Consider the following 113,076-nt stretch of genomic DNA (forward strand, 5'->3'; position numbering starts at 1 on the left):
GCCCCAGCGGTTACGTCACCGCCTCCCGGCCGCGCGCGGGGAGGCGGTCGCACCATCCATCCCTGTTCTTCCGAGGAGCACGCAGTGAGCAACGGCAACGGCACCAGCGATGTACGCCTCTGGGGCGCCCGCTTCGCCGACGGTCCGGCCGAGGCGCTGGCCAGGCTGTCCGCCTCCGTCCACTTCGACTGGCGGCTCGCGCCGTACGACATCGCCGGTTCCCGCGCCCACGCGCGCGTCCTGAACACGGCGGGCCTGCTCACCGAGGACGAGCTGACCCGCATGCTCGACGGCCTCGACCGGCTCGAAGCCGATGTCGCCGACGGCTCCTTCACCGGCACCGTCGCCGACGAGGACGTCCACACCGCCCTGGAGCGCGGGCTGCTGGAGCGCCTCGGCCCCGACCTCGGCGGCAAGCTGCGGGCCGGGCGCTCGCGCAACGACCAGATCGCCACACTCTTCCGGATGTACCTGCGCGACCACGCCCGGATCATCGGCGGCCTGCTCGCCGATCTCCAGGTCGCCCTGGTCGGCCTCGCGCAGGCGCACCCGGACGTCGCGATGCCCGGCCGTACGCACCTCCAGCACGCCCAGCCGGTGCTCTTCGCCCACCATGTCCTGGCCCACGTCCAGGCGCTGTCCCGGGACGCCGAGCGGCTGCGCCAGTGGGACGTGCGGACCGCGGTCTCCCCGTACGGTTCGGGAGCCCTGGCCGGTTCGTCCCTCGGTCTGGACCCAGAGGCGGTCGCCGCCGACCTGGGCTTCGAGCGCGGCTCCGTCGGCAACTCCATCGACGGAACGGCCTCCCGCGACTTCGTCGCCGAGTTCGCCTTCATCACCGCGATGGCGGGGGTGAACCTCTCCCGGATCGCCGAGGAGGTCATCATCTGGAACACGAAGGAGTTCTCCTTCGTCACCCTGGACGACGCCTACTCCACCGGCTCCTCGATCATGCCGCAGAAGAAGAACCCGGACATCGCCGAACTGGCCCGCGGCAAGTCCGGCCGCCTGATCGGCAACCTGACCGGCCTGATGGCCACGCTGAAGGCCCTCCCGCTCGCGTACAACCGCGACCTCCAGGAGGACAAGGAGCCGGTCTTCGACTCCTGCGACCAGCTGGAGGTCCTGCTGCCCGCCTTCACCGGAATGATGGCCACCCTCACCGTCAACAGCGCCCGCATGGCGGAGCTGGCCCCGGCCGGTTTCTCGCTCGCCACCGACATCGCCGAATGGCTGGTCAAGCAGGGCGTGCCGTTCCGCGTCGCCCATGAGGTGGCCGGTGAGTGCGTCAAGGAGTGCGAGCGGCACGGCATCGAGCTCGACGAGCTGACCGACGAGCAGTTCGCCAAGATCTCCGAGCACCTCACCCCCGAGGTCCGCACGGTGCTCAACGTTCCCGGCGCGCTCGCCTCGCGCAGCGGCCGCGGCGGTACGGCCCCGTCGGCCGTGGCCGCCCAGCTCGCCGAGGTCCGGGCCGACCTCGCGATCCAGCAGGCCTGGGCCGTCGAGAAGCACTAGGGCCTCTCGTTTGGATCATGCCGGGCTCGCGGGGGCCGGCACGCACATCTGCCGCGTTGTCGTCAGTCACCGACGCTCCGCGTCGGCTCCTTCCTCCGCCTTGCAGCTGCACGCACCAGCCCCCGCTCCCTGATCCAGCCTGATCCAAACGAAAGACCCTAGGGGCCCCGCCCGGGGCGGCACCGGAAGGCGGGGAGCGGGCGTACGCTCCCCGCCTTCCGGTTCGCGTCGGCTGGGTTACGTTGACGGGGGAGCGCACCCGACCGACGAGGAGCCCTGACGATGCCTTTCGCCCGGCTGGCCACAGCGACGACCCCGACTGCCCACATCGGGCTCGGCCTGGCGGCGGTCGGCAGGCCCGGCTACATCAACCTCCACCGTGACCGGGACCTGCCCGCCGACCGGAGCGTCGCGGCGCTGCGCGCCCGCACCCACGAACTGCTCGACGCCGCCTACGCGCAGGGCGTCCGCTACATCGACGCCGCCCGTTCCTACGGCCGCTCGGAGGAGTTCCTGGCCGACTGGCTGCGCGCCCACCCCGAGGCCGACGACCTCGTCATCGGCAGCAAGTGGGGCTACACGTACACGGCGGGCTGGAGCGTCGAGGCCGAGGACCACGAGGTGAAGGACCACGGCCTCACGGCCTTCCTGCGCCAGCGGGCCGAGACCGGCACGCTGCTCGGCGACCGCCTCGACCTCTACCAGATCCACTCGGTCACCGTCGGCAGTCCTGCCCTCACCGACAAGGAGCTGCACGCCCGGCTGGCCGAGCTCGCCGCCGAGGGAGTCAGTGTCGGCCTGTCGACCAGCGGCCCCGGCCAGGCCGAGGCGATCCGGGCCGCCCTCACCGTCACCGTCGACGGCGAACCCCTCTTCCGTACCGTCCAGGCCACCTACAACGCCCTGGAGACCTCCGCCGGGGCCGCGCTCGCCGACGCGCACGCCGCCGGGCTCACCGTGATCGTCAAGGAGGCCATGGCCAACGGGCGGCTCGCCGGTACCCAGGCTCCCGCCGTGGTCCGGGAGATCGCCGCCGACGCGGGCCTGGGCAGCGACGCGGTGGCCCTGGCCTTCGTGCTGCACCAGCCCTGGGCCGGGGTGGTGCTCTCCGGCGCGGCCACCGTCGACCAGCTCGCCGGAAACCTGCACGCGCCCCTCGTCGACCTCGGCCCGGAGCGGCGCGCCCGGCTCGACGCGCTGGTGGAGGACCCCGAGGCGTACTGGCGCCACCGCGCCGGACTGCGCTGGAACTGACACCGGGGAGAGACTCGCGACGCCCGTATGAGACGTCAATGTCTCATGCGGGGTATAGTTGTCTCATGAGTCTCAACCGTGAGCAGGTGCTGCGCAGCGCCGCCGCTCTGCTGACCCGCAAATCGACCGCCACCATGGACGAGGTCGCCAGAGCCGCAGGTATCGGCCGTGCCACCCTGCACCGGCACTTCGCCGGACGGGAAGCCCTGGTCAGGGCGTTGGAGGAGCTGGGCATCCGCGAGTTCGAATCGGCCCTGGACGCCGCAGCGCTCGACGAGGGCCCCGCGCGGGACGCGCTGCGCCGCCTCGTCGCGGCCATCGAGCCCAGCGCCGGATTGCTCTCCTTCCTGGTCACCGAGAACCAGCTCTTCGAGGGCGACGCGGTGAACGAGGGCTGGAACCGCCTGGACGCCCGGGTCGCCGCCTTCTTCCGGAGCGGACAGGAGCGCGGCGAGTTCCGGATCGACCTCACCCCCGCCTGGCTGACCGAGGCGTTCTACGGACTCGTCTCGTCCGGCGCCTGGGCCGTCCAGGCGGGCACCGTCGCGGGCCAGGACTTCCAGTACATGATCACCGAGCTGATGCTCGGCGGAGCACGCCGGAGCGTGGAGAAATGAGCCTGACCGAACAGCGTGCCGAGATCCTGGAGGAGCGGCGCCCCGGTCGGTGGATCGCACTGGCCGTGCTGGTCCTGGCCGTGCTGCTCGTGGCGATCGACGCCACCGTCCTCGGACTGGCCACGCCCTTCCTCACCGAGGACCTCGAACCGACCGGCACCCAGCTGCTGTGGATCGGCGACGTCTACTCCTTCGTCATCGCCGGACTCCTGGTCTCGATGGGCAGCCTCGGCGACCGCATCGGCCGCAAGAAGCTGCTGCTGAGCGGCGCGGTCGCGTTCGGCGCGGTCTCCGTGCTCAACGCCTACGCGCACACCCCCGAGATGATGATCCTGGCGCGGGCCCTGCTCGGTGTCGCGGGCGCGACCCTGATGCCCTCCACGCTGGCCCTGATCCGCAACCTCTTCCACGACCCGCGCGAACGCAGCCTGGCCATCGGGATCTGGGGTGCGATGGCCTCGGCGGGCGCGGCCGTGGGGCCCGTGGTCGGCGGACTCCTGCTGGAGCACTTCTGGTGGGGCTCGGTCTTCCTGATCAACCTGCCGGTCATGGCGGTGCTCGTGGTCGTCGGCGCGAAGATGATCCCCGAGTCGAAGAACCCGGTCCCGGGCCCCTGGGACCTGACCAGCGTCGCGCTCTCCGTCATCGGGATGATCGGCGTCGTCTACGCCGTCAAGGAACTGGCGGCGCACGGCCCGAGCGCGGCGACGGTCCTCGCCGGAGCCGTGGGCGTGGCCGCGCTCTGCTGGTTCGTACGCAGGCAGCTCACGCTTCCCGCGCCGCTGCTGGACATGCGGCTCTTCCGCCACCGGGGCTTCTCGGGCGCGGTGGTGGCCGATCTGCTGACCATCCTGGGCCTGTCCGGACTCGTCTTCTTCCTGTCCCAGTTCTTCCAGCTGGTGCAGGGGCGTGGTCCGCTGGAGGCCGGGCTCGCCGAACTGCCCGCGGCTGTCGGGGCGGTCGTCGCCGGTCTGATCGCGGGCCGGGCGGCGCGCCGCTTCTCGGTCCGCTCGGTGGTCAGCGGCGGTCTCGCGGCGATCGGTCTGGCGCTCGCCGCCGTCACGGTGATCGACCAGCAGACCGCCTATCCGCTGATGGGCGCGGTGCTGCTCATCGTCGGTGTGGGGGCGGGCTTCGCCTTCACCGTCACCTCTGACGTGATCCTCTCCAGCGTTCCGAAGGAACAGGCGGGCGCCGCCGGAGCCGTGTCGGAGACGGCGTACGAACTCGGCGCGGCCCTCGGCATCGCCCTGCTCGGCTCGATCGTCACCGGCGTCTACCAGACGTTCGACACCCCGCGCGGCATCCCGGCGGGCCCCGCCGCCGCGGCCCACGAATCGCTCGGCGGCGCGGTCGAGGTTTCGCACGCACTGCCCGCCGGGCAAGCGGCGGACCTGGTCGCCGCGGCACGGGACTCGTTCATCTCCGGCCTGCAACTGGCCGCGGGCGTCGGCGCGACGGTCCTCCTCGCGACCGCCGTGGCCGCCTGGTTCTTGCTGCGCGGCCAGAAGCTCGACGACGGCGCCGCGCACCACTGACGCGCTACGGCGAAGGGCCCGTACCACCGCGGCGAACCGCCGGTGGTACGGGCCCCATCCCGTGTCGTGCGTGCCGGCTCAGGCGGCCTTCGCCTTCGTGGCGTACATGTCGACGTACTCCTGACCGGACAGTCGCATCACCTCGGCCATCACGGAGTCGGTCACCGCCCGCAGCACATAGCGGTCGCGGTCCATGCCCTCGTACCGGGAGAACTCCATCGGCTCGCCGAAACGGACCGTCACCTTGCCGGGACGCGGCAGCCCCGCTCCGCCGGGCTGGAGCTTGTCCGTGCCGATCATCGCGAACGGCACCACCGGCGCCCCTGTCATCAGGGTCAGCCGGGCGATGCCCGTACGGCCCCGGTACAGACGGCCGTCGGGGGAGCGGGTGCCCTCGGGGTAGATGGCGAACGCCTTGCCCTCCTCCAGCACCCGACGGCCCGTCATCAGCGCCGCGACCCCGCCGCGACCGCCGTCCCGGTCCACCGGGATCATGCCGCAGCCGGTGAAGAACCAGGCCATCGCCCGGCCCTTGAGGCCCTTGCCCGTCACGTACTCGTCCTTGCCGATGTAGAACACCGGCCGGTCGCAGCAGACCGGCATGATCATCGAGTCGATGAACGTCAGATGGTTGCCCGCCAGGATCACCGGACCGTCCCCGGGGATGTTCTCCACGCCTTCCACCTGGGGGCGGAACATCAGGCGCAAGATCGGTCCGAGCACTGCCTTGATGAGTGCGTGTCGGGACAACGGTTCCTCCGGTGTAGCGGCCGGGCCGGCCGGGGCGCGGGATCGTGACGGTCCATGCAGGTGAGGACGATACTCGCGGGAGGTCACTCTCCGCACACCGGGCTCACGGAGCGGATACCCGGTGTTGACACGAGTTTGCGCCATGTTCGCCCAGGTGCTGCCCCCGCGACGGGAGCGCTGCCTACGCTCGGGCCCCGCCCGACAGGTGCCACACATCACACGCGAGGAGCATTCATGACTGAGCGCGCGCAGACCGGTCCCGGCCGCAGAACCATGCTGGGGGCGGGAGCCGCCGTGCTGGGCACGGCCGCCCTCGGGCTGGCGGCGGGTCCGGCCGCCGCCGACGCCGCGGCGAAGCCCGCAGGGCGCCCCGGCGGTCATGGCTTCCGCCTCGACCTGCCGGTCCCCACCGTCATCGGGCACCGCGGCACCAGTGGCTACCGTCCCGAGCACACCCTGGGCTCCTACCAGCTGGCCCTCGACATGGGCGCGCACGTCGTCGAGCAGGACCTGGTGCCGACCAAGGACGGCCACCTCGTCTGCCGCCACGAGAACGACATCACCGCCACCACCGATGTCGCCGACCACCCCGGGTTCGCGAGCCGCAGGACCACGAAGAAGATCGACGGCGTCTCCCTCACCGGCTGGTTCACCGAGGACTTCACCCTCGCCGAGCTCAAGACGCTGCGGGCCAAGGAGCGCATCCCCGGCACCCGCCAGAAGAACACGCTCTACGACGGCCGCTGGGAGGTCCCCACCTTCGAGGAGGTGCTGCGCTGGGCCGACCGCGAGGGCCGCAAGCGCGGCAGGCCCGTCTGGCTGTACGTCGAGACCAAGCACCCCACCTACTTCCGCGGCCTCGGCCTCGGCCTCGAAGAGCCGCTCGCCAAGCTGCTGCGCCGCTACGGCCGGCACCACGAGCAGTCGCCGCTCATCCTCCAGTCCTTCGAGCCCGGCAGCATCCAGCGGCTCGCCCGGCTCGTCCGGACCCCGCGCGTGGTCCTGCTCTCCGGCGCGGGCGAGCGCCCCTGGGACTTCGTCACCTCCGGCGACCCGCGCACCGTCGCGGACCTGGTGAAGCCCGAGGGGCTGAAGTGGATGGCCTCCTTCGCGCAGGGCATCGGCCCCACCCTGGACCTGGTCATCCCCAGGGACGCCGCCGGACGGCTCACCGCGCCCACCTCCCTGGTACGCGACGCGCATGCCCAGGGCCTGGTCCTGCACCCCTACACACTGCGCAACGAGAACACCTTCCTGCCCGCCGACTTCCGGCGTGGCACCGACCCCAACGCCTACGGCGACGCGTTCGGCGCGTTGCGCACGTACTTCGCCACGGGCATCGACGGCATCTTCTCCGACAACCCGGACACGGCCCTGCTCGCCGCCGCGGACTTCACCGCGACGTGACACCGGCGTCAGCACCCGGCCGGGGAATGCCCCGGTCGGGTGGTGCCCGCCCGCCACGGCAACCGGCTGGCCGTCCGGGCGCGTCGGCCCGGACATGACCCTCGCCGATGCTGTACCCGCGGACTCCCCGCCCGCCCCCGCGTCCGTCGTCCGCGCTCTGCTGCCTCTGGTGAGCGCCGAGGCCAGGGCCGAGGCGGCGGCCTCGGCGACAGGCGCGGCGATCGAATCCGCCGACCTCGAACAAGCCGTCTGGCTGCGGCTGCTGGAGCGGCTCGCCGGAGAGGGGCCGCCGCTGGACCCGGCAGGCTGGGTGCGGAGCACCGTACGGGGCGAGGCCCGCCGGGCCCGCCGTACCGTCCGGCACGAAGGGCCCTACCGGGACGACTCCGCCCCGGATCCCGGCAACTGCCCCGAACGGATCGCCCTCGGCGCCGCCGAACGCAGGGCGCTGCGCGCCGCGGTGGACCGGCTGCCCGGCCGCTGCGCCCGGCTCCTGGCGGCGCTCCTGGCGCCCGACGACCCCACCTATCGGGAAATCGCAGGGAAGTTGGGTATGTCACAGGGGAGTTTGGGTCCGATCCGTTCCCGTTGCCTTGGATGTCTGCGCAGAATGCTCGCGGCGGAGGTTGCGGCTCCTGAACTGCGGGGAAAGGAGCGTTAGACAACCGATGGATCAGGTGGGCGGAGGCATGCGCGGATGGGCATGAGCGTGATCATCTCGACGGCGGCGGCACAGGACGCCGAAGAGATCCTGAAACTCCAGTACCTCTGCTTCCAGAGCGAGGCGGAGCTGTACGGGAACTACCGGATCGACCCGCTCGTCGAGAGTCTCGACTCGCTGCGTGCCGAGATCGCCACCGGCCTGGTGTTCGTGGCGCGTCTGGGCGACGAGGTCGTCGGAACGGTCCGCGGGGCCGTCGGCGAGGACGGCGCGGGTGAGATCGGCCGGCTCGGCGTCCACCCCCGGCTCCAGGGGCACGGCCTCGGCGCCCGGCTGCTGCGGGCGGCGGAGAAGGGGCTCGCCGACGGGCGGGCGGCCACCCTCTTCCGGCTGCACACCGGCCACCGCAGCGAGGGCAACCTGCGGCTCTACCGCCGGGCGGGCTACGCCCCGGTGGGCAACGAGACCGGCAACGACGGCGTCCTGATGATCCTGCTGGAGAAGGACGCCACCCAGCCCGTGTACGTGGCCAGCGCCTGAGCCGTCACGCCTGGCGGGCGCGGCGCAGCCAGATCATCCCGGTGACCGGCAGGATCACCGGGATGAACAGGTACCCCATGCCGAACTCGGACCAGACGGTCGCGTCCGCGAACGCCGAGGGCTCCGCCATCGTCCAGGCCCCGACGACCAGCACGCCCAGCAGCTCCGCCGCGCAGCACACCAGCGCCGTCCGGCGGGCCTTCTCACCACCGCGCACCAGCGAGTACGTGATGAACCCGTACACGACCGCGGCGGCGGCCGACAGCACATAGGCCAGTGGTGCCCTGCCGAAGTCCAGGATCATCTGGACGACCGAGCGGGAGGCGGCGGCGACGGTGAACACCCCGTAGAACCAGACCAGTACCCGGCCGGGGCCGGTGCCGAGGTCGAAGGGCTGCTTCCCGGTGCTGGCGGTGGCCGCGGCGGCGGAGCGATCGGTGTCGGTCACGGTCAGTTTCCCCAGATGTCGTAGAGCCGTACTTCGAGGACGGCCAGGACGACCGCGCCCGCCGCCACCGTCACCGAACCCCAGCGGGTCCGCTCGGTCAGTGACAGGAAACCGGCCGCGGGCACCGCGAGGAAGGACCCGATCAGGTACGCGATGAAGATCGTCATGCCCTGTTCCGGCCGCTCGCCCCGGGCCAGCCGCACGATGCCCACCACCAGTTGGGCCAGCGCCAGCAGCGAGACCACGGCCATTCCGATGAAGTGCCAGTCCTTGGTGGGCTGGTCCCGGTAGGCGGCGAATCCGCACCAGGCGGCGAGGGCGAGCGCGGATACGGCGACCGCGACCGTCAGGGCGACAAGCATGGGGCTGAGGGTATTACGGACCGGTCAACCCCTTGCGTGCACCCCCGCCCGCCGGGCCCGCCACGAGAGCGCACACCGTGGCCTTGACCACAGACCGGACCTGTCCGGGGCCAGCCGAAGCACCGCTCATCGAGACCCTGTGCTCTTCATCATCGCAGGTCACAGCCTTGCGGAAGAAGAATCCCGAGATCGGTGCGGCCCGTTCGCCCCGGCGTCCAGCCCTGTCCGCTATTCGGACAGCTCGATCCGGTGGAGCGATACGTCTGTTTTACTGGGGCCCATGACCACGACGAGCGAACGCATCCTTGCGACCGAGGCGAACACGACGCCCGGTGCTCGTTGTATGTGTCGAATGCGCACCTTCTGAGGGCCCACGCCTGAGCCTCGCGCCCCGAAGCGAGACCGAGCCCGAGCCGTCCGCACCCAGCGGAACGAGCCTGCCCCGGCACCGCCGCCCGGCCCTCCCGCCGCGCCCGGCCGTGCCGGAGACCGTGCCCCACGTCCCAGCAGTCTCATCGGACGAATGCCCCGTGCCCGGCGGACACCGCGCCGCGCACTCGACAGTGACGGAAACCCCTGTGATCACCACTTCGGGCCTCACGAAGGTCTACCAGTCGCGCGGCCGGGAGGTCACCGCCCTGGACGGCGTCGATCTGCACGTCCGCGAGGGCGAGGTGTACGGCGTCATCGGCCAGAGCGGCGCCGGCAAGTCCTCCCTGATCCGCTGCGTCAACCTCCTGGAACGCCCCACCTCCGGCACCGTGACCGTGGACGGCCGGGACCTCACCGCGCTCGCCGGACGAGGCCGCCGCGCCGGACGGGAACTGCGCGAGGCGCGCAGCCGCATCGGCATGGTCTTCCAGCACTTCAACCTGCTGGCCTCCCGCACCGTCCAGGGCAACGTCGAACTCCCGCTGGAGATCCTCGGCGTCCCCGGCCGCGACCGCTCCCGCAAGGCCCTCGAACTCCTCGGGCTGGTCGGCCTCGCCGACAAGGCCAAGGCATACCCCGGTCAGCTCTCCGGCGGCCAGAAGCAGCGCGTCGGCATCGCCCGCGCCCTCGCTGGCGACCCCAAGGTGCTGCTCTCCGACGAGGCGACCTCGGCCCTCGACCCCGAGACCACCCGCTCCATCCTCCAGCTGCTGCGCGACCTGGGGCAGCAGCTCGGCCTGACCGTCCTGCTCATCACGCACGAGATGGACGTCGTCAAGACCGTCTGCGACTCCGCCGCACTGATGCGGAAGGGGCGCGTCGTCGAGTCCGGCACCGTTCGCGAGCTGCTCGCGACCCCCGGCTCCGCGCTGGCCCAGGAACTGTTCCCCGTCGGCGGTGCGGCATCCGGCCCCGAGCACACCGTCGTCGACGTCACCTTCCACGGCGACGCGGCCGGACGGCCGGTGATCTCCCAGCTCTCCCGCACGTACAACATCGACATCTCGATCCTGGGCGCCACGATGGACACCGTCGGTGGACGTCAGGTCGGCCGGATGCGCATCGAGCTGCCCGGCCGCTTCGAGGACAACGTCGTTCCGATCGGCTTCCTGCGTGAGCAGGGCCTCCAGGCGGACGTCGTCGAGAACGCCGGCCCCGCCGTCCCCGTGCAGACTCCCGCGCCGCTCACCAAGGAGGTGGCGAAGTGACCTGGACCGACATGCAGCCGCTGCTCACCCAGGGAACCATCGACACCCTCTACATGGTGCTCTGGGCCACCGTCGTCACTGTGCTCGTGGGGCTCCCCCTCGGTGTCCTGCTGGTCCTCACCGACAAGGGCGGGCTCCTCCAGAACACCGCGGTGAACAAGATCGTCGGCGTGATCGTGAACATCGGCCGCTCGCTGCCGTTCATCATCCTGCTGATCGCTCTGATCCCCTTCACCACCTGGATCGTCGGCACCTTCATCGGCCCCTCGGCGATGATCGTCCCGCTCTCCGTCGGCGCCATCCCGTTCTTCGCCCGGCTCGTCGAGACCGCCGTCCGCGAGGTCGACCACGGGCTCGTCGAGGCCGTCCAGTCGATGGGCGGGTCCATCCCGACGATCGTCCGCAAGGTTCTGCTGCCGCAGGCGCTGCCCTCGCTCGTCTCCGCCGTCACCACCACCGTCATCGTCCTCATCGGCTACTCCGCGATGGCCGGGGCGGTCGGCGGCGAGGGGCTCGGCTCCAAGGCCGTCACCTACGGATTCCAGCGCTTCGACAACCGCTTCATGCTCGTCACCGTCGCGCTGCTCATCGTCATCGTGACCGTGATCCAGCTGATCGGTGACGGTGCCGTACGCCTGCTCGCCCGCCGGGGCCGCAGCACCTCCTGAGCCTTTCCTCCGCTCACAAGCCCGCACTCCTTGTCCGGGCGCACCACCCTCACCACCAGAAAGAGGCACTTTTCGTGCGTAAGAACATCAAGATCGCCGCGGCTGCCGCCGCCACCGCCGCCATCGCCTTCGGTCTGACGGCCTGCGGCACGTCCTCGGACCCGGGCGCCAAGAGCGGCACCGGCGCCAAGGCCGACCCCTCCAAGGCGCTCGTCGTCGCCGCGTCCCCGGCGCCGCACGCCGACATCCTGGGCTTCGTCCAGAAGAACCTGGCGGAGAAGGCCGGGCTCAAGCTGGAGGTCAAGGAGTTCACGGACTACGTCCTGCCGAACACCGCCACCGAGACCGGCCAGGTCGACGCCAACTTCTTCCAGCACCAGCCCTACCTCGACGACTTCAACGCGAAGAAGAACACCCACCTCGTCTCCGTCGGCACCGTCCACCTGGAGCCCCTCGGCCTCTACTCCCACAAGGTCAAGGACCTCAAGGACATCAAGGCCGGGCAGACCATCGCCGTTCCCAACGACACCACCAACGAGGGCCGTGCCCTCCAGCTCCTCGCCGAGAACGGCCTCATCACCCTCAAGGACGGCGTCGGCACCAGCGCCAAGCTGAGCGACATCACCGACAAGAAGGGCCTGGAGTTCAAGGAGCTGGAGGCCGCCACCGTGCCCCGCGCCCTGAACGACGTGGACGCCGCCGTCATCAACGGCAACTACGCCATCGAGGCCGACCTCAAGCCCTCCAAGGACGCCCTGGTGCTGGAGAAGGCCGACGGCAACCCGTACGCCAACATCGTCGTGGTGAAGAAGGGCGACGAGAAGGACGCCCGCGTCCAGAAGCTCGTGGAACTCCTGCACTCCGACGAGGTCAAGAAGTTCATCGAGGACACCTACCAGGGCTCGGTCATCCCGGCCTTCGGTGCCGCCGCCAAGTCCTGACCCCCGCACCGCACTTGCCCGACGAGCCCCGCGCACCCCACCAGGGGGACGCGGGGCTCCGGCGTGCCGACCCGACCATGCGCGACAGCGGGCCGATGCTGCATGCTGTGCCTTTAACGGTCTTCAGCATGGAGCTGCGCATGACTTCCACCTTTCCGGACATCTCCATCAGCACGGACCGGTTGGTGCTGCGCCCCTTCGACATGGTGGACCTCCCCGCGTACATCGAGATGATGAACGACGAGATGGTCACCGCCTGGACCGGCGCCCCCCACCCCTACACCCGGGTCGACGCCGAACGCTGGGTCCGCAGGATCGCCCCCGCCCGGCGCACCGCGGGCGACGGCATCGTCCTCGCCGTCACCGAATTCCTCACCCAGCGGCTCGTCGGCTCGGTCCGGCTCCACCGCACCGACTGGCGCACCCTGGCGACCGAGGCTTCCTACATCACCGCGCCCTGGGCCCGTGGGGAGGGGTACGCCACCGAATCCATGCTGGCGGTGGCCCAGTGGCTCTTCCGCGACCAGGGCTTCGAACGCCTCGAACTGCGCACCGCCGCCGACAACACCGCCGCCCAGCAGGTCGCCCAGAAGCTCGGGTGCATCAGCGAGGGCGTCCTGCGCAACGCCCGCATAGCGCGGAGCCGGACCGACAACGGCACCGACGGCGGCTGGACCGACATCAGGACCGACCTCATCGTCTGGGGGCTGCTCCCCGAAGACCTCGAAGGCGTCGCCGAACAGCTCGCCGACGCGGGCGGCTACGGCAGCTACAACGACTGGAACTGACCCCCGAAGGGGGTGAGGCCCTCTGCTGCCCCGGACCGGGTACTCTCACCCTGCCCGCCCCTCACCACCACCCCCACCTGCGACGACTCCAGGAGACTGACGACACATGGCCGATCGGGTCACCGTGATCGGCTGGGACGGCTCGCCCCTGACGGAAGCGGCAGCGGCCGCCCTCTCGGCCGCCACGCTCGTCGCCGGAGCCGCCCACCACCTCGCACTCCCCGAAGTCCCGGCGAACGCGGAACGCATCCGCCTGGGCTCCATCGACCTCGCCGCCCGCCGGATCGCGGGCCACCGGGGCAGCGCCGTGGTGCTCGCCGACGGAGATCCCGGCTACTTCGGAGTCGTCCGCACCCTCCGCGCCCCCGAGCACGGACTGGAGGTCGAGGTCGTCCCGGCCGTCTCCTCGGTCGCCGCCGCGTTCGCCCGCGCGGGCATGCCGTGGGAGGACGCCCGCACGGTCGTCGCCCACCCCCGCACCCTGCGCCGCGCCGTCAACGTCTGCCGCGCCCACCACAAGGTCGCCGTCCTCACCTCGCCGGGCGCCGGTCCCGCGGAACTCGCCCTGCTCCTCGAAGGAGTCCACCGCACCTTCGTCATCTGCGAGGAGCTCGGCACGGCCCGCGAACAGGTCACCGTCGTCACGTCCGACAAGGCCGCCGACCACGCCTGGCGCGACCCCAACGTGGTCATCGTCATCGGCGCAGGCCCCGAACCCCGGGCCGCAGGGGCCTGGATCACCGGCCCTCAGCCCGACCACCCGCACGGCGTACGCGGCTGGGCGCTGCCCGCCGAGGCGTACCCGGACGGTGCGGACAGCGGCGAGGGCGGGGCCCCCGGGCTGCGCGCCGCCCAGCTGGCCCGCCTCGGCCCCCGCACCGGCGACCTCCTCTGGGACATCGGCTCCGGCGGCGGGGCCCTGGCCGTGGAGGCGGCGCGCTTCGGCGCGGCGGTCCTGGCGGTCGACAGCGACCCGGCGGCCTGCGCCCGGACCGCGGCGGCGGCGCGGGCGTACGGAGTACAGCTCCAGGTCGTCCAGGGCCGGGCGCCCCACGTACTGGAACGCCTGCCGGAACCCGACATCGTACGGATCGGGGGCGGCGGGGTGCCCGTCGTCACCGCCGTCACCGACCGGCGGCCGGAACGGATCGTGACCCACGCCTCGACGCGCGACGAGGCCGAGGCGCTCGGCGCCGCCCTCACCGAGAACGGCTACACCGTCCGCTGCTCGCTGCTCCAGTCCGTCGAACTCGACACGGCCGCCTGGTCGGAGCGCGAACGCTCGGTCGTCTTCCTCCTCTCGGGCCTGCGCTCCGGCCTCGCCCCATGAGCTGGGCGGTGTGTCGCGCGAGGTAGGCTGGCCGATTGTTGTACCGCACCCGGACGTTCGTCGCTTCGTTCGTCAATGTCCGGAAAAGGGGACTGTTTTGGTCTCGGCTGTGGTACGGCGGAACCGGGGACTGCGCGAAGTGGCGCAGTCCACAGCGGGCCGTGGCCAAATGGGCTGCCGCGGCGGCGAACGGCCGCGAGAATGCAGTATGTCCGCGACCGATTCGTGCCGCGCGGCGAGCCCGCTCGTTCTTGTTGACGAGCACCGGCCCGCCGTGTTCGGGCGTCCCGGGCGAAGGGCCGAAGAAGACTGACGATGGGCGAGGGGTACGCATGAGTGACACCGGCCAGATCCCGGGTGAGGGACTGCCGGAGAACGCGGGCACGGCGGAGCAGCCGGGCGTCGCCGCCCCGGAGGCCTACGCCTACCTTGCTCCCTCCGAGCATGCCGTCGAGGACGACGACGTTCTTCTGATGCCCAGCCCCCAGGGCGGCTGGAGCGACCCGCAGCCCGTTCCGGCCCCGGTGTACCCCGAGGGCGCCGCCGCCCAGACGCCGCTTCCCGCGCAGGGCACCCACCACGCCCCGCCCGCGGCGCAGCCCCACGCCCAGCCGGCCGGTGAGCCGCTCGCCCAGCCGCAGGGCCCCGTCCAGGTCCAGGTGGCCGAGCCCGTCCCGGCGCGGCCAGAGGAGGCGTACGCCGCCCAGCAGGCGGTGGCCGAGCCGCTGCCCGCGACCGGCCAGGGCACCCACGAGTCCGGTGGCCGGGACTCCGGTGCGGTCGACCTGGGGGGCGTACGTGTCCCGTCGCCGGCCCCCGCCTCCGCCCCGGCGGCCCAGGTCCCCCCGCAGGCGCCGGTGCGCCGACCGCTGCACCGTGGCCCGGTCGCGGCCGACGGCTCGCCGACGTACGGCGGTACGCCGACCGGCGGCGTGGTGCGTTCGCTCGCCGACCGGGGGCCCGCGGGTGCCCCGCAGGCACGCACCCGAACCCGCGCCCAGGCGCCGGTGACCCCCCCGGTAGCGCAGGCCCCCGGCCCCGAGTACGTCGAGGCGCCGGGCGAGGACGCCTCAGCGCTGCCCGGCCCGCAGCTGGGCGAGGTCCTGCCGCAGGGCGGCAGCCCGTGGGGGGCCCAGGCCCCGGTGGCGCAGCCGGAGGCGCAGGCCGTTCCGGCGGAAGCGGAAACGATCGTTCCCGAACCGGCGCCGGAACCGGCTGCCGAAGCGGTGCCGGCCGCTGCGCAGCCCGCCGCCGAGGCCGTGGCCGCGCCCGCCGCCGAGCCCGTCGTGGAGCAGGCCCCGGCTCCGCAGCCGGTGCAGCCCGCTCCGGCCGTGCCGCCGGACGCCGAAGCTCCGGACGCCGAGGCTCCGGGCGCCGAGGCCGCGGCGGCCGAGGAAGGGCCCGCCGAAGTCACGCCCGTCGAGGTCACGCCCGCCGAGGTCACGCCCGCCGAGGTCACGCCCGCCGAGACCGTCGCGGCCGAGGCCGCTTCCGCCGTGGAGCCGCAGCCGGAGCAGACGGCGGCCGGGGCGGCGGTGGAGGTGCCTGCCGAGGCTCCCGCGGAGGCCGTGGCGCCGCAGGAGACCGCCGAATCCGTCCCCACGGGCCAGTTCGTGCCGGTGGAAGGCCCGGTGCCCGCTGCTCCGCAGCCCGCCCCGACGCCCGCCGCGGAGCCGACCGCCGGGGCGGAGCCCGAGGCCGCGCCCGAGGCCGAACCCGAGCCCGAGCGTGTGCCGTTCGCCATGGAGCCCGTACGGGCCGACCGGCCGGAGGCCGCGGAAGCCGTCGAGCCCGTCGCGGTCACCGAGCCCGTGGCGGAGGCCGCGCCCGCCGAAGCCCCGGAACCGGCCCCCGCGCCCGCTGCCGAGGTACCGGTGGCCGCCGGGGCGGAGCCCGAGCAGGGCCCCGAGACCATCGAGACCCCGGACGCCACGGCCCCCGCGGCCGACACGTACGACACGGAAGCGGCCGGGGCCGCCGAAACCGCAGAGGCAGTGGAAGCCGCGGAGGCAGCGCAAGCCGTGGAATCCGCGGAAGCCGCAGCGCCCCCGGAGGCGGCTCCCGCCACCGAGCCCGCGCCCGAGTCCGCACAGTCCGAAGCCCGGCCCCAGGACCCCGAGCCCGAGGTCCCCGCGGCTCCGCCCGCTCCCGGCTACGACGACGCGGAGCGCGAAGCGGTGCTCCGCGTCATGCGCGAGCGCCGCGACATCCGCAACGGCTTCCGCAGCGACCCCATCCCGCACGAGGTCCTGCTCCGCGTCCTCGAAGCCGCGCACACCGCGCCCAGCGTCGGCCACTCCCAGCCCTGGGACTTCGTGGTCATCCGCTCGGCGGAGACCCGCCGTTCCATGCACGAACTGGCCGAGCGTCAGCGTGACGCCTACGCCAAGTCGCTGCCCAAGGGCCGGGCCAAGCAGTTCAAGGAACTGAAGATCGAGGCCATCCTCGACACCCCGGTCAACATCGTCGTCACCGCCGACCCCACCCGCGGCGGCCGCCACACCCTCGGCCGGCACACCCAGCCGCAGATGGCCCCGTACTCCTCCGCGCTCGCCGTCGAGAACCTCTGGCTCGCCGCGCGCGCCGAAGGACTCGGCGTCGGCTGGGTCAGCTTCTTCGACGAGCGCGAGATGGTCCGCGCCCTGGGCCTGCCCGAGCACCTCGAAGTCGTCGCGTACCTGTGCGTCGGTTACGTCGACGAGTTCCCCGAGGAGCCCGAGCTGATGCAGGCGGGCTGGTCCAAGCGGCGCCCGCTGTCCTGGGTCGTCCACGAGGAGACGTACGGACGGCGCGCCCTGCCCGGCGAGGAGCCGCACGACCTGCTCCAGGAGACCATCGCCAACATCCGCCCGCTGGACGCCAAGGCGCTCGGCGAGGCGTGGGAGCGCCAGAAGCGGATGACCAAGCCAGCCGGGGCGCTCGGCATGCTGGAGATCATCTCCGCGCAGCTGTCCGGGCTCTCCCGGGTCTGCCCGCCGCCGATCCCCGAGCCCGCCGCCGTCGCGGTCTTCGCGGGCGACCACGGGGTGCACGCCCAGGGCGTCACGGCCTGGCCGCAGGAGGTCACCGGCCAGATGGTCGCCAACTTCCTCGGCGGCGGCGCGGTCTGCAACGCCTTCGCCTCCCAGGTCGGCGCCGAGGTGTGCGTGGTCGACGTCGGCGTGGCGATGGAGCTGCCCGCGACGCCCGGCCTGCTGCCCCGCAAGGTCCGGGCGGGAACGGCCGACTTCACCACCGGCCCGGCCCTCACCCGTGAAGAGGTGCTCGCGGCGATCGAGGTCGGCATCGAGACCGCCCGCGACCTGGTCGCGGCGGGCAACAAGGGCCTGCTCACAGGTGAGATGGGCATCGCCAACACCACCGCGTCGGCCGCGCTCATCAGCGTGTACACCGGCGTGGACCCGGCCGAGGTGACCGGCCGCGGCACGGGCATCAACGACGAGATGCACGCCCGCAAGGTGGACGTGGTGCGCCGCGCCCTCGAACTCCACCAGCCCGACCCGGCCGACCCGGTCGGCGTGCTGGCGGCGGTCGGCGGTCTGGAGCACGCGGCGATGGCCGGGTTCCTGCTGGGCGGCGCCTCGCTCCGTACGCCCGTCATTCTCGACGGCGTCAGCGCGGGCGCCGCGGCTCTGGTCGCGCGGGCGATCGCCCCCGAGGCCCTGGCCGCCTGCATCGCGGGCCACCGCAGCGCCGAGCCCGGCCACGTCGCCGCGCTCAACAAGCTGGGCCTGCGCCCGCTGGTCGACCTCGACCTCCGCCTCGGCGAGGGCACCGGCGCGCTGCTGGCCCTGCCGATCGTGCAGAGCGCCGCACGGGCGATGCACGAAGTGGCGACGTTCGACTCGGCGGGCGTCACCGAGAAGTAGCGAGGCGGCACCGGGAGGTGACGCGGGGCCGTACCCGGCCCGGACCGGTGCCCCCACGGGGGCCGGTCCGGGCCGGAGGACCGCCACGGGGCGGGGCGAGCCCGCCCCGCCCCCGTGCTCCACCGGCCGGTCCCGCCCCCGGCCCACCCCGTATCGTGGCCTCACGCTCCACAAAACCGCACGTCACCGCCGCTCCACCGTCGCAGCGGCCCGCACCCCGCATCGCACGAGGAGTCCGCACCGCCATGGCCGAGCACGCCGATCACCCCGCGTACCCCGTCGGACTCCGCCTGACCGGGCGCCGTGTCGTCGTCATCGGCGGCGGCCAGGTAGCACAGCGCCGCCTCCCGGCACTCATCGCGGCGGGCGCCGACATCACCCTCGTATCGCCGTCCGCGACCCCGTCCGTCGAGGCGATGGCCGACGCCGGGGAGATCCGCTGGGAGCGCCGCCGCTACCAGGACGGGGACCTCGCCGACACCTGGTACGCGCTCGTCGCCTCCGACGACGACACGGCCAACAACGCCGCGTCGGCCGAGGCCGAACGTACCCGCACCTGGTGCGTACGCAGTGACAACGCTGACGTGGCCACCGCCTGGACCCCGGCCACCGGCCGCAGCGAGGGTGTGACCGTCGCGGTCCTCTCCACCGACGCCCAGGGCCGCGACCCGCGTCACTCCGCGGCCGTCCGCGACGCCATCGTCGAGGGACTGCGCGACGGCACGCTCGCCGCTCCCCACCACCGCACCCGTCCCGTGCCCGGCGTCTCCCTGGTCGGCGGCGGCCCCGGCGACCCGGACCTGATCACCGTGCGCGGCCGCCGCCTGCTCGCCGAGGCCGATGTCGTCATCGCAGACCGGCTCGGCCCGCGCGACCTCCTCGACGAACTGCCGCCGCACGTCGAGGTGATCGACGCGGCGAAGATCCCGTACGGCCGCTTCATGGCGCAGGAGGCGATCAACCAGGCGCTCATCGAGCACGCCAAGGCGGGCAAGGCCGTCGTACGGCTCAAGGGCGGTGACCCCTTCGTCTTCGGGCGGGGCATGGAAGAGGCCCAGGCGCTCGCCGCCGAGGGCATCGCCTGCACCGTCGTCCCCGGCATCTCCAGCTCGATCTCCGTGCCCGGCGCCGCCGGAATCCCCGTCACCCACCGCGGGGTCGCCCACGAGTTCACCGTCGTCAGCGGACACGTCGCCCCCGACGACGCGCGTTCCCTGGTCGACTGGGCGGCGATCGCCCGGCTCCGCGGCACCCTGGTGCTGCTGATGGCCGTCGACAAGATCGGCGCCATCGCGAAGGCCCTGATCGAGCACGGCAAGTCCCCGGACACCCCGGTCGCCCTGGTCCAGGAAGGCACCACCGCCGCCCAGCGCCGCGTCGACGCGACCCTCGCGACCGTGGCCGAACGGGCCGCCGCCGAGGACGTCCGCCCCCCGGCCGTCATCGTCATCGGCGATGTCGTCGCGGTCGGCACCGGCGCCGCCCCGCTCCCCACCGCATAGCGCCCCCGCGCACCACCCGCACCCCCTCCGAGTAACCAGCGGTAACAGAACTTCTCCCCAGCCGTTGGCACCGCACACCGGACAAGGCAGTATCGAACCCGTGGCTGATCTCATCACCGTCGACGACCCCGACGACCCCCGCCTGAGCGACTACACCGGACTCACCGACGTCGAGCTCCGCCGCAGGCGGGAACCCGCGGAGGGCCTCTTCATCGCCGAGGGCGAGAAGGTGATCAGACGGGCCGGACACGCCGGGTACGAGATGCGCTCGATGCTGCTCTCGGCGAAGTGGATCGACCTGATGCGGGACGTCATCGACGAGGTCCCGGCCCCGGTGTACGCGGTCAGCCCCGAGCTCGCCGAGCGGGTCACCGGCTACCACGTCCACCGCGGAGCCCTCGCCTCGATGCAGCGCAAGCCCCTGCCGACCGCCGGCGCACTGCTGACGGCGGCCGACGGCGGCGACCGCACGGTCCGGCGTGTCGCCGTCTTCGAGGACATCGTCGACCACGCCAACCTGGGCGCCGCCTTCCGTAACGCCGCCGCTCTCGGTATCGACGCGGTCCTCCTCACCCCGCGCTGCGCCGACCCCCTCTACCGGCGGTCCGTCAAGGTCTCGATGGGCGGCGTCTTCCAGGTGCCGTGGACCCGCCTGGACTCCTGGCCCAAGGACGTGGAGGTGCTGCGCTCCGCGGGCTTCACGCTCGCCGCCCTCTGCCTGAGCGAACGGGCGATCACCCTCGACCAGCTCGCGGCGCGCAACGACGAACGGCTCGCGCTGGTCTTCGGCACCGAGGGAGCGGGCCTGGCCCCCGGCACCCTCGCCGCGGTCGACGAGCACGTCCGCATCCCGATGGACGCGGGTGTCGACTCCCTCAACGTGGCCGCGGCCTCGGCCGTCGCCTTCTACGCCACCCGGCCCTCCGCCTCCTGACCCCCGGGGCCGTACACCTCCCGCTCCGGGGTCAGCCGATCGGCCGACACCGGAGTCAGCCGTCCCGCCCGCCACGAGGAGCCGGTCCGCCGACGGGCCGGGGACACCCATGGCCGCACGCTTGATCCGAACGGGACGGCAGCAGCCGGCGGGTTCGGACGCCGCAATCCCAGGGCGGACGGAGCCGCGCCCCGTACCCAGCACGGGAGCGACCCCAGTGAAGCACGCCAGGAAGACCTCGAAGCGGATGCGCCTCGTCATCGGCGGCACGGCGGCCGGGGCCGTCGCCCTCGCGACGTTCGCCGTGGTCAACGCCAACGCAGGGTCCTCCACGGCCGCCGCGCCCCTGGCGGAGGCGGCGGGCACGCAGGTGACCGGCTCCGCCCACCTGACCCTGGCCGCCGCGACCAGGGCCGCCCAGGCGGCGCTCGACGCGGCGGAGAAGGAGAACCAGCGGGTCTCGGTCGCCGTCGTCGACCGCGACGGCAACACGATCCTGACCCTGCGCGGTGACGGCGCGGGCCCGCAGGCCTACGAGTCGGCCGTGAAGAAGGCGTACACCGCCGTCTCCTGGAACGCCCCGACCTCCGAGCTCGCCAAGCGCCTGGCGAACGCCCCCACGCTGAAGGACATCCCGGGCACCCTGTTCCTCGCGGGCGGCGCCCCCGTCACCGCGAAGGGCGCCCCGATCGCGGGCATCGGCGTGGCCGGTGCCCCGTCCGGCGACCTCGACGAGAAGTTCGCCCAGGCCGGAGCCGGCCTGCTGGGCCGGTAGGAACACCCGCCGGGACGGTTGCCGCTGACGCCAGGGCAACGGCCCCGGGAGGTCTACCCGAGGACGCTGTGCGTCGTCCCGCCGCCGGAATGACCGGAACCCAGCCCGCGGGCAGGCCCCTGGCAGCCCTGGGCCACCGCGATACCGAGCGCCACCAGCAGTGTCACCACGACGAAGACGAAGAGCCGCTGCCGCAGCAGCCGCGGATTGGCCGGACGCAGCCCCGCCGACGTGGGACGGTTTCCCGGCCGCGTACCGGGGCGGCCGTTCGCCGCGTTCGTGCCCTGCGGGCGCCTGCCCGACCGGGTGGTCTCGCGCGATGGCTGCTGCCGCGGGGGACGCGAACCGCCGGTCCGGGAGGCGGCGGACCGCGACGACGGGGCAGGCCGGCCGCCCTGCGGCTGCGCGTGCTTCTGCTTCAGCGGACGGGACGAGGGCGGCGCCGCCCGCCGTGTCTGCTGTTCGGTGTACGGACCGTCGAGCCGGCCGGTCGGCCGCTCCAGCTCCCGCGCCGAACGCTGCGCAGGAGGCCGGCTCTCGTGCAGCCCATGGGCCTCGCGCGCCGCGATCTCCTTGAGCCGCATGGACAGTTGCAGCGTGCTCGGCCGTTCCTCGGGATCCTTCGCCAGACAGGCGCTCACCAGCGGTGCGAGCGCGTCGTGCACATCGCGCAGCTGAGGCTCCTCATGCACCACGCGGTACAGCATCACCTCGGAACTGCCGTGCCCGAACGGCGAGTCCGCGGTGGCCGCGTACGCCAGCGTGGCCCCCAGCGCGAACACGTCGGTCGCCGGTGTCACGGCCGCGCCCCGCACCTGCTCGGGCGCGAGGAACCCCGGCGAACCCACCGCCGTACCGACATGGGTGAGGGTGGAGGCCCCGGTCGCCCAGGCGATCCCGAAGTCGATGATCCGCGGGCCCTTGGGGGAGAGGAGGATGTTCGACGGCTTCAGGTCGCGGTGGACCACCCCCGCCTCGTGCACCGCCACCAGGCCCTCCGAGAGCGCGGCCCCGATCGAGGCCACCTCGGCCGCCGACAGCGGACCCTCCTCGGCCACCTTGTCGTGCAGCGAGGGCCCCGGCACGTACTGCGTGGCGAACCACGGTCGGTCCGCCTCCAGATCCGCGGCCACCAGACGGGCCGTACAGCCGCCCCGGATCCGGCGGGCGGCGGACACCTCGCGCGCGAAACGGGAACGGAACTCCTGGTCCTCCGCCAGGTCCGGGCGGATCACCTTCAGCGCCACCCGCTGGCCCCGCCGGTCCGAACCGAGGTAGACGACGCCCATGCCGCCCGCCCCGAGCCGCCGGTGCAGCCTGAACGAGCCGACGACACGCGGGTCCTCGCGCCGGAGCCGCATCATCGCCATGTCTGCCCATCCCCGCTGCCTGGTCCGCCTGACGAGGCACAGCTTACGTACCCGGCGCCCGGGGCGCTCAGAGGCCGCGCCCTCACCGGCCGATCGATTGTCGGTACGCGGCCCGGCCGCTGACGGAGCGCACGAGCACCGCCGCGCCGGGCCCCCGGCGGGCCGCGTCCCCAAGAAGGCTGCGGCGCAGGGCGGTTGGCGCCGTCCCGTCACCGCGCCACACGAGGCCCCGGCCTCCGCCGCCACGGTCCCGCGCGGCCCCCGCCGCGGCCAGGGGACCGGCCCCCGGCGCCCCGGGAGGGCGAAGGGTGAGTGACATCACGGCCACCGGGCCCGCACCGCCGGTCAACGGCTCCGGCACCCCGGGAAGTTCGCCGCGCCCCCTCGGGGATCTCCCGGGGCCGGGGCGGACCGGTCTCCACCCAGGGGAGTACGCCGACGGACGGGGGCTCATCCTCCGGGAGGCCCGGCAATCGGTACGCGGGCATGACGCCCGCACCGCCGCACGTCCCTACTGTTGAGATCGAGCGGTGGGCGCAGCACTCGTCCCCCGAGGTCACACGTCCGCCGCTCCACGACGAGTCAGGAGAGGAACCATGGCGGACACGGCGACGCGGACCACGATCCGTGCGGGACGCAGGGCGCACGCCCCGTTCGGCAGCCGCACTCCGGCCGGTACGCGCCACCCCCTGGTGGCGACGGCGATGGTTCTTCCCCTGGCGGCCCTGCTCGTGGTCGTCTTCGGCGGCTGGGATGCGGTGGTCACACAGGCGTCGTCCGTGGGCGTGATGCTGGGGCGCTGAGCGGCGCCCCGGGTCCGGAAGAGCGGTCCGGACCGGGACATCCGGCCAACAACCCCGTGGGGACGGGGGTACGTCGGGCGGCAGCGTGTGTCCGGTCAGCTGGGGAGCTGACCGGACATCGCGCTTTCCGGGCCCGTACGGGCAGCGGCGCGGCGCGCGTACGCTCGTCGGCGGGCGCCGGTACGGACCGGGCCCCGCCCGCACCGTCCGCCACCGGGGGAGACCGTGACCACCGCAGTCATACGCGCGCTCGGCGCTCTCGCCCACCGGGCCGCCCACGCGCGCCCCGGGGAGCCCTGCGCCTGCCCGCCCCCGCACGTCCTCGCCGACCGCGCGGACGGCACCGTGGTCCGCAGCGGCCCCGTCGTCGCCAAGGCCCACGCCCCCGGCACGGACGCCCCCGGGCTGCGCGGCCGGATGGCCCTCGCGAACGACCCGAGCCTCGCCGGGGTCCTCCTCGCCCCCCTGACCCCCCGGCCCACCGCACCGCCCGCCCCGCTCCACGACCGCCCCGTCACCCTGTGGCCGCACGGCGAACCCGTCGACCCGGACGACCCCGACGCCGCTCCCTGGGAGGAGGCGGCCGCGCTGCTGGCCGCACTGCACCGCACCCCCGCCCCGCCCGCCCTCGTCCTCCCGCCGATGCGCGGCCCCGCCAAGGCGGCGCTCGCCGTGGCCCGGATGCGCGCCGCCCGGCCCGGCGACCCGGCCACCGCCCCGGTGCTCGACGCCTGGCACCGGCTGCCGGACTGGGCCCGTGACGGGGCCGCCCCGCCCCCGCACCGCTCCCGGTTCCTGTGCCACGGGGACCTCCATCTCGGCCAGCTCGTCCGTCACCCCGCCCCGTACGGCCCCTGGCGGCTCATCGACATCGACGACGCCGGACTCGGAGACCCCGCCTGGGACCTCGCCCGCCCCGCGGCCTGGTACGCCGCCGGAATCCTGCCGCCCGGCATCTGGCTCCGCTTCCTGGACACCTACCGGGCGGCGGGCGGGCCCGCGGTGCGCCCCGAGGGCGACCCCTGGCCGGAGCTGGACGTACCGGCCCGTGCGCTGACCGTGCAGACCGCGGCCCTGGCCCTCGCCAAGTCCGCCGCGGAAGACCGGGCTCCGGACGAGGTGGAGCAGGCGATGATCGACACCTGCGCCCGAATAGCTTCCCTCCCGCCCGAGTTGGGCACCCCGCACTCGTCGTAGGCTGAACCGACCGCCGACGGGCATGCCGCCCGCCGACGGAGACCCGACGGCGAGGAGTGAGCCCCACCATGCAGTGTCCCAAGTGCCACGCGCAGATGCACACGTACAACCGCAATGGCATACAGATCGAGCAGTGCAGCGGCTGCCGGGGGATCTTCCTCGACTACGGCGAGCTGGAGGCCCTCACCCGCATCGAGGCGCAGTGGACGCAGCAGGCCCCGCCCGCACCGCCCGCCCCGCAGGCCTACCCGGCGCAGCAGCCCGCCTGGGGCGCCCCGCAGTACGGCGGCCACCACGGCGGTCACCACCGCCACAAGAGTTTCGGCCGGATGCTCTTCTCGTCCTGAACGGACCGGTCCGCGGTGACCACCTCACCGCGGACCCGGACGTGCTCCGTCCCGGTCCCGGTACACCGGTAGGTCTGCGCCAAGCACGGGAAAACCCCCGGTCGTCGGAACGACCGGGGGTTTCGCTGGTGCGCGATACTGGGATTGAACCAGTGACCTCTTCCGTGTCAGGGAAGCGCTCTCCCGCTGAGCTAATCGCGCAGGGTGAACCTGCGTGTACTGCGTGCGCGATACTGGGATTGAACCAGTGACCTCTTCCGTGTCAGGGAAGCGCTCTCCCGCTGAGCTAATCGCGCGGGGATCCTTGCGGACCAGTGGACGATACTGGGATTGAACCAGTGACCTCTTCCGTGTCAGGGAAGCGCTCTCCCGCTGAGCTAATCGTCCTTGGAGGTGGAGACGGGATTTGAACCCGTGTAGACGGCTTTGCAGGCCGTTGCCTCGCCTCTCGGCCACTCCACCAGGAGTGGGGGGTCGGGAGGATCCCCCACTTTCTGCGAGCGGACGACCAGGTTCGAACTGGCGACCTCAACCTTGGCAAGGTTGCGCTCTACCAACTGAGCTACGTCCGCTTGTCTTTCCCGGTCCGCTTGCGCGTCCCGGCGACGTGTTGAACTCTAGCGGATTCCTGGGCCAGTACAAAAACGCGTTTGCGCAGCGTGCTGAGGTGCGCTCGCGCCGACGCGGGTCACCGGGGGCCGTCCTAGACTCGACGACGTGCACGACCTCGCTCCAATGGCCCGCTTCGGCGGCCTCCTCGCGTCCGGTCTCCGGGACGTGACCAGTGATCCCGCCGCCCTCGATTCGACCGGTTTCTGGGCCGTGTCGGCCGATTTCGAAGGCCGCCTCCTCTGCGCCCGCTTCGACTCCGTACGCGAGCAGCCGGTGCCGGCTCCAGTGCCCGGGGCCTGGCGCGGCCCGGCGGCCGGTGACTGGAGCTCGTCCCTGGACCGCGCCGGGTACGTCGAGGGCGTACGCCGGATCCGCGCGTACATCGCGGCGGGCGAGGTCTACCAGGCCAACCTCTGCCGGGTGCTGAGCGCGCCGCTGCCCGATCCGGCCGCGACCGACGTGGACGCGCTGACCGCGCTGCTCGCCCGCGGCAACCCCGCCCCGTACGCAGGAACGATTCGGCTCCCCGGGCACGGCGTGGAGATCGCCACCGCCTCTCCCGAACTCTTCCTGCGCCGCGACGGCCGGACCGTCGAGTCGGGGCCGATCAAGGGGACCGGCCGCACCGAGGCCGACCTGCTGGAGAAGGACCACGCGGAGAACGTGATGATCGTCGACCTGGTCCGCAACGACCTGGGCCGGGTCTGCGCCACCGGATCGGTCACGGTCCCGGACCTCTGCGTGGTCGAGAAGCACCCCGGCCTGGTCCATCTCGTCTCCACCGTGCGCGGCGAGCTGGCCGAAGGAGCCGGCTGGTCCGGGCTGCTCGCCGCCGCGTTCCCGCCCGGCTCGGTCACCGGGGCGCCCAAGTCCAGCGCCCTGCGGATCATCGAGGAGCTGGAGACCGCCCCGCGCGGCCCCTACTGCGGCGGCATCGGCTGGGTCGACGCCGACCGCGGAACCGCGTCGCTCGCGGTGGGCATACGGACCTTCTGGGTGGACCGGACCGGTTCTGCGCCGGTCCTCCGCTTCGGCACCGGGGCCGGTATCACCTGGGGTTCCGACCCGGAACGAGAATGGGACGAGACCGAACTCAAGGCGTCCCGGCTTCTCGCGGTAGCGTCGGGCGCCGGGGAACCGAGCGGAAGGACCACGTGATGAGGATGTGGGTCAACGGCGCACTGTGTGACGCCGAGGAGGCCAGGGTGTCGGTGCTCGACCACGGGCTGACCGTGGGCGACGGGATCTTCGAAACGGTCAAGACCGTCGACGGCAGGCCCTTCGCCCTCACCCGTCACCTCGACCGGCTGGTCCGCTCGGCCCGCGGCCTCGGCCTGCCCGAGCCCGACCTCGACACGGTCCGCCGCGCCTGCGCCGAGGTCGTCGAGGCCAACCCGATGCCGCTCGGCAGGCTGCGCATCACCTACACCGGCGGGCCCGCCCCGCTCGGCTCCGACCGCGGCGCCCCGGGCCCCAGCCTCGTCGTCGCGCTCGGCGAGACGGCCCGCCGCCCCGACACCACCTCCGTGATCACCGTCCCCTGGGTACGCAACGAACGGGGCGCGCTCACCGGTCTCAAGACCACCTCGTACGCCGAGAACGTCGTCGCCCTCGCGCGGGCCCGCGAGCACGGGGCCTCGGAGGCGCTCTTCGCCAACACGGTCGGCCAGCTCTGCGAGGGCACGGGCTCCAACGTCTTCGTCGTCCTCGACGGGCAGCTGCACACCCCGCCGGTCGCCTCGGGCTGCCTCGCCGGGATCACCCGCGCGCTGGTCGTCGAGTGGACGGGGGCCCGGGAGACCGAACTGCCCCTCGACGTCCTGGAGCGGGCCGAGGAGGTCTTCCTCACCTCCACCCTGCGCGATGTGCAGGCCGTCCACCGGATCGACGGCCGTGAGCTGCCCGGCGAGCCCGGCCCGGTGACCGCCAAGGCCATGCGGGTCTTCGCCGAGCTGGCCGCGGACCACCTCGACCCGTGAGCCGGGAACCCACGCGTAAAAGAGGGTGACGGGCCGGGGGGCAGTGGATAGAACATCTGTGATGACCACGACCCTCCGGCCGACCGGGCCGATCCAGCAAGGCACCGACGGTGCGAAGAACCGCGGCTACGACGTGTGCGACAACGGGCGGCCCGTCGGCTCCGTCGAGATCAGCACCGACGCGGCGTTCGGCGAGTCCACCGGAGTACTGCACTCCCTGGCCATCGATGAGGCGAGCCGACGCCGGGGCCGCGGCACTATCGCGGCCCTCGCCGCAGAGGAGGTACTGCGCGGATGGGGCTGCGGCCGGGTCCGGCTGTCGGTCCCGGAGGGCGACGAGGGTGCCGCGCGCCTGGCGGCCTCCCTCGGCTACACGGAACGCAGCCGCAACATGACCAAGGACCTCGGCCCGGCCGCGCCCGCGCTGCCCGACGGGGTCGCGGCCAGGCCGATGACGGCCGCGGAGTTCGAGATCTGGCGGCGTACCAGCGTGGACGTGTACGCGCAGTCCTGGATCGACCGGGGCGTCCCGGCCGAAGAGGCGATGCGCAAGTCCCTGGCCGACCACGCCCGCAACCTGCCGGACGGCCTGGACACCGAGGGCACCCGCATCCACGTCCTGACTGACGGCGGCACGGCCACCGGCCACGTGTGGGTGGCACTCGACCAGGAGGAAGACGGCGAGACGGCGGGCTATGTGTTCGACGTCGAGGTGGCGCGGGAGCACCGGGGCCGCGGCCACGGGCGCGCCCTGATGCTCCAGGCGGAGCGCATCACCCTGGCCGCGGGCGCCCGGCGCCTCGGCCTGCACGTGTTCGCCGACAACACGCCCGCACTGCGGCTGTACGAGTCGCTCGGATACCGGACGACCCAGTACAACCTGGTCAAGGACCTCTGAGGGGCGGGGGCTCAGCCCCGTTCGGCGAGCAGCCGGCCGACGATCTCCTCGATCCGTTCGCGCAGCCCTTCCTGGCTCTTGCCGCCGTCCAGCCGCTCACCGCCGATCACATAGGTCGGGGTGCCGGTGACGCCGATCGCCTTGCCCTCGGCCTGGTCGGCGTCGACGATCAGCATGTGGCGCCCGTCGATCAGGGCGGTGTCCATCTCCTCGGCGTCCAGGCCGAGTTCCCCCGCCACCTCGGTCAGCAGCGGTTCCCCGGTGCGGCCGAGGTCGGCGGTGCGGGCGAGGAGGGCGTCGACGTACGCCCAGTCCTGGCCCTGGGCGGCGGCCTCCTCGGCGGCCTGGGCCGCGGCGTGGGCGTGCTTGTGCTTCTCCAGTGGGAAGTGCCGGAGCCGTACGTCCAGCCGGTCGCCGTACCGGGCCCGCAGGGCGTGCACATCGGTGAGGGCACGGTGACAGTCAGGGCACTGGAGGTCGCACCAGACGTCGAGGACGACCGGGGACGCGGGGGTGGAATCGCTCATACGGCCAGTCTCCCAGGGCCCGCGCGAGCCGTCCCACCGGCACCCGTCCCGCCGCTCCCGCTCCTGCGGACGTGGTGCCGTCATCGGCACCTGGGGAGGATCCCGGCCCTGAGATGTCCCTGATGCGTCTGTCGATCGTGGCCACCGTGCCGGTCGCCGGTGCAGGATGGAAGGGACGTTTCCCCTGCGCCTGGAGGCACTGATGCTTGCCGAGACCATCTGCTCCGCGGTGTCCGCGGCGGGCCTGGGCATCGCCGCCGTCACCGCCTGGCGGAAGCGGTTCCTCACCGCGACCAGGATCGCCGCCTACTCCCTCGTCCCGATCGCGCTGGTGCTGACCGGGATCGTGGACTGGGTCGCGGGGATCGCCTTCAAGCCGAGCGTCTGGCTCGGGTTCGGGCTGCTGGGGGTGGCCTGGCTGCTGTTCATGACGACCCGGGCGATCGAGCGGCGCGGCGGCACCCGCAAGGAGCGCCGGGCGGCCGCGCGAGCGGAGCGGGGCGGGGCCGTCGCTCCCGGGGCCTCGGCGCCGTCCCTGGGCGCGGGTGCCCCGCGGCCCCTGCCGGAGGCGGCCCGGAAGCGGTCCGCCGACCCGGGCGAGGACTTCAGCGACATCGAGGCCATCCTCAAGAAGCACGGCATCTGACCACCGCTCTCCACGGGGCTCCCGGGGCCCGCCGCCACAACGCCGTCCGTACGATGAGGGCACGCCGCGGACCGGGGGCGGCCAGGGCGGCAGTGGGGCAGGCGAGTGGCGCGCGTGGCAGGGATCAAGGATGTGGCCCGGCGGGCCGGGGTCTCCGTGGGCACCGTCTCCAATGTGATCAACCGCCCCGAGGCGGTGCTGCCGCGGACCCGCGCCCGGGTGCTCGCCGCGATCGAGGAACTGGGTTACGTGCGCAGCGAGTCGGCGCGGCAGCTCCGAGCGGGCCGTAGCCGGATCATGGCGCTGCTCGTCCTCGACATGGGCAACCCGTTCTTCGTGGACGTGGCCCGGGGGGCCGAGCGCGCGGCCCGGCGGGCCGGTCTCGGCGTCATGGTCTGCAACAGCGACCAGAGTCCGGCGGAGGAGGCCGAATATCTCGGGCTCTTCGCGGAGCAGCGGGTGCGCGGAGTCCTGATCACCCCGGCCGACGCGAGTGGCCGGAACCTGGAGGCCTTCGGCCGCCACCGGATTCCCTTCGTGCTCGTGGACCGGGTGGCGGGTGGCCCGGGGACCTGCGCCGTCTCCGTCGACGATGTCCGCGGCGGCGCGCTGGCCGTGGGCCATCTGCTCGCGGCCGGTCACCGCTCGGTGGCGTACGTCAGCGGGCCGGACGGTCTCCACCAGATCAGGGACCGGCGCAGGGGGGCCCTGGCGGCGCTCGCCGACGCGGGACTGCCGCCCGGGGCGCTGACGGAGATCCCGTCCGACCGCCTGGACGTGGCGGCGGGCCGGGACGCCGGGGCCCGGCTGCTGGGCCTGGTGCCCCGGCCGACCGCGGTGTTCTGCGCCAACGACCTGCTCGCCCTGGGTGTGCTCCAGACCCTGTACGCGGCGGGCGTCCGGGTGCCGGGGGACATCGCCCTCGTGGGCTACGACGACATCGAGTTCGCCGCGGCCGCTGCCGTACCGCTCACCTCCGTCCGCAGGCCCGCGGCCGTGATGGGCCGGATGGCCGCGGAACTGCTTCTGGAGGAGGCGTACGGCGGGGGCGGCGGTCATGAGCACCGCAGCGTGGTGCTCCGGCCGGAGCTGGTGGTGCGGTCCTCCAGCTCGGTGCCGCGCTGATCCCGTGTCGTCCGGGGCGGCGAACGCCGCCCGCATGGGGCGCTGTTGAGCGGTCGCTTCCCCGTGGTCCGTACTACTCGCCTGCCGTGCCAAGGAGTTGAGTACGGAGGCAAGCGGAATGCCGGGTCGAACGCATGGCGAACGTACGGCGGGCGATCGGACGCCGGAGCGAATCCGGACCGGCCGGTAAGAGTGAACTCCCCTGGAGGGGAGGCTTATTGGCGAGCGGCGCGTGTGGAGTACGTGATGATCGTTCCGAGATGGTCGACACCACCCGGGGCGATGTCCCCGCAAGCCCTGCCGAAGAGCCTCGCGGTTGCCTCTTCGCGCTGTCCCAGCCCCCTTTGATGATCTTCCTCGCGGTCGTCGGCAGCCTGCTGCTGATGGCCGCGGTGCATGATCTGTTCATGCTGTGAGGGGGGGGTCAGCCAGCCGCCTCCTTGCGGCGTGCCCGGTACGCGGCCACATGCAGACGGTTGCCGCAGGTCCGGCTGGAGCAGTAGCGGCGCGAGCGGTTCCGGGACAGATCGACGAAGGCGTACCGGCAGTCCGGTGCCTCGCACCGCCGCAGCCGCTCCAGCTCACCCGTCACCACGATGAAGGCGAGCGCCATGCCGCAGTCGGCGGCGAAGTGGTCGGCGATCGAGGCGTCGGGCGCGAAGTAGTGCACATGCCAGTCGTAACCGTCGTGATTGCTGAGCTGCGGCGTCGTCCCGGCGGCGGCGACGAGCGCGTTGACGAGCGCGGCGGCGGTCTTCGTGTCGTCGGTCGCGAAGATCTCCGCGAAGCGCGTCCGGACCTCCCGCACGGCCCGCAGGTCCTTCTCGTCCAGCTCGCCCACGCCGCTGATGCGGTGGCGCCCGGCGAAGTCGTACAGCGCCGCGAGATCGGCCAGGCCGTCGCTCTGTAGAGCCGCCGGCTGCCCGCTCGCCGGCGGCTCGCTCTCCGGCGCGGTGTTCAGCAGCTCGACCACCGTGTCGAGGGCGATCCGGGTGTCGTGGGGGATCAGCACGCTTACGCTCCCTGCCTCCGGCGGGCGGGTGTCCGCCGATGCGGGCAGACTCTACTGGCTCCGCCGTGGCGTACCGCGGCCCGAAAGGTCCGGTGCGCGGTGCGGGGGCGGATACCGGCCACGGACGAGCACCGGCGCCGTCGCCACGGTGGATTCCGTGATGACGGCGCCGGTGTCAGGCGTATGCGGTTTTCCGGGCGGCGCCGTCTCCCCGAGTCGGACGGCGCCGCGCGGTTCTCGGCCTGGTCAGCTCTCGGCCAGGATGTGTGAGAGCTCCGTGTCGAGATCGAAGTGGCGATGCTCGGTGCCCGGCGGTACCGCGGCGTCGGTCCTCTTCAGGAACGACTCCAGGGCCCTCGCCGGGGCTTCGAGCAGTGCTTCGCCCTCCGGGGAGCTCAGCGCGATGCAGACGACGCCTTGGCCGTGACTACGGGATGGCCAGACGCGGACGTCACCGGTGCCGGTGGGCCGGTGCAGCCCCTCGGCAAGGAGGTCACGGGCGAATACCCACTCGACCGTTTCCTCCGCTCCGGTATGGAAGGTGGCGTGCACGGCATACGGATCGGCCGTGTCATACCGCAGGCCCGCGGGTACAGGCAGTGATGACTCGCTCGACACAACGAGGCGCAGGTGCAGCTCGCAGCTGACCGTGGTGTTCATAAGCGCCAGGGCCTTTCGCTCAGTGTGCGCTCGGGGATTCGCACGTCGGCGAAATCGACATGCCACCTACGGTGGCGTTGTAAACCCCTCTGCCCTTTTTGTGTCTCTGCAGGTAGCTCGTACAGCGGTGTGTAACTTTTGGTTATGCGGCCATTCCGGTGAAGAAGGCCGTTCCGGTAGATTGGGCCCATGAATGCGGAGCGTGACGTGCGGGACGGCGGTGTCGATTCCACGGCGCCCGTTCCCGCCGCGGGGGACGGTACGGCCGGTGCGACCGGAGAGGTCGAGGAAACGGAAGGTGTGACCAAGGAGCGGGAGCTCGGCTCCCGGGCGCCCGGGTTCATCCGGGCTTCCAGGGCGCTGCACGTGAGCTGGCAGGTCGGCGTCTTCGTGGTCGGGCTCGCCGTGGTCGTGGCGGGCATCATCATGTTGCCGCTGCCAGGGCCCGGCTGGCTGGTGATCTTCGGCGGCATGGCGATCTGGGCGACCGAGTTCGTCTGGGCGCAGCTCGTGCTCCGCTGGACCAGGCGCAAGGTCACCGAGGCCGCCCAGCGGGCGCTCGATCCCAAGGTCAGGCGGCGCAACATCATCCTGACCACCCTCGGTCTGGTGATCGTCGCGGTGCTGGTGGGGATCTACGTCTGGAAGTTCGGCATCACGATGCCGTGGAAGATCCACGAGTGAGCCCGAGGGTGGTCATGGGGTGCCGCTGACATGGGGTAATGTTTGACCCGCACCCGGGCGATTAGCTCAGTGGGAGAGCGCTTCGTTCACACCGAAGAGGTCACTGGTTCGAACCCAGTATCGCCCACCCGGACAGAGGGCCCGTGAGACCACAGAGTCTCGCGGGCCCTCTGCGTTTCCCTGGTTCGCGCGGTCCTTCGGATTTCGTGCGGCGCCGTCACAAAGATCACGCGGTCGTGCGGTCCTGCGGGCCTTTCCGGGAAGCGGGAATTCCCGGAAGGGCCCGTTCCGGAGCCCCGCGGGCAATGGTCGCGGGCCATTCGGGAATTCCGCGGCGGTCGGGGCGTACACGAACTGCTGTATTTCCCGGGCGAGTTCACCGTGACGGCTTCCTCACTCGCCCGGGACGACACACCGTCAGCGCATTCGGCCCACGCTCTCCTTAAGCCGCCGCGCGTCGCGCAGCCGCTGCTCGTAGGTCGCTCCGACCGCCAGCAGCAGCACCCCGGCCAGGGCCAGCGGCAGCCAGCGGGGGAGTGCGCCGACGGCCTGGGCCACATACGGCGCCAGCTCGTGCACGGCGTCCAGGGCCAGTACCGCGCCGCCGAGCAGCAGCAGGGCCTGGAGCCGCAGCCGGGCGCCCGCCAGGGTGATCACCAGCGCCGCCGCGCCGAGCAGCAGCGGGCGCGGCCAGTCCGGGTCGAACCAGGCCGCCGCGAGGCTCGGGACCAGCGTCGCGGCGAGACCCGCCCCGTACGCCGTCCACGACGAGGCCGACGGGTCGCGGCGCCGCCGCAGTACACCGACTACCAGGGCGGGCACCGTCACCGGCAGGGTGTACGCCTCCGGGGCGGAGACCCCCGAGGCCGTCAGCCGCACCCAGGCCGCCAGGACGAACAGCGCCGTCGCCAGGTATCCGGCCGCCGGGCGCCGTTCGGCCCGCACCGCGGTCCCCGCCGCCAGCACCCCGCACAGCGCCAGCACCAGCGCCAGGAACGGCCGGTCCGGCACGGCCATGAGCACGGCCAGTACGGCCGGAACGGCACCGGCCAGCTCGACCGCCGGGGCCACCGGGCGGTTCCGCAGCCGGGCCCCGAGCAGCACCGTCACCGCGGTCACGGCCAGCAGCAGGGGCGCCGCTTGGTGACCGGCCAGCCCCAGCGACGCCCCGGCCGCCCGGACCAGCACCGTCGCGCACACCACCGCCCCGCACGCCGACACCGCCTGGGCGGCCCGCAGCGCGTGTACCGCCCGGTCCGCAGGGGCGTCGAGCAGCACCGCGACCGCCCCGAGCACCACCAGCAGCATGGCGAACACCGGGTACGTCGCGGACTCCTGCGCGAGCGACAGGAAGCCCACGCTGACCGCGCCGGCCAGCCCGCACACCAGCACCGTCCACCCCGCCGACCCCGCACCCCGGCGCAGGTATCCCACCGCCGCCGCGAACGCTACGGCGGCCAGCACCGACTGCGCCGCCACGGCCGCCGGGTACGAGAACCCCAGCACCGCGGGCAGCGAGACGAGCCCCGCCCAGCACAGGGCCGAGGCGACGGCCCCCGCCGTGCCCCGCAGGGCCGGGCCCGGCCGGAACACCGGCCCGGCCACCCGCACCAGCCGGTCCCACCAGCGGTACCCGGCCCCCAGCAGCGCGGCCCCCAGCAGCAGTGTCACCGGGGCCGCGGCCGCCGCCGTCCACGCCGAAGCGGCCACACCCAGCGCGCCCCGGACCCCGCCCTCGGGAGCCCCGGACCACACCTGGGCCAGCCGCGACACCGGGCCCAGCAGCGACAGCCCGGCCAGCGGAGCCGCGGCCAGCACCGCCGCCGCGCCCACCCCCGCGGCGGCCCAGCCCAGCCCCCGCCCGACCGGCTGCGGCAGCGGCGCGCGCAGCGCGGCCAGTAGCGCCGCGCCGCACAGCAGATAGACCGGCACCGACCAGCCCCGGTCGATTCCCGCGCAGAGCACTCCGCCCACCGCGGCCACCGCGCACAGTCCGGCCAGCGCACCGCCCGCCACGGCGAGGCCCCTGGGCGCGCGCCACGCCCCGAAGAGGGCGATCGCCGCCCCGGCGAGCAGCAGCGCGGCCGGATTCATCGCTTCCGGCACCGAACGGGCCGCCACCGACTGCGTCAGTGCCACCAGCAGCCCCAGCAGCCCCGTGGTCCAGGCGCCCGCACAGGCCGTCATCCGGACCACGACGCCCCGGCCCCGCACCGCGAGCGCGCAGTCCAGAGCCGCCGTCCCCAGCAGCGCCCAGCCGAAGCCCGAAGCGTCCGCACCCGCCGACCACGCCCACAGCACCAGCGGCAACTGGGCGGTCACCACCGCCAGGGGCAGCGGCAGCCGCAGCCGCCCGAGCCACAGTCCGTACCCGCCCCACAGCGCCGCGAGCACCGCCGAGGAGGCCGCGGCGAAACCCGCGGCACCGGCCTGCGGCACCGCCACCTGGTGCAGCGCGTAGGCGTCGAGCACCATCAGCAGGCACGCCAGGGCGCCGAGCGACTCCGCGGTCGCCGACAGCCCGCGGCGCAGCAGCACGGCGGGAGCGGCGAGCGCCGCGAGCGTCACCGCACAGAGCACCGCCGAGCGTCCGGCGATCCCCATGTGCCCCCAGCTCACCAGGGTGAACGCGATGGCCGCGACGGCCAGCAGCAGACCGCCGAGGGTGAGCAGCACGTTCTGCGCGCCGCCGCCCGGTGCGGTGCCCGCGGCGGGGGCCGTGAACGGCGCCTGCGGGGGCGGCCCGAACGGGGCGGCGTACCGCGCGGCCAGCGGCGGCATGGGAGGCGTGGCGGGCGGCATCAGCACGCTCAGCAGCCAGTCGCGGCGGATCAGCAGCTGTGACCGGCGGGCGTCGAGCCGGGCCAGTTCACGGTCGAGGAGCGCCAATTCCTCGGCGGGCGGCGGCACATGTTCCATGAACGTGAGTGTGGCGGCGTCCACGGACTCGTACATGCGCTCGGATACTCAGTTACCCGGCTGAGTACGCGCAGACTGGGGTCATGGACTGGAACCACTACCGCTTCGTGAGTACCTGGGACCTGCCCGCACCGCCCGACACCGTCTACCGGATTCTCGAACGGGCCGACGAGTACCCGCGCTGGTGGCCGCAGTTCCGCGAGGTCGCCTCGGCCGACGGGGTCACCGGATCCACCCGTATCCGCGCCTTCCTCCCGTACGAACTCGTCATCACCGTCCGCGAAAGCCGCCGCGATCCCCGGGCCCGCGTGGTGGAGGCCGTGCTCGGCGGCGATCTGGTCGGCTGGGCCCGGTGGACGGTCACCCCGCACGGGGACGGCAGCCGGGCCGTCTACGAGCAGGAGGTCGAGGTACGCAGGCGGCTGATGCGGCTCCTGGCGGTGCCCGGACGGCCGGTGTTCCGGGCCAACCACGCCCTGATGATGCGTGCGGGACGCCGGGGGCTGGTGGCCGGACTGGGCGGAGTTTGAACCGGACCCGCCGGGCCCTGTATGGTTCAACCCGTTCCCGGGCGATTAGCTCAGTGGGAGAGCGCTTCGTTCACACCGAAGAGGTCACTGGTTCGAACCCAGTATCGCCCACCCCGGGAGAAGCCGGTCCGTCAGCAGCATCGACGGACCGGCTTCCGCGTGTCCGGCACCGATCAGCCGGACACCCGCCCCGGACCCTCGCTCACGCCGCCGCCGGGAGAGCCGGGCGCAGCGGCCACGCCGGGTCCACCGTCTCAGCCGTCCCGTTCTTCGCGAACCATGCCTGCAGCCCGCGCGCCTGCGCCGCGTACCAGACGGCCTGGAGGGTGTGCAGCTCCGCCGGTGTCAGCCGGTCCAGCCTGGACGAGAACCGCCGCCCCACCGCCCGCACCAGGTCCAGCGCGGCCGTCGCGTCGGCCTCGGCGTCGTGGGCGCCGTCGAGGGAAACCTGGTACAGCGCGCAGAGGTCGGTGAGGGTGCGCCTGCCCTTGCGGTAGCGGTCCAGGTGCTTGTCCAGCACATGCGGATCGAGTACGCACAGCGGGGAGTTCTGCAGATAGGCCCCGAGCGAGGACGCGCGGTGGCGTTTCAGCTCGCGGTCCAGCAGCGTCAGGTCGAACGGGGCGTTCATCACGACCAGGGGGCGCCCGGCCGCGCAGTGCTCGGCCAGGGCACGGGCGATCTCCTCCATCACCGGCGCCGGCCAGCGCCCGTTGTGCTGGAGGTGCTCGTCGGTCAGGCCGTGGATCCCGGTCGCCGCCGGGGGCACCGGCACCCCCGGATTGACCAGCCAGCGGGAGACGCGCATCCGGCTCCCCGCCGCGTCCTGGACGACGAGGGCGGCCGACACGATCCGGTCCCCCTCGACGTCGACCCCCGTCGTCTCGGTGTCAAAAGCGGCCAGTGGTCCTTCGTACCAATGCGTCATCCCCGAACTCCTCGCGCCCGAACGGCAGATGGTGCTGTTCCTCTGCCCGGTTCGGTGATACCCGCGCCCTTTGCCTGATACGCCGTTTGCGGTCCGTCCGGTGCGGTGACAACACAGGTGTGGGGTACGGGAGTTGCCCGTCACCCAGGTCCCGAGAAACCGATCGCCACAGCCCGGAAGGCACCCGCAGCCATGGCGCTCGCGAAGCCCGAACCGAGCGGGCTGCTGCCTCAGCGGAGCGAACCGCTGCGCGGCACACTCGCCACCACCGCCTGCATGGAGACGCTCCAGGTGGGCTATCTGCACGCGGTCGCGGCAGCGGCGGGATGCTCCCTGTCGCAGCCCTTCCCCGACAACGGCATCGACTGGCACGTCAGCCACGGCGCCCCCGGCCACGCCGTGGACGACGAAGTGACCATCAAGGTGCAGCTCAAGTGCACCTACCAGATCCCGCCGCGACCGCCGGGACCGACGTTCGCGTTCACACTCGACAACGCCCATCTCGTGAAGCTCGCCCGGACCCCCGTGTCGGTGCACAAGATCCTCGTCGTGATGATCGTGCCGCGCAGCCAGGACGACTGGCTGCGGGCCGGGCACGACCGGCTCGACCTGCGGCACTGCTGCTACTGGACCAATCTGGCCGGTCACCCGGTGACCGGGCGGCAGCGGACCACCGTGCGCATCCCGACCGCGCGGATCTTCGACGACCGGGCACTCTGCGAGATCATGACCCGCGTAGGGGCGGGAGGGAGGCCCTGATGCACCGGCCGATGGACGAGAACCGTGCCGCGCCCCCGTCGGCCGGCCGACGGCGCTCCGGCGGCCCCGGGGGACCGCGGCCCGCCACCCCCCGGCCGCCCGGGGACATCCCCGACCCGGCCGGGGCCGATCCCGCGGTCCTGGGCACCCTGCTCGACCGGCACGGCTGGCTGCGCCGAGGCGGCGTCCCCGGACGCTACAGCCGCTGGACGGCGCCGGGGCCCGCGGGGGGCGCGGCGAGCCTCCTGGTCCCCGACACCACAGCCTTTCCCGACAGCGAGGACCTCCTCGCCGAGGCGCTCACCGCGCTGGCCCGCAGCGCACTGCCCTCCGCCCGCGAGATCCTGCTCTCCCTCGCCGTGCCCAGCGACGAGATCCGCTGGTGGCGCGAGGCCCCCGGACCGGTCACGGGCGCGACGGCCTGGACCGGCGCGGAACGGACGCACACCGCCGCCCGCCAGATCCTGCTCGCCGGAGCCCTCGCCGTACGCTCCACCGCCGGCTACCACGGCGCCCGCCACCGCCGCCGGGCGCGTGCGGCGCTCGACGGCGTCCTGGTCGAACCCGCGCCGGGCGGCCGTGAGCTCGCCGCCTTCGTCCCGGTCGCCTCCGGGCGGGCCGTCGCCGTACGGCTCCACCGGGCCCTGCACGCCACCCGTGAGGCCGTCGACTACCAGCGCGCCACCGGCGGCTTCGAAGCCTTCGACACGGCCGTCGCGGCCGGGGTCAGCCGGGAACTGACCCAGGCCCTCGTCGCGCTCGTCCGGGGCTCGGAGGGGGCGGGCATCGCCCTGGACTGGGCGCCCGCCGCCGGACCCCCCGAGGGCTGCCCGGCCCGCCCCGAGCCGGTCGAGTTCTCCCCGGGCGACCTGCCCGCGCTGCGCCGGGCGGGCGCCCGCTACCTCAGGGACGAGCCGCCCGAGACCGTACGCGTCACCGGCGCCGTCGTCCGGCTGCGCCGGGCGGCTCCGGGCGGCCCCGGGACCGTGCGGCTACGGGTACTGGCGGGCGCCGAGGTGCCCCACGTACGGCTGGAGCTGGACGAGGAGGCGTACCGGATCGCGGGCCACGCCCACCTGGTGGGGCTGCCGATCCGGGTGGAGGGCAGGCTGGAGAGCCACGACGGCTTCCGGCGGCTGACCCGCACCGCGAAGGTCGTGCCCGTCCGCGTCGACGACGCCGAACGCGACCGGCTGATGAAGTCCCTCCACGAGAACCTCGACTGCTTCGAGGAGGCGTGCACCGGCGAATGAGGACCGGGGCCCGGCAGTCCCGGCCCATTTCGCACGGGAGGCCGTCGGCTCGGTACGATTCCTCTGGCACGCGCTAGAGGAATGCGGGTGCGCCCCCTGAGTCAGGAGAGACCGGTGTCAGACGTCCGTGTGACCATCCAACGCGATTCCGAGCGGGAAGAGCGCGTGGTGACGACGGGCACTACGGCAGCCGAGCTCTTCACCGGCGAGCGCACCGTCGTCGCCGCCCGGGTCGCCGGCGAGCTGAAGGACCTCGCGTACGCCGTCGCCGACGGCGAGGTCATCGAGCCCGTCGAGATCTCCTCCGAGGACGGCCTGAACATCCTGCGGCACTCCACCGCCCATGTGATGGCACAGGCCGTGCAGCAGCTCTTCCCCGAGGCCAAGCTGGGCATCGGCCCGCCGGTCAAGGACGGCTTCTACTACGACTTCGACGTCGAGAAGCCGTTCACGCCCGAGGACCTCAAGGCCATCGAGAAGAAGATGCAGGAGGTCCAGAAGCGCGGCCAGCGCTTCTCCCGCCGGGTCGTGACCGACGAGGACGCCCGCGAGGAGCTGGCCGCCGAGCCGTACAAGCTGGAGCTCATCGGGATCAAGGGCTCCGCGTCCTCGGACGACGGCGCGGACGTCGAGGTGGGCGGCGGCGAGCTGACCATCTACGACAACCTCGACCCGAAGACCGGCGACCTGTGCTGGAAGGACCTCTGCCGGGGCCCGCACCTGCCGACCACCCGGTTCATCCCGGCGTTCAAGCTGATGCGCAACGCCGCGGCGTACTGGCGGGGCAGCGAGAAGAACCCGATGCTCCAGCGCATCTACGGCACCGCCTGGCCCACCAAGGAAGAGCTGAAGGCGCACCTGGAGTTCCTGGAGGAGGCCGCCAAGCGCGACCACCGCAAGCTCGGCAACGAACTGGACCTCTTCTCCTTCCCCGACGAGATCGGCCCCGGCCTCGCGGTCTTCCACCCCAAGGGCGGCATCATCCGCCGCGCCATGGAGGACTACTCGCGCCGCCGTCACGAGGAGGAGGGCTACGAGTTCGTCTACTCCCCGCACGCCACCAAGGGCAAGCTCTTCGAGAAGTCCGGCCACCTGGACTGGTACGCCGACGGCATGTACCCCCCCATGCAGCTCGACGACGGGGTGGACTACTACCTCAAGCCGATGAACTGCCCGATGCACAACCTGATCTTCGACGCGCGCGGCCGTTCCTACCGCGAACTCCCGCTGCGCCTCTTCGAGTTCGGCACGGTCTACCGGTACGAGAAGTCCGGCGTGGTGCACGGCCTGACCCGCTCGCGCGGCTTCACGCAGGACGACGCGCACATCTACTGCACCAAGGAGCAGATGGCCGAGGAGCTCGACCGGACGCTCACCTTCGTCCTGAACCTGCTCCGCGACTACGGTCTGACCGACTTCTACCTGGAGCTCTCCACCAAGGACCCGGAGAAGTTCGTCGGCTCCGACGAGATCTGGGAGGAGGCCACCGAGACGCTGCGCCAGGTCGCCGAGAAGCAGGGTCTGCCGCTGGTCCCGGACCCGGGTGGCGCCGCGTTCTACGGCCCGAAGATCTCGGTGCAGTGCAAGGACGCCATCGGCCGTACCTGGCAGATGTCGACCGTGCAGCTCGACTTCAACCTCCCCGAGCGCTTCGACCTGGAGTACACCGGCCCGGACGGCACCAAGCAGCGCCCGGTCATGATCCACCGCGCCCTGTTCGGTTCCATCGAGCGCTTCTTCGCGGTGCTCCTGGAGCACTACGCGGGCGCCTTCCCGGTCTGGCTGGCTCCGGTCCAGGCGGTCGGCATCCCGATCGGTGACGCGCACGTCCCGTACCTCCAGGAGTTCGCGGCCAAGGCCCGCAAGCTGGGGCTGCGGGTCGAGGTGGACGCCTCCTCCGACCGGATGCAGAAGAAGATCCGCAACCAGCAGAAGGCCAAGGTGCCCTTCATGATCATCGCGGGCGACGAGGACCTGGCCAACGGCGCCGTCTCCTTCCGCTACCGCGACGGATCGCAGGAGAACGGCGTCCCGGTCGAGGACGCCATCGCCAAGATCCGCAAGGCCGTGGAGGACCGCGTCCAGGTCTGACCGATACGTGGCATGAGGCCCCCGGAGCGCTACCCGCCCTCCGGGGGCCTCGTCTCGTCCTCCCGCCGGAAGACCTGCATCAGCCACGACGAGAACGAACCCGTCACCGCGCCCAGCAGCGCCAGACCGCAGACCATCAGCCCCGACGCCACGACCCGGCCGCCCGCCGTGACCGGCACCGCGTCCCCGTACCCCACGGTCGTCAGCGTCTCGCACGCCCACCACACGGCGTCGCCGAAGGTGTGGATCGAGCTCTCCGGTGCCTGGTGCTCCAGCTGGTAGACGGTCAGCGCCGCAGTGAACCCGAGCAGCAGGGCCGCCGCCCCCGCGTAGCTGATCACCCGGGCGTACAGGCTCAGGCGCGGCTGCTCCCGGCCCTGCTGGACCACGGTGTAGATGTGGATCAGGCGCAGCGGCCGCAGCAGCGGAAGCAGCAGTACCACGGTGTCCAGCCAGTGCACCCGGACGAAACGGTGGCGAAGCCCGCTGAGCCGGAGCCGTACGGCGTAGTCCGCGGCGAAGACCAGCCAGCCCGCGCCGACCAGGCCGAGGCCGAGATCCCGTACGAGCCGCAGGTCCTCGGGGGCCAGGACGTGGATCGCGTAGCCGAGCAGGAAGAGCAGCGAGATGCCGAAGAGCGGCACCTCGGTGCGCTGCTCCCAGCGCCGGAGGCGGGGCGGGGCGGAGTCGGCGGACGGGGCGCTCATCGGCTCAGCATCGCCGTACGCCGACGGGTGTGCCCCCGACGACACGCACCCCGGGAGCGAAGCAATATGCTGATCCGCATGACGAGTGAGCCGGAACAGCAGATCGGAGTGGGGACGCCCGACGCGTTCCAGCGCCTGTGGACGCCCCACCGGATGGCGTACATCCAGGGGGAGAACAAGCCGACCGGCCCGGAAGCGGGCGACGGCTGTCCGTTCTGCGGCATCCCGTCGAATTCGGACGAGGACGGGCTCGTCGTGGCCCGCGGTACGTACGTCTACGCCGTGCTGAACCTGTACCCGTACAACGGCGGTCACCTGATGGTGGTGCCGTACCGGCACGTGGCCGACTACACGGAGCTGGACGGCCCGGAGACCCTGGAGCTGGCCGACTTCACCAAGCGCGCCATGGTGGCGCTGCGCGCGGCCTCCGGGGCGCACGGATTCAACATCGGCATGAACCAGGGCGCGGTGGCGGGCGCGGGCATCGCGGCCCATCTGCACCAGCACCTGGTGCCGCGCTGGGGCGGGGACACCAACTTCATGCCCGTCGTCGGGCACACGAAGGTGCTGCCGCAGCTGCTCGCCGACACCCGCAAGATGCTGGCCGACGCCTGGCCGGCCAGCTGACCGGACCCGCCCGGGACCGGAAGCCCCGAAGGCCGCCCCCGCGCATGGGCGTGGGGGCGGCCTTCGGGGCTTGTGCTGTGTACGGACGGGGCCGGCGGCTACGCGTCGTACAGATCGGCCTTGCGCGGGCTCGGGTCCTGCACCGCCCCGCTCAGCACCATCGAGCGGTTGTTGAAGCGCTCGGTGTCGACGCCGTTCTCCGCGAGGACGCGCAGGGCCGCGTTGTGCACGGCGCGCAGCACGGGCGTCGCGGCGCGCATCGCGTCGTCCGCCATGAAGCGGTGGCGCCACGGCTGGTCCGCCCAGGCGTGGCGCAGACCGAAGGGCTCGGGCAGGGCGATCTTCCCGCCCAGGTAGTCCAGCAGCGGCGGGTACCAGGTGAACGGGGCACGCAGAGCGAGGCGGACGACCTCGCTGGACTCCACCAGCGGGAGCTTGATGTCCCGGGTCTCCCAGAACCGCACGGTCTTGTTGACCGTCTTGGTCGGGGCCGAGGGCTTGCTGGTGAAGAGCGAGTGGACCGGGCCGAGCGCGTGTCCGGCCACCTCGATGCGCAGCGTCTCGTGGAGCACCGTGACCGTGATCATCATGGTGATGATCAACTGGCCGTCCCAGAGGACGAACTGGACGCCCAGATAGTGCCGGTCACCGCCGCCGAACTGCTGGTGGTTGCAGATCCGCTGTATCTCGTGCGGCTTGACCTGGAAGGTGGCGACGTCCTCGCCCGCCGGGCGGGAGACCGAGTCCGCGTTCTCGCCGACGGGGGACACGATCCAGTGGGTGACCGACGGGGTGGGGAACCCCCCGGTGTTCAGCGGGCCGCGCTCCAGCATCTTGAGCTGGTCGTGGATCGCCCGGACCACGTCCCAGCTGCGGAACTGGTGGAACTCCTTGCCGGGCTCCTTGGAGACGAGCTCCTCGGCCAGCTGCCAGCTGCCCCAGCGGGTTCCCATGCCGAGGATGCCCTTGGGGCCCGCGTAGAAGACCGAGTTGGACTGCTGCTCGGCGGAGAGCTTCTGCAGGCCCTGGCGGAGCGCCTCGCGGGAGGTCTCGCTGGGGTTCTTCGGCACCGCCTCGGGGATCTTGGCGGTGACGCCGCCGCCCGAGAGCAGCCCCTCCCAGCGGGCCCGCATGTCCTTGGCGGAGGCCTCGGCGATCTGCTTGGCGAGGAACCAGCCGACGACCGGGGACACGATCGCCAGCAGGACGTAGATCGCCAGGAATCCGGTGAGCTCGACGTTGACCGCAGCGATCAGCGCCACGATCCCGATGACCGGGAACAACGCGTTGCCCAGCGCGGACAGGGCCTTGTCCTTGGTCTTGGCGAGGTGGTCGCGCAGCCGGAACGCGATGACCCACAGCAGCATGCCGGGCAGGAAGAGAAAGCCGAACACGGCGGTGATGACGGTCAGTTTGGTGTCGCGGCGCTTGCGGAGACGGGACGCCGACAGACAGTGCTCGACGACGGTCTGCGGATCGGTGCCGAAGGACTGGATGAGGGCCTTGCGGGCGCCGCCCAGCATCCGCTCCTGGACGGCACGGGAGAACGCCTCACCGAGATTCGGCTTGAAGTAGTCGGACTTGAGGAACTTGGAACGGCCCACCTTGACTTCGGACTTGTGCCACTCGTTGTTGGCGTCCAGGATTTTTTCCACCGGACTGTCCCGGTACGCCGCCGAGGCGAGGGCATTCGTCACCACTGCCTGCCCGCCCGACCCCTGGAGCGGGATCTGCGCTCCGGGAGAGAAATCGAATCCGTCGCTGGCCACTGTCGCCCCCACTCGCCGCCGAGGAACTGCTCCTGCGGCTGTTTCCCAACTGCCGTGCTCGGCACACTTTCTGAGCTGGGACCACAGCGTATCGTCCGGAACGCTACGCCGCCCGCCCTGCGGGCAAAGGCGGGCGGCACAGCTGATCAGGGCTCGCCCGGGTCGTTCTCCCGGCGCTCCTGGACGCGTTCGGCGAGATGCGCGGGCATGGGTTCGTGCCGGGCGTACACCCGGTCGAAGCGGCCGGCGCCATGGGTGAGGGCCCGCAGATCGACCGCGTACCGGTCGATCTCCAGCTCAGGCACCTCGGCCCGTACCAGCGTGCGGTCCGGGCCGGACTGCTCGGTGCCGACCACCCGGCCGCGCCGCCCGGAGAGGTCGCTCAGCACCGGCCCCACGTAGTCGTCCGGGACCAGGACCGTGACCTCGGCGACCGGTTCGAGCAGCTGGACACGGGCCTGGGCGGCCGCCTCGCGCAGTGCCAGCGCCCCCGCGGTCTGGAAGGCGGCGTCGGAGGAGTCCACCGAGTGGGCCTTGCCGTCCCGCAGCGTGATCCGTACGTCGACGAGCGGGTGGCCGGTCGCCACCCCGCGGGCGGCCTGGGCGCGCACCCCCTTCTCGACGGACAGGACGAACGGACGGGGCACCGCGCCGCCGACCACCCGGTTCACGAACTCGATGCCCGAGCCCGCGGGCAGCGGCTCCACGTCGATCTCGCAGATGGCGAACTGGCCATGGCCGCCGGACTGCTTCACATGGCGACCGCGTCCGGTCGACGGCGAGGCGAAGGTCTCCCGGAGCGCGACCTGGTGAGGTACCGCGTCCACCTGGACGCCGAAGCGGCTGCGCAGCCGGTCCAGCGCCACGTCCTGGTGGGCCTCGCCGAGACACCACAGGACCACCTGGCGGGTGTCCCGGTTCTGTTCGAGGCGCATGGTCGGGTCCTCGGCGACCAGCCGGGCGAGCCCCTGGGACAGCTTGTCCTCATCCGCCTTGCCGTGCGCCTCGACGGCGAGCGGCAGCAACGGGTCCGGCATGGCCCAGGGGTCCATCAGCAGTGGCAGGCCCTGGTCGGACAGGGTGTCCCCGGTCTCCGCGCCGCCGAGCCTGGCGACCCCGGTCAGATCGCCCGCGACGCACGCGGCCCGGGGACGCTGCTGCTTGCCGAAGGGTGCGGAGAGGGCGCCGACACGTACCTCCGTCTCGTGGAAGGGGCGCGGCGTGTGCCCGGGGTCGGTGAGACCGCGGCCGAAGACATGGACGGTCTCGTCGGCGCGAAGGGTGCCGGAGAAGACGCGGACGAGCGACATCCGGCCGACGTACGGGTCGGTGGCCGTCTTGACGACCTCGGCGACCAGCGGCCCGTCCGGATCGCAGGTCAGGACCGGCCGGGACGCCCCGTGCAGCGGGGTGACCTGGGGGAGCGGGCGCTCCAGCGGGGTCGGGAGGCCGCCGGTGATCAGTTCCAGCAGCTCGACGGTGCCGACGCCCTGGCGCGCCCCGTCGGCGGCCGGGGCCGCGGCGAGGACGGGGTGGAAGCCGCCCCGGGCCACGGCGCGCTCCAGGTCATCGAGGAGCGTGGCGACGTCCACCCCGGACCCGCCGAGGTAGCGGTCCATCAGGGTCTCGTCCTCGCTCTCGGCGATGATCCCCTCGATGAGCCGGCCGCGGGCCTCCCGCAGCGCGTCGCGCCGGGCCGGGTCGGGCGGCCGCTCACGGCGCTCGCCCGAGGAGTAGTCCAGGAGCCGTTCGGTGAGGAGCCCGGTCAGCCCGGTCAGCGGGGCATGCCCGTCGGCGCCCTCGGGCCCGTGGACGGGCAGGTAGAGCGGGAGCACCGCGTCGGGGTCGCCGCCGCCGAAGATCTCCGCGCACACCCGGGTCATCGCGTCGAACGGGGTGCGCGCCGTGTCGAGGTGGGTGACGACGATGGCGCGCGGCATCCCGACGGCGGCGCACTCCTCCCACACGGCACGGGCGGGGCCCGCCACCGCCTCCGCCTCCTGGGCCGCCGAGACGACGAAGAGGGCCGCGTCCGCCGCCCGCAGACCGGCCCGCAGCTCCCCGACGAAATCGGCGTACCCGGGGGTGTCCAGCAGATTGATCTGGTAGCCGCCCCACTCGACGGGGACCAGCGAGAGCTGTACGGAGCGCTGCTTGCGGTGTTCGATCTCGTCGTAGTCGGAGACGGTGGCGCCGTCCTCGACCCGGCCCGCCCGGTTGACCGCGCCCGCCGCCTGCGCGAGGGCCTCGACGAGCGTGGTCTTGCCCGAGCCGCTGGGGCCGACCAGCACCACGTTCCGTACGGACGAGGGCCGGTCGGCCGTCGTCGCCCTGCCGGCGGCCCCGGTGTGTGTGCGTGCTTTGTCGCCCATGATGCGTACCTCCCGGCTGATGGCGCGGAGCGGAGGAAATACCGACGCGATGTGGCGGAGGGAAAGGTCCGGGCGTGGGGAGCCGCCGCGGCGGCCTCGACGACGCCCGCGGTAATTCGAGCTTTCCACTCGGAGCCGTACGCGTCCATCCAAGGCACGCTCCCCGGCGCGCGGCCGGGTGCCCGGAAGGTGGAGCGCGGCGGGCGTGACTACGATGGGCCAGCCGGTGGCCGTAGGGGCCGCTCGGCCCACCGACCCTCGGGAAGGCCATGCTGAACAAGTACGCGCGTGCATTTTTTACGCGTGTCCTCACACCGTTCGCCGCACTGCTGCTCCGCCTCGGCGTGAGCCCCGACGCGGTCACTCTGATCGGTACGGCCGGGGTGGTGGCAGGTGCGCTGGTCTTCTTCCCGATGGGGGAGTTCTTCTGGGGCACGATCGTCATCACGATCTTCGTCTTCTCCGACCTGGTCGACGGCAACATGGCCCGGCAGGCCGGTATCTCCAGCCGCTGGGGCGCGTTCCTGGACTCGACGCTCGACCGGGTCGCCGACGGCGCGATCTTCGGCGGATTCGCGCTCTGGTACGCGGGCAACGGCGACGACAACATCCTCTGCGCCGTCGCGATCTTCTGCCTGGCCAGCGGTCAGGTGGTCTCGTACACCAAGGCGCGCGGAGAGTCGATCGGGCTGCCGGTCGCGGTCAACGGTCTCGTGGAGCGTGCCGAGCGGCTGGTGATCTCGCTGGTCGCGGCCGGATTCGCGGGCCTGCACACGTTCGGTGTCCCGGGCATCCAGGTGCTGCTGCCGATCGCGCTGTGGATCGTCGCGGTGGGCAGCCTGATCACGCTCGTGCAGCGGGTGGTCACCGTGCGCCGCGAGTCCGCCGAGGCCGACGCGGCCGAGGCCGCCGCCACGGGGCCGGACAACGGGACCGCCCGGTGAGCGACGAGCCGGGCCACCCGCGCACCGGTCTGCGCGACCGGCTGACCGACGGGCTGTACGGGCTCGGCTGGACGGCCGTCAAGAAGCTCCCCGAACCGGCCGCCCGCGCCCTGTTCCGCACCCTCGCCGACCAGGTGTGGAAGCGGCGCGGGAAGGGCGTGCTGCGGCTGGAGTCCAATCTCGCCCGGGTCGTGCCCGAAGCCTCCCCGGCCCGGCTGGCCGAGCTCTCCCGCGCCGGGATGCGCTCGTACATGCGCTACTGGATGGAGTCCTTCCGGCTGCCCACCTGGAGTCCGGCACGGATCAAGGCGTCCATCGACGTGACCGGCGCGCACCGGCTCACCGACGGCCTCGACGCCGGACGCGGCGTCATCCTCGCCCTGCCCCACCTGGGCAACTGGGACCTGGCGGGCGCCTGGGTCACCACCGACCTCAAGGTGCCCTTCACCACCGTCGCCGAACGCCTCAAGCCCGAGACGCTGTACGACCGCTTCGTCGCCTACCGCGAGGGACTCGGCATGGAGGTCCTGCCGCACAGCGGCGGCGCGGCCTTCGGCACCCTGGCCCGGCGGCTGCGCGCGGGCGGGCTGGTCTGCCTGGTCGCCGACCGTGACCTGTCCGCCTCCGGCGTGGAGGTGACGTTCTTCGGCGGCACCGCGCGGATGCCCGCCGGACCGGCGCTGCTGGCCCAGCAGACCGGGGCGCTGCTGCTGCCCGTGACCCTCGGCTACGACGCCACACCGGTCATGAAGGCCCGCATCCACCCGCCCGTCGAGGTGCCCGGCTCAGGCAGCCGCACGGAGAAGACGTCCTCGATGACCCAGGCGCTGGCCGATGCCTTCGCCGTCGGAATCGCCGACCATCCGGAGGACTGGCACATGCTGCAACGGCTCTGGCTCGCCGATCTGGAGACCCGGGAGGAGCCGAGGTGAAGATCGGCATCGTCTGCCCGTACTCCTGGGACGTACCGGGCGGTGTGCAGTTCCACATCCGTGACCTCGCCGAGCACCTGATCCGGCTGGGGCACCAGGTGTCGGTGCTCGCACCCGCCGACGACGAGACCCCGCTGCCGCCGTACGTGGTGTCGGCGGGCCGCGCCGTGCCCGTGCCGTACAACGGCTCGGTGGCCCGGCTGAACTTCGGCTTCCTCTCGGCCGCCCGGGTGCGCCGCTGGCTGCACGACGGCACCTTCGACGTGATCCACATCCACGAGCCGACCTCGCCCTCGCTCGGGCTGCTCACCTGCTGGGCCGCGCAGGGGCCGATCGTCGCCACGTTCCACACCTCCAACCCGCGCTCCCGGGCCATGATCGCCGCGTACCCGATCCTCCAGCCCGCCCTGGAGAAGATCAGCGCGCGCATCGCGGTGAGCGAGTACGCCCGCCGCACCCTGGTCGAGCACCTGGGCGGCGACGCGGTGGTCATCCCGAACGGGGTCGACGTCGGCTTCTTCGCCGCCGCCGAGCCCAGGGCCGAGTGGCAGGGCGGCACGATCGGGTTCATCGGCCGGATCGACGAACCCCGCAAGGGCCTGCCGGTCCTGATGCGGGCGCTGCCCGCGATCCTCGCCGCCCGCCCGGACACCCGGCTGCTGGTCGCGGGCCGCGGCGACGAGGAGGAGGCGGTCGCCTCACTGCCCGCGGCGATGCGTGAGCGGGTCGAGTTCCTCGGCATGGTGAGCGACGAGGACAAGGCACGGCTGCTGCGCAGCGTGGACGTGTACGTCGCGCCCAACACCGGCGGCGAGAGTTTCGGGATCATCCTGGTCGAGGCGATGTCGGCCGGTGCCCCGGTGCTCGCCAGTGATCTGGACGCCTTCGCGCAGGTGCTGGACCAGGGCGCGGCCGGTGAGCTGTTCGCCAACGAGGACGCGGACGCGCTGGCCGCCGCGGCGATCGGGCTGCTCGGCGACCCGGAGCGGCGCGCCGGGCTGAGCGAGCGGGGCGCCGCGCATGTGCGGCGGTTCGACTGGTCGACGGTCGGCGCGGACATCCTCGCCGTGTACGAGACGGTGACGGACGGGGCGGCCTCGGTGGCGGCCGACGAACGCACCGGGCTGCGCGCCCGCTTCGGCCTGGCCCGCGAGTAGCACCCCGCCGCGGTACGGGCGCGGGGCGAGGTGCCCCGGCACGCCGCCCGCGTCCCGGCGGTAGCCTTGCCGCCCGTGATCGAAACCCTCTTCTGGATCGTGGTCGCGGTCGTCGCGATCGGCATGTACCTCAGCTGGACGGCCGGCCGGCTGGACCGCCTGCACACCCGGATCGACGCGGCGCGGGCCGCCCTCGACGCACAGCTCCTGCGCCGCGCCTCGGTGACCCAGGAGCTCGCCACGTCCGGCGTCCTGGACCCGGCCGCCTCCATCGTCCTGTACGAGGCCGCGCACGCCGCCCGCCAGGCGGAGGAGGAGCAGCGCGAGGTCGCCGAGAGCGAGCTGAGCGCGGCGCTGCGGGCGGTCTTCGGCGAGCCCGGGCAGGTGGACGCCGTCAAGGAGATCCCCGGCGGCGAGGAGGCGGCGCTCGAACTGGCCGCCGCCGTACGCCGTGTCCCGATGGCCCGGCGGTTCCACAACGACGCGGTGCGCGCGGCTCGCGCGCTGCGCCGCCACCGCAAGGTGCGCTGGTTCAGGCTGGCCGGACACGCCCCCTTCCCCCTGGCCTTCGAGATGGACGACGAACCCCCGGTGGCCCTGGCGGACCGCCCCGGCAGCTGACCCAAGGGCCACCTTGAGCGTGACCGGGGCCACATCTCGGCTTGTACCCGTCCAAAACGATCCACCGGCCTGCCATTGGCCCTTGCAGTGGACTGCTCCCGGAGAGTTTGCTCAGCACTGAACCAACCAGTGCTTTTCGGCAACTTTTCTCCGAGTGAGGTCGACCCATGTCCACGCTTCCCTCCACCCCGCAGTCCACCGACTCCCCGGCCGTCGGCACCGCCCGCGTCAAGCGCGGCATGGCCGAGCAGCTCAAGGGCGGCGTGATCATGGACGTCGTCAACGCCGAGCAGGCGAAGATCGCCGAGGACGCGGGCGCGGTGGCCGTCATGGCCCTGGAGCGGGTTCCGGCCGACATCCGCAAGGACGGCGGCGTGGCCCGGATGTCGGACCCGAACATGATCGAGGAGATCATCGAGGCCGTCTCCATCCCGGTCATGGCGAAGTCCCGCATCGGCCACTTCGTCGAGGCCCAGGTGCTCCAGTCCCTCGGCGTCGACTACATCGACGAGTCCGAGGTCCTCACCCCGGCCGACGAGATCAACCACAGCGACAAGTTCGCCTTCACCACCCCGTTCGTCTGTGGCGCCACCAACCTGGGTGAGGCCCTGCGCCGGATCGCCGAGGGCGCGGCCATGATCCGCTCGAAGGGCGAGGCCGGTACCGGCAACGTCGTCGAGGCCGTCCGCCACCTGCGCCAGATCAAGAACGAGATCGCCCGGCTGCGCGGCTACGACCACAACGAGCTGTACGCCGCCGCCAAGGAGCTGCGCGCCCCGTACGAGCTGGTCAAGGAGGTCGCCGAGCTCGGCAAGCTGCCCGTCGTGCTGTTCTCCGCGGGCGGTGTCGCCACCCCGGCCGACGCCGCGCTGATGCGCCAGCTCGGCGCTGAGGGCGTCTTCGTCGGCTCCGGCATCTTCAAGTCCGGCGACCCGGCCAAGCGCGCCGCCGCGATCGTGAAGGCCACCACCTTCTACGACGACCCGAAGATCATCGCGGACGCCTCCCGGAACCTTGGCGAGGCCATGGTCGGCATCAACTGCGACACTCTGCCCGAGGCCGAGCGCTACGCGAACCGTGGCTGGTAAGCACCGATGAGCGACACCCCTGTGATCGGCGTCCTGGCGCTCCAGGGCGACGTACGGGAACACCTGATCGCCCTGGCCTCGGCGGACGCCCTGGCCAGGCCGGTCCGGCGTCCCGAGGAGCTTGCCGAGGTGGACGGCCTGGTCATCCCCGGTGGTGAATCCACCACGATGTCCAAACTGGCCTCTCTGTTCGGCATGCTGGAACCGCTGCGCGAACGGGTCCGGGACGCCATGCCCGTCTACGGCACCTGCGCCGGGATGATCCTGCTCGCGGACAAGATCCTCGACCCGCGCGCGGGCCAGGAGACGGTCGGCGGGATCGACATGATCGTGCGCCGCAACGCCTTCGGGCGGCAGAACGAGTCATTCGAGGCGGCCGTCGAGGTCGCCGGGATCGAGGGCGGCCCCGTGGAGGGCGTCTTCATCCGCGCCCCCTGGGTCGAGTCGGTCGGCGCGCGGGCCAAGGTGGTGGCCGAGCACAACGGCCATATCGTCGCGGTACGTCAGGGAAACGCCCTGGCGACGTCTTTCCACCCGGAATTGACCGGCGACCACCGCGTTCACGCGTTGTTCGTGGACATGGTGCGCGCAGTCGGCTGACTCGATCCCGGTAGGATCTCTCGGGTTCGAATCGTTTTTGGTGACGCGAAGGAGAAGGCAGATGTCCGGCCACTCTAAATGGGCTACGACGAAGCACAAGAAGGCCGTGATTGACGCCAAGCGCGGCAAGCTCTTCGCGAAGCTGATCAAGAACATCGAGGTCGCGGCCCGTACCGGCGGCGCGGACCCCGATGGCAACCCGACCCTTGTGGACGCGGTCCAGAAGGCGAAGAAGAGCTCCGTCCCGAACAAGAACATCGACTCCGCGGTCAAGCGCGGTGCCGGTCTCGAAGCGGGCGGCGTCGACTACCAGACGATCATGTACGAGGGTTACGGGCCGAACGGTGTCGCGGTGCTCATCGAGTGCCTCACCGACAACCGCAACCGCGCCGCTTCCGACGTACGTGTCGCGATGACCCGCAACGGCGGTTCGATGGCCGACCCCGGTTCGGTCTCGTACCTCTTCAACCGCAAGGGCGTCGTGATCGTCCCCAAGGGCGAGCTGAGCGAGGACGACGTCCTGGGCGCCGTGCTCGACGCGGGCGCCGAGGAGGTCAACGACCTCGGTGACACGTACGAGGTCGTCAGCGAGGCCACCGACATGGTCGCGGTCCGTACCGCGCTCCAGGAGGCGGGCATCGACTACGACTCCGCCGAGGCCAACTTCCTGCCCACCATGCAGGTCGAGCTGGACGAGGACGGCGCGCGCAAGATCTTCAAGCTGATCGACGCGCTGGAGGACAGCGACGACGTGCAGAACGTCTTCGCCAACTTCGACGTCTCGGACGAAGTCATGGAGAAGGTCGACGCATAGGCCGCGCTCGGCGCACTCCTCACGAACGGGCCGACGGGGACACACCCCGTCGGCCCGTCGCATTGTCAGTGCCAGCCGATAGCCTGCGGGAACAGTTGACCGAGCGGTACGGAGGGGGTGCCCCATGCGGGTGCTGGGCGTGGACCCGGGGTTGACCCGGTGCGGTGTCGGCGTCGTCGAGGGCATCGCCGGCCGCCCCCTGACGATGCGCGGCGTGGGCGTCGTCCGTACCCCGCCCGACGCGGAGCTCGGCCACCGACTGGTCGCCATCGAGCGCGGCATAGAGGAATGGCTCGACGAGCACCGGCCCGAATGCGTCGCCGTGGAGCGGGTGTTCAGCCAGCACAACGTCCGCACCGTCATGGGCACCGCCCAGGCCAGCGCGGTCGCCATGCTCTGCGCCTCGCGCCGTGGCATCCCCGTGGCCCTGCACACCCCCAGCGAGGTGAAGGCCGCTGTCACCGGCACCGGCCGCGCCGACAAGGCCCAGGTCGGCGCCATGGTCACCCGGCTGCTCCGGCTCGACGCCCCGCCGAAACCGGCCGACGCGGCCGACGCCCTCGCGCTCGCCATCTGCCACATCTGGCGCGCCCCCGCCGTCAACCGCCTCCAGCAGGCACACGCGGCCGCCGCCGCGGCCCGCGCCCCCCGCACCCCAGCGGTCCGTACCCCCGCAGTTCCCGTCCGGAAGGTTCCCCGATGATCGCCTTCGTCAGCGGCCCCGTGGCCGCGCTCGCCCCGACCACGGCCGTGATCGAGGTCGGCGGCATCGGCATGGCCGTCCAGTGCACACCGAACACCCTCGCCGCGCTCCGCACCGGCCAGGACGCCCGGCTCGCCACCTCGCTCGTCGTACGGGAGGACTCGCTCACCCTCTACGGCTTCGCCGACGACGACGAGCGGCAGGTCTTCGAGCTGCTCCAGACCGCCAGCGGGGTCGGGCCGCGGCTCGCCCAGGCGATGCTCGCCACCCACAGTCCGGACGCGCTGCGCACCGCGGTCGCCACCGGCGACGAGAAGGCGCTCACCGCCGTCTCCGGCATCGGCAAGAAGGGCGCCCAGAAGCTCCTCCTGGAACTGAAGGACAGACTCGGCGAGCCGGTCGGCGCCCACATCGGCCGCCAGGGCATCGGCACCGCCGTCACCTCCTCCTGGCGTGACCAGCTCCAGGCCGCCCTGATCGGCCTCGGCTACGCCACCCGCGAGGCGGACGAGGCGGTCACCGCCGTCACCCCGCAGGCCGAGGCGGCGATCACCGAGGGCGGCCAGGCCCCCGTGCCGCAGCTGCTCCGCGCCGCGCTCCAGACCCTCAACCGCGCGCGCTGACCGCAGCGCGCCACCCCGACGCCGGGCCGGGCACCGCACGGCACCGAGACATCCGAGGCGGGACAGACCAAATGAACTGGGACGAGACCGGACCCGACACCGACGAGCGGCTCGACGAGCGCCTCGTCCAGGCCGACGCGGACGGGGAGGACACCGCGGTCGAAGCCGCCCTGCGTCCCAAGGATCTGGACGAGTTCGTCGGCCAGGAGAAGGTGCGCGAACAGCTCGACCTGGTCCTCAAGGCGGCCAAGGCGCGCGGCGCCACGGCCGACCACGTCCTGCTCTCCGGCGCTCCCGGCCTGGGCAAGACCACCCTCTCCATGATCATCGCGGCGGAGATGGCCGCCCCCATCCGGATCACCTCCGGTCCCGCCATCCAGCACGCGGGTGACCTCGCCGCGATCCTCTCCTCCCTCCAGGAGGGTGAAGTCCTCTTCCTCGACGAGATCCACCGGATGTCGCGCCCGGCCGAGGAGATGCTCTACATGGCGATGGAGGACTTCCGGGTCGACGTCATCGTCGGCAAGGGGCCCGGCGCCACCGCCATCCCGCTGGAACTTCCCCCGTTCACCCTGGTCGGCGCGACCACCAGGGCCGGACTGCTGCCGCCCCCGCTGCGTGACCGCTTCGGTTTCACCGGTCACATGGAGTTCTACGCGCCCACCGAGCTGGAACGCGTGATCCACCGCTCCGCCCGCCTCCTCGACGTGGAGATAGACGCGGACGGCGCCGCCGAGATCGCCGGACGGTCCCGCGGCACCCCCCGTATCGCCAACCGTCTGCTGCGCCGCGTCCGGGACTACGCCCAGGTCAAGGCCGACGGACGGATCGACCGCCCGGTCGCCGCCGCGGCCCTCGGCGTCTATGAGGTTGACGCCCGTGGCCTCGACCGCCTCGACCGCGCGGTGCTCGAAGCCCTGCTGAAGCTCTTCGGCGGCGGGCCTGTCGGGCTGTCCACGCTGGCGGTCGCCGTGGGGGAGGAGCGCGAGACCGTGGAGGAGGTGGCCGAGCCCTTCCTGGTCAGGGAAGGACTGCTGGCCAGGACGCCGCGCGGGCGGGTCGCGACCCCCGCTGCCTGGGCCCATCTCGGGCTCGTACCCCCGCAGCACGGCGGAAAGGGACAACAGGGTCTGTTCGGGGCGTGATCCGTCACAGCTTCGCCGGAGCCGGAACCATGGACCGGTGCTGGGCGTTGTTCCATCGATGCGGACTCGCTTAGACTCCGCCGATGCCGCCCTTATCAGGTCGGTGTACCCACCCCCGTAGATACAGGCCGCCTTCCAACGCGGTCGTGCGAAGGAAACTCGTCCCGTGAATCCCGTGACTCTCCTCCCCTTCATCGTGCTTATCGGGGCCATGTTCCTGATGACGCGGTCCGCCAAGAAGAAGCAGGCGGCCGCCGCCCAGATGCGCGACGAGATGCAGCCCGGCACCGGCGTCCGGACGATCGGGGGTATGTACGCCACCGTCAAGGAGCTGCGCGACGACACGGTCCTCCTTGAGATCGCGCCCGGCATCCACGCGATCTACGCCAAGAACGCCATCGGTGCCGTCCTCGACGACGCGGAGTACAACCGCATCGTCCACGGCGACGACGAGAGCGGCCACGACCTCGACGGCACGGTCGTCCCGGACGACGCCTCCTCGCTGACCGAGAGTGACGACGACACCCGGATCGACCTCGCCAAGAAGGCTGACGAGGACGAGCCGAAGGACGCCGACTCCGGCAAGAAGTCCGAGGGCAAGGACGACGGCGAGGCCGACGCGAAGTGACCCACGCCCGGGGATGCCGTGAGCCCGTCGGGGTCCGGCAGTCCCCGGTCCGTGCGATCTTCTGCGGGGGCGGGTCCCCACTACACTTCGTGGCCGCTCGGGCGCGTACCCGGCCCGCGGCGGTTGGACAGGGAGAAACGAGAAGGTGGCAGCACCGAAGAAGAGCCGGGGACCGGCCGGCGGTCAGGGCAGGCCGGGGCGTTCCCTGGCTCTGATCCTGATCGCCATGGTCGCGCTCACCGGCGGGATGTTCCTGGCAGATCAGCCCACCCCACGGCTGGGCATCGACCTGGCGGGCGGCACCTCGATCACGCTTGAGGCGAAGAGCGAGCCGGGCCAGGAATCGGCGGTCAACAAGACCAACATGGACACGGCCGTCCAGATCATGGAGCGCCGTGTCAATGGTCTGGGTGTCTCCGAGGCCGAGGTCCAGACCCAGGGCGATCGCAACATCATCGTCAACATCCCCAAGGGCACGAACTCCGCCCAGGCCCGTGAGCAGGTCGGTACGACCGCCAAGCTCTACTTCCGGCCGGTGCTGACCGTCGCCCAGGGCGCGCCCACCCCGAAGCCGAACGCTTCGACGTCGGGCAAGCCCACCTCGTCCGGCAGCCCCAGCGCCCCCGAGGCGGAGAACGGGAAGGACTCGGCGGCCCCGAATCCGAGCGCCACCACGCAGGGCCGCGCGGTCACCGGTGCCCTGAAGGCCGACTCCACCCCCGCCCCGAAGACCAGCGCCACGCCCAAGGGCGACACCACGCCGCCGGCCTCCGCCGCCGACCAGGCCGCCGCGGCCGAACTGCAGAAGAAGTTCGAGGCGCTCGACTGCTCCAGCGCGGCGTCCCGCGCCAAGGCCACGCAGGGTGCCAAGCCGACCGATCCGGTCGTCGCGTGCGGCTCCGAGGCCGAGGGCCGGGCCAAGTACATCCTCGGCCCGGCCGAGGTGTCCGGTACGGACGTGGACAGCGCCACGGCGGCTCTGGACCAGAACGGTCAGTGGATCGTTCAGATGGAGTTCACCAAGTCCGGCGCCAAGAAGTTCCAGAAGATCACGGGCCGCCTCGCCGAGCAGCAGTCGCCGCAGAACCAGTTCGCCATCGCGCTCGACGGTGAAGTCGTCTCGGCTCCCTACGTGCGCGCGGCACTCAGCGCCAACGCCGAGATCTCCGGCAGCTTCACCCAGCAGTCCGCCGAGGACCTGGCCAACGTGCTCTCCTACGGTGCGCTGCCGCTCTCGTTCAAGGAGCAGAGCGTCACGACCGTCACCGCCGCGCTCGGTGGCGAGCAGCTGCGGGCGGGCCTGATCGCCGGTGCCATCGGCCTGGCCCTGGTCATCGTCTACCTGGTGGCGTACTACCGCGGGCTGGCGTTCATCGCGCTCCTGAGCCTCCTGGTGTCCGGCATCCTGACCTACACGCTGATGTCACTGCTCGGCCCGGCCATCGGCTTCGCGCTGAACCTCCCGGCCGTCTGCGGTGCCATCGTGGCCATCGGCATCACCGCGGACTCCTTCATCGTGTACTTCGAGAGGATCCGCGACGAGATCCGCGAGGGCCGCACGCTCCGCCCCGCGGTCGAGCGGGCCTGGCCGCGTGCCCGGCGCACCATCCTGGTCTCCGACTTCGTGTCGTTCCTGGCCGCCGCGGTGCTCTTCGTCGTCACCGTCGGCAAGGTGCAGGGCTTCGCGTTCACGCTGGGTCTCACCACGCTGCTCGACGTGGTCGTGGTGTTCTTCTTCACCAAGCCGGTCATGACGATCATGGCCCGCAAGAAGTTCTTCGCCAGCGGCCACCCGTGGTCCGGCCTGGATCCGAAGCGACTCGGCGCCAAGCCGCCGCTGCGCCGTTCCCGCCGTGCCACCGCCCCCACTGACCCGAAGGAGGCGTGAGATGTCGCGACTCGGCACGCTCGGCGCCCGTCTCTACCGAGGCGAGGTCGGTTACGACTTCATCGGCAAGCGCAAGATCTGGTACGGGATCTCGATCCTGATCACCATCACGGCCATCGTCGGCCTGGCGGTCAGCGGCCTGAACATGGGCATCGAGTTCAAGGGCGGCGCGGTCTTCACCACCCCGAAGACCAGCGCCACCGTCGCCGAGGCGGAGGACCTGGCCACCAAGGCCTCCGGCCACCAGGCGATCGTCCAGAAGCTCGGCAACGGCGGTCTGCGCATCCAGATCACCGAGGTCGACACCGCGAAGTCCGACGAGATCAAGAGCACGCTCTCCAAGGACCTCAACGTCCCGGCCGAGAAGATCGCGGCCGACCTGGTCGGCCCCAGCTGGGGCGAGCAGATCGCCAGCAAGGCGTGGACCGGCCTCGGCGTCTTCATGGTCCTGGTCGTGATCTACCTGGCCATCGCCTTCGAATGGCGCATGGCCATCGCGGCCCTGGTCGCGCTGATCCACGACATCACCATCACGGTCGGTGTCTACGCCCTGGTCGGCTTCGAGGTCACCCCGGGCACCGTGATCGGTCTGCTGACCATCCTCGGCTACTCCCTCTATGACACCGTCGTGGTCTTCGACAGTCTCAAGGAGAGCACGGTCGACATCACCAAGCAGACCCGGTGGACCTACAGCGAGATCGCCAACCGGTCCATCAACGGCACGCTGGTGCGCTCCATCAACACCACCGTCGTGGCGCTCCTGCCGGTCGCCGGCCTCCTGTTCATCGGCGGCGGCGTCCTCGGTGCGGGCATGCTGAACGACATCTCGCTGTCGCTCTTCGTCGGCCTCGCCGCCGGTGCCTACTCCTCGATCTTCATCGCCACTCCGCTCGTTGCCGACCTCAAGGAACGGCAGCCGCAGATGAAGGCCCTGAAGAAGCGGATCCTCGCCAAGCGCGCGGCTGCCGCCGCCAAGGGTGAGTCCGCCGAGGACGAGTCGCAGGACGACGGCTTCCCGCAGCAGGACGCCGCCCCCGCCGCCGCGGTCGTCGGCCAGCGCCAGCAGCCCCGCGGGGGCCACGGCCGGACCCAGGGGAAGCGCCGATGACCAGCACCACCGAGACCACGCGCGATCTTCTGCTCAGCAGGATCCGTGACGTGCCCGACTACCCGCAGCCGGGTGTGATGTTCAAGGACATCACCCCGCTGCTCGCGGATCCGGTGGCGTTCGCCGCCCTCACCGACACCCTCGCGGAGCTCTGCGTACGGCACGGTGCCACGAAGGTCGTCGGCCTGGAGGCGCGCGGCTTCATCCTGGCTGCTCCGGTCGCGGTCCGGGCCGGGCTCGGCTTCGTGCCGGTCCGCAAGGCGGGCAAGCTCCCCGGGGCCACGCTCAGCCAGGCGTACGAGCTGGAGTACGGCACCGCCGAGATCGAGATCCACGCGGAGGACCTGTCCGCCGACGACCGGATCATGGTCATCGACGACATCCTCGCCACGGGCGGCACCGCCGAGGCCTCGCTGGAGCTGATCCGCCGCGCCGGAGCCGAGGTCGCGGGCGTCGCGGTCCTCATGGAGCTCGGCTTCCTGAACGGGCGCACCCGTCTGGAGCAGGGACTGGCGGGTGCTCCGCTGGAGGCACTGATCCAGGTCTGAGTACCGCGTGTACCCATCGGGTGTCCAGGTCTTTCCTGGGCACCCGATGCGTATGTACGCGGCGGTTCCACTCCTGGAATCACGAATGTCTCCAAACGGACTCAGGGCTGCGTAGCCGCCTGATGGGATCTTCCTGACGCCGCCCACCGGCGTCCGAAAGGGAGGAACCACATGAGGACGTCGCACAGGATCGCCACGGGAGCGGTCTCCCTTCTCTCCCTCGCGGCGCTTGCCGCGGGCACGGCTCCCGCGCGAGCGAGCCAGACCGCCGTGCCCGCGTCGGCCGCCCCGGGCGCGAAGGGCATCTGTATGGGCTGGAAGAACGCGGGGCCGGCGCCGGGGAAGCGGAGCACGCTCGACGACGGCTGCGCCCACTTCGGCGCCAGGGGCATGAAGATGGTCTACGGCTGGAAGGTCTTCAAGGGCGGCAGCGTCTGCGCGCAGGTCAAGGGTTTCAACGCCAGGCGAAGACGACCTGGTACAAGGCGGGCTGCGGGAAGAGCGGCGAGATCACGGTGCCGTGGGGCAACGTGGCCGCGAACAAGGAGATGAAGGTCAGGGGGGGGCGGCCCTCCTGCGGTGGAACTGAGACCTCGCCGACCACGAGGGCCGTCGTCGCACCTGACAGCGCGGAACGGGCACCCGGGAACAACCGGGTGCCCGTTCCGCGTTGTCAGGAGTCTCACGGTCCCCGGGAGAGGAGCGGCCGCAGGCTCGATACGATGGCCTTTCCGGGTATCCGGATCCGCACGAGGAGTGCTCTTGCCAGACGAGGCCCAGCCAGTCGCCGCCCCGCAGCCCGACAAGCCCGCGGCGGTCTCAGCCACGCCCGGGAAGCGGCAGCCCGCGGAGAAGCCGAAGCCCATGTCCGGCAAGGGCGCGGACCAGCCGGGCGCCATCGGCCCCGCCACGCCCGCACAGCCGGAGGCTTCGGCGCCCCCGGCCGCGTCGGCCCCTAAGCCTCCGGCCAAGCCCGCGGCCAGGCCGGTGCAGCCGACCGCGCCCACCACCCGCTCCGGCGGCTCGTCCAACCGGGTGAGGGCCCGGCTGGCCCGGCTCGGCGTGCAGCGCTCCAGCCCGTACAACCCCGTGCTCGAACCTCTGCTGCGGATCGTCCGCAGCAACGACCCCAAGATCGAGACGGCCACGCTCCGCCAGATCGAGCGCGCCTACCAGGTCGCCGAGCGCTGGCACCGCGGCCAGAAGCGCAAGAGCGGTGATCCGTACATCACCCATCCGCTCGCCGTCACGACGATCCTCGCCGAGCTCGGCATGGACCCCGCCACCCTGATGGCCGGACTGCTCCACGACACGGTCGAGGACACCGAGTACGGCCTCGACACCCTGCGCCGTGACTTCGGTGACCAGGTCGCCCTGCTCGTCGACGGTGTCACCAAGCTCGACAAGGTCAAGTTCGGCGAGGCCGCGCAGGCCGAGACCGTACGCAAGATGGTCGTCGCCATGGCCAAGGACCCCCGGGTCCTGGTCATCAAGCTCGCCGACCGGCTGCACAACATGCGCACCATGCGTTACCTCAAGCGGGAGAAGCAGGAGAAGAAGGCCCGCGAGACGCTGGAGATCTATGCCCCGCTGGCGCACCGCCTGGGCATGAACACCATCAAGTGGGAGCTGGAGGATCTCGCCTTCGCGATCCTCTACCCCAAGATGTACGACGAGATCGTGCGCCTGGTCGCCGAGCGGGCACCCAAGCGCGACGAATACCTCGCCATAGTGACCGACGAGGTCCAGGCCGATCTGCGCGCCGCCCGGATCAAGGCCACCGTCACCGGCCGACCGAAGCACTACTACAGCGTCTACCAGAAGATGATCGTGCGGGGCCGGGACTTCGCCGAGATCTACGACCTGGTGGGCATCCGCGTTCTCGTCGACACCGTCCGCGACTGCTACGCGGCGCTCGGCACCGTCCACGCGCGATGGAATCCGGTCCCCGGCCGGTTCAAGGACTACATCGCGATGCCCAAGTTCAACATGTACCAGTCGCTGCACACCACGGTAATCGGCCCCAGCGGCAAGCCCGTCGAACTCCAGATCCGTACCTTCGACATGCACCGCCGTGCCGAGTACGGCATCGCCGCGCACTGGAAGTACAAGCAGGAGGCCGTCGCGGGTGCCTCCAAGGTCCGCACTGACGTACCCAAGAGCCCCGGCAAGGGCGCGCGCCAGGACACCGTCAACGACATGGCCTGGCTGCGCCAGCTCCTGGACTGGCAGAAGGAGACCGAGGACCCCGGCGAGTTCCTGGAGTCACTGCGCTTCGATCTCTCGCGCAACGAGGTCTTCGTCTTCACGCCCAAGGGCGACGTGATAGCGCTGCCCGCCGGAGCGACGCCGGTCGACTTCGCGTACGCGGTGCACACGGAGGTCGGCCACCGGACCATAGGAGCACGGGTCAACGGCCGGCTCGTCCCGCTCGAATCGACGCTCGACAACGGCGACCTGGTGGAGGTCTTCACCTCCAAGGCGGCCGGAGCGGGACCGTCCCGGGACTGGCTGGGCTTCGTCAAGTCGCCCCGCGCCCGCAACAAGATCCGCGCCTGGTTCTCCAAGGAGCGCCGCGACGAGGCGATCGAGCAGGGCAAGGACGCCATCGCCCGTGCCATGCGCAAGCAGAACCTGCCGATCCAGCGCATCCTGACCGGCGACTCCCTGGTCACCCTCGCCCACGAGATGCGCTACCCCGACATCTCCTCGCTGTACGCGGCGATTGGCGAGGGACACGTCGCGGCCGCCGGCGTCGTACAGAAGCTGGTCCAGGCACTCGGCGGTGAGGACGAGGCCAACGAGGACATCGCCGAGAGCTCGCCACCCTCGCGCAGCCGCGGCAAGCGGCGTTCCAACGCCGATCCGGGCGTGGTCGTCAAGGGCGTCGAGGACGTCTGGGTCAAGCTGGCCCGCTGCTGCACCCCTGTGCCCGGCGACCCGATCATCGGCTTCGTCACGCGCGGCAGCGGCGTCTCCGTGCACCGCGCCGACTGCGTCAACGTCGACTCGCTGTCGCAGCAGCCGGAACGCATCCTGGACGTCGAGTGGGCGCCGACCCAGTCCTCGGTCTTCCTGGTGGCCATCCAGGTCGAAGCGCTCGACCGCTCCCGGCTGCTCTCGGACGTCACCCGTGTCCTGTCCGACCAGCACGTCAACATCCTGTCGGCGGCCGTCCAGACCTCCCGGGACCGGGTGGCCACCTCCCGTTTCACCTTCGAGATGGGCGACCCCAAGCATCTCGGCCACGTACTGAAGGCGGTCCGGGGGGTGGAGGGCGTCTACGACGTCTACCGGGTCACCTCGGCCCGCAGGCCGTAGCGGCTGGACCGGGCACCCTACGCGTCGATCTCGTACTGGCCGTACTCCAGGAAGTACCGCATCTCCTCGGGCGTACCGTCGATGGCCTCGATGACCGCCGCGCGCATCGCGTCGCTGATGTCCGGGCGGGCGAGGATGCGGAAGAGTGCGACGCGGTCGTCCTCGGCCTGGGCGAGGCGGTAGCCGGTCTCCAGCCACTGGCGGATTTCCGGCGCGGTGCCGGTGTCGAGGAGGGTGTTGATCTCCTTGATGACCCGCTTCCCGGAGTCCGGGTCGGCGAGGATGCGCAGGAGCGCGACGCGGTCGTCCTCGGCCTGGGCCAGCGGGTAGCCGGTCTTCAGGAAGGCTCGCATGGCTTCCGTCGTGCCGTTGTCCAGGGCCTCGTTGGCCTCCCGCACGACCCGCTTGCCGCTGTCCTGGTCCGCCAGGATGCGCAGGATCGCGATCCTGAGGTCGTCGTCGGACATCTCGTCCACCGGGATGTCCGAGCCGTCGCCCGTCGTCGCGGCGACGGCGGGCGACGGGGAAGCCGGTCCGGCGGCGAAGGCCGGACCGGACAGGAGAAGGGCCGGGGCGAGGACGGCTGCTGCCGCGGTCAGGACGACACGGGTCGGTCTCATCGGTGAACCTGCCTCAGGTGTGGGTGAATTCGTCGGATCCGGCGATCGCGTGAAGCGTGCCGGTGCGAAGATCATTGCTCCTCGGCCCGTCCACGTCACTGCCGGGTTCCGGCAGTTGTCATGGCCTCCTCGCTGCCGTCGCGCGCCCAGACACGGAAGGGGCCTTCCCGCGCGAACGCGGGAAGGCCCCCAGGACGTGCGTCGGGGCGTCAGCCGCCGAACTCCTCCAGGCCCTTGAGCGCCTGGTCCAGCAGTGCCTGCCGGCCCTCGAGCTCCCTGGCCAGTTTGTCGGCACGGGCGTTGTTGCCCGAGGCGCGGGCCGTGTCGATCTGCGTACGCAGCTTGTCGACGGCCGCCTGGAGCTGACCGGTCAGACCTGCGGCGCGGGCCCGCGCCTCAGGGTTCGTCCGGCGCCACTCCGACTCCTCGGCCTCCTGGAGCGCCCGCTCCACCGCGTGCATCCGCCCCTCGACCTTCGGACGGGCGTCGCGCGGCACATGGCCGATGGCCTCCCAGCGCTCGTTGATGGCCCGGAACGCGGCCCTGGCCGCCTTCAGGTCCTTCACCGGCACCAGCCGCTCGGCCTCGACCGCGAGCTCCTCCTTCAGCTTGAGGTTCTCGCCCTGCTCCGCGTCCCGCTCGGCGAAGACCTCGCTGCGGGCGGCGAAGAAGACGTCCTGCGCACCGCGGAAGCGGTTCCACAGCTCGTCCTCGGCCTCGCGCTGGGCGCGGCCCGCCGCCTTCCACGCCGTCATCAGGTCGCGGTAGCGGGCGGCGGTGGGCCCCCAGTCGGTGGAGCCGGAGAGCGACTCCGCCTCGGCGACCAGCTTCTCCTTCGCCTTGCGGGCGTCCTCGCGCTGGGCGTCCAGCGACGCGAAGTGGGCCTTGCGGCGCTTGGAGAACGCCGAGCGGGCATGCGAGAAGCGGTGCCACAGCTCGTCGTCGGACTTGCGGTCCAGCCGCGGCAGGCCCTTCCACGTGTCGACGAGCGCGCGGAGCCGTTCCCCGGCCGAGCGCCACTGCTCGCTCTGCGCCAGCTCCTCGGCCTCGGCGACCAGGGCCTCCTTGGCGTGCTTCGCCTCGTCGGTCTGCTTCGCCTTCTGGGCCTTGCGCTCCTCACGCCGCGAGTCGACCGCCGCGACGAGCGCGTCGAGCCGCTTGCGCAGCGCCTCGAGGTCACCGACGGCGTGGTGCTCGTCCACCTGAAGACGCAGATGCTCGATGGCGGTCGTGGCGTCCTTCGCCGACAGGTCGGTGGTCTTCACCCGCCGTTCGAGGAGGCCGATCTCGACCACAATGCCCTCGTACTTGCGCTCGAAGTAGGCCAGAGCCTCCTCGGGGGAACCCGCCTGCCACGATCCGACGACCTGCTCGCCGTCGGCTGTCCGCACGTACACGGTGCCGGTCTCATCGACACGGCCCCACGGGTCGCTGCTCACAGCGCCTCCTCCACCTGATGCCCGCGAGAGGGTTCGCCCCCCTGGCATCGTCCACAGTTTCCTGGGGCGGGCAGCGCCCGCCCTGCACAACGTCAATCTAGGCGACCGGCCACCCGGCTGTCCGCACTCAGCGCGGCCGAAAAAAATCAGTCCCGCGCCGGGCACCGCCGGACGGCCCGGTCCGGCCGCCCCGGGCCGGTCACGACTTGTCGACCGTGGCCTTGGTGATCTTCACTTCCTTCTTCGGCGCAGCGTCGGGCGCACCGCCCGCCGCGCCCGCCGCCCCGATCTCCTTCAGGGTCTTCAGCGAGGCGTCGTCCATCGTGCCGAACGGGGTGTAGTTGGGCGGGAGCTTGCTGTCCTTGTAGACCAGGAAGAACTGGCTGCCGCCGGTCTGCGGACCGGCGTTCGCCATCGCGACCGTGCCCGCCGGGTACGTCACCGTGCCGTCCTTGCCCGGCTTGCCCAGGCCGTCCAGGTTCTCGTCGGGGATGGTGTACCCGGGGCCGCCCGTACCGTCGCCCTTGGGGTCGCCGCACTGCAGGACGAAGATGCCCTGCGTGGTGAGCCGGTGGCACTTGGTGCCGTCGAAGAAGCCCTTGTCGGCCAGCGACTTGAAGGAGTTCGTGGTGTGCGGCGCCTTCGCCGCCTTCATGCTGAACGAGATGTCGCCCTGGCTCGTTCCCAGCGCCATCGTGTACGTGGCCTTCTTGTCGATCTTCATTGCGGGCTCGGGCGCCTTGCTCTCCTCGCTCGGCGACGGGCTCGCGCTCGCGGCGGCGTCCGCGGTGTCCTTCTTGGTGTCGTCACCGCTGAGGGCGAGGTAGGAGCCTCCGCCGATGACCGCCACCGCGGCCACCGAGGACGCGATGATGACCGTCAGCCGCTTCCTGCGGCCGCGGGCCTCCTCCCGGCGCTGCTGCTGCCGCTGGAATTTGTCCCTGGCGAGCTGCCGCCGCCGCTGATCGCTGCTGACCACCGGGTGATCTCCTTGCTGGGTCGTGGGTTCGGGCCTTGGCTGCCCCGTACCGTATATGGGTTAGCTGTGGAATGAGGAGCGCCGGTAGGCTCTGAACTGCCGCGACCCTCTCCGTCGCGCCTCGCCGTCAAACGACCCTTAAGGACGATCGTGCTCATTGCCGGGTTCCCCGCAGGGGCCTGGGGGACCAACTGCTATCTGGTCGCCCCGGCCGCGGGCGAGGAGTGCGTGATCATCGACCCGGGCCACCAGGCCGCCCAGGGCGTCGAGGAAACGCTGAAGAAGCATCGGCTGAAGCCCGTCGCCGTCGTACTCACCCACGGCCACATCGACCACGTCGCCTCGGTGGTCCCGGTGTGCGGCGCGCACGACGTCCCCGCCTGGATCCACCCCGAGGACCGGTTCATGATGAGCGACCCGGAGAAGGCCCTCGGCCGCTCCATCGGGATGCCGCTCATGGGCGAGCTGACCATCGGGGAGCCGGACGACGTCAAGGAGCTGAGCGACGGCGCCCGCCTGGAGCTGGCCGGTCTGGAGCTCTCCGTCGGGCACGCGCCCGGCCATACCAAGGGGTCGGTGACGTTCAGGATGCCCGAGGCCGCGGATGTTCCGCAGATCCTCTTCTCGGGCGACCTGCTCTTCGCCGGCTCCGTCGGACGCACCGACCTGCCCGGTGGCGACCACGCCGAGCTGCTCGAGTCGCTGGCCCGTGTGTGCCTGCCGCTCGACGACTCGACCGTGGTGCTGTCCGGCCACGGCCCCCAGACGACCATCGGCCGCGAGCGCGTCTCCAATCCGTTCCTGAACGGACTGGACGCGCCCCGACGAGGAATGTGACGAGAGAAAATTCCGTGAGCACCTTCAAGGCCCCCAAGGGCACGTACGACCTGACCCCGCCGGACTCCGCCAAGTACCTCGCGGTGCGCGAGGCGATCGCCGCACCCCTGAAGAACTCCGGCTACGGCTACATCGAGACGCCCGGCTTCGAGGACGTCGCGCTCTTCTCGCGCGGTGTCGGTGAGTCCACCGACATCGTGTCCAAGGAGATGTACACCCTCACCACCAAGGGCGGCTCGCAGCTCGCTCTGCGCCCCGAGGGCACCGCCTCGGTGCTCCGCGCCGCCCTGGAGGCCAACCTCCACAAGCTCGGCAACCTGCCGGTGAAGCTCTGGTACTCCGGCTCGTACTACCGCTACGAGCGTCCGCAGAAGGGCCGCTACCGGCACTTCTCGCAGGTCGGTGCCGAGGCGATCGGCGCCGAGGACCCGGCGCTGGACGCCGAGCTGATCATCCTGGCCGACCAGGCGTACCGCGCGCTGGGCCTGCGGAACTTCCGCATCCTGCTCAACTCGCTGGGTGACAAGGAGTGCCGCCCGGTCTACCGGGACGCCCTCCAGGCCTTCCTGCGCGAGCTCGACCTGGACGAGGAGACCCGTCGCCGTATCGAGATCAACCCGCTCCGGGTCCTCGACGACAAGCGGCCCGAGGTGCAGAAGCAGCTGACCGGCGCCCCGGTGCTGCGCGACTACCTGTGCGACGCCTGCAAGGCCTACCACGAGGAGGTGCGCGACCTGCTCTCGGCGGCTGGTGTGGTCTACGAGGACGACGAGAAGCTCGTCCGCGGCCTCGACTACTACACCCGCACCACCTTCGAGTTCGTCCACGACGGGCTCGGCTCGCAGTCCGCGGTGGGCGGCGGCGGACGCTACGACGGCCTCTCCGAGATGATCGGCGGTCCGGCGCTCCCGTCGGTGGGCTGGGCGCTCGGCGTGGACCGCACGGTGCTCGCGCTGGAGGCCGAGGGCATCGAGCTCGCGCTGCCGGCGGCCACCAGCGTCTTCGCGGTGCCGCTCGGCGAGGAGGCCCGCCGGGTGCTCTTCGGCGTGGTCACGCAGCTGCGCCGCGAGGGCGTCGCGGCGGACTTCGCGTACGGGAACCGGGGCCTCAAGGGCGCGATGAAGAGCGCGAACCGGTCGGGAGCCCGCTTCACGGTCGTCGCGGGCGAGAGGGACCTGGCCGAGGGCGTCGTCCAGCTCAAGGACATGGAGTCCGGCGAGCAGGCGCCGGTGGCCCTGGCCGAGGTCGCCGACGAGATCCGCGGGCGCCTGGCCTGAGAAGCCTTCGGGGAGGGGCCGGGACGGAATTCCGTCCCGGCCCCTCCCCTTTGCTCTGTCCCTCATGCGCCATCACCTCACCAGGCGTCAACTCGGTGGTGGTGGATTCATGCTGGCGAGTGGTATCGATCCGGGATCGCCAACGGCCGCCCGGCCGGGCCGGGTTGATCCCGGGAGCGCCGCCCTCTCGCGTTACCGCGTGTCCGCCGCCAGTGCCGGACACCTCGAAGCCCCGGATTCCGTACCGGCCCCGCGACGGCCTTGGGCACACCTTTATGTCCATCGAACGGAAGAGCGGTACCGGGGTGCGGCACAATGACCGTGCCCAGCAGGCCTCTCACTGATGGAACGGCGATATGACGACTGCAACGGTTGACCATCCCTCCTCCGAAGAGGACGAGGACGGCGGCAAGCGGACCATCGGCGGCAGTCGCGCGTTCGCACTGCTGCTGGTGATCACCGGTGCCGCCGGACTCCTCGCCGCCTGGATCATCACGATCGACAAGTTCAAGCTGCTGGAGGACCCCAACTTCACACCGGGGTGCAGCCTCAACCCCGTGGTCGCCTGCGGCAACATCATGAAGAGCGACCAGGCGGCGGCCTTCGGCTTCCCGAACCCGATGCTCGGCCTGGCCACCTACCCCGTGATCATCGGCATCGGCCTGGCGCTGCTCGCCGGGGCGCGCTTCCGCAGCTGGTACTGGCTCGGGATGAACGCGGGCACCCTGTTCGGCGTCGGTTTCTGCACCTGGCTCCAGTACCAGTCGCTCTACAACATCAACTCGCTCTGCCTGTGGTGCTGCCTGGCCTGGGTCGCCACGATCTTCATGTTCTGCTACGTCACCACGCACAACATCAAGCACCGGATCATCCCCGCGCCGAACTGGCTGCGCAACGGTCTGACGGAGTTCCACTGGGTGCCGCCGGTCCTGTGGATCGGTGTCATCGGCATGCTCGTCCTGACCCGCTGGTGGGACTTCTGGACCAGCTGACCGGGCCCGGCCTGTTCCTCCTCCCCGGCGCCCGGCCCGGCGGGGATGTCAGTGCCGTGGCTTAGGCTTCGAAGCGTGGAGCCCGACCTCTTTACCGCCGCAGCCGAAGACCGCCAGGAGAAGGACCCGGCCGCCAGCCCCCTGGCCGTCCGGATGCGTCCTCGCACCCTTGAGGAGGTCGTAGGCCAGCAGCATCTGCTCAAGCCGGGCTCCCCGCTGCGCCGTCTGGTCGGCGAAGGGAGCGGCGGCCCGGCGGGACCGTCGTCGGTGATCCTCTGGGGCCCGCCCGGCATCGGGAAGACGACTCTGGCGTACGTGGTCAGCAAGGCCACCAACAAACGCTTCGTCGAGCTCTCGGCGATCACCGCGGGCGTCAAGGAGGTCCGGGCCGTCATCGAGGGCGCCCGCCGCGCCACCGGAGGCTACGGCAAGGAGACCGTCCTCTTCCTCGATGAGATCCACCGCTTCTCCAAGGCACAGCAGGACTCCCTGCTCCCCGCCGTGGAGAACCGCTGGGTCACCCTGATCGCGGCGACCACCGAGAATCCGTACTTCTCGGTCATCTCGCCGCTGTTGTCCCGGTCACTGCTGCTCACCCTGGAGCCGCTCACCGACGACGACCTGCGCGGACTGCTCGGCCGGGCGCTGACCGACGAGCGCGGGCTGGGCGGCGCGGTGACGCTGCCGCAGGAGACCGAATCGCATCTGCTGCGCATCGCGGGCGGCGACGCGCGCCGGGCGCTGACGGCGCTGGAGGCCGCGGCCGGAGCGGCGCTGTCCAAGCAGGAGAAGGAGATCAGCCTCCAGACGCTGGAGGAGACCGTCGACCGCGCGGCCGTCTCCTATGACCGCGACGGTGACCAGCACTACGACGTGGCGAGTGCGCTCATCAAGTCGATCCGCGGGTCCGACGTGGACGCCGCGCTCCACTACCTGGCCCGGATGATCGAGGCGGGGGAGGACCCCCGGTTCATCGCCCGCCGGCTGATGATCTCGGCCAGCGAGGACATCGGTCTGGCCGACCCCACGGCACTGCCCATCGCCGTGGCCGCCGCCCAGGCGGTCGCCATGATCGGCTTCCCGGAGGCGGCGCTCACCCTGAGCCACGCCACCATCGCGCTGGCCCTGGCACCCAAGTCCAACGCGGCGACGCTCGCGATATTCGCCGCCCAGGAGGACGTGCGCAAGGGACTGACCGGGCCCGTACCGGCCCATCTGCGCGATGGCCACTACAAGGGCGCCGCCAAGCTCGGACACGCCCAGGGCTATGTCTATCCGCACGACGTCCCCGGCGGCATCGCCGCCCAGCAGTACGCACCGGAGACGGTTCGCGACCAGCGCTACTACCGCCCCACGCGCTACGGCGCGGAGGCGCGTTACGCGGACGTGGCCGACCGGGTGCGCGAGCGGCTCGGCCGCACGGCCCCCGGCGGGGAGACCGGCCGGGCCGAGGGCTGAGGCGGCCCGGCCGCGTGCCCGGTCAGCGCACCGCCGCCTCGAAGAGGGTGCGCACGGCGTGGCCCAGCTCGACGATGTCCCGCACGGGGGAGGGGAACTCGAAGCGCGCGTCGTAGCACGGCCCCGCCTCCTCGCACAGCCGCACCCGCAGCCCGTACCGGTCCAGCGCCAGCGGTACGACCGAGGGCAGGTGGTGCGGGCAGCGGCCAGCCGTCCGCCCGCCCAGCAGCCCGCACAGACTCCGCAGCTCCTCCCGGTGGGCCGTGTGCAGATGCTGGAGCAGCTCCGCCTCGTGTCCCAGGAGCGGATCGGGGGCCGCGTCCCGCAGCTCGTCGGGCCGGACCTCCCGCGCGCCCCACAGGTCATCGACGTACGCCTCCTCGGTCTCCAGCCGGAGCGTGGTGCGGCCGGGGCCCGCGAGGCCGGGCACGACGGTCAGCCGACCGGAGATCCAGGCCCGGCCGCGGACGCGGTTCGGGACGGAGACGGGGGCGACGTCCGTGATCTCCAGCACGGCGGCCGGATCCTCGCCCCCGGCGTGCGCCACGGCCCGCGCGACCGGGGAATCGGCCGCAAGGCCGAGGAACACGTCGCCCTCCGGACCCACGGTCCTGGCCAGGGGCATCAGACGGTCCGAAGGCAGATGGCGCAGCCCGGGAACGAGCAGCACCGCGGAGCAGGTACTCTGTACGAGAGTTCGTGTGCGCTCGGCTGCTGACGGCATCCGAGTGGTTTCAAGTCCGCTGGGACGCGGCTGACCACGATCTGATCGGTCCTCCGTCGTATCGGCATCCCGAGGGGTGTCGACGCTGTCAGTGCTGTCCGTGATGTGACTGGTGTTCCCCGGGCGAGACATGCGATCTCCTCAACTAAGGTGAGCCTAACCTAACCTACGATGGAGGTCTGGAGAACGTGCCTAACCAGTCGCGTCCCAAGGTCAAGAAGAGCCGTGCGCTCGGTATCGCGCTGACGCCGAAGGCCGTCAAGTACTTCGAGGCCCGCCCCTACCCGCCGGGCGAGCACGGCCGCGGCCGCAAGCAGAACTCGGACTACAAGGTCCGTCTGCTGGAGAAGCAGCGTCTTCGCGCCCAGTACGACATCAGCGAGCGCCAGATGGCGCGCGCCTACGACCGCGCCAAGAAGGCCGAGGGCAAGACGGGCGAGGCGCTCGTCGTCGAGCTGGAGCGTCGTCTCGACGCCCTGGTTCTGCGTTCGGGCATCGCCAAGACCATCTACCAGGCCCGCCAGATGGTCGTCCACGGCCACGTCGAGGTCAACGGTGGCAAGGTCGACAAGCCGTCCTTCCGCGTGCGCCCCGACGACGTCGTGCAGATCCGCGAGCGCAGCCGTGCCAAGGTTCCCTTCCAGGTGGCCCGCGAGGGTGGCAACGCCCCCGACGGCGAGACCCCGCGCTACCTGCAGGTGAACCTGAAGGCCCTGGCCTTCCGCCTTGACCGGGACCCGAACCGCAAGGAAATCCCCGTGATCTGCGACGAGCAGCTCGTCGTCGAGTACTACGCCCGCTGATCCTGGCGTAGTCGCTTTCAACGGTGCTCCGGCCCGCCCTCTCCCGACGTACGGGAAGGGGCGGGCCGGAGTGGTTTTCCGGGGGGCGGCAGCGCTCCGGGCCGCGGTGCCGGGGCTCCCCGCCGGGCCGAGGGGCCGCTTCCCAGCGCCCTGGCCACCGCCGCGTCCGGATCCAGCCGCCCGCCCTCGCGCAGTCCCGACTCGTAGCGGGCGTCCCCCAGCTTCCGGCGGGCCAGCCGCTCGCAGCGGACCCGGCTCAGCCCGAAGTGCGCCGAGCCGAACAGCGGAAGCCCCACCGAGGGCCAGATCCGGTCGGCGGCCCCCTGGAGCACCGCCGCCTCCGCCGCGTCGCCCTCCACCACCGTGACCAGCGCCAGCAGTTCCAGGGCGAGGACCGAACCGAGCAGGTCATGGAAGGTACGGCTGATCGTCAGCGACTGCCCGAGCAGTTCCCGGGCCCGCTCCGGCAGGCCGCGCCGGGCGGCCGTGAAGGCCAGTACGTACAGCGCGTACGACCGGACCCACCGCTCCCCGTGGTCCTCGCACGTGGCCCTGACCTCCTCGCAGAGCGCGGCCGCGCCGTCCGGATCCCCGTCGAACCCGACCACCGCCGCCAGCTCGACCCGGGCCATCAGCACATTGCCGTTGAGCTCGCCGAGATCCCGGTAGCGGTCCGAGGCGTCCTCCAGGTGCTCCCGCGCCCTGCCCAGGTCACCGGTGACGAGCGCCAGACTCCCCAGCCGGTGCGTCGTGTACGCGAGCGCCGCGCAGTCCTCGGTCCGTTCCGCCGCCTCCCGGCACTCCTGCAAGGCGGAGACCGCGCCGACCGGATCGCCCTGGAGCACCGCCACGTACCCGAGCACCCAGAGCGCCTTCAGCCGCGAGGAGTCGTACGGGGTGTCCTCCTCCAGCACGTGATCCAGCCAGTGCCGCCCTTCGGAGAGCCGCCCGCAGCACACCCACAGGAACCACAGCGTGCCGGCCAGATGCTGCGCGAGGTGGGCCTCGCCCGGACTCTCCAGCGAACATTCCAGCGCCCGCCGCAGATTCGGCAGCTCGCTCTCGGCCCGCGCGGCCACCTCGGCCTGCCGGGGGCTGAACCAGTCCAGCTCGCACCAGGTCGCGAGCCCCAGGTACCAGTCCCGGTGGCGGCGGCGCAGCCGGTCCATGTCGCCGGTGGCCGCCAGCCACTCGGCGCCGTACTCCCGCACCGTGTCCAGCATCCGGTAGCGGGTGCCGTGCGCCGAGTCCTCGCGCAGCACGACGGACTGCGCCAGCAGCCCGGACAGCACGTCGAGCATCGACTCGACCGGCAGACCGGCCCCGCCGCAGATGTACTCCACGGCCTCCAGGTCGAACTGCCCCGCGAACACCGAGAGCCGCGCCCACAGCAGCCGCTGCTCCGGCGCGCACAGCTCATGGCTCCAGCCGATGGCCGTGCGGAGGGTCTGGTGGCGGGCGGGCGCGCTGCGGCGGGAACCGGTCAGCAGCCGGAAGCGGTCGTCCAGGCGCTGCAGCAGCTGGGCGATGGACAGAGCGCGCAGCCGCCCGGCGGCCAGCTCCAGGGCGAGCGGGATCCCGTCCAGGCGGCGGCAGAGCTCCCGGGCGGCCGCACGGTCGTCGCCGGTCAGCGGGACGTCCGGCCGGACCGCGGCGGCCCGCTCCGAGAACAGCAGCATCGCGTCCGCGTCCGACATCGGCGCCAGCGGGAAGACCACCTCCCCGGCGAGCTCCAGCGGGAGCCGTCCCACGGTCAGCACCCGCAGCCCCGGGGCCCCGCGCAGCAGATCCCGTACCACCGCGGCGCAGGCGTCCACGAGCTGTTCGAATCCGTCGATCACCAGCAGCAGGCGGCGCGCGGCAAGGTGCTCGACGAGGGCGGCGCGGGGCGGCCGGCCGGTGTGACCGGAGAGCCCGAGGGCGTCGGCGAGGGCGTGCTCCAGCAGCTCGGGGTCATGGAGTGCGGAGAGCTCGGCCATCCGGACGCCATCGCAGTACCGTTTCTCCAGAAGGCCGGCGACGCGGAGGGCGCAGCGGGTCTTTCCCACCCCGCCGACGCCGACCATCGTGACCAGCCTGGATTCCTCCAGGAGCTGGGCGAGACGGACGAGTTCGTTCTCCCGTCCCACGAATCTGTTCAGCTCCGTCGGGAGGCTGCCGGGAGCGGTCGGGGCGCTCGGAACGCGGGGGGACGAAACGGGGCGCTGGGGGCGTCGCATGAAACACGCAGAGTACTGGCACGGGTGCGCTCCGTACAAACCTCGCCGGGTGGCCCTCGACGTTTGCGTGGGAAATGCGGTACGGGGTGCGACCGTCGGCGCGATAGGCTCGGGGGACGACGACCGGCCGTGGCAACGGCCGTCGCCGGACCGAGCAGAGACAGACAGAGACAGTACAAAAGACAGCGACAAGCTAGAGAGCGGTGCACTGTGTCCGGTGGAGAGGTGGCCGGGATCCTGGTGGCCGTCTTCTGGGCGATCCTGGTTTCGTTCCTCGCCGTCGTACTGGTGAGACTGGCCCAGACGCTCCGGGCGACGACCAAGCTCGTGGCGGACGTGACCGAGCAGGCCGTCCCGCTGCTCGCAGACGCCTCCGCCACCGTACGGTCCGCGCAGACACAGCTCGACAAGGTCGACGCGATCGCGACGGACGTCCAGGAGGTCACGTCCAACGCCTCCGCGCTGTCCACCACCGTCGCCTCGACCTTCGGTGGCCCGCTCGTCAAGGTCGCCGCGTTCGGCTACGGGGTGCGCCAGGCCATCGGCCGCAGGACCGGTTCCGAACCGGAGGACGCCCGGCGGCAGGTGATCGTGGGCCGCACCGTGCCGTCCGCGCGCGCCAGGAAGCGCAACGGCAGAAGCTCCCGCGGACCGAAGGACTGACGCAGCCATGTTCCGCCGTACGTTCTGGTTCACCGCAGGTGCCGCCGCCGGTGTCTGGGCCACCGCCAAGGTGAACCGGAAGCTCAAGCAGCTCACCCCCGAGAGCCTGGCGGCGCAGGCCGCGGACCGGGCGATCGAGACGGGTCACAAGCTCAAGGACTTCGCTCTGGACGTCCGTGAGTCCATGGTCCGGCGCGAGGCCGAACTGGGCGAAGCGCTGGGCCTGGAGGCACCGGTCGACCAGGACCTCCCGGTCCGGCCGCATCTCGTCGTGACCACCGAACACCGCAAGCTCCCCTACACGTCGTACAACCGGAATGAGGATCACTGATGGAGTCGGCTGAAATTCGTCGCCGCTGGCTGAGCTTCTTCGAGGAGCGCGGTCACACCGTCGTCCCTTCGGCGTCGCTCATCGCGGACGACCCGACTCTGCTGCTGGTCCCCGCGGGCATGGTCCCCTTCAAGCCGTACTTCCTCGGTGAGGTCAAGCCCCCGGCCCCGCGCGTCACCAGCGTGCAGAAGTGCGTCCGTACGCCGGACATCGAAGAGGTCGGCAAGACCACCCGGCACGGCACGTTCTTCCAGATGTGCGGCAACTTCTCCTTCGGTGACTACTTCAAGGAGGGCGCCATCACGCTCTCCTGGGAGCTGCTCACCAACTCCGTGGCGGACGGCGGCTTCGGCCTCGACCCCGAGCGGCTGTGGATCACGGTCTACCTCGACGACGACGAGGCCGAGCGGATCTGGCGCGAGAAGATCGGCGTCCCGGCCGAACGTATCCAGCGCCTGGGCAAGAAGGACAACTTCTGGTCCATGGGCGTCCCCGGCCCCTGCGGTCCCTGTTCCGAGATCAACTACGACCGCGGCCCCGAGTTCGGCGCCGAGGGCGGCCCGGCGGTCAACGACGAGCGCTACGTGGAGATCTGGAACCTGGTCTTCATGCAGTACGAGCGCGGCGCGGGCGACGGCAAGGAGGACTTCCCGATCCTCGGCGACCTGCCGTCGAAGAACATCGACACGGGCCTCGGCCTGGAACGCCTCGCCATGATCCTGCAGGACGTACAGAACATGTACGAGACCGACACCCTGCGTGTCGTCATGGACAAGGCCACCGAGCTGACCGGCGTCCGCTACGGCGCCGACCACGGCTCGGACGTCTCGCTCCGGGTGGTCGCCGACCACATCCGCACCTCCGTGATGCTCATCGGTGACGGTGTCACCCCGGGCAACGAGGGCCGCGGCTACGTGCTGCGCCGCATCATGCGCCGGGCCGTGCGCAACATGCGCCTGCTGGGCGCCACCGGACCGGTCGTCAAGGACCTGGTCGATGTCGTGATCGACACGATGGGGCAGCAGTACTCCGAGCTGATCACCGACCGCAGGCGCATCGAGACCGTCGCCCTCGCCGAGGAAGCCGCCTTCCTCAAGGCGCTCAAGGGCGGCACCAACATCCTGGACACCGCCGTCACCGAGACCAAGGCCACGGGCGGCACCGTCCTCGCCGGGGACAAGGCGTTCCTGCTCCACGACACCTGGGGCTTCCCGATCGACCTCACCCTGGAGATGGCCGCCGAACAGGGCCTCTCGGTGGACGAGGAGGGCTTCCGCCGCCTGATGAAGGAGCAGCGGGACCGCGCCAAGGCGGACGCCCGCGCCAAGAAGACCGGCCACGCCGACCTGTCCGCCTACCGCGAGGTCGCCGACAGCTCCGGGTCCACCGACTTCACCGGCTACACCGTCACCGAGGGGGAGTCGACCATCGTCGGGCTGCTCGTCGACGGCGTGTCCTCTCCGGCCGCGTCCGAGGGCGACGAGGTCGAGGTCGTCCTCGACCGCACCCCGTTCTACGCCGAGGGCGGCGGTCAGATCGCCGACCAGGGCCGGATCCGGCTCGACACCGGGGCCGTCATCGAGGTCCGCGACGTCCAGAAGCCGGTGCCCGGCGTGCATGTCCACAAGGGCGTCGTCCAGGTCGGCGAGGTCACCGTCGGAGCTCCCGCCTACGCCTCGATCGACGTGAAGCGCCGCCGGGCCATCGCCCGCGCCCACTCCGCCACGCACCTCACGCACCAGGCGCTGCGCGACGCGCTCGGCCCGACGGCCGCCCAGGCCGGTTCCGAGAACCAGCCCGGCCGCTTCCGCTTCGACTTCGGCTCCCCGAACGCCGTCCCCGGCGCGGTCATGACCGACGTCGAGCAGAAGATCAACGACGTGCTCTCGCGCGAACTCGACGTCCAGGCCGAGGTCATGTCGATCGACGAGGCCAAGAAGCAGGGCGCCATCGCCGAGTTCGGCGAGAAGTACGGCGAGCGGGTCCGGGTCGTCACGATCGGCGACTTCTCCAAGGAGCTGTGCGGCGGAACGCACGTCCACAACACCGCCCAGCTGGGTCTGGTGAAGCTGCTCGGCGAGTCGTCCATCGGCTCCGGCGTGCGGCGCATCGAGGCCCTGGTCGGCGTCGACGCCTACAACTTCCTCGCCAGGGAGCACACCGTCGTCGCTCAGCTCCAGGAGCTGGTCAAGGGGCGCCCGGAGGAGCTGCCGGAGAAGATCGCCGGGATGCTCGGCAAGCTGAAGGACGCGGAGAAGGAGATCGAGAAGTTCCGCGCGGAGAAGGTCCTCCAGGCCGCCGCCGGGCTGGCCGAGTCCGCCAAGGACGTACGAGGCGTCGCCCTGGTCACCGGCCAGGTCCCCGACGGCACCTCGGCCGACGACCTGCGCAAGCTCGTCCTCGACGTCCGCGGCCGCATCCAGGGCGGCCGACCGGCCGTCGTGGCCCTGTTCACCACGGCCAACGGGCGTCCGCTGACCGTCATTGCCACCAACGAGGCGGCCCGCGAGCGCGGTCTCAAGGCCGGTGACCTGGTCCGTGCCGCGGCCAAGACCCTCGGCGGCGGTGGCGGTGGCAAGCCGGACGTAGCCCAGGGCGGCGGCCAGGACCCGGAGGCCATCGGCGCCGCCGTGTCCGCGGTCGAGCGCCTCGTCACCGAAACGGCGTGACCGCGGGAATGACGCAGATGCGCCGAGGCCGTCGCCTCGCGATCGATGTCGGGGACGCCCGGATCGGGGTCGCTTCCTGCGACCCCGACGGGATCCTCGCCACGCCGGTGGAGACCGTGCCGGGACGCGATGTCCCGGCGGCCCACCGGCGGCTGGGGCAGATCGTCGAGGAGTACGAGCCGATCGAGATCATCATCGGCCTGCCGAGGTCCCTCGGCGGCGGCGAGGGACCTGCCGCCGCCAAGATCAGGGTTTTCGCCCAGGAGGTCGCCCGCTCGGCCGCACCCGTTCCGGTGCGATTGGTGGACGAGAGGATGACCACAGTGACGGCCAGTCAAGGGCTACGCGCTTCGGGCGTGAAGTCCAAGAAAGGGCGATCCGTCATCGACCAGGCTGCCGCTGTGGTGATCCTTCAGAACGCTCTGGAGTCCGAACGGGCCTCGGGCCGCCCGCCCGGGGAAGCCGTCGAGGTGGTTGTCTGATCGCGATACGGTAACGTTCCGCGCGATGCGGCGGTGTATCGAACAAATACCGCACAGCAAGAGACGGAACGTCGTCTCGCGGCTCTAGGGGATCGATGACTGAGTATGGCCGGGGCCCCGGCTCCGAACCGTGGCATCCCGAGGACCCCTTGTACGGGGACCAGGGATGGGGAGGACAGCAGCCCGCCCCCGGCCAGAGCCAGTACGGCGGCCAGCAGCAGCCTTACGGCCACGATCCTTACGCCCAGCAGCAGCCGCAGGACCCGTACGCGCAGCAGCAGCCGCACGATCCGTACGCGTCGCAGCAGCCGCAGGACCCGTACGCCCAGCAGCAGCCGCACGATCCCTACGCCCAGCAGCAGCCGCAGGACCCGTACGCGTCGCAGCAGCCACATGATCCGTACGCCCAGCAGCAGTACCCCCAGCAGCCCGGCTACGGCGACCAGCAGGACCCGTACGCCCAGCAGGCGCACCAGTCCCAGCAGCCGGCTTATGGCGACGGCGGCTGGCAGACCGGGCAGCAGCCGGCCGCGGCGCCCTACGCCCCCCAGCCGGCCGACCCGTACGGCGGGGGGCAGGGCGGCTACCCGGAGGCGCACGACTCCTACGGCACCCCGGAGGCCTACCCTCCGCCGCAGCCTCCGGGCCACCGCGAGGCCGGTGCCCAGCAGGCCCCCGGCCACCGTGAGGCCGCTCCTCAGCAGCCCCCGGCGCCCGGCGCGGACTGGGATCCCGAGGTCCAGCCGGAGGAGACCCACCCCTTCTTCACCGGCGCCGACGAGCGCGAGGACGACCGGGAGGGCCGGGGTGGCCGCAAGCGCGCCCGGGACGAGGACACCTACGACGAGGACGGCGAGGGTGACGACTCGCGCGCGTCCCGTCGTGGCGGACGCGGCGGCGGCAGCGAGCGCCGGGGCAAGGGCAAGAAGAAGAGCCGCAACGGCGTCGCCTGCCTGGTCGTCTCGCTGGTTCTGGTCGGAGGGCTGGGTGGCGTCGCCTACCTCGGTTACGGCTTCTTCAAGGACCGGTTCGGCGAGGCGCCCGACTACACCGGTGCGGGCACCGGCCAGGTCGAGGTCGAGATCGAGAAGGGCGCCTTCGGCTCCGACATCGGCAACATCCTGAAGGAGAAGGGCGTCGTCAAGAGCGTCGACGCGTTCGTCTCCGCGCAGAACGAGAACCCCAAGGGCAAGTCGATCCAGGCGGGCGTCTATCTGCTCCGCAAGGAGATGTCCGCGGCCGAGGCCGTGAAGATGCTGGTCGACCCCAAGAGCCAGAACCTCCTGGTGATCCCCGAGGGACGCCGCAACGTCCAGATCTACGAGCTGATCGACAAGAAGCTGGACCTCAAGGCAGGCACGACCAAGGGGATCGCCAAGGCCAACGCCTCCGACCTCGGTCTGCCCGGCTGGGTGAGCAAGAACAAGGACGTCAAGGACCCGTTGGAAGGTTTCCTCTTCCCGGCCGCCTACTCGGTCACCAAGGAGACCAAGCCGGAGGCCATCCTCAAGCAGATGGTCTCCCGCTCCAACGAGGTGTACGAAAAGCTCGACCTCGAAGGCACGGCGAAGAAGCACAAGCTGGACGGCCCCTGGCAGGTCCTCACCGTCGCCAGCCTGGTCCAGGCGGAGGGGCTCACGCACGACGACTTCCGCAAGATGGCCGAAGTCGTCTACAACCGCCTGAAGCCCGACAACACCGTTTCGAACGGCAAGCTCGAATTCGACTCCGCGTTCAACTACCTCAAGAACCAGAGCAAGATCAAGATCGGGACAAACGAGATCCGGACCAACCCGGACCCGTACAACACCTACTACCACGCTGGTCTGCCGCCCGGCCCCATCAGCAACCCCGGCGACGAGGCCCTGCGCGCGACGCTCAGCCCGACCGGCGACGGATGGATGTTCTTCATCTCGCTCGACGGCAAGAAGACCCAGTTCACCAAGACGGCCGCCGAGCACGACAAGCTCAATGAGAAGTTCAAGGAGTTGCATGGCCTCGGCTGACCGGCGCCGCCGCGCCGCCGTCCTCGGGTCGCCCATCGCGCACTCGCTCTCCCCGGTGCTGCACCGCGCCGCGTACGCCGGACTCGGCCTCACCGGCTGGACGTACGAGCGGTTCGAGATCGACGAGGACGCGCTGCCCGGGTTCGTCCGGGGGCTCGACGCCGAATGGGCCGGGCTCTCGCTGACGATGCCGCTGAAGCGGGCGGTCATCCCGCTGCTGGACGTCGTCAGCGAGACCGCCGCGTCGGTGGAGGCCGTCAATACGGTGGTCCGCACCGACGACGGCCGTCTGTCCGGCGACAACACCGACATCCCCGGCATGATCGCCGCGCTCCGTGAACGCGGGGTGGAGAAGACCGGGTCCGCCGCCGTCCTCGGTGCCGGGGCGACCGCCTCCTCGGCGCTCGCCGCGCTGTCCGTCCTCTGTACGGGACCGGTCACCGCGTACGTCCGCAGCGAGGAACGGGCCCGGGAGATGCGCGGCTGGGGCGAACGCCTCGGCGTGGACGTCAGGACCGCCGACTGGGCGGAGGCCGGGCAGGCCCTGAGCGCCCCACTGGTCATCGCCACCACCCCCGCCGGAACCACCGACGCCCTGGCCGCCGCCGTACCGGAGAGGCCCGGCACCCTCTTCGACGTGCTCTACGAGCCCTGGCCCACCCGGCTCGCCGCCGCCTGGGCGGAACGGGGCGGCGCAGTGGTCGGAGGTCTCGACCTGCTGGTGCACCAGGCCGTCCTCCAGGTCGAGCAGATGACCGGCCGTACGCCCGCGCCGCTCGCGGCCATGCGGCAGGCCGGTGAAGCCGCTCTCGCGGAACGCTGAGCCCGCGGTCCGTGGTGCCGCGGGCCGTCCGTCTGCTGGACCGGCGGCCGGTCCGGGCCCCGGTTCGTGGGAGGATCGGGGCGGCGGGCCAGGGCCGCGCACCCGGTCGCGCCGTCGCAGTTCCAGGCGCGAGCATGAGGAGCACCGTTGAGCAGGTTGCGCTGGCTGACCGCGGGGGAGTCGCACGGCCCCGCACTCGTGGCGACGCTGGAGGGTCTTCCCGCCGGTGTCCCGATCACCACGGAGATGGTGGCGGACGCGCTCGCCCGGCGCCGGCTCGGTTACGGCCGCGGTGCGCGGATGAAGTTCGAGAAGGACGAGGTCACCTTCCTCGGCGGGGTGCGCCACGGCCTGACGATGGGATCCCCGGTCGCCGTGATGGTGGGCAACACCGAGTGGCCCAAGTGGGAGCAGGTCATGGCGGCCGACCCGGTCGACCCCGCCGTACTGGCCGAACTGGCGCGCAACGCCCCGCTGACCCGCCCGAGGCCCGGCCATGCCGACCTCGCGGGCATGCAGAAGTACGGCTTCGACGAGGCCCGGCCCATCCTGGAGCGCGCCAGCGCCCGGGAGACGGCGGCCCGTGTCGCGCTCGGCGCCGTGGCGCGCTCGTACCTCAAGGAGACCGCGGGCATCGAGATCGTCAGCCATGTCGTCGAGCTGGCCGCGGCCAAGGCGCCCTACGGCGTCTACCCGACGCCCGCCGACGTCGAACGGCTCGACGCCGATCCGGTGCGCTGCCTGGACGCCGACGCGAGCAAGGCGATGGTCGCGGAGATCGACCAGGCCCACAAGGACGGGGACACCCTCGGCGGCGTCGTCGAGGTCCTGGCGTACGGCGTGCCCGTCGGCCTCGGCTCGCACGTGCACTGGGACCGCCGCCTCGACGCCCGGCTCGCCGCCGCCCTGATGGGCATCCAGGCCATCAAGGGCGTCGAGGTCGGTGACGGCTTCGACCTGGCCCGGGTGCCCGGCTCCAAGGCGCACGACGAGATCGTGGTCACCGAGGACGGCATCAAGCGCGCCTCCGGCCGCTCCGGCGGGACCGAGGGCGGCCTGACCACCGGCGAGCTGCTGCGGGTCCGTGCCGCGATGAAGCCCATCGCGACCGTCCCCCGGGCGCTCGCCACCGTCGACGTCGTCACGGGCGAACCGGCCAAGGCGCATCACCAGCGCTCCGATGTCTGTGCCGTTCCGGCGGCGGGCATCGTCGCCGAGGCGATGGTCGCGCTGGTCCTGGCCGACGCGGTCGCGGAGAAGTTCGGCGGCGACAGCGTCGGCGAGACCCACCGCAACGTGCGGTCGTACCTCGACCACCTCCACATCCGATGAGCGGCCCGCTGATCGTCCTCGTCGGCCCGATGGGCGTCGGCAAGTCCACGGTGGGGGAACTGCTCGCCGGCCTGCTCTCCACCGGCTACCGGGACACCGACGCGGACGTGGTGGCCGCCGCCGGGAAGCCGATCCCGGAGATCTTCTTCGACGAGGGCGAGGACCGCTTCCGGGAGCTGGAGCGGCAGGCGGTGCACACCGCCCTCGCCGAGCACACCGGCGTCCTCTCCCTCGGCGGCGGCGCGGTGCTCGACGGGACGACCCGCGCCCTGCTCGTCGGACGCCCCGTCGTCTATCTCTCGATGGACGTCGAGGAGGCCGTCAGACGGGTCGGGCTGAACACCGCCCGCCCGCTGCTCGCCGTCAACCCGCGCAGGCAGTGGCGCGAGCTGATGGAGGCCCGCCGCCACCTGTACACCGAGGTGGCCCGGGCGACCGTCGCCACCGACCAACGCACCCCCGAAGAGGTCGCCCGCGCGGTCCTCGACGCACTGGAACTGCCGGAACGCGGCGACGGCCCCGTCGCCCCCGGCCAGGAGAAGACACGTATGACCGAGCAGGCATCCACCCGCATCCCGATCGCGGGCAGCGCGGGCACCGACCCCTACGAGGTGCTGGTCGGCCGACAGCTGCTGGGCGAGCTGCCCGCGCTCATCGGCGACCGCGCCAAGCGGGTCGCGGTGCTCCACCCCGAGGCGCTCGCCGAGACCGGTGAGGCGGTCCGCCAGGATCTCGCCGGGCAGGGCTACGAGGCCATCGCGATCCAGCTGCCCAACGCGGAGGAGGCCAAGACCGTCGAGGTCGCGGCCTACTGCTGGAAGGCGCTGGGCCAGACGGGCTTCACCCGCACCGATGTGATCGTCGGCGTCGGCGGCGGCGCTACCACCGACGTGGCCGGGTTCGTCGCGGCGAGCTGGCTGCGCGGGGTGCGCTGGATCGCCGTACCGACGACCGTGCTCGGCATGGTCGACGCGGCCGTCGGCGGCAAGACCGGCATCAACACCGCCGAGGGCAAGAACCTCGTGGGTGCGTTCCACCCGCCGGCCGGGGTCCTGTGCGACCTCGCCGCCCTGGACTCGCTGCCGGTCCACGACTACGTCAGCGGCATGGCCGAGGTCATCAAGGCCGGATTCATCGCCGACCCCGTCATCCTCGACCTGGTCGAGGCGGACCCGGAAGGCGCCCGTACGCCCGCCGGGCCGCACACCGCCGAGCTGATCGAACGGGCCATCAGGGTCAAGGCGGAGGTCGTCTCCGGGGACCTCAAGGAGTCCGGGCCGCGCGAGGTCCTCAACTACGGCCACACCCTGGCCCACGCCATCGAGAAGAACGAGCGCTACAAGTGGCGCCACGGCGCGGCCGTCTCGGTCGGCATGGTCTTCGCCGCCGAGCTGGGCCGGCTGGCCGGACGTCTCGACGACGCCACCGCCGACCGGCACCGCACCGTCCTGGAGTCCGTCGGGCTGCCGCTCACCTACCGGGGCGACCAGTGGCCCCGGCTGCTGGAGACCATGAAGGTCGACAAGAAGTCCCGCGGCGACCTGCTGCGCTTCATCGTCCTCGACGGCCTCGGCAAGCCCACCGTCCTGGAGGGCCCCGACCCGGCCGTGCTGCTCGCCGCGTACGGGGAGGTGTCGGCGTGACCCGCCGGGTCCTGGTCCTCAACGGGCCGAACCTCGGCCGCCTCGGCTCCCGCGAGCCCGACGTCTACGGCGCCACCTCCTACGCCGGGCTCGTCGACGCCTGCCAGACGCTCGGCAAGGAACTCGGTTTCGACGTCGAGGTCCGCGAGACCAACGACGAGGGCGAGCTGATCCGCTGGCTCCACGAAGCGGCCGACGGTTCAATTCCGGTCGTTCTCAACCCGGGGGCCTTCACGCACTACTCGTACGGGATGCGGGACGCGGCGGCCCAGCGCACCGCGCCGCTGATCGAGGTGCACATCTCCAACCCGTACGCGCGAGAGGAGTTCCGCCACCATTCCGTGGTCGCGCCGGTGGCCACGGGAACCGTCGCCGGGTTCGGCATCGGCTCCTACCGGCTCGCGCTGCGCGCCCTGGCGGACGGACCGGCCGGCTGACGGACCGGAGGAATCCCGGCCGTTCGGGCACTGCGGCGGCTTCCCGGCCGTTGTCCCTGTGGCGGCCGGGAACGGTACGGTTGCCCTCCCACCAGCGCCAGTTGACTGTACGAGACGGAGTGGCACCGGATGCAGCACGCAGTGGGGGCCCCGCTGCCGCCGCCCCAAGGCCCCGCAGGCGGACCTGTCGGCTGGTCGTACCAGGCCCAGCACCCCGGCCCCGCGGGACCGGCGGGACCGCCGCCCGCGGCCCCGCCCGCGCCTGCCGGATGGAGCGGCCCGGCCCCGTGCCACGCCCCCGGGCCCCCCGTCAGGGAGACCACCGGGCACGTCCAGCTGCCGCCCGGCGGCCCCGTCCCGCTGCCCGTGCCGCCCGCCGGACCCGGCACCGGCAGCGCGACCCTCGCGGTCCTGCTGATCGGCCCGGCGGGCGCGGGCAAGACCACCGTGGCCAAGCTCTGGGCCAGCCGCCGCCGGGTGCCCACCGCCCACGTGAGCCTCGACGACGTCCGCGAATGGGTCTGTTCCGGCTTCGCCGACCCGCAGGCCGGGTGGAACGACCACTCCGAGGCGCAGTACCGCCTGGCCCGGCGCACCTGCGGCTTCGCCGCCCGCAACTTCCTCGCCAACGGCATCTCCTGCATCCTCGACGACGCCGTCTTCCCTGACCGGCCGGTCGTCGGACTCGGCGGCTGGAAACGCCATGTCGGCCCCGGTCTCCTGCCGGTCGTCCTGCTGCCCGGCCTGGAGATCGTGCTGGAGCGCAACGCCGCCCGCAGCGGGAACCGCCGCCTCTCGGACGAGGAGGTCGCCAGGATCCACGGCAGGATGGCGGGCTGGTACGGCTCGGGTCTGCCCATCATCGACAACTCGGCCTATGACGTGGAGACCACCGCCCGTGTCCTGGACGACATCCTCGCCCGGTCCATAGCCAGCCCGCCGAGCTGGTGAATCCTCGCCCCCCGGTCGGATGCGCTGACCGCGCAGGTCCGCGCCACCGCTCGTAGGCTCGTGGCATGTCAGAGGTGTACGCCGTCCGCCGCGGAGCGCTCCGCGACCAGTGCGCCGCCGCGGGTGCCGCGGCCGCCCTGGTCTCCCGCCCCGCCAACGTCCGCTATCTCGCGGGCGGTGCGCCGCCCGGGGCCGTGCTGCTGCTGGGCCCCGGCGAGGACATGCTGTTCTCGCCCCGCGCCCTGGGCGGTGATCACGCCGAGGGGCGGACCGACGACCGGCTGCGGGTGTCGGTGCTGCCCGTCGCCGACGGCGATCCGGCGGTGGCGGCCGCCGATGTGGCCGGTTCCGCGGGGGCGGAGTCCCTCGCCGTCGAGGAGCACCATCTGACGGTCGCCCGCCACCGGGCCATGGGGTCGGTCGCCCCGCGGCTCCGGCTGGCCGATCTCGGGACCGCCGTCGAGCAGCTGCGGGTGGTGAAGGACGAGGAGGAGATCGCCTGTCTGCGGATCGCCGCCGAGATCACCGATCAGGCCCTGGGCGAACTCCTGGAGTCCATCCTGGTCGGCCGCACCGAGCGGCATCTCGCCCTGGAGCTGGAGCGCCGTCTGGTGGACCACGGTGCCGACGGCCCCGCGTTCGCCACCTCCGTGGCCACGGGGCCGAATTCCGGCCGGGGCCGCCACCGCCCCTCGGACCGACGGGTCGAGGAAGGGGATTTCCTCTCCGTCTGCCTGGGCGCGAGCTACCGCGGCTACCGCTGCGAGATCGGCCGCACCTTCGTCATCGGGACGGCGCCCGCCGATTGGCAGATCGAGCTCTACGAGCTCGTTTTCGCCGCTCAGCGGGCCGGTCGCGAGGCGCTGGTGCCGGGCGCCGCGTACCGCGACGTGGACCACGCGGCGCGTAATCTCCTCGATTCCGCGGGGCACGGCGGCGGCCTGGCGCCCTGGACCGGGCACGGCGTGGGACTCGAAATCGACGAGGACCCGCAGTTGGCACCTGCGGCCATGGGTAAACTGGACGCTTGTGTGCCGGTCACCGTCGAACCGGGGGTCCACCTCCCGGGCCGGGGCGGAGTCCGGATCGATGACACGCTCGTCGTGCGCCCCGAGGCGGACGGCGGACCCGAGCTACTCACCATCACGACCAAGGAGCTGCTCGCGCTCTAGCGCGGATCCTCGGTCGTCCACCAGCTTCAGCCCAGGAGATTCCGCAACCGTGGCTTCCACGAACGACCTCAAGAACGGCATGGTGCTCAAGCTCGACGGAGGCCAGCTCTGGTCCGTCGTCGAGTTCCAGCACGTCAAGCCCGGCAAGGGCCCGGCCTTCGTGCGCACCAAGCTCAAGAACGTGCTCTCCGGCAAGGTCGTCGACAAGACGTTCAACGCCGGCGTGAAGGTCGAAACGGCCACCATTGACCGTCGCGACATGCAGTTCTCCTACATGGACGGCGACTACTTCGTCTTCATGGACATGGAGACCTACGACCAGCTCCACGTGGACCGCAAGTCCGTCGGCGACACCGCCAACTTCCTGATCGAGGGCTTCACCGCCTCGGTGGCGCAGCACGAGGGCTCGGTGCTCTACGTCGAGCTCCCGGCCGCCGTCGAGCTCGTCATCAAGGAGACCGAGCCGGGTGTCCAGGGCGACCGTTCCACTGGTGGAACCAAGCCCGCCATCCTGGAGACCGGTTACCAGATCCAGGTCCCGCTCTTCATCACCACCGGTGAGAAGGTCAAGGTCGACACCCGCACGAGCGACTACCTCGGCCGGGTGAACAGCTAACCGTGGCTGCCCGGAACAAGGCCCGCAAGCGCGCCTTCCAGATCCTCTTCGAGGCCGACCAGCGCGGTGAGTCCGTGCTCACGGTCCTCGCGGACTGGGTGCGGCACTCGCGGTCCGACACCCGTCAGCCGCCGGTCGCCGAGTACACGATGGAGCTCGTCGAGGGGTACGCGCAGTACGCGGACCGGATCGACGACCTCATCGTGACGTACGCCGTGGACTGGGAGATCGACCGCATGCCGGTCGTCGACCGGAACATCCTGCGCCTCGGTGCCTACGAGCTGATCTGGGAGGACGGCACGCCGGACGCGGTGGTGATCGACGAGGCGGTCCAGATCGCCAAGGAGTTCTCCACCGACGACTCCCCGTCCTTCGTCAACGGGCTGCTGGCCCGCTTCAAGGACCTCAAGCCGAACCTCCGCCGGGAGCAGTAGCCCCGGCGGCCGTTCAGCCGTCGAAGGGCCCGCGGTCCCCGTGACCGCGGGCCCTTCGGCATGGCGCGGCGGTGCGGCGGGCACGAGGCAGCCGTGCCCGGGGGTGCGGAGGGCACGAAAAAACCGTGCCGGCGCGAGCACCCGATGGGGTGACCCGCGCCGGCACGGCGGTACGTCTCTCGTGTGGGCCTCAGCCCTCTTCGTGGGCCACGGCGCGGCGCGCGTCCGCGTCCAGCACGCCCCAGCTGATCAGCTGCTCCGTGAGTACGGAGGGCGACTGGTCGTAGATCACGGCCAGCGTGCGCAGGTCGTCCTGGCGGATCGACAGCACCTTGCCGTTGTAGTCGCCGCGCTGGCTCTGGATCGTCGCGGCGTAGCGCTGGAGCGGACCGGCCTTCTCCGGCGGCACGTGGGCCAGACGCTCCAGGTCCAGGACCAGCTTCGGCGGCGGCTCGGCGGCGCCACCGGGCGTCGTGCCAGGCAGGAGCTCCTGCACCGGGACACCGTAGAAGTCCGCGAGCTCAGCGAGGCGCTGCACGGTCACGGCACGGTCGCCGCGCTCGTACGAACCGACCACGACGGCCTTCCAGCGGCCCTGGGACTTCTCCTCCACGCCATGGAGGGAGAGACCCTGCTGGGTGCGGATGGCACGGAGTTTGGCCCCGAGCTGTTTTGCGTATTCGCTGGACATAAAGCTCCCCGGACGCTGGGACATTGCGCGGCTCCGCCGCGTTGCTGGTAACTCACTGTGAGGTTACGCAGCGTTACTTGGTTGCGTCAAGCTGAAAGGGTCGGACCTGCCTCTCTCGGGGGTGCGAACAGAGGCCGACGCAAGCCCTGGTAACGTGGATGACGCAAATTCGACGTCCTTTAAGGTCCGTCCCGTGAGGCGGAGAAGGAGGTCCGTTTCTTATGGACGCACAGCACGAAGCCACCGGCAACGCGGCACGCCCCGTTCTGGAGGCCCCGGACATCGCCCGGGTTCTGACCCGTATCGCCCACGAGATCGTCGAACGCGCCAAGGGCGCCGACGACGTGGTGCTCCTCGGCATCCCGACGCGGGGCGTCTTCCTCGCCCGTCGGCTCGCCGAAAAGCTCGAAGAGATCACCGGCGGAAAGATGCCGGTCGGCTCCCTCGACATCACGATGTACCGCGACGACCTGCGGCTGCGCCCGGCGCGCGCCCTGGCCCGCACCGAGATCCCCGGTGAGGGCATCGAAGGCCGCCTGGTCGTCCTGGTCGACGACGTCCTCTTCTCGGGACGCACGATCCGCGCCGCGCTCGACGCCCTGGGCGACATCGGCCGTCCGCGCGCGGTGCAGCTCGCCGTCCTGGTCGACCGGGGCCACCGCGAACTGCCGATCCGGGCCGACTACGTCGGCAAGAACCTCCCGACGTCGCTGCGGGAGACGGTCAAGGTCCAGCTCGCCGAGGAGGACGGCCGGGATGCCGTGCTGCTCGGCGTCGAGCGGACCGCCCCGACGGGCGAGCAGTAGCCCACCCCCCCGTACGGCCCGTTGCACGCCCGTACGGCTGCTCACGCACGCCCGCATGCCTGAACCCTCCATCCACCGGAGAACACCCCAGATGAAGCGTCACCTCATCTCGGCCGCCGACCTCACCCGCGACGACGCCGTCCTGATCCTCGACACCGCCGAGGAAATGGCCCGGGTCGCGGACCGGCCGATCAAGAAGCTCCCCACCCTGCGCGGCCGTACCGTCGTCAACCTCTTCTTCGAGGACTCGACACGTACCCGCATCTCCTTCGAGGCCGCGGCCAAGCGCCTGTCGGCCGACGTCATCAACTTCTCCGCCAAGGGCTCGTCCGTCTCCAAGGGCGAATCACTCAAGGACACCGCGCTGACCCTGGAGGCGATGGGCGCCGACGCCGTCGTCATCCGGCACGGCGCCTCCGGGGCCCCGTACCGCCTCGCCACGTCCGGCTGGATCGACGGCGCCGTCGTCAACGCCGGTGACGGCACCCACGAGCACCCCACCCAGGCGCTCCTGGACGCCTTCACGATGCGCCGCAGGCTGGTCGGGGCCGACAGCGGTCTCGGCCGTGACCTCGAAGGCCGCCGGATCACCATCGTCGGCGACATCCTGCACAGCCGGGTCGCCCGTTCCAACGTCCACCTGCTGAACACCCTCGGCGCCCACGTCACCCTGGTGGCCCCGCCGACCCTGGTGCCGGTCGGCGTCGAGCAGTGGCCCTGCGAGGTCAGCTACGGCCTCGACGAGGTGCTGTCGACGTCCGACGCGGTGATGATGCTGCGTGTGCAGCGTGAACGGATGAACGCCGCGTACTTCCCGACCGAGCGCGAGTACTCCCGCCGCTACGGCCTGGACGCCGACCGCATGGCGAAGATGCCCGGCAACGCCGTCGTCATGCACCCCGGCCCGATGGTGCGCGGCATGGAGATCACCGCCGAGGTCGCCGACTCCGACCGCTGCACGGCCGTCGAGCAGGTCGCCAACGGCGTCTCGATCCGCATGGCCGTCCTGTACCTGCTGCTCGGCGGGTACGAATCCGCCGCCCCCGCCCCCGCCGCTCCGTCCCGTACCGAGGAGAACAAGTAACCATGAGCAAGACCCTGATCCGCGGTGCGAAGATCCTCGGCGGCGAGCCCCAGGACGTCCTCATCGACGGCGAGACCATCGCGGCCGTCGGCACCGGTCTCGACGCCACCGGCGCGACCGTCGTCGAGGCCGAGGGGCAGATCCTGCTGCCCGGCCTGGTCGACCTCCACACCCATCTGCGCGAGCCGGGCCGCGAGGACTCCGAGACCGTCCTGACCGGGACGAAGGCGGCGGCCGTCGGCGGCTTCACCGCCGTGCACGCCATGGCCAACACCTTCCCCGTCGCCGACACCGCCGGTGTGGTGGAGCAGGTGTGGCGGCTCGGCAAGGAGTCCGGCTACTGCGACGTACAGCCGATCGGCGCCGTCACCGTCGGCCTGGAGGGCAAGAAGCTCGCCGAGCTCGGAGCCATGCACGACTCGGCCGCCGGGGTGAAGGTCTTCTCCGACGACGGCAAGTGCGTCGACGACGCGGTGATCATGCGCCGCGCGCTGGAGTACGTGAAGGCCTTCGACGGTGTCGTCGCCCAGCACGCCCAGGAGCCCCGCCTCACCGAAGGCGCCCAGATGAACGAGGGCGTCGTCTCCGCCGAGCTCGGTCTGGGCGGCTGGCCCGCCGTGGCCGAGGAGTCGATCATCGCCCGTGATGTGCTGCTCGCCGCCCACGTCGGCTCCCGGGTGCACATCTGCCACCTGTCGACCGCCGGTTCCGTGGACATCGTCCGCTGGGCCAAGTCGAAGGGCTGGAGCGTCACCGCCGAGGTCACTCCCCATCACCTGCTCCTCACCGACGAGCTCGTACGGTCCTACAACCCGGTCTACAAGGTGAACCCGCCGCTGCGCACCGAGGCCGACGTCATGGCGCTGCGCGAGGCGCTCGCCGACGGCACCATCGACTGCGTCGCCACCGACCACGCCCCGCACCCGCACGAGGACAAGGACTGCGAGTGGGCCGCCGCGGCCATGGGCATGGTGGGCCTGGAGACCGCGCTCTCCGTCGTCCAGCAGACGATGGTCGACACCGGGCTGATCGACTGGGCGGGGGTCGCCGACCGGATGTCGTTCCGTCCGGCCGCCATCGGACGGCTCGACGGACACGGCCGCCCCGTCTCGGCGGGCGAACCCGCCAACCTCACCCTGGTCGATCCCGCTTACCGTGGTGTCGTGGACCCCGCGGGCTTCGCCTCCCGCAGCCGCAACACTCCGTACGAGGGGCGCGAGCTGCCGGGCCGAGTGACCCACACCTTCCTGCGGGGCCGTGCAACGGTCGTCGACGGGAAGCTCGCGTGACATCACTCACCCCTCTCTACCAGCTCGCTGCCGAACAGAAGTCGGCCGAGGTCACCGACTGGTCCGCCCGGATCAGCTGGGTCATCGGCCTGATCGTCCTGATCGCCTTCGTCTACTGGCTGATGCGCCAGGGATGGAAGTGGCGGGGCAGCCTCCAGTCCGACCTGCCGGAGCTGCCCACCACACCGGAGGCGTTCGCGGACGGTGAGCCACTGCTCACCCTGACCGGCCGGTACCACGCCTCCACCACCGCGGGGCAGTGGCTCGACCGGATCGTCGCCCACGGCCTGGGCACCCGCAGCCGGGTCGAGCTCACCCTGACCCCGCAGGGCCTGGACGTGGTCCGCCCCGGTGCCGCCGACTTCTTCGTACCGGCCGAAGCCCTGCGCGAGGCCCGTCTCGACAAGGGGATCGCGGGCAAGGTCCTCCCCGAGGGCGGCCTGCTGATCATCACCTGGGCACACGGCGGCAAGCTGATCGACTCCGGCTTCCGCTCCGACCGCTCGGCCGAGCACCCGGCCTGGGCCGAGGCCATCAACCAACTCACCACCACCACCGCTACGGAAGGCGCCGCACGATGACGATCTCCACCCGGGGAGCCGCCAAAGCTCCCGCCGTACTCGTCCTGGAGGACGGCCGCACGTTCCGCGGCCGTGCCTACGGGGCCGTGGGGGAGACCTTCGGCGAGGCGGTTTTCTCCACCGGCATGACCGGCTACCAGGAGACGCTGACCGACCCCTCCTACCACCGCCAGGTCGTCGTGATGACCGCCCCGCACGTCGGGAACACCGGGGTCAACGACGAGGACCCCGAGTCCGGCCGTATCTGGGTCTCCGGCTACGTTGTCCGCGACCCCGCCCGGGTGCCCTCCAACTGGCGCGCGCGCCGCTCCCTCGACGAGGAGCTGGAGACCCAGGGCGTCGTCGGCATCAGCGGCATCGACACCCGCGCCCTCACCCGCCACCTGCGCGAGCGCGGCGCCATGCGCGTCGGCATCTTCTCCGGCGACGCCGTCGCCGATGAGGCCACGCTGCTGGCCCGGGTCCAGGAGGCCCCCGAGATGGTGGGCGCCGACCTCTCCGCCGAGGTCGCCACCAAGGAGGCGTACGTCGTCCCCGCGATCGGCACCAAGAAGTTCACCGTCGCCGCGATCGACCTCGGCATCAAGGGCATGACCCCGCACCGGATGGCCGAGCGCGGCATCGAGGTGCACGTGCTGCCCGCCACCGCGACCCTGGAGGACGTCTACGCGGTCGGGCCCGACGGCGTGTTCTTCTCCAACGGCCCCGGCGACCCCGCCACCGCCGACCACCCGGTCTCCGTCATGCGCGGCGTCCTGGAGCGCAGGACCCCGCTCTTCGGCATCTGCTTCGGCAACCAGATCCTGGGCCGCGCCCTCGGCTTCGGCACCTACAAGCTGAAGTACGGCCACCGTGGCATCAACCAGCCGGTGCAGGACCGCACGACCGGCAAGGTCGAGGTCACCGCGCACAACCACGGCTTCGCCGTCGACGCCCCGCTCGACCGAGTGTCCGACACCGCCTTCGGCCGCGCCGAGGTCTCCCACGTCTGCCTGAACGACCAGGTCGTCGAGGGCCTCCAGCTGCTCGACCAGCCGGCCTTCAGCGTCCAGTACCACCCCGAGGCGGCCGCGGGGCCGCACGACGCCGCGTACCTCTTCGACCGTTTCGTATCCCTGATGGAGGGCCCGCGTGCCTAAGCGCTCCGATATCCAGTCCGTCCTGGTCATCGGCTCCGGCCCGATCGTCATCGGCCAGGCCGCGGAGTTCGACTACTCCGGCACCCAGGCCTGCCGCGTCCTCAAGGCCGAGGGCCTGCGCGTCATCCTGGTCAACTCCAACCCCGCGACGATCATGACCGACCCGGAGATCGCCGACGCCACGTACGTCGAGCCGATCACCCCCGAGTTCGTCGAGAAGATCATCGCCAAGGAGCGCCCCGACGCGCTGCTGCCCACCCTGGGCGGCCAGACCGCGCTCAACACCGCGATCTCCATGCACGAGAACGGTGTCCTGGAGAAGTACGGCGTCGAGCTGATCGGTGCCAACGTCGAGGCCATCAACAAGGGCGAGGACCGCGACCTCTTCAAGGGCGTAGTGGAGGCCGTCAACGCCAAGACCGGCCACGGCGAGTCCGCCCGCTCGGTCATCTGCCACTCCATGGACGACGTCCTGGCCGGTGTCGAGACGCTCGGCGGTTACCCCGTCGTCGTCCGCCCCTCCTTCACCATGGGCGGCGCCGGTTCCGGCTTCGCCCATGACGAGGCGGAGCTGCGCCGCATCGCCGGTCAGGGCCTCACGCTCTCCCCGACCACCGAGGTGCTCCTGGAGGAGTCCATCCTCGGCTGGAAGGAGTACGAGCTGGAGCTGATGCGCGACCGGAACGACAACGTCGTGGTCGTCTGCTCCATCGAGAACTTCGACCCGATGGGCGTCCACACCGGTGACTCGATCACCGTCGCCCCGGCGATGACGCTCACCGACCGCGAGTACCAGCGGCTGCGCGACATCGGCATCGCGATCATCCGCGAGGTCGGCGTCGACACCGGCGGCTGCAACATCCAGTTCGCGATCGACCCCGAGGACGGCCGGGTCATCGTCATCGAGATGAACCCGCGCGTCTCCCGCTCCTCGGCGCTCGCCTCCAAGGCCACCGGCTTCCCGATCGCCAAGATCGCCGCCAAGCTGGCCGTCGGCTACACGCTCGACGAGATCCCCAACGACATCACCGAGAAGACCCCGGCGTCCTTCGAGCCCACCCTTGACTACGTCGTCGTCAAGGCCCCGCGCTTCGCCTTCGAGAAGTTCCCGTCCGCGGACTCCACCCTCACCACCACCATGAAGTCGGTGGGCGAGGCCATGGCGATCGGCCGGAACTTCACCGAGGCGCTCCAGAAGGCGCTGCGCTCGCTGGAGAAGAAGGGCTCGCAGTTCGCCTTCACCGGCGAGCCCGGCGAGAAGGCCGAGCTGCTGGCCGAGGCGGTCCGCCCGACCGACGGCCGGATCAACACCGTCATGCAGGCGATCCGGGCCGGTGCCACCCAGGAGGAGGTCTTCGACGCGACGAAGATCGACCCCTGGTTCGTCGACCAGCTCTTCCTGATCAAGGAGATCGCCGACGAGCTCGCCGCCGCCGACGAACTCGGCCCCGAGCTGCTCGCCGAGGCCAAGCGCCACGGCTTCTCCGACGCCCAGATCGCCGACATCCGCAGCCTGCGCGAGGACGTCGTGCGCGAGGTGCGGCACGCTCTCGGCATCCGCCCGGTCTACAAGACGGTCGACACCTGCGCCGCCGAGTTCGCCGCGAAGACGCCGTACTTCTACTCCAGCTACGACGAGGAGACCGAGGTCGCGCCCCGCACCAAGCCCGCCGTGATCATCCTCGGCTCCGGCCCCAACCGCATCGGCCAGGGCATCGAGTTCGACTACTCCTGCGTCCACGCCTCCTTCGCGCTGAGCGACGCGGGCTACGAGACCGTGATGGTCAACTGCAACCCGGAGACCGTCTCCACCGACTACGACACCTCCGACCGCCTGTACTTCGAGCCGCTGACGCTTGAGGACGTGCTGGAGATCGTCCACGCGGAGACCCTCGCCGGTCCGGTCGCGGGCGTCGTCGTCCAGCTCGGCGGACAGACCCCGCTCGGCCTGTCCCAGGCGCTCAAGGACAACGGCGTGCCGGTCGTCGGCACGCCCCCGGAGGCGATCCACGCCGCCGAGGACCGCGGCGCCTTCGGCCGGGTCCTCGCCGAGGCCGGGCTCCCGGCCCCGAAGCACGGCACCGCCACCACCTTCGACGAGGCCAAGGCCATCGCCGACGAGATCGGCTACCCCGTGCTCGTACGCCCCAGCTACGTGCTCGGCGGCCGGGGCATGGAGATCGTGTACGACGAGACCAGGCTCGCCTCGTACATCGCCGAGTCCACCGAGATCAGCCCCACCCGGCCGGTCCTGGTCGACCGCTTCCTCGACGACGCGATCGAGATCGACGTCGACGCGCTCTACGACGGCACCGAGCTGTACCTCGGCGGCGTCATGGAGCACATCGAGGAGGCCGGTATCCACTCCGGCGACTCCGCCTGCGCGCTGCCCCCGATCACGCTCGGCGGCCACGACATCAAGCGGCTGCGGATCTCCACCGAGGCCATCGCCAAGGGCGTCGGCGTCCGTGGACTGATCAACATCCAGTTCGCGCTCTCCGGGGACATCCTCTACGTGCTGGAGGCCAACCCGCGCGCCTCGCGCACCGTGCCCTTCACCTCGAAGGCGACCGCGGTCCCGCTCGCCAAGGCCGCCGCCCGCATCTCGCTGGGCGCCACCGTCGCCGAACTGCGCGCGGAGGGCCTGCTCCCGGCGAACGGCGACGGCGGCACCCTGCCGATGGACGCGCCGATCTCCGTCAAGGAGGCCGTCATGCCGTGGTCGCGCTTCCGCGACATCCACGGCCGTGGCGTCGACACCGTCCTCGGCCCGGAGATGCGCTCCACCGGCGAGGTCATGGGCATCGACTCGGTCTTCGGCACGGCGTACGCGAAGTCGCAGGCCGGAGCCTACGGGCCGCTGCCCACCACGGGCCGCGCGTTCATCTCGGTCGCCAACCGCGACAAGCGCTCGATGATCTTCCCGGCGCGCGAACTCGTCGCCCACGGCTTCGAGCTGCTCGCCACCTCCGGCACCGCCGAGGTCCTCAAGCGCAACGGCATCAACGCCACCGTCGTGCGCAAGCAGTCCGAGGGCACCGGCCCGCAGGGAGAGCGGACCATCGTCCAGCTGATCCACGACGGCGAGGTCGACCTCATCGTCAACACGCCCTACGGCACCGGCGGCCGCCTCGACGGCTACGAGATCCGCACCGCGGCCGTGGCCCGGTCCGTACCGTGCCTGACGACGGTCCAGGCGCTCGCCGCGGCCGTCCAGGGCATCGACGCGCTCACCCATGGCGGCGTCGGCGTCGGTTCGCTCCAGGAACACGCGGAACATCTGACCGCGGCCCGCGACTAGCACACCGGCAGAGGGGGACACCGAGAGCGGTGTCCCCCTCTCCGTGAGGACACTTGCGATGTACAAGCTCTTCTTCCGGCTGTTCTTCAAGCGGATGGACGCCGAGCAGGCCCACTACCTGGCCTTCCGGTGGATCCGCCTGGCCGTCCGCGTACCGGTGCTGCGCACCTTCGTGGCCGCCGCGCTCGCGCCCCGCTACAAGGAGCTGCGCACCGAGGCACTGGGCCTGCGCATGCACGGCCCCTTCGGCCTCGCCGCGGGCTTCGACAAGAACGCCGTCGCGATCGACGGCATGGCGATGCTCGGCTTCGACCACGTCGAGATCGGCACCGTCACCGGCGAGCCGCAGCCCGGCAACCCCAGGAAGCGCCTCTTCCGCCTTGTCGCGGACTGCGCGCTGATCAACCGCATGGGCTTCAACAACGAGGGCTCCGCCGCCGTCGCCGCGCGGCTGGCGGCCCGCAGGCCGGTCTTCCGGACCACGCTCGGCGTCAACATCGGCAAGACCAAGGTCGTGCCGGAGGCCGAAGCCGCCGACGACTACGTGAAGTCCACCGAGCGGCTCGCCGCCCACGCCGACTACCTGGTCGTCAACGTCTCCTCGCCCAACACCCCGGGCCTTCGCAACCTCCAGGCCACCGAGGCGCTGCGGCCGCTGCTCGCCGCCGTGCGCGAGGCGGCCGACCGCACCGTCACCGCACGACGCGTCCCGCTGCTCGTCAAGATCGCCCCGGACCTCGCGGACGAGGACGTCGACGCGGTCGCCGACCTCGCGGTCGAGCTGGGCCTGGACGGCATCATCGCCACCAACACCACCATCGCCCGCGAGGGCCTCGGCCTGACGTCCCCGCCCGACCTGACCGGCGAGGCCGGCGGACTCTCCGGCGCCCCGCTCAAGGCACGCTCCCTGGAGGTGCTCGCCCGCCTCTACGCACGGGTCGGCGACCGGATCACCCTCGTCGGCGTCGGCGGCGTCGAGAACGCCGAGGACGCCTGGCAGCGCATCCTCGCCGGAGCCACGCTCGTCCAGGGCTACAGCGCCTTCATCTACGAGGGCCCGTTCTACGCCCGGTCGATCCACAAGGGCCTGGCCGCACGCCTGGCCGCCTCCCCGTACGCCACTCTCGCCGAGGCCGTCGGCGCAGCAACCAGGAAGGCCACCGCATGAGCCCCGAACCGTTCGGCGCGCGCCTGCGCCGTGCCATGGACACCCGCGGCCCGCTCTGCGTCGGCATCGACCCGCACGCCTCGCTGCTCACCGGCTGGGGCCTGAACGACGACATCGCCGGGCTGGAGCGCTTCACGCGCACGGTCGTCGAGGCGCTGGCCGACCGGGTCGCCGTGCTCAAGCCGCAGTCGGCGTTCTTCGAGCGCTTCGGATCGCGCGGCATCGCCGTCCTGGAGAAGGCGGTGGAGGAGGCGCGGGCGGCCGGTGCGCTGGTGCTGATGGACGCCAAGCGGGGCGACATCGGCTCCACGATGGGCGCCTACGCGGCCACCTACCTCGACCCCGGCTCGCCGCTGTTCTCGGACGCGGTCACCGTCTCGCCGTACCTCGGCTTCGGCTCGCTGCGCCCGGCGCTCGACGCGGCGGCCGCCTCCGGCTCCGGGGTCTTCGTGCTCGCCCTCACCTCCAACCCGGAGGGTGCCGAGGTGCAGCGGGCCACCGCCGCCGACGGCCGCTCGCTGGCCCAGCTGATGCTCGACCGGATGGCCGAGGAGAACGCCGGGGCCGAGCCGCTGGGCTCGGTCGGCGCGGTGGTCGGCGCCACCCTCGGGGACGCCGGGGTGGACCTGGCGATCAACGGCCCGCTGCTCGCTCCCGGGATCGGGGCGCAGGGCGCGACGCCCGCGGATCTGCCCGGGGTGTTCGGCGCCGCGGTGGGCAATGTGGTGCCCAGCGTGAGCCGGGGCGTGCTGCGTCAGGGGCCGGACACGGCGGGGCTGCGCGAGGCCGCCGAACGGCTGACGGAGGAGATCCGGACCGCTCTGGCGGGCCGCTGACAGCGTCCCGTAACAAGGCGTTGACCAACTCCTGACCAAAAAACTCGGTTGTTATGCCTGGATTGTCCTGGTCGGGCAAGGCTGACCAGGACTTTTCGTTGGTTCTCGCTGACTCGGGCGGCCATGGCCGCTAGTCTCCGTCGAGAGCCGACGTACACGAGTGGTCCGTCGCTCACCTGGTGTGGAGCTTTTGGCTTCCTCACCGGTCCGTATCCGACAGATCGACATCCGAGGTGACGTAGGCGTGGCTCTTCCGCCCCTTACCCCTGAACAGCGCGCAGCCGCGCTCGAAAAGGCCGCCGCGGCTCGCCGGGAGCGGGCCGAGGTCAAGAATCGACTGAAGCACTCCGGCGCCTCCCTCCACGAGGTCATCAAGCAGGGCCAGGAGAACGACGTCATCGGCAAGATGAAGGTCTCCGCCCTCCTGGAGTCCCTGCCCGGCGTGGGCAAGGTCCGCGCCAAGCAGATCATGGAGCGGCTCGGCATCTCCGAGAGCCGCCGGGTCCGGGGCCTCGGCTCCAACCAGATCGCGTCCCTGGAGCGGGAGTTCGGCGGCAGCGCCGCCTGAGTTCTCAGGCACCCCTGAGAACCTGGATAATCGCTCCATGGCTGCAACATCCCGGGGGACGTCCCCCGTACCCCCGGACGTACGTCCGCGGCTGACCGTGCTCTCCGGCCCCTCCGGGGTCGGCAAGAGCACGGTCGTCGCCCATATGCGCAAGGTTCACCCCGAGGTCTGGCTCTCGGTGTCGGCGACGACCCGTAAGCCGCGCCCCGGCGAGAGCGACGGCGTCCACTACTTCTTCGTGGACGACGAGGAATTCGACAAGCTGATCGCCAACGGTGAGCTGCTGGAGTGGGCCGAGTTCGCGGGCAACCGCTACGGCACGCCCCGCCGCGCCGTGCTCGACCGCCTGGAGGCGGGCGAGCCGGTGCTGCTGGAGATCGACCTCCAGGGCGCCCGGCTGGTCCGTCAGTCGATGCCGGACGCCCAGCTGGTCTTCCTGGCTCCGCCGAGCTGGGAGGAACTGGTCCGCCGCCTCACCGGCCGCGGGACGGAGGCGCCCGAGGTGATCGAGCGCCGTCTCACCGCCGCCCGGGTCGAGCTGGCCGCCGAGGCCGAGTTCGACACGACGCTGGTCAACACCTCCGTCGAGGACGTGGCGCGTGAGCTGCTAGCCTTGATGTTGGAGGTTTCCGGCCGCCGCGCCGAGAACGACTGAGGCGTACCGGCCCTCACGCACCAGCGCACGTACCGGCACAGCCGACACGTGTGACCGCGGACCTCCGCACCATCAAAGGTTTCTTTGATTCTCACCCCCTTCGGAAGGCAGAGAGTGTCCTCTTCCATCACCACGCCCGAGGGCATCATCAACCCGCCGATTGATGAGCTCCTCGAGGCCACCGACTCGAAGTACAGCCTCGTGATCTACGCCGCCAAGCGTGCGCGCCAGATCAACGCGTACTACTCGCAGCTCGGCGAGGGCCTCCTGGAGTACGTCGGTCCGCTCGTCGACACCCACGTGCACGAGAAGCCGCTCTCGATCGCGCTCCGCGAGATCAACGCGGGCCTGCTCACCTCCGAGGCCATCGAGGGCCCCGCGCAGTAAGCAGGAAATCGCGTCTTCGTCCCGGGCCCGGCAGCCATGGCTGCCGGGCCCGAGGTGTGTCCGGGGCGGCCTCGGCCGGGCGGGCGCGGTGAGGCAGCATGGGAATGTTCGTATCCGAGTGCGGGGAGACGCAGTGGACAAGCCGAAGGTCGTTCTGGGGGTCAGCGGGGGCATCGCCGCGTACAAGGCGTGCGAGCTGCTGCGTCGGCTGACCGAGTCCGGTCACGACGTGCGGGTGGTGCCGACCAGCTCCGCGCTGCACTTCGTGGGGGCCGCCACCTGGTCGGCGCTCTCCGGTCACCCGGTCTCCACCGAGGTCTGGGACGACGTCCACCAGGTGCCGCACGTCAGGATCGGGCAGGAGGCCGACCTGGTGGTCGTCGCCCCCGCCACCGCGGACACGCTCGCCAGGGCGGCCCACGGCCTCGCCGACGACCTGCTGACCAACACGCTCCTCACCGCCCGCTGTCCGGTCGTCTTCGCGCCCGCCATGCACACCGAGATGTGGGAGCACCCCGCCACCCGGGAGAACGTCGCCACCCTGCGGCGCCGCGGCGCCGTCGTCATCGAGCCCGCCGTCGGCCGCCTCACCGGCGCCGACACCGGCAAGGGGCGGCTGCCCGACCCCGGGGAGATCTTCGAGGTCTGCCGCCGGGTGCTGGCCCGGGGCCCGGCCGGGCCCGATCTGGCGGGCCGCCACGTGGTGATCAGCGCGGGCGGCACGCGTGAACCCCTCGACCCGGTGCGCTACCTCGGCAACCGCTCCTCGGGCAAGCAGGGCTACGCGCTGGCCCGTACCGCCCTCGCCCGTGGCGCCCGGGTCACGCTGATCGAGGCCAATACCGGGCTGCCCGACCCGGCGGGCGCCGACATCCTGCGCGTGGGTACCGCCGTGCAGCTGCGCGAGGCGGTGCTGAAGGCCGCCGCGGACGCCGATGTGGTCGTGATGGCCGCGGCGGTCGCCGACTTCCGCCCCGCCGAGTACGCCCAGGGGAAGATCAAGAAGAAGGACGGGCAGGAGCCCGCCCCCATCACCCTGGTCCGCAATCCCGACATCCTCGCCGAGGTGTCCGCCGAGCGCGCCCGGCCGGGGCAGGTCGTCGTCGGCTTCGCCGCCGAGACCGACAACGTCCTCTCCAACGGCCGCGACAAGCTCCGCCGCAAGGGCTGCGACCTCCTGGTCGTCAACGAGGTGGGGGAGCGCCGTACCTTCGGCTCCGAGGAGAACGAGGCGGTGGTGCTCGCGGCCGACGGCGGCGAGACCCAGGTGCCGTACGGACCCAAGGAAGCGCTCGCCGACACGGTCTGGGACCTCGTGTCGCCGCGGCTCGGATGAAGATCTTGTGTTGGTTGCCGACGGTCCGAATCCCTTGAAATATGGGGGTAAAACGCGCGTACCGAGGGGTTTTGGGCCGCTTCGGAAGGGAGTGGGGCGGGTCACAGATCGCCCAAAGGGCGAGACATGCTGTCCGCCGGACGAATCCGACCGATAAACTGGCTCTGGATTGTGCCGGGCGCAGCTCCCGGCGGTCCGCCAAATGATCAGCCAGCAGCCGCTGCAACCCCAGGGAGCGATGTGTCCCGCCGTCTCTTCACCTCGGAGTCCGTCACCGAGGGTCACCCCGACAAGATCGCCGACCAGATCAGCGACACCATTCTCGACGCGCTGCTCCGCGAGGACCCCCGGTCCCGCGTGGCCGTCGAGACCTTGATCACCACCGGTCTGGTCCACGTAGCGGGTGAGGTCACGACCAAGGCCTACGCCGACATCCCGACCCTGGTCCGCAACAAGGTCCTGGAGATCGGCTACGACTCGTCGAAGAAGGGCTTCGACGGTGCCTCCTGCGGCGTCTCGGTGTCCATCGGGGCGCAGTCTCCCGACATCGCGCAGGGCGTCGACACGGCGTACGAGCAGCGGGTCGAGGGCGACGAGGACGAGCTCGACAAGCAGGGCGCCGGTGACCAGGGCCTGATGTTCGGCTACGCCTGCGACGAGACGCCCGAGCTGATGCCGCTCCCGATCCACCTCGCGCACCGGCTCTCCCGGCGCCTGTCCGAGGTCCGCAAGAACGGGACCATCCCGTACCTGCGCCCCGACGGCAAGACCCAGGTCACCATCGAGTACGACGGCGACAAGGCCATCCGTCTCGACACCGTCGTGGTCTCCTCGCAGCACGCCAGCGACATCGACCTCGACTCGCTGCTCGCGCCCGACATCCGCGAGTTCGTCGTCGAGCACGTGCTCGCGCAGCTCATCGAGGACGGCATCAAGCTCGACACCGACGGCTACCGGCTGCTGGTCAACCCCACCGGGCGCTTCGAGATCGGCGGCCCGATGGGTGACGCCGGTCTGACCGGCCGCAAGATCATCATCGACACCTACGGCGGCATGGCCCGGCACGGCGGCGGCGCCTTCTCGGGCAAGGACCCGTCGAAGGTGGACCGCTCGGCTGCGTACGCCATGCGCTGGGTCGCCAAGAACGTCGTCGCCGCGGGCCTCGCCGCCCGTTGCGAGGTCCAGGTCGCGTACGCGATCGGCAAGGCCGAGCCGGTCGGCCTGTTCGTCGAGACGTTCGGCACGGCCGCCGTCGACACCGAGAAGATCGAGCACGCCATCGGTGAGGTCTTCGACCTCCGCCCGGCCGCGATCATCCGTGACCTCGACCTGCTCCGTCCGATCTACGCGCAGACCGCGGCCTACGGCCACTTCGGCCGGGAGCTGCCCGACTTCACCTGGGAGCGCACCGACCGGGTGGACGCGCTGCGTGAGGCGGCCGGGCTGTAGGACAGCCGCCGCACCGGTCCGTACGACGGGGCCCGGACACCGCACAGGGTGTCCGGGCCCCGTCGCGTTGAGGCCCGGCGTTCCTCAGCGCGGCCGCTGTCCGTGCCCTCTGATAGGAATGTGGCTGTGAGCAGCGAGAACGAGCGGCCCGAGGACCCCGGCGACGGGGCCCCGGAGCAGCTCGCGCTGATCCGCGAGACGGTACGCCGGGCCAGCGTGCCCCGGGCCAAGCCGCGGACCTGGCGCGGCGCCGCGCTCGCGAAGGAGCTGCCCGTCGCCCGGGTGCTGGTCAACAAGGGCGCCCTCCACCTCGACCAGTACTTCGACTACGCGGTGCCCGAGGAGCTGGACGCCGAGGCGCAGCCCGGGGTGCGGGTGCGGGTCCGGTTCGGCGCCGGGGGACGCCAGGTCCGGGGCGGGCGCCGTGAGGGCGGCGGGCTGATCGACGGCTTCCTGATCGAGCGGCGTGCCGAGTCGGACTACCAGGGCGCCCTCGCGGCGCTCGCCTACGTGGTGTCGCCCGAACCTGTGCTGGGGCCGGAGCTGCTGGCCCTCGCCCGCGCCGTAGCCGACCGGTACGCGGGCAGCCTCGCCGACGTGCTCCAGCTCGCCGTGCCGCCGCGGAACGGGCGGGCCGAGTCGAAGCCCTCCCCCGCGCCGCTGCCGTCGCCGCCCGCGCCGCCGGCGGGGAGCTGGCAGCGGTACGCGCGGGGCCCGGCGTTCCTGCGGGCGCTGGCGGAGGGGGGCGCGCCCAGGGCCGTATGGACGGCGCTGCCCGGACCCCACTGGCCCGAGGAGATCGCCCGCGCCATGGCCGCGACCCTCGCGTCCGGGCGCGGCGCGCTGCTCGTCGTCCCCGACGGCCGGGCCGCGGCACGGGTGGACACCGCGCTCACCGCACTGCTCGGCCGGGGGCACCACGCGCTGCTCACCGCGGACTCCGGACCGGAGAAGCGCTACCGCGAGTGGCTCGCCGTCCGGCGCGGCTCGGTGCGGGCGGTCGTCGGGACGAGAGCGGCGATGTTCGCCCCGGTCGCCGACCTCGGCCTGGTCGCCGTCTGGGACGACGGGGACGCCAGCCACAGCGACGACAACGCCCCCTTCCCGCACGTGCGCGAAGTGCTCGAACTGCGCGCCGCGCACGGCCGGTGCGCCTTCCTCCTCGGCGGTACGAGCTGCACGGTGGAGGCCGCCCAGCTGGCGGAGAGCGGCTGGGCGCTGCCGCTGCGCGCCGACCGGGAGCAGTTGCGGATCGCGGCCCCCCTGGTGCGTACGGTCGACGACGGGGAGCTGGCGCGGGATGGCGCGGCGCGGGCCGCCCGGCTGCCCAGCCTGGCGTGGCAGACGGTGCGGGACGGGCTGCGCCGCGGCCCGGTCCTGGTCCAGGTGCCCCGCCGCGGCTACGCGCCCCGGCTGGCCTGCGAACGCTGCCGTGAGCCCGCCCGCTGCCGCCACTGCGCGGGCCCGCTCCAGGCCCCGGACCAGCGGGACCTGGACTGCGCCTGGTGCGGGCGGCCCGAGACCGCCTGGCACTGCCCGGCCTGCGGCTCCGGCCGGCTGCGGGCCCGGATCGTCGGTGCCCGGCGGACCGCCGAGGAGCTGGGCCGGGCCTTTCCCGCCGTGCCGGTGCGGACCTCCGGCCGTGACCATGTGCTCGACGCGGTGCCGGACGCGCCCGCGCTGGTCGTCAGCACCCCGGGCGCCGAGCCCGTGGCCGAGGGCGGTTACGCGGCGGCGCTGCTGCTGGACGGCTGGGCGATGGTGGGCCGCCCCGATCTGCGGGCCGGTGAGGAGGCGCTGCGGCGCTGGACGGCCGCCGCGGCGCTGGTGCGCGGGCAGCCGGAGGGCGGCACGGTGGTCGTGGTCGCCGAGCCGACGCTGCGGCCGGTACAGGCCCTGGTGCGCTGGGATCCGGTGGGGCACGCCCGCCGTGAGCTGGCGGACCGGGCCGAGCTGGGCTTTCCCCCGGTGTCCCGGATGGCTTCGGTGACCGGTACGCCCGAGGCGCTGGCCGGGTTCCTCGCGGCGGCCGAACTGCCGCCGGAGACCGAGACCCTGGGCCCGGTCCCGGTGCCCGCCGCCCCGCCCGGACGGCCCCGCAGACCCGGCCAGGCGCCGCCGGGGGAGTCCTGGGAGCGGGTGCTGCTCAGGGTGCCGCCGGGCAGCGGGGCGGCGCTGGCGCACGCCCTGAAGAGCGCGCAGGCGGCGCGGCTGTCCCGGGGCGGTGGCGAGCGGGTCCGGATCAGGGTCGACCCGCCGGACATCGGCTGACTCCCGGGCCGCGGAGAGGGGCCGGGGAGAAGAGTCCCGGGAAGCCCGGAGAAGGGTCGGGGAGAAGAGTCCCCGGAAGCCCGGAGGAGGGCCAGGAAGAAGGCCCGGGGAGAAGCCCCGCCTGGGGCATGGGGCTGCCCCGCCGCACGGGGCGTGCGACGGGGCAGCGGACGGACAGGCGGGGCGGTCAGCCGTTGCGTGGGCCGGGGAAGGCACCCGGGCGCAGGTCATCGCGCAGTGACGGTCGGTCCGTCGACGGCTGCGGCGGCATGGAACGGGCTGCGGGCACGGCGGGCAGCGCGGACGGACCGCCGGAGCCCGGGACGGGCAGGCCGCGCGGCACGGCGGCCTCCCCGCCGGTCTCGGCCACCCCCGGCTGGCGGGTGTTGCGGCGCGCTCCGTAGCGGCGGTGCACCGCCTGCTTGGTGACCCCGAGCGCGGAGCCCACCGCGTCCCAGGAGAAGCCCAGTGAGCGGTCGAAGTCGACCGCGGCGGTGACCAGCGTCTCGACGCTGTCACGCAGTTCCTGCGCCAGCCTGACGGTGGGGGCCGGGGCCCTGCCGTAGACGACGAAGCCCGTGGACGGGCCGGAGCGGCGCGGACGGTAGACGTTGCCCAGTTGGGCGGTGAGCGTGCGCAGCGCGTCCACCTGCCGCCGGACCCGCTCGATGTCCCGCACCAACAGATGCAGACTGGCCCTCGCTTGGGCGTCGTGGGTTGCGTGGTCGGCCATGAAGAAGCCTCTCGAACCGGCGTTGAAAGGGATCGGGCCGCACCAGGGCGGCTCGCTTCGGTCAATCTCTCTTGACCAACGCCCGAGCTGGGGTTCTGGTCACGCTTCAGGGGCGCGTACGCCCTTCAAAGGGGCGCACGGGCATGCGTACGCCCCCTGGTGCTCCGGCCCATAGACTTGTGCGTTGCTCGTCACCGCACTTCGGCCCGAGAGGCAGTCAGCCACCCATGAAGCTCGTCTTCGCAGGCACCCCCGAGGTCGCCGTACCCGCCCTGGACGCCCTGATCGCCTCGGACCGGCACGAGGTGGCCGCCGTGGTGACCCGGCCCGACGCCCCCGCCGGGCGGGGCCGCCGTCTGGTCGCCAGCCCGGTCGCCGAGCGCGCCGAGGAGGCGGGCATCGAGGTGCTCAAGCCCGCCCGGCCGCGCGACGAGGACTTCCTCGCCCGGCTGCGGGAGATCGCCCCGGACTGCTGCCCGGTCGTCGCCTACGGGGCGCTGCTGCCCAAGGCGGCGCTCGCCGTGCCCGCCCGCGGCTGGGTCAACCTCCACTTCTCGCTGCTGCCCGCCTGGCGCGGCGCGGCCCCGGTGCAGCACGCGGTGATGGCCGGGGACGAGCTGACCGGCGCGTCGACCTTCCTGATCGAGGAGGGGCTCGACTCCGGCCCGGTGTACGGCGTACTCACCGAGGAGGTGCGCCCCACCGACACCAGCGGCGACCTGCTCACCCGGCTGGCGTTCGCCGGAGCGGGGCTGCTCGCGGCGACGATGGACGGCATCGAGGACGGCACCCTGCACGCCGTGCCGCAGCCGGCCGACGGCGTCACCCTCGCCCCGAAGATCACCGTCGAGGACGCCCAGGTGCAGTGGTCGGCGCCCGCGCTCCGGGTCGACCGGGTGGTACGCGGCTGCACGCCCGCGCCCGGCGCGTGGACCCTGTTCCGCGGCGAGAGGCTGAAGCTGATCCAGGCCGTGCCCGTCCTCGACCGCACCGACCTGGCCCCCGGCGAGCTGTCGGCCGCCAAGAACAACGTCTACGTGGGCACCGGATCGCACGCCGTCGAGCTGCTCTGGGTCCAGCCGCAGGGCAAGAAGCCGATGCGGGCCGCGGACTGGGCGCGCGGGGTACGGATCGCCCACGGCGAGCTGCTGGGGAGCTGAGGCGTACCCCGGCCGGGGCGGCGACGTAGGCTGGGAGGGTTCGCCCCCTCACCCTCAGCGGAGCACCTTTCACGTGAACGACCAGCAGCGTCGCCGTCCCGCCCAGCCCCACCGCCGCCCGAAGAAGGACCCGGTCCGTTTCCTCGCCTTCGAGGCGCTGCGGGCGGTCGACGAACGCGACGCGTACGCCAACCTCGTCCTGCCGTCGCTGCTGAAGAAGGCCCGCGCCAACGGGGACTTCGACCACCGGGACGCGGCGCTGGCGACCGAGCTGGTCTACGGCACGCTGCGCCGTCAGGGGACGTACGACGCGATCGTCGCGGCCTGCATCGACCGGCCGCTGCGCGAGGTCGACCCGCCCGTCCTGGACGTGCTGAACATGGGCGTGCACCAGCTGCTCGGCACCCGGATCCCCACCCACGCGGCGGTCTCCGCCAGCGTGGAGCTGGCCCGGGTCGTGCTCGGCGAGGGCCGCGCCAAATTCGTCAACGCGGTGCTGCGCAAGGTCTCCGCGGACGACCTCGACGGCTGGGTGGCCCGGGTGGCCCCGCCCTACGAGGAGGACGCCGAGGACCACCTCGCCGTCGTGCACTCGCACCCGCGCTGGGTCGTCTCGGCGCTGTGGGACGCGCTGGGCGGCGGCCGGGCCGGGATCGAGGACCTGCTGGAGGCGGACAACGAACGGCCCGAGGTCACGTTGGTGGCCCGCCCCGGCCGCGCGACCACCGGTGAACTGCTCGACGCGCTCGGTGAGGAGAACGGCCTCCCGGGCCGCTGGTCGCCGTACGCCGTACGGATGGCGGAGGGCGGCGAGCCCGGCGCGCTGGAGGCGGTGCGCGAGAGCCGGGCCGGGGTCCAGGACGAGGGCAGCCAGCTGGTGGCCGCCGCTCTTGCCGCCGCACCGCTGGAGGGCGGCGACAGCCGCTGGCTCGACGGCTGCGCGGGCCCCGGCGGCAAGGCCGCCCTGCTCGCCGCGCTCGCCGCGGAACGGGGCGCCGCCCTGCTCGCCGCCGAGAAGCAGCCGCACCGGGCCCGGCTCGTCGAGCGCGCCCTGGCCGGGAACCCCGGCCCGTACCAGGTGGTCACCGCCGACGGCACCCGCCCGCCCTGGCGTCCCGGCAGCTTCGACCGCGTGCTGATGGATGTGCCGTGCTCGGGCCTCGGCGCCCTGCGCCGCCGCCCGGAGGCGCGCTGGCGCCGCCGCAGGGAGGACCTGGAGCAGTTCGCGCCGCTTCAGCGTGCTCTGCTCCGCGAGGCGTTGAAGGCCGTCCGGGTCGGCGGCGTGGTCGGCTACGCGACCTGTTCGCCGCATCTCGCGGAGACCCGCACCGTGGTCGAGGACGTGCTCAAGGGGCGCGGTGGCCAGGCCGTGGAGGCCGAGTGGGTGGACGCCCGCCCGCTGATGCCGGGCGTGCCCGCGCTGGGCGACGGCCCCGATGTCCAGCTCTGGCCCCACCTGCACGGCACGGACGCGATGTACCTGGCCCTGCTGCGGCGTACCGCCTGAATGACGACAGGAACCGGCTTCCCCGTGCATCCCGGACCCCGGTCGGTGCTGGGGACCGCGCTCCCTCCCGGCCGGATGATCACGTCCGACGAGGGCGACGGCGACGAGCAGCCCCTGTGGCTCAGCGACGGTCCGGCCACGGCCGGGCTGTGGGCGCGGGTGCACGCCGAACACGCGGGCTCCGGGCTGTGGCCGCTGCTGCTCGCCCCGCTGGAGCCGGACGACGACGGTCTGTTCCGCCCCTGGGGATCGGGCGAGGTCTACCCCGAGGACGTGTCCGTCCCGGCGAGCCACGATCCGGCCGCTCTGCTCGCGAAGTGGTGGGCGGCGTACACGGCCGCCGGTGAGGGCGACGCGCTCAGTGAGGCGGAGCGGGTCGCCGTCACGGCCCCCTTCGGACAGGACTGGCCGGGCCTCGCGCCGGGCCGGGAGGCGACGGCGGACGCCGGCCGGCTGGCGTCCGCCTGCGCGGAGGCGTTCCTGGCCGACCGCCCGTCGGCACGGCTGGGGCTGGTCGCCGCCGCCTCCGGCGCCGAGGCCCTCGCGGCCGCGGGCTGGTCCGGGCCGCTCAACTACGACCACGACACGGCGAAGTTCTCCGCGGTCGTCCGCGACTGGGAGCACCGGTTCGGCGTCCGCGTCGTCGGGGTCGGCTTCGCCACCCTGCACCTCAGCGTCGCCGCTCCGCCGACGACCGCCGGAGAGGCCCTGCGGGTCGCGGCCGAGCACTTCGCGTTCTGCCCGGACAACGTCTGGCAGAGCCGGCGGCCGCACACGCTGGCCGCGTACGCCGGGCGGATCGTCGGCGCCGCGCGGTGGGACTTCTGGTGGGACTGATCCGTCCCCGTCGGCGGTCCGCTGGACCGGCAGGGCCGTACGAGCCCACCCGAAACACCACCTATCGAGCGGCCGGAGCCTCATGATCACGCGAACTGTAATGATCCCGTGAGGCTTTGGCCCGCAGCAGGGCGGGGAAGTGGCGCGGAGCATGGCAGGCTTGGGGCATGGCCCAGATCAACCCCAGCATCCTGTCCGCCGACTTCGCCCGTCTCGCCGAGGAGTCCAAGGCCGTCGAAGGCGCGGACTGGCTCCACGTCGATGTGATGGACAACCACTTCGTGCCCAATCTGACCCTCGGTGTGCCGGTCGTCGAATCGCTCGCCCGGGTCACGGACACCCCGCTGGACTGCCACCTGATGATCGAGGCCCCGGACCGCTGGGCCCCGCAGTACGTCGAGGCGGGCGCCGGTTCCGTCACCTTCCACGTGGAGGCCGCCGCGGCCCCGGTGCGGCTGGCGCGGGAGATCCGCGCCAAGGGGGCCCGCGCGTCCATGGCGCTCAAGCCCGCGACGCCGATCGAGCCGTACGAGGACCTGCTCCCCGAGCTGGACATGCTGCTGATCATGACGGTGGAGCCCGGCTTCGGCGGCCAGGCCTTCCTGGACATCATGCTGCCGAAGATCCGCCGCACCCGTGAGCTGATCTCCAAGCACGGTCTCGAACTGTGGCTCCAGGTCGACGGTGGGGTCTCCGCGTCCACCATCGAGCGGTGCGCCGAGGCCGGTGCCGACGTCTTCGTCGCGGGCTCGGCGGTGTACGGGGCGCAGGACCCGGCCGAAGCGGTGCGCGCGCTGCGCTCCCAGGCCGAGCGGGCCACCGCCTCGGCGGCCTGGGCATGCGGCCACTGAGACCGTCACAGGCCGCCCCTCACCTGCGTGGGTCGGGCAGGCCAAGGTCAGATGAACGTGGTCCGACGGGGCCGGTCAGGGAACGCCGGATCTGACAGGATGAACGGCGTATCGAGAGTGTGAACAGCAGTGAGGAGAGCGCGGTGTCTGCAATGTCGGCGGGCCGGTCCGCCCTGCGGATGGGGCCCGCGGAGCTGGTACAGGCGGCGGCCATGGCCCGCCGCTTCTACCTTGAGGGAAAGTCGAAGATCCAGATCGCGGAGGAGTTCGGGGTCAGCCGCTTCAAGGTGGCCCGGGTCCTGGAGACGGCACTGGAACGCGATCTCGTACGGATCGAGATCCGCGTCCCCGCCGAGCTGGACGCCGAGCGCTCCGACGCGCTCCGGGCCCGCTACGGGCTGCGCCACGCGGTCGTCGTCGAATCCCCGGCCGAGGAACAGGACGACGCACCGGATCCGGAGAACCTGGGCGAGGTCGCGGCCGATCTGCTCGGCGAACTGGTGAACGAGGGCGATGTGCTGGGGCTGGCCTGGGGCCGGTCCACCATCCACATGGCCGCGGCCCTCGACCGGCTGCCGCCGTGCACGGTCGTGCAGCTCACCGGGGTGTACGACGCCGGGACGGCGGAGCGCGGCTCGGTCGAGGCGGTCCGGCGGGCCGCCCAGGTCTCCGGCGGCGAGGCCCACCCCATCTACGCGCCGATGCTGCTGCCGGACCCGGCCACGGCGGCGGCCCTGCGCCACCAGACGGGCATCGCCCGCGCCTTCGACTACTTCGACAAGGTGACCGTCGCGGCGGTCTCCATCGGCTCCTGGGAGCCGGGCATCTCCACCGTCCACGACATGCTCTCCGACCAGGAGCGCGCGCACTACGCCTCGCTCGGCGTCGCGGCGGAGATGTCGGCGCACCTCTTCGACACCGAGGGCCGGAGGGTCGGCCGGGACCTGGGCGAGCGGTGCATCACGGTCGAGGCGGACCGGCTGCGCCGGATCCCCGAGGTGGTGGCGATCGCGGGCGGCCAGCGCAAGGCCGCGGCGATCGGAGCGGTGCTGCGCTCCGGTCTCGTCACCAGCCTGGTGACGGACACGGCCGCGGCGGACTATCTGCTGACCGAGTCGGCGGCGCCGCTGCGCCCGGCGCTGGAGCGGGCCGACCCGGACGGCGACTGACCCGGACCCGGACACGGGTCCGCCCGGACGACGTACGCGTCGTCCGGGCGGCCGGTGACCGGTGGCGGCCGGTTCAGTCCTGGGCCACGCCCAGCACCCGCGCCTCCAGATACTCCTGCGGCTCCTTGTACTGGCTCACGTCCGCCGGGTTGTAGCGCGGGGTCTGCCGCGACCAGTCGAGATTGCCGCGCATCCAGCTCCGCATCCCGTCCAGGTAGGGCCGGAGCATCCAGGAGAGCCGCGGGTACGCGGCCAGCAGCTCGGACTCGGCGGTGAGGAAGCGCTCCGTCTCCGTCGTGAGCTCCGCGCAGACGTGCTCCAGCGCCTGCCGCTCGCCGTAGCCGCGGTGGTGCCGGACCAGGTGGACGAGGTTGTGGATCTCGCCGAGCACCTGCTCCTTCTCGTACGAGTACACGTCATTGGCCCAGCACACGACGTTGCAGGAAGCCTCCAGCGCGGTGATGAACCGGCGGTCGTTGTGGATCGACTCGGGCGCCTCGATGCCGGCCACGATCTCTATCAGGTCCATGCAGACGTGTATCGCACCGGTGTGGCGCCGCTTGGCGATGTAGGTCTCCTCGGACGGCACCACACCCGAGGCCCGGTTCCCCGCCTCCCAGGTGGTGGTCGTCGTGAGATACGTGGTCAGGTGCCAGCCGAAGCGGGTGCGCCAGTGCGGGGCGGCCATCGGCGTCGTACGTTCCCACAGATCGGCCAGGGCGGTCACGGCGGCGGGCAGCCGGCCCTCGGGCAGCGCGCCCGGGGTGTCGCTCCGGATGACGTCCCGCATCAGCTCGACCACGTCCCGTACCCGCCCCGGGCTGCGGCCGAGGTGGCCGTCGTCGAGCTGGTCGTCGACGAGGAAGAGCCAGAC

General features: G+C 71.9%; 103 protein-coding genes and 7 tRNA genes (1 of these 110 running past the window's edge). 85 read left to right on the forward strand and 25 right to left on the reverse strand.

The features are described 5' to 3' along the window. Positions 1 to 84 precede the first annotated feature (84 nt). The 4 genes from argH to ACFVWY_RS07185 all read left to right on the forward strand — a co-directional run bounded on the left by argH (position 85) and on the right by ACFVWY_RS07185 (position 4,927). Positions 85 to 1,518, forward strand: a complete 1,434-nt coding sequence (gene argH / locus ACFVWY_RS07170; protein WP_389868137.1) for an argininosuccinate lyase — start codon at positions 85 to 87, stop codon at positions 1,516 to 1,518. Positions 1,519 to 1,800: 282 nt separating this feature from the next. After that, a complete protein-coding gene (locus ACFVWY_RS07175; RefSeq protein ID WP_389868139.1) occupies positions 1,801 to 2,772 on the forward strand; it encodes an aldo/keto reductase in 972 nt (323 codons plus the stop codon). Between the two features lie 65 nt (positions 2,773 to 2,837). Beyond that, entirely contained in the window at positions 2,838 to 3,389 is a 552-nt protein-coding gene (locus tag ACFVWY_RS07180) for a TetR/AcrR family transcriptional regulator (protein WP_389868140.1), read from the forward strand. Beyond that, positions 3,386 to 4,927, forward strand: coding sequence for an MFS transporter (locus ACFVWY_RS07185; protein ID WP_389868142.1), 1,542 nt, complete (start codon positions 3,386 to 3,388; stop codon positions 4,925 to 4,927). Before ACFVWY_RS07180 ends, ACFVWY_RS07185 begins: the two co-directional genes overlap by 4 nt. 78 nt (positions 4,928 to 5,005) lie before the next feature. Here ACFVWY_RS07185 and ACFVWY_RS07190 read toward each other — a convergent pair whose 3' ends face one another. Next, positions 5,006 to 5,677, reverse strand: coding sequence for a lysophospholipid acyltransferase family protein (locus tag ACFVWY_RS07190; RefSeq protein WP_389868144.1), 672 nt, complete (start codon positions 5,675 to 5,677; stop codon positions 5,006 to 5,008). Positions 5,678 to 5,911: 234 nt separating this feature from the next. On the opposite strand from ACFVWY_RS07190, the gene ACFVWY_RS07195 reads away from it, so the two are divergent. The 3 genes from ACFVWY_RS07195 to ACFVWY_RS07205 all read left to right on the forward strand — a co-directional run bounded on the left by ACFVWY_RS07195 (position 5,912) and on the right by ACFVWY_RS07205 (position 8,285). Further along, the gene (locus ACFVWY_RS07195; protein ID WP_389868146.1) at positions 5,912 to 7,084 is read left to right on the forward strand and encodes a glycerophosphodiester phosphodiesterase; all 1,173 of its coding nucleotides are present in this window, start codon (positions 5,912 to 5,914) and stop codon (positions 7,082 to 7,084) included. Positions 7,085 to 7,178: 94 nt separating this feature from the next. Next, positions 7,179 to 7,745 carry an RNA polymerase sigma factor gene (locus ACFVWY_RS07200; RefSeq protein WP_389868148.1) on the forward strand — a complete coding sequence of 189 codons (567 nt, stop codon included), beginning with the start codon at positions 7,179 to 7,181 and terminating at the stop codon, positions 7,743 to 7,745. Between the two features lie 36 nt (positions 7,746 to 7,781). Continuing rightward, a complete protein-coding gene (locus ACFVWY_RS07205; RefSeq protein ID WP_389868150.1) occupies positions 7,782 to 8,285 on the forward strand; it encodes a GNAT family N-acetyltransferase in 504 nt (167 codons plus the stop codon). A gap of 4 nt (positions 8,286 to 8,289) precedes the next feature. On the opposite strand, the gene ACFVWY_RS07210 is transcribed toward ACFVWY_RS07205, so the two are convergent. Both ACFVWY_RS07210 and ACFVWY_RS07215 read right to left on the reverse strand, forming a co-directional pair. Next, positions 8,290 to 8,733 (reverse strand): hypothetical protein, encoded by a 444-nt coding sequence (locus ACFVWY_RS07210; RefSeq protein WP_389868152.1) that lies wholly within the window; start codon positions 8,731 to 8,733, stop codon positions 8,290 to 8,292. Positions 8,734 to 8,735: 2 nt separating this feature from the next. Further along, positions 8,736 to 9,095, reverse strand: a complete 360-nt coding sequence (locus ACFVWY_RS07215; RefSeq protein ID WP_389868154.1) for a hypothetical protein — start codon at positions 9,093 to 9,095, stop codon at positions 8,736 to 8,738. Positions 9,096 to 9,673: 578 nt separating this feature from the next. On the opposite strand from ACFVWY_RS07215, the gene ACFVWY_RS07220 reads away from it, so the two are divergent. From ACFVWY_RS07220 to ACFVWY_RS07260, 9 genes are all read left to right on the forward strand, one after another. Next, positions 9,674 to 10,735 (forward strand): methionine ABC transporter ATP-binding protein, encoded by a 1,062-nt coding sequence (locus ACFVWY_RS07220; RefSeq protein WP_389868156.1) that lies wholly within the window; start codon positions 9,674 to 9,676, stop codon positions 10,733 to 10,735. Further along, on the forward strand, positions 10,732 to 11,403 hold the full coding sequence (locus ACFVWY_RS07225) for a methionine ABC transporter permease (RefSeq protein WP_389868157.1): 672 nt from the start codon (positions 10,732 to 10,734) through the stop codon (positions 11,401 to 11,403). Before ACFVWY_RS07220 ends, ACFVWY_RS07225 begins: the two co-directional genes overlap by 4 nt. Before the next feature lie 74 nt (positions 11,404 to 11,477). Beyond that, positions 11,478 to 12,344, forward strand: coding sequence for a MetQ/NlpA family ABC transporter substrate-binding protein (locus tag ACFVWY_RS07230; protein ID WP_389868159.1), 867 nt, complete (start codon positions 11,478 to 11,480; stop codon positions 12,342 to 12,344). Between the two features lie 140 nt (positions 12,345 to 12,484). Further along, entirely contained in the window at positions 12,485 to 13,132 is a 648-nt protein-coding gene (locus tag ACFVWY_RS07235; protein WP_389868161.1) for a GNAT family N-acetyltransferase, read from the forward strand. Positions 13,133 to 13,238: 106 nt separating this feature from the next. Further along, positions 13,239 to 14,462, forward strand: a complete 1,224-nt coding sequence (cbiE, locus tag ACFVWY_RS07240; RefSeq protein ID WP_389868163.1) for a precorrin-6y C5,15-methyltransferase (decarboxylating) subunit CbiE — start codon at positions 13,239 to 13,241, stop codon at positions 14,460 to 14,462. Between the two features lie 332 nt (positions 14,463 to 14,794). Then, complete coding sequence (gene cobT / locus ACFVWY_RS07245) at positions 14,795 to 18,331, forward strand: nicotinate-nucleotide--dimethylbenzimidazole phosphoribosyltransferase (RefSeq protein ID WP_389868165.1); 3,537 nt, start codon at positions 14,795 to 14,797, stop codon at positions 18,329 to 18,331. 245 nt (positions 18,332 to 18,576) lie between these two features. Then, entirely contained in the window at positions 18,577 to 19,833 is a 1,257-nt protein-coding gene (gene cobA, locus ACFVWY_RS07250; RefSeq protein WP_389868166.1) for a uroporphyrinogen-III C-methyltransferase, read from the forward strand. A 100-nt stretch (positions 19,834 to 19,933) separates the two neighbouring features. Continuing rightward, the gene (locus tag ACFVWY_RS07255; protein ID WP_389868168.1) at positions 19,934 to 20,767 is read left to right on the forward strand and encodes a TrmH family RNA methyltransferase; all 834 of its coding nucleotides are present in this window, start codon (positions 19,934 to 19,936) and stop codon (positions 20,765 to 20,767) included. A gap of 247 nt (positions 20,768 to 21,014) precedes the next feature. Continuing rightward, positions 21,015 to 21,542, forward strand: a complete 528-nt coding sequence (locus tag ACFVWY_RS07260; RefSeq protein ID WP_389868352.1) for a heme-binding protein — start codon at positions 21,015 to 21,017, stop codon at positions 21,540 to 21,542. A gap of 53 nt (positions 21,543 to 21,595) precedes the next feature. On the opposite strand, the gene ACFVWY_RS07265 is transcribed toward ACFVWY_RS07260, so the two are convergent. Further along, complete coding sequence (locus ACFVWY_RS07265) at positions 21,596 to 22,912, reverse strand: protein kinase (RefSeq protein ID WP_389868169.1); 1,317 nt, start codon at positions 22,910 to 22,912, stop codon at positions 21,596 to 21,598. Positions 22,913 to 23,508: 596 nt separating this feature from the next. Here ACFVWY_RS07265 and ACFVWY_RS07270 point away from each other — a divergent pair. The 3 genes from ACFVWY_RS07270 to ACFVWY_RS07280 all read left to right on the forward strand — a co-directional run bounded on the left by ACFVWY_RS07270 (position 23,509) and on the right by ACFVWY_RS07280 (position 25,259). After that, positions 23,509 to 23,715, forward strand: coding sequence for a hypothetical protein (locus tag ACFVWY_RS07270; protein ID WP_389868170.1), 207 nt, complete (start codon positions 23,509 to 23,511; stop codon positions 23,713 to 23,715). A gap of 225 nt (positions 23,716 to 23,940) precedes the next feature. Then, complete coding sequence (locus ACFVWY_RS07275; protein WP_389868172.1) at positions 23,941 to 24,912, forward strand: phosphotransferase family protein; 972 nt, start codon at positions 23,941 to 23,943, stop codon at positions 24,910 to 24,912. A gap of 68 nt (positions 24,913 to 24,980) precedes the next feature. Next, on the forward strand, positions 24,981 to 25,259 hold the full coding sequence (locus ACFVWY_RS07280; protein ID WP_389868174.1) for a zf-TFIIB domain-containing protein: 279 nt from the start codon (positions 24,981 to 24,983) through the stop codon (positions 25,257 to 25,259). Between the two features lie 126 nt (positions 25,260 to 25,385). Here the strand turns inward: ACFVWY_RS07280 and ACFVWY_RS07285 are convergent. The 5 genes from ACFVWY_RS07285 to ACFVWY_RS07305 form a co-directional block, all read right to left on the reverse strand. After that, positions 25,386 to 25,460 (reverse strand) — tRNA-Val (locus ACFVWY_RS07285). 23 nt (positions 25,461 to 25,483) lie between these two features. Further along, positions 25,484 to 25,555, reverse strand: a tRNA-Val gene (locus ACFVWY_RS07290). Positions 25,556 to 25,574: 19 nt separating this feature from the next. After that, positions 25,575 to 25,646, reverse strand: a tRNA-Val gene (locus ACFVWY_RS07295). 1 nt (position 25,647) lies between these two features. Further along, positions 25,648 to 25,721, reverse strand: a tRNA-Cys gene (locus ACFVWY_RS07300). A 37-nt stretch (positions 25,722 to 25,758) separates the two neighbouring features. After that, a tRNA-Gly gene (locus ACFVWY_RS07305) sits at positions 25,759 to 25,831 on the reverse strand. 163 nt (positions 25,832 to 25,994) lie between these two features. On the opposite strand from ACFVWY_RS07305, the gene ACFVWY_RS07310 reads away from it, so the two are divergent. The 3 genes from ACFVWY_RS07310 to ACFVWY_RS07320 all read left to right on the forward strand — a co-directional run bounded on the left by ACFVWY_RS07310 (position 25,995) and on the right by ACFVWY_RS07320 (position 28,748). Next, a complete protein-coding gene (locus tag ACFVWY_RS07310; RefSeq protein ID WP_389868354.1) occupies positions 25,995 to 27,029 on the forward strand; it encodes a chorismate-binding protein in 1,035 nt (344 codons plus the stop codon). Next, positions 27,029 to 27,850 (forward strand): aminotransferase class IV, encoded by an 822-nt coding sequence (locus ACFVWY_RS07315; protein ID WP_389868176.1) that lies wholly within the window; start codon positions 27,029 to 27,031, stop codon positions 27,848 to 27,850. Before ACFVWY_RS07310 ends, ACFVWY_RS07315 begins: the two co-directional genes overlap by 1 nt. A gap of 61 nt (positions 27,851 to 27,911) precedes the next feature. Further along, complete coding sequence (locus ACFVWY_RS07320) at positions 27,912 to 28,748, forward strand: GNAT family N-acetyltransferase (RefSeq protein WP_389868178.1); 837 nt, start codon at positions 27,912 to 27,914, stop codon at positions 28,746 to 28,748. An 11-nt stretch (positions 28,749 to 28,759) separates the two neighbouring features. On the opposite strand, the gene ACFVWY_RS07325 is transcribed toward ACFVWY_RS07320, so the two are convergent. Further along, positions 28,760 to 29,275: a DsbA family protein gene (locus ACFVWY_RS07325; RefSeq protein WP_389868180.1), complete on the reverse strand. Its 516-nt coding sequence runs from the start codon at positions 29,273 to 29,275 to the stop codon at positions 28,760 to 28,762. Positions 29,276 to 29,477: 202 nt separating this feature from the next. On the opposite strand from ACFVWY_RS07325, the gene ACFVWY_RS07330 reads away from it, so the two are divergent. The 3 genes from ACFVWY_RS07330 (at position 29,478) to ACFVWY_RS07340 (ending at position 31,462) form a co-directional block, all read left to right on the forward strand. Then, positions 29,478 to 29,921: a hypothetical protein gene (locus tag ACFVWY_RS07330; protein WP_389868182.1), complete on the forward strand. Its 444-nt coding sequence runs from the start codon at positions 29,478 to 29,480 to the stop codon at positions 29,919 to 29,921. Positions 29,922 to 30,026: 105 nt separating this feature from the next. Continuing rightward, on the forward strand, positions 30,027 to 31,046 hold the full coding sequence (locus ACFVWY_RS07335; protein WP_389868183.1) for a LacI family DNA-binding transcriptional regulator: 1,020 nt from the start codon (positions 30,027 to 30,029) through the stop codon (positions 31,044 to 31,046). Between the two features lie 260 nt (positions 31,047 to 31,306). Continuing rightward, complete coding sequence (locus tag ACFVWY_RS07340) at positions 31,307 to 31,462, forward strand: hypothetical protein (RefSeq protein ID WP_389868185.1); 156 nt, start codon at positions 31,307 to 31,309, stop codon at positions 31,460 to 31,462. A gap of 8 nt (positions 31,463 to 31,470) precedes the next feature. Here ACFVWY_RS07340 and ACFVWY_RS07345 read toward each other — a convergent pair whose 3' ends face one another. Together ACFVWY_RS07345 and ACFVWY_RS07350 are read right to left on the reverse strand one after the other, a co-directional pair. Beyond that, the gene (locus ACFVWY_RS07345; RefSeq protein ID WP_389868187.1) at positions 31,471 to 32,058 is read right to left on the reverse strand and encodes a CGNR zinc finger domain-containing protein; all 588 of its coding nucleotides are present in this window, start codon (positions 32,056 to 32,058) and stop codon (positions 31,471 to 31,473) included. Between the two features lie 246 nt (positions 32,059 to 32,304). Further along, positions 32,305 to 32,718 carry an SsgA family sporulation/cell division regulator gene (locus ACFVWY_RS07350; protein WP_003959770.1) on the reverse strand — a complete coding sequence of 138 codons (414 nt, stop codon included), beginning with the start codon at positions 32,716 to 32,718 and terminating at the stop codon, positions 32,305 to 32,307. 189 nt (positions 32,719 to 32,907) lie between these two features. Between ACFVWY_RS07350 and ACFVWY_RS07355 the strand changes: the two genes are divergently transcribed. Beyond that, positions 32,908 to 33,402, forward strand: a complete 495-nt coding sequence (locus ACFVWY_RS07355; protein ID WP_389868189.1) for a TIGR02611 family protein — start codon at positions 32,908 to 32,910, stop codon at positions 33,400 to 33,402. A 55-nt stretch (positions 33,403 to 33,457) separates the two neighbouring features. Further along, positions 33,458 to 33,529 (forward strand) — tRNA-Val (locus ACFVWY_RS07360). A gap of 290 nt (positions 33,530 to 33,819) precedes the next feature. Here the strand turns inward: ACFVWY_RS07360 and ACFVWY_RS07365 are convergent. Further along, positions 33,820 to 36,321: an SCO7613 C-terminal domain-containing membrane protein gene (locus ACFVWY_RS07365; protein WP_389868191.1), complete on the reverse strand. Its 2,502-nt coding sequence runs from the start codon at positions 36,319 to 36,321 to the stop codon at positions 33,820 to 33,822. Between the two features lie 83 nt (positions 36,322 to 36,404). Between ACFVWY_RS07365 and ACFVWY_RS07370 the strand changes: the two genes are divergently transcribed. Beyond that, positions 36,405 to 36,851, forward strand: a complete 447-nt coding sequence (locus ACFVWY_RS07370; RefSeq protein WP_389868193.1) for an SRPBCC family protein — start codon at positions 36,405 to 36,407, stop codon at positions 36,849 to 36,851. A gap of 39 nt (positions 36,852 to 36,890) precedes the next feature. Then, positions 36,891 to 36,962 (forward strand) — tRNA-Val (locus tag ACFVWY_RS07375). Positions 36,963 to 37,053: 91 nt separating this feature from the next. On the opposite strand, the gene ACFVWY_RS07380 is transcribed toward ACFVWY_RS07375, so the two are convergent. Then, positions 37,054 to 37,779: a 3'-5' exonuclease gene (locus ACFVWY_RS07380; RefSeq protein ID WP_389868195.1), complete on the reverse strand. Its 726-nt coding sequence runs from the start codon at positions 37,777 to 37,779 to the stop codon at positions 37,054 to 37,056. A gap of 192 nt (positions 37,780 to 37,971) precedes the next feature. On the opposite strand from ACFVWY_RS07380, the gene ACFVWY_RS07385 reads away from it, so the two are divergent. The 3 genes from ACFVWY_RS07385 to thrS all read left to right on the forward strand — a co-directional run bounded on the left by ACFVWY_RS07385 (position 37,972) and on the right by thrS (position 41,882). Continuing rightward, positions 37,972 to 38,538 carry a DUF4365 domain-containing protein gene (locus tag ACFVWY_RS07385; protein WP_389868197.1) on the forward strand — a complete coding sequence of 189 codons (567 nt, stop codon included), beginning with the start codon at positions 37,972 to 37,974 and terminating at the stop codon, positions 38,536 to 38,538. After that, on the forward strand, positions 38,538 to 39,791 hold the full coding sequence (locus ACFVWY_RS07390; RefSeq protein WP_389868199.1) for a hypothetical protein: 1,254 nt from the start codon (positions 38,538 to 38,540) through the stop codon (positions 39,789 to 39,791). The genes ACFVWY_RS07385 and ACFVWY_RS07390 overlap by 1 nt, the downstream gene beginning before the upstream one ends. A 114-nt stretch (positions 39,792 to 39,905) precedes the next feature. Continuing rightward, positions 39,906 to 41,882, forward strand: coding sequence for a threonine--tRNA ligase (thrS, locus tag ACFVWY_RS07395; protein ID WP_389868201.1), 1,977 nt, complete (start codon positions 39,906 to 39,908; stop codon positions 41,880 to 41,882). 29 nt (positions 41,883 to 41,911) lie between these two features. Here the strand turns inward: thrS and ACFVWY_RS07400 are convergent, their stop codons facing one another. Beyond that, on the reverse strand, positions 41,912 to 42,589 hold the full coding sequence (locus ACFVWY_RS07400; RefSeq protein ID WP_389868203.1) for a potassium channel family protein: 678 nt from the start codon (positions 42,587 to 42,589) through the stop codon (positions 41,912 to 41,914). 66 nt (positions 42,590 to 42,655) lie between these two features. Here ACFVWY_RS07400 and ACFVWY_RS07405 point away from each other — a divergent pair, with 66 nt between their 5' ends. Next, a complete protein-coding gene (locus ACFVWY_RS07405) occupies positions 42,656 to 43,216 on the forward strand; it encodes an HIT family protein (protein ID WP_389868205.1) in 561 nt (186 codons plus the stop codon). A 98-nt stretch (positions 43,217 to 43,314) separates the two neighbouring features. Here the strand turns inward: ACFVWY_RS07405 and ACFVWY_RS07410 are convergent, their stop codons facing one another. Both ACFVWY_RS07410 and ACFVWY_RS07415 read right to left on the reverse strand, forming a co-directional pair. After that, a complete protein-coding gene (locus tag ACFVWY_RS07410) occupies positions 43,315 to 44,985 on the reverse strand; it encodes a hypothetical protein (protein ID WP_389868207.1) in 1,671 nt (556 codons plus the stop codon). A 146-nt stretch (positions 44,986 to 45,131) separates the two neighbouring features. Then, on the reverse strand, positions 45,132 to 47,357 hold the full coding sequence (locus ACFVWY_RS07415; protein WP_389868209.1) for an elongation factor G-like protein EF-G2: 2,226 nt from the start codon (positions 47,355 to 47,357) through the stop codon (positions 45,132 to 45,134). Between the two features lie 269 nt (positions 47,358 to 47,626). Between ACFVWY_RS07415 and pgsA the strand changes: the two genes are divergently transcribed. The 15 genes from pgsA (at position 47,627) to ACFVWY_RS07490 (ending at position 63,477) form a co-directional block, all read left to right on the forward strand. Continuing rightward, complete coding sequence (gene pgsA / locus ACFVWY_RS07420; protein ID WP_389868210.1) at positions 47,627 to 48,301, forward strand: phosphatidylinositol phosphate synthase; 675 nt, start codon at positions 47,627 to 47,629, stop codon at positions 48,299 to 48,301. Beyond that, positions 48,298 to 49,233 (forward strand): phosphatidylinositol mannoside acyltransferase, encoded by a 936-nt coding sequence (locus ACFVWY_RS07425; protein WP_389868212.1) that lies wholly within the window; start codon positions 48,298 to 48,300, stop codon positions 49,231 to 49,233. Before pgsA ends, ACFVWY_RS07425 begins: the two co-directional genes overlap by 4 nt. After that, positions 49,230 to 50,390, forward strand: a complete 1,161-nt coding sequence (locus ACFVWY_RS07430) for a glycosyltransferase family 4 protein (RefSeq protein WP_389868214.1) — start codon at positions 49,230 to 49,232, stop codon at positions 50,388 to 50,390. The genes ACFVWY_RS07425 and ACFVWY_RS07430 overlap by 4 nt, the downstream gene beginning before the upstream one ends. Before the next feature lie 75 nt (positions 50,391 to 50,465). Then, on the forward strand, positions 50,466 to 51,011 hold the full coding sequence (locus tag ACFVWY_RS07435; RefSeq protein WP_389868215.1) for a hypothetical protein: 546 nt from the start codon (positions 50,466 to 50,468) through the stop codon (positions 51,009 to 51,011). A gap of 167 nt (positions 51,012 to 51,178) precedes the next feature. Next, entirely contained in the window at positions 51,179 to 52,099 is a 921-nt protein-coding gene (gene pdxS, locus ACFVWY_RS07440; RefSeq protein ID WP_389868217.1) for a pyridoxal 5'-phosphate synthase lyase subunit PdxS, read from the forward strand. Between the two features lie 6 nt (positions 52,100 to 52,105). Beyond that, positions 52,106 to 52,699 carry a pyridoxal 5'-phosphate synthase glutaminase subunit PdxT gene (gene pdxT / locus ACFVWY_RS07445; protein ID WP_389868218.1) on the forward strand — a complete coding sequence of 198 codons (594 nt, stop codon included), beginning with the start codon at positions 52,106 to 52,108 and terminating at the stop codon, positions 52,697 to 52,699. A 61-nt stretch (positions 52,700 to 52,760) separates the two neighbouring features. After that, the gene (locus tag ACFVWY_RS07450; RefSeq protein WP_389868220.1) at positions 52,761 to 53,513 is read left to right on the forward strand and encodes a YebC/PmpR family DNA-binding transcriptional regulator; all 753 of its coding nucleotides are present in this window, start codon (positions 52,761 to 52,763) and stop codon (positions 53,511 to 53,513) included. A 124-nt stretch (positions 53,514 to 53,637) separates the two neighbouring features. After that, a complete protein-coding gene (ruvC, locus tag ACFVWY_RS07455) occupies positions 53,638 to 54,216 on the forward strand; it encodes a crossover junction endodeoxyribonuclease RuvC (protein ID WP_389868222.1) in 579 nt (192 codons plus the stop codon). Continuing rightward, entirely contained in the window at positions 54,213 to 54,839 is a 627-nt protein-coding gene (gene ruvA / locus ACFVWY_RS07460; protein WP_389868223.1) for a Holliday junction branch migration protein RuvA, read from the forward strand. The genes ruvC and ruvA overlap by 4 nt, the downstream gene beginning before the upstream one ends. 71 nt (positions 54,840 to 54,910) lie before the next feature. After that, positions 54,911 to 55,984 carry a Holliday junction branch migration DNA helicase RuvB gene (gene ruvB / locus ACFVWY_RS07465; protein WP_389868224.1) on the forward strand — a complete coding sequence of 358 codons (1,074 nt, stop codon included), beginning with the start codon at positions 54,911 to 54,913 and terminating at the stop codon, positions 55,982 to 55,984. A 166-nt stretch (positions 55,985 to 56,150) separates the two neighbouring features. Continuing rightward, positions 56,151 to 56,612, forward strand: a complete 462-nt coding sequence (yajC, locus tag ACFVWY_RS07470) for a preprotein translocase subunit YajC (protein ID WP_389868226.1) — start codon at positions 56,151 to 56,153, stop codon at positions 56,610 to 56,612. A gap of 145 nt (positions 56,613 to 56,757) precedes the next feature. Next, positions 56,758 to 58,500, forward strand: a complete 1,743-nt coding sequence (gene secD / locus ACFVWY_RS07475) for a protein translocase subunit SecD (RefSeq protein ID WP_389868228.1) — start codon at positions 56,758 to 56,760, stop codon at positions 58,498 to 58,500. Between the two features lies 1 nt (position 58,501). Continuing rightward, positions 58,502 to 59,608 (forward strand): protein translocase subunit SecF, encoded by a 1,107-nt coding sequence (gene secF, locus ACFVWY_RS07480; protein WP_389868229.1) that lies wholly within the window; start codon positions 58,502 to 58,504, stop codon positions 59,606 to 59,608. Beyond that, positions 59,605 to 60,156 carry an adenine phosphoribosyltransferase gene (locus ACFVWY_RS07485; RefSeq protein WP_389868231.1) on the forward strand — a complete coding sequence of 184 codons (552 nt, stop codon included), beginning with the start codon at positions 59,605 to 59,607 and terminating at the stop codon, positions 60,154 to 60,156. Before secF ends, ACFVWY_RS07485 begins: the two co-directional genes overlap by 4 nt. A gap of 762 nt (positions 60,157 to 60,918) precedes the next feature. Next, complete coding sequence (locus ACFVWY_RS07490; RefSeq protein WP_389868233.1) at positions 60,919 to 63,477, forward strand: RelA/SpoT family protein; 2,559 nt, start codon at positions 60,919 to 60,921, stop codon at positions 63,475 to 63,477. A 17-nt stretch (positions 63,478 to 63,494) separates the two neighbouring features. Here the strand turns inward: ACFVWY_RS07490 and ACFVWY_RS07495 are convergent, their stop codons facing one another. The 3 genes from ACFVWY_RS07495 to ACFVWY_RS07505 form a co-directional block, all read right to left on the reverse strand. Continuing rightward, positions 63,495 to 64,097, reverse strand: coding sequence for an ALF repeat-containing protein (locus ACFVWY_RS07495; protein ID WP_389868235.1), 603 nt, complete (start codon positions 64,095 to 64,097; stop codon positions 63,495 to 63,497). 209 nt (positions 64,098 to 64,306) lie between these two features. Continuing rightward, complete coding sequence (locus ACFVWY_RS07500; RefSeq protein ID WP_389868236.1) at positions 64,307 to 65,536, reverse strand: DUF349 domain-containing protein; 1,230 nt, start codon at positions 65,534 to 65,536, stop codon at positions 64,307 to 64,309. 199 nt (positions 65,537 to 65,735) lie between these two features. Further along, positions 65,736 to 66,515 (reverse strand): peptidylprolyl isomerase, encoded by a 780-nt coding sequence (locus ACFVWY_RS07505; protein WP_389868238.1) that lies wholly within the window; start codon positions 66,513 to 66,515, stop codon positions 65,736 to 65,738. Between the two features lie 150 nt (positions 66,516 to 66,665). On the opposite strand from ACFVWY_RS07505, the gene ACFVWY_RS07510 reads away from it, so the two are divergent. The 4 genes from ACFVWY_RS07510 (at position 66,666) to ACFVWY_RS07525 (ending at position 71,079) form a co-directional block, all read left to right on the forward strand. Beyond that, positions 66,666 to 67,352, forward strand: a complete 687-nt coding sequence (locus ACFVWY_RS07510; protein WP_389868239.1) for an MBL fold metallo-hydrolase — start codon at positions 66,666 to 66,668, stop codon at positions 67,350 to 67,352. 14 nt (positions 67,353 to 67,366) lie between these two features. Next, entirely contained in the window at positions 67,367 to 68,629 is a 1,263-nt protein-coding gene (gene hisS, locus ACFVWY_RS07515; protein ID WP_389868241.1) for a histidine--tRNA ligase, read from the forward strand. A 356-nt stretch (positions 68,630 to 68,985) separates the two neighbouring features. Continuing rightward, positions 68,986 to 69,621, forward strand: a complete 636-nt coding sequence (locus tag ACFVWY_RS07520) for a vitamin K epoxide reductase family protein (protein WP_389868243.1) — start codon at positions 68,986 to 68,988, stop codon at positions 69,619 to 69,621. 75 nt (positions 69,622 to 69,696) lie between these two features. Further along, positions 69,697 to 71,079 (forward strand): replication-associated recombination protein A, encoded by a 1,383-nt coding sequence (locus ACFVWY_RS07525; RefSeq protein WP_389868245.1) that lies wholly within the window; start codon positions 69,697 to 69,699, stop codon positions 71,077 to 71,079. Positions 71,080 to 71,101: 22 nt separating this feature from the next. Here ACFVWY_RS07525 and ACFVWY_RS07530 read toward each other — a convergent pair whose 3' ends face one another. Further along, complete coding sequence (locus ACFVWY_RS07530; protein WP_389868246.1) at positions 71,102 to 71,803, reverse strand: DUF2470 domain-containing protein; 702 nt, start codon at positions 71,801 to 71,803, stop codon at positions 71,102 to 71,104. A 188-nt stretch (positions 71,804 to 71,991) separates the two neighbouring features. Here ACFVWY_RS07530 and rpsD point away from each other — a divergent pair, with 188 nt between their 5' ends. After that, positions 71,992 to 72,606 (forward strand): 30S ribosomal protein S4, encoded by a 615-nt coding sequence (gene rpsD / locus ACFVWY_RS07535; RefSeq protein WP_389868248.1) that lies wholly within the window; start codon positions 71,992 to 71,994, stop codon positions 72,604 to 72,606. Between the two features lie 17 nt (positions 72,607 to 72,623). On the opposite strand, the gene ACFVWY_RS07540 is transcribed toward rpsD, so the two are convergent. Continuing rightward, on the reverse strand, positions 72,624 to 74,825 hold the full coding sequence (locus tag ACFVWY_RS07540) for an ATP-binding protein (RefSeq protein ID WP_389868250.1): 2,202 nt from the start codon (positions 74,823 to 74,825) through the stop codon (positions 72,624 to 72,626). 225 nt (positions 74,826 to 75,050) lie between these two features. Here ACFVWY_RS07540 and ACFVWY_RS07545 point away from each other — a divergent pair, with 225 nt between their 5' ends. The 13 genes from ACFVWY_RS07545 (at position 75,051) to nusB (ending at position 88,384) form a co-directional block, all read left to right on the forward strand. Beyond that, complete coding sequence (locus ACFVWY_RS07545) at positions 75,051 to 75,488, forward strand: DUF948 domain-containing protein (protein WP_389868356.1); 438 nt, start codon at positions 75,051 to 75,053, stop codon at positions 75,486 to 75,488. Between the two features lie 7 nt (positions 75,489 to 75,495). Further along, positions 75,496 to 75,819: a hypothetical protein gene (locus ACFVWY_RS07550; protein WP_389868252.1), complete on the forward strand. Its 324-nt coding sequence runs from the start codon at positions 75,496 to 75,498 to the stop codon at positions 75,817 to 75,819. Further along, positions 75,819 to 78,488: an alanine--tRNA ligase gene (gene alaS / locus ACFVWY_RS07555; RefSeq protein WP_389868254.1), complete on the forward strand. Its 2,670-nt coding sequence runs from the start codon at positions 75,819 to 75,821 to the stop codon at positions 78,486 to 78,488. Before ACFVWY_RS07550 ends, alaS begins: the two co-directional genes overlap by 1 nt. Before the next feature lie 8 nt (positions 78,489 to 78,496). Next, positions 78,497 to 78,970 (forward strand): Holliday junction resolvase RuvX, encoded by a 474-nt coding sequence (gene ruvX, locus ACFVWY_RS07560; protein WP_389868358.1) that lies wholly within the window; start codon positions 78,497 to 78,499, stop codon positions 78,968 to 78,970. A 95-nt stretch (positions 78,971 to 79,065) separates the two neighbouring features. Further along, a complete protein-coding gene (gene mltG / locus ACFVWY_RS07565) occupies positions 79,066 to 80,976 on the forward strand; it encodes an endolytic transglycosylase MltG (protein WP_389868256.1) in 1,911 nt (636 codons plus the stop codon). Then, positions 80,963 to 81,799, forward strand: a complete 837-nt coding sequence (locus tag ACFVWY_RS07570) for a shikimate dehydrogenase (protein ID WP_389868258.1) — start codon at positions 80,963 to 80,965, stop codon at positions 81,797 to 81,799. The genes mltG and ACFVWY_RS07570 overlap by 14 nt, the downstream gene beginning before the upstream one ends. A gap of 147 nt (positions 81,800 to 81,946) precedes the next feature. Further along, entirely contained in the window at positions 81,947 to 83,131 is a 1,185-nt protein-coding gene (aroC, locus tag ACFVWY_RS07575) for a chorismate synthase (RefSeq protein ID WP_389868259.1), read from the forward strand. After that, positions 83,128 to 84,774 carry a 3-dehydroquinate synthase gene (gene aroB, locus ACFVWY_RS07580; RefSeq protein ID WP_389868261.1) on the forward strand — a complete coding sequence of 549 codons (1,647 nt, stop codon included), beginning with the start codon at positions 83,128 to 83,130 and terminating at the stop codon, positions 84,772 to 84,774. Before aroC ends, aroB begins: the two co-directional genes overlap by 4 nt. Beyond that, on the forward strand, positions 84,771 to 85,211 hold the full coding sequence (gene aroQ / locus ACFVWY_RS07585; RefSeq protein WP_389868262.1) for a type II 3-dehydroquinate dehydratase: 441 nt from the start codon (positions 84,771 to 84,773) through the stop codon (positions 85,209 to 85,211). The genes aroB and aroQ overlap by 4 nt, the downstream gene beginning before the upstream one ends. Before the next feature lie 129 nt (positions 85,212 to 85,340). Continuing rightward, positions 85,341 to 86,162: a Pro-rich N-terminal domain-containing protein gene (locus ACFVWY_RS07590; protein WP_389868263.1), complete on the forward strand. Its 822-nt coding sequence runs from the start codon at positions 85,341 to 85,343 to the stop codon at positions 86,160 to 86,162. 65 nt (positions 86,163 to 86,227) lie between these two features. Continuing rightward, the gene (locus ACFVWY_RS07595; RefSeq protein WP_389868265.1) at positions 86,228 to 87,334 is read left to right on the forward strand and encodes a M24 family metallopeptidase; all 1,107 of its coding nucleotides are present in this window, start codon (positions 86,228 to 86,230) and stop codon (positions 87,332 to 87,334) included. Positions 87,335 to 87,383: 49 nt separating this feature from the next. Further along, positions 87,384 to 87,950 carry an elongation factor P gene (gene efp / locus ACFVWY_RS07600; RefSeq protein ID WP_389868266.1) on the forward strand — a complete coding sequence of 189 codons (567 nt, stop codon included), beginning with the start codon at positions 87,384 to 87,386 and terminating at the stop codon, positions 87,948 to 87,950. Positions 87,951 to 87,952: 2 nt separating this feature from the next. Next, complete coding sequence (nusB, locus tag ACFVWY_RS07605) at positions 87,953 to 88,384, forward strand: transcription antitermination factor NusB (protein WP_389868268.1); 432 nt, start codon at positions 87,953 to 87,955, stop codon at positions 88,382 to 88,384. A 190-nt stretch (positions 88,385 to 88,574) separates the two neighbouring features. On the opposite strand, the gene bldD is transcribed toward nusB, so the two are convergent. Continuing rightward, a complete protein-coding gene (gene bldD / locus ACFVWY_RS07610; RefSeq protein WP_014044812.1) occupies positions 88,575 to 89,075 on the reverse strand; it encodes a transcriptional regulator BldD in 501 nt (166 codons plus the stop codon). Between the two features lie 221 nt (positions 89,076 to 89,296). Between bldD and pyrR the strand changes: the two genes are divergently transcribed. The 14 genes from pyrR (at position 89,297) to ACFVWY_RS07680 (ending at position 105,945) form a co-directional block, all read left to right on the forward strand. Continuing rightward, a complete protein-coding gene (gene pyrR / locus ACFVWY_RS07615; RefSeq protein WP_385825994.1) occupies positions 89,297 to 89,881 on the forward strand; it encodes a bifunctional pyr operon transcriptional regulator/uracil phosphoribosyltransferase PyrR in 585 nt (194 codons plus the stop codon). Between the two features lie 91 nt (positions 89,882 to 89,972). Beyond that, a complete protein-coding gene (locus tag ACFVWY_RS07620) occupies positions 89,973 to 90,965 on the forward strand; it encodes an aspartate carbamoyltransferase catalytic subunit (protein ID WP_389868360.1) in 993 nt (330 codons plus the stop codon). A gap of 2 nt (positions 90,966 to 90,967) precedes the next feature. Continuing rightward, positions 90,968 to 92,254 carry a dihydroorotase gene (locus ACFVWY_RS07625; RefSeq protein WP_389868270.1) on the forward strand — a complete coding sequence of 429 codons (1,287 nt, stop codon included), beginning with the start codon at positions 90,968 to 90,970 and terminating at the stop codon, positions 92,252 to 92,254. After that, a complete protein-coding gene (locus tag ACFVWY_RS07630) occupies positions 92,251 to 92,835 on the forward strand; it encodes a hypothetical protein (RefSeq protein ID WP_389868272.1) in 585 nt (194 codons plus the stop codon). Before ACFVWY_RS07625 ends, ACFVWY_RS07630 begins: the two co-directional genes overlap by 4 nt. Then, the gene (carA, locus tag ACFVWY_RS07635; RefSeq protein WP_389868274.1) at positions 92,832 to 93,974 is read left to right on the forward strand and encodes a glutamine-hydrolyzing carbamoyl-phosphate synthase small subunit; all 1,143 of its coding nucleotides are present in this window, start codon (positions 92,832 to 92,834) and stop codon (positions 93,972 to 93,974) included. Before ACFVWY_RS07630 ends, carA begins: the two co-directional genes overlap by 4 nt. Next, positions 93,967 to 97,275, forward strand: coding sequence for a carbamoyl-phosphate synthase large subunit (carB, locus tag ACFVWY_RS07640; RefSeq protein WP_389868275.1), 3,309 nt, complete (start codon positions 93,967 to 93,969; stop codon positions 97,273 to 97,275). The genes carA and carB overlap by 8 nt, the downstream gene beginning before the upstream one ends. Positions 97,276 to 97,333: 58 nt before the next feature. Next, a complete protein-coding gene (locus ACFVWY_RS07645; RefSeq protein WP_389868277.1) occupies positions 97,334 to 98,443 on the forward strand; it encodes a quinone-dependent dihydroorotate dehydrogenase in 1,110 nt (369 codons plus the stop codon). After that, complete coding sequence (gene pyrF / locus ACFVWY_RS07650; RefSeq protein ID WP_389868279.1) at positions 98,440 to 99,279, forward strand: orotidine-5'-phosphate decarboxylase; 840 nt, start codon at positions 98,440 to 98,442, stop codon at positions 99,277 to 99,279. The genes ACFVWY_RS07645 and pyrF overlap by 4 nt, the downstream gene beginning before the upstream one ends. A 244-nt stretch (positions 99,280 to 99,523) precedes the next feature. Next, positions 99,524 to 99,847: an integration host factor gene (locus ACFVWY_RS07655; protein WP_014157387.1), complete on the forward strand. Its 324-nt coding sequence runs from the start codon at positions 99,524 to 99,526 to the stop codon at positions 99,845 to 99,847. A 37-nt stretch (positions 99,848 to 99,884) separates the two neighbouring features. Continuing rightward, positions 99,885 to 100,502 (forward strand): guanylate kinase, encoded by a 618-nt coding sequence (gmk, locus tag ACFVWY_RS07660; RefSeq protein ID WP_389868281.1) that lies wholly within the window; start codon positions 99,885 to 99,887, stop codon positions 100,500 to 100,502. Positions 100,503 to 100,616: 114 nt separating this feature from the next. Further along, the gene (gene rpoZ / locus ACFVWY_RS07665) at positions 100,617 to 100,889 is read left to right on the forward strand and encodes a DNA-directed RNA polymerase subunit omega (RefSeq protein WP_003970369.1); all 273 of its coding nucleotides are present in this window, start codon (positions 100,617 to 100,619) and stop codon (positions 100,887 to 100,889) included. 133 nt (positions 100,890 to 101,022) lie between these two features. Further along, positions 101,023 to 102,225 (forward strand): bifunctional phosphopantothenoylcysteine decarboxylase/phosphopantothenate--cysteine ligase CoaBC, encoded by a 1,203-nt coding sequence (gene coaBC, locus ACFVWY_RS07670; RefSeq protein WP_389868283.1) that lies wholly within the window; start codon positions 101,023 to 101,025, stop codon positions 102,223 to 102,225. 240 nt (positions 102,226 to 102,465) lie between these two features. Next, positions 102,466 to 103,674, forward strand: coding sequence for a methionine adenosyltransferase (metK, locus tag ACFVWY_RS07675; RefSeq protein WP_389868285.1), 1,209 nt, complete (start codon positions 102,466 to 102,468; stop codon positions 103,672 to 103,674). 126 nt (positions 103,675 to 103,800) lie between these two features. After that, positions 103,801 to 105,945 carry a primosomal protein N' gene (locus ACFVWY_RS07680; RefSeq protein WP_389868287.1) on the forward strand — a complete coding sequence of 715 codons (2,145 nt, stop codon included), beginning with the start codon at positions 103,801 to 103,803 and terminating at the stop codon, positions 105,943 to 105,945. A 187-nt stretch (positions 105,946 to 106,132) separates the two neighbouring features. Here the strand turns inward: ACFVWY_RS07680 and ACFVWY_RS07685 are convergent, their stop codons facing one another. After that, a complete protein-coding gene (locus ACFVWY_RS07685) occupies positions 106,133 to 106,678 on the reverse strand; it encodes a hypothetical protein (RefSeq protein WP_389868288.1) in 546 nt (181 codons plus the stop codon). Positions 106,679 to 106,905: 227 nt separating this feature from the next. Here ACFVWY_RS07685 and fmt point away from each other — a divergent pair, with 227 nt between their 5' ends. The 5 genes from fmt to ACFVWY_RS07710 all read left to right on the forward strand — a co-directional run bounded on the left by fmt (position 106,906) and on the right by ACFVWY_RS07710 (position 112,202). After that, positions 106,906 to 107,838 carry a methionyl-tRNA formyltransferase gene (fmt, locus tag ACFVWY_RS07690; RefSeq protein ID WP_389868290.1) on the forward strand — a complete coding sequence of 311 codons (933 nt, stop codon included), beginning with the start codon at positions 106,906 to 106,908 and terminating at the stop codon, positions 107,836 to 107,838. Between the two features lie 73 nt (positions 107,839 to 107,911). Beyond that, the gene (locus ACFVWY_RS07695; RefSeq protein WP_389868292.1) at positions 107,912 to 109,345 is read left to right on the forward strand and encodes an RsmB/NOP family class I SAM-dependent RNA methyltransferase; all 1,434 of its coding nucleotides are present in this window, start codon (positions 107,912 to 107,914) and stop codon (positions 109,343 to 109,345) included. Positions 109,346 to 109,369: 24 nt separating this feature from the next. Beyond that, entirely contained in the window at positions 109,370 to 110,182 is an 813-nt protein-coding gene (locus ACFVWY_RS07700; protein ID WP_389868294.1) for a DUF4253 domain-containing protein, read from the forward strand. Between the two features lie 167 nt (positions 110,183 to 110,349). Next, on the forward strand, positions 110,350 to 111,033 hold the full coding sequence (gene rpe, locus ACFVWY_RS07705; RefSeq protein WP_389868296.1) for a ribulose-phosphate 3-epimerase: 684 nt from the start codon (positions 110,350 to 110,352) through the stop codon (positions 111,031 to 111,033). A gap of 152 nt (positions 111,034 to 111,185) precedes the next feature. Beyond that, a complete protein-coding gene (locus ACFVWY_RS07710; RefSeq protein WP_376689188.1) occupies positions 111,186 to 112,202 on the forward strand; it encodes a sugar-binding transcriptional regulator in 1,017 nt (338 codons plus the stop codon). A 73-nt stretch (positions 112,203 to 112,275) separates the two neighbouring features. Here ACFVWY_RS07710 and ACFVWY_RS07715 read toward each other — a convergent pair whose 3' ends face one another. Then, positions 112,276 to 113,076, reverse strand: the 3' portion of a protein-coding gene (locus tag ACFVWY_RS07715) for a terpene cyclase (protein ID WP_389868298.1). 222 nt of this gene lie beyond the right edge of the window; only the last 801 of its 1,023 coding nucleotides appear in the window; its start codon lies beyond the right edge, outside the window; it ends in the stop codon at positions 112,276 to 112,278.

Source organism: Streptomyces sp. NPDC058195, assembly GCF_042883525.1.
Lineage (GTDB): Bacteria > Actinomycetota > Actinomycetes > Streptomycetales > Streptomycetaceae > Streptomyces.

What these genes read in the sequence shown, in the direction of transcription:
- ACFVWY_RS07175 (WP_389868139.1), top strand. Translation starts at nt 1,801, where the DNA reads ATGCCTTTCGCCCGGCTGGCCACAGCGACGACCCCGACTGCCCACATC.
- ACFVWY_RS07180 (WP_389868140.1), top strand. Translation starts at nt 2,838, where the DNA reads ATGAGTCTCAACCGTGAGCAGGTGCTGCGCAGCGCCGCCGCTCTGCTG.
- ACFVWY_RS07185 (WP_389868142.1), top strand. Translation starts at nt 3,386, where the DNA reads ATGAGCCTGACCGAACAGCGTGCCGAGATCCTGGAGGAGCGGCGCCCC.
- ACFVWY_RS07195 (WP_389868146.1), top strand. Translation starts at nt 5,912, where the DNA reads ATGACTGAGCGCGCGCAGACCGGTCCCGGCCGCAGAACCATGCTGGGG.
- ACFVWY_RS07200 (WP_389868148.1), top strand. Translation starts at nt 7,179, where the DNA reads ATGACCCTCGCCGATGCTGTACCCGCGGACTCCCCGCCCGCCCCCGCG.
- ACFVWY_RS07205 (WP_389868150.1), top strand. Translation starts at nt 7,782, where the DNA reads ATGGGCATGAGCGTGATCATCTCGACGGCGGCGGCACAGGACGCCGAA.
- ACFVWY_RS07215 (WP_389868154.1), bottom strand. Translation starts at nt 9,095, where the DNA reads ATGCTTGTCGCCCTGACGGTCGCGGTCGCCGTATCCGCGCTCGCCCTC.
- ACFVWY_RS07235 (WP_389868161.1), top strand. Translation starts at nt 12,485, where the DNA reads ATGACTTCCACCTTTCCGGACATCTCCATCAGCACGGACCGGTTGGTG.
- cbiE (WP_389868163.1), top strand. Translation starts at nt 13,239, where the DNA reads ATGGCCGATCGGGTCACCGTGATCGGCTGGGACGGCTCGCCCCTGACG.
- cobT (WP_389868165.1), top strand. Translation starts at nt 14,795, where the DNA reads ATGAGTGACACCGGCCAGATCCCGGGTGAGGGACTGCCGGAGAACGCG.
- cobA (WP_389868166.1), top strand. Translation starts at nt 18,577, where the DNA reads ATGGCCGAGCACGCCGATCACCCCGCGTACCCCGTCGGACTCCGCCTG.
- ACFVWY_RS07260 (WP_389868352.1), top strand. Translation starts at nt 21,015, where the DNA reads ATGCGCCTCGTCATCGGCGGCACGGCGGCCGGGGCCGTCGCCCTCGCG.
- ACFVWY_RS07265 (WP_389868169.1), bottom strand. Translation starts at nt 22,912, where the DNA reads ATGGCGATGATGCGGCTCCGGCGCGAGGACCCGCGTGTCGTCGGCTCG.
- ACFVWY_RS07270 (WP_389868170.1), top strand. Translation starts at nt 23,509, where the DNA reads ATGGCGGACACGGCGACGCGGACCACGATCCGTGCGGGACGCAGGGCG.
- ACFVWY_RS07280 (WP_389868174.1), top strand. Translation starts at nt 24,981, where the DNA reads ATGCAGTGTCCCAAGTGCCACGCGCAGATGCACACGTACAACCGCAAT.
- ACFVWY_RS07310 (WP_389868354.1), top strand. Translation starts at nt 25,995, where the DNA reads ATGGCCCGCTTCGGCGGCCTCCTCGCGTCCGGTCTCCGGGACGTGACC.
- ACFVWY_RS07315 (WP_389868176.1), top strand. Translation starts at nt 27,029, where the DNA reads ATGAGGATGTGGGTCAACGGCGCACTGTGTGACGCCGAGGAGGCCAGG.
- ACFVWY_RS07320 (WP_389868178.1), top strand. Translation starts at nt 27,912, where the DNA reads ATGACCACGACCCTCCGGCCGACCGGGCCGATCCAGCAAGGCACCGAC.
- ACFVWY_RS07325 (WP_389868180.1), bottom strand. Translation starts at nt 29,275, where the DNA reads ATGAGCGATTCCACCCCCGCGTCCCCGGTCGTCCTCGACGTCTGGTGC.
- ACFVWY_RS07330 (WP_389868182.1), top strand. Translation starts at nt 29,478, where the DNA reads ATGCTTGCCGAGACCATCTGCTCCGCGGTGTCCGCGGCGGGCCTGGGC.
- ACFVWY_RS07340 (WP_389868185.1), top strand. Translation starts at nt 31,307, where the DNA reads ATGGTCGACACCACCCGGGGCGATGTCCCCGCAAGCCCTGCCGAAGAG.
- ACFVWY_RS07350 (WP_003959770.1), bottom strand. Translation starts at nt 32,718, where the DNA reads ATGAACACCACGGTCAGCTGCGAGCTGCACCTGCGCCTCGTTGTGTCG.
- ACFVWY_RS07355 (WP_389868189.1), top strand. Translation starts at nt 32,908, where the DNA reads ATGAATGCGGAGCGTGACGTGCGGGACGGCGGTGTCGATTCCACGGCG.
- ACFVWY_RS07365 (WP_389868191.1), bottom strand. Translation starts at nt 36,321, where the DNA reads ATGGAACATGTGCCGCCGCCCGCCGAGGAATTGGCGCTCCTCGACCGT.
- ACFVWY_RS07370 (WP_389868193.1), top strand. Translation starts at nt 36,405, where the DNA reads ATGGACTGGAACCACTACCGCTTCGTGAGTACCTGGGACCTGCCCGCA.
- ACFVWY_RS07380 (WP_389868195.1), bottom strand. Translation starts at nt 37,779, where the DNA reads ATGACGCATTGGTACGAAGGACCACTGGCCGCTTTTGACACCGAGACG.
- ACFVWY_RS07385 (WP_389868197.1), top strand. Translation starts at nt 37,972, where the DNA reads ATGGCGCTCGCGAAGCCCGAACCGAGCGGGCTGCTGCCTCAGCGGAGC.
- ACFVWY_RS07390 (WP_389868199.1), top strand. Translation starts at nt 38,538, where the DNA reads ATGCACCGGCCGATGGACGAGAACCGTGCCGCGCCCCCGTCGGCCGGC.
- ACFVWY_RS07400 (WP_389868203.1), bottom strand. Translation starts at nt 42,589, where the DNA reads ATGAGCGCCCCGTCCGCCGACTCCGCCCCGCCCCGCCTCCGGCGCTGG.
- ACFVWY_RS07405 (WP_389868205.1), top strand. Translation starts at nt 42,656, where the DNA reads ATGCTGATCCGCATGACGAGTGAGCCGGAACAGCAGATCGGAGTGGGG.
- ACFVWY_RS07415 (WP_389868209.1), bottom strand. Translation starts at nt 47,357, where the DNA reads ATGGGCGACAAAGCACGCACACACACCGGGGCCGCCGGCAGGGCGACG.
- pgsA (WP_389868210.1), top strand. Translation starts at nt 47,627, where the DNA reads ATGCTGAACAAGTACGCGCGTGCATTTTTTACGCGTGTCCTCACACCG.
- pdxS (WP_389868217.1), top strand. Translation starts at nt 51,179, where the DNA reads ATGTCCACGCTTCCCTCCACCCCGCAGTCCACCGACTCCCCGGCCGTC.
- pdxT (WP_389868218.1), top strand. Translation starts at nt 52,106, where the DNA reads ATGAGCGACACCCCTGTGATCGGCGTCCTGGCGCTCCAGGGCGACGTA.
- ACFVWY_RS07450 (WP_389868220.1), top strand. Translation starts at nt 52,761, where the DNA reads ATGTCCGGCCACTCTAAATGGGCTACGACGAAGCACAAGAAGGCCGTG.
- ruvC (WP_389868222.1), top strand. Translation starts at nt 53,638, where the DNA reads ATGCGGGTGCTGGGCGTGGACCCGGGGTTGACCCGGTGCGGTGTCGGC.
- ruvA (WP_389868223.1), top strand. Translation starts at nt 54,213, where the DNA reads ATGATCGCCTTCGTCAGCGGCCCCGTGGCCGCGCTCGCCCCGACCACG.
- ruvB (WP_389868224.1), top strand. Translation starts at nt 54,911, where the DNA reads ATGAACTGGGACGAGACCGGACCCGACACCGACGAGCGGCTCGACGAG.
- secF (WP_389868229.1), top strand. Translation starts at nt 58,502, where the DNA reads ATGTCGCGACTCGGCACGCTCGGCGCCCGTCTCTACCGAGGCGAGGTC.
- ACFVWY_RS07485 (WP_389868231.1), top strand. Translation starts at nt 59,605, where the DNA reads ATGACCAGCACCACCGAGACCACGCGCGATCTTCTGCTCAGCAGGATC.
- ACFVWY_RS07495 (WP_389868235.1), bottom strand. Translation starts at nt 64,097, where the DNA reads ATGAGACCGACCCGTGTCGTCCTGACCGCGGCAGCAGCCGTCCTCGCC.
- ACFVWY_RS07520 (WP_389868243.1), top strand. Translation starts at nt 68,986, where the DNA reads ATGACGACTGCAACGGTTGACCATCCCTCCTCCGAAGAGGACGAGGAC.
- ACFVWY_RS07530 (WP_389868246.1), bottom strand. Translation starts at nt 71,803, where the DNA reads ATGCCGTCAGCAGCCGAGCGCACACGAACTCTCGTACAGAGTACCTGC.
- ACFVWY_RS07540 (WP_389868250.1), bottom strand. Translation starts at nt 74,825, where the DNA reads ATGCGACGCCCCCAGCGCCCCGTTTCGTCCCCCCGCGTTCCGAGCGCC.
- ACFVWY_RS07550 (WP_389868252.1), top strand. Translation starts at nt 75,496, where the DNA reads ATGTTCCGCCGTACGTTCTGGTTCACCGCAGGTGCCGCCGCCGGTGTC.
- alaS (WP_389868254.1), top strand. Translation starts at nt 75,819, where the DNA reads ATGGAGTCGGCTGAAATTCGTCGCCGCTGGCTGAGCTTCTTCGAGGAG.
- ruvX (WP_389868358.1), top strand. Translation starts at nt 78,497, where the DNA reads ATGACGCAGATGCGCCGAGGCCGTCGCCTCGCGATCGATGTCGGGGAC.
- mltG (WP_389868256.1), top strand. Translation starts at nt 79,066, where the DNA reads ATGACTGAGTATGGCCGGGGCCCCGGCTCCGAACCGTGGCATCCCGAG.
- ACFVWY_RS07570 (WP_389868258.1), top strand. Translation starts at nt 80,963, where the DNA reads ATGGCCTCGGCTGACCGGCGCCGCCGCGCCGCCGTCCTCGGGTCGCCC.
- aroB (WP_389868261.1), top strand. Translation starts at nt 83,128, where the DNA reads ATGAGCGGCCCGCTGATCGTCCTCGTCGGCCCGATGGGCGTCGGCAAG.
- ACFVWY_RS07590 (WP_389868263.1), top strand. Translation starts at nt 85,341, where the DNA reads ATGCAGCACGCAGTGGGGGCCCCGCTGCCGCCGCCCCAAGGCCCCGCA.
- ACFVWY_RS07595 (WP_389868265.1), top strand. Translation starts at nt 86,228, where the DNA reads ATGTCAGAGGTGTACGCCGTCCGCCGCGGAGCGCTCCGCGACCAGTGC.
- bldD (WP_014044812.1), bottom strand. Translation starts at nt 89,075, where the DNA reads ATGTCCAGCGAATACGCAAAACAGCTCGGGGCCAAACTCCGTGCCATC.
- pyrR (WP_385825994.1), top strand. Translation starts at nt 89,297, where the DNA reads ATGGACGCACAGCACGAAGCCACCGGCAACGCGGCACGCCCCGTTCTG.
- ACFVWY_RS07620 (WP_389868360.1), top strand. Translation starts at nt 89,973, where the DNA reads ATGAAGCGTCACCTCATCTCGGCCGCCGACCTCACCCGCGACGACGCC.
- ACFVWY_RS07625 (WP_389868270.1), top strand. Translation starts at nt 90,968, where the DNA reads ATGAGCAAGACCCTGATCCGCGGTGCGAAGATCCTCGGCGGCGAGCCC.
- carA (WP_389868274.1), top strand. Translation starts at nt 92,832, where the DNA reads ATGACGATCTCCACCCGGGGAGCCGCCAAAGCTCCCGCCGTACTCGTC.
- ACFVWY_RS07645 (WP_389868277.1), top strand. Translation starts at nt 97,334, where the DNA reads ATGTACAAGCTCTTCTTCCGGCTGTTCTTCAAGCGGATGGACGCCGAG.
- pyrF (WP_389868279.1), top strand. Translation starts at nt 98,440, where the DNA reads ATGAGCCCCGAACCGTTCGGCGCGCGCCTGCGCCGTGCCATGGACACC.
- gmk (WP_389868281.1), top strand. Translation starts at nt 99,885, where the DNA reads ATGGCTGCAACATCCCGGGGGACGTCCCCCGTACCCCCGGACGTACGT.
- ACFVWY_RS07685 (WP_389868288.1), bottom strand. Translation starts at nt 106,678, where the DNA reads ATGGCCGACCACGCAACCCACGACGCCCAAGCGAGGGCCAGTCTGCAT.
- fmt (WP_389868290.1), top strand. Translation starts at nt 106,906, where the DNA reads ATGAAGCTCGTCTTCGCAGGCACCCCCGAGGTCGCCGTACCCGCCCTG.
- rpe (WP_389868296.1), top strand. Translation starts at nt 110,350, where the DNA reads ATGGCCCAGATCAACCCCAGCATCCTGTCCGCCGACTTCGCCCGTCTC.
- ACFVWY_RS07710 (WP_376689188.1), top strand. Translation starts at nt 111,186, where the DNA reads ATGTCGGCGGGCCGGTCCGCCCTGCGGATGGGGCCCGCGGAGCTGGTA.